The following is a 115,343-nucleotide window of genomic DNA, read 5'->3' as shown; positions in this document are numbered from 1 at the left end:
GCACAGATGGCGCTGGCGCGCCAGCAGGCGCGCAGCGGCAACACCTATGCCGCGCTGCAAACCTGGCGTAATACCTTCAGCGGCAACCAGCCTCCGGCCAGCGTGGCGGCGGAGTACTATCTGACCATGGCCGGAGACCGCAGCCTGCTGCCGCAGGCGGTGGATAATCTGCGCCAGTTCTCTGCCAGCCATTCGCAGGATAGCGCGGCGAAACTGGCTCTCGGTAAAGCCCTGACTTACCAGGACGCCACCCGGCGCGAGGGTTTGCAGCTGCTGGAAGGGTTGGCGGACGGCAATGCCGATGCTGACCGTTCTCTGCGCCAGGCGCTGTTGTGGCTTGGCCCCCAGCCCGGCGATGCGCCGCTGTACCAGAATTTCCAGCAGCGCCATCCGCAGGATCTGGCGGTGATGGACTACTACCGGAAAAATGTGAGCGCGGCGGAGAAAGGGCAGGGCTTCAGCGCGCTGAACAACGGCGATGTCTCCGCCGCGCAGAGCGCCTTCGACCGGGTATTGCAGAACAACCCGCAAGACGCGGATGCGCTGGCCGGTCTTGGCTATGCCGCACAGCGCAGCGGTGACTATTCCCAGGCGGCGGAATACCTGCAACGTGCGGCAAAACTCGGCGGCAACGACAGCCAGCAGCGGCAGCAGCAGGCGGACGATGCGCGTTTCTACGCCCGGTTAGCCAGCGCGCAGCAGGCGCTGAAATCCGGCGACAGCGCACAGGCGCTGAGCCTGAGCGCGCCGTTGACTCAGGCGGAGGGTGAAAAAGGCCTGGCGGCAAAGCTGTTCCGTGCCGACGCGCTGCGCCTTAATCATCAACCGGACCAGGCGGAGCAGACTTACCGCGCCGTGCTGGCCACTGATGCCGCTAACCGCCAGGCACAGGAGGGGCTGTTCTACGTGCTTCACCAGCAGAACCGCACTGCCGAAGCGAATACGCTGCTGGCCTCACTGCCGGCCAGCGTCCGTCAGGCGGTGGCAACGCGCCCGGTAGCCACCAGCGATCCGCTACGGCGAGAAGCACAACAGCGGCTGGCGGCGGGCGATACGCCGCGCGCGATCGGCATTCTGCAGCAGGGGTTGCAGCGCTTTCCGGGCGACGGCTGGTTACGCCTAGACCTGGCGCGTATTTATCAGCAGCAGGGCAATGCTGCTGCGGCCGCTGACCTGATGCAGCCCGCTTTTCGCCCCGCAGCCGGCAGCAATGAAATTTATGCCGCCGCACTGTTTGCCAGCGAAAACGGCGCCTGGTCACAGGCGCAGAGCCTGCTGTCACGCATCCCACCCCGCAGCCAGAACACCGATATGCGTACCCTGGTGCAGCGGGTGAACTTCAACCAGCAGATGGCTGCTGCCCGGCGCTATCTGGCACAGGATTCTCCGGCAGCAGCGGCCAATACCCTGAGAGCGCTGGCAGTCAACCCCCCGGACAACCCCGTCGATGCCGGTAACCTGGCGGCAGGCCTGGCGCAGGCTGGCGATCTCTCCACGGCGGTGTCGGTAGTGCGTAGCAATATGCAGCGCGGCGTACGGGGTAATGCAGGGGATTATGCCGCACAGCTGGCGGTACTGGATCAGGCCGGACTGGGCGCGGAAGCACAGAGCTTTATCAACAACCCTGAATTGCAGTCGCGCAGCAGCGGTGCGCAGCTGGCAGGACTGCGTAACGGCGCGCTGATCAATCAGGTGGATGAGCTGCGCGAACGTAAACAGTATGCCGCCGCCTATGACAAGTTGCTTGGCGCACTGCAGCAGGATCCGCAGAACAGCGACCTGATGTTTGCCATGGCGCGTCTGTATCAGTCCGGCAAAATGAATAAAGAAGCGGCGGTGGTCTACGACTACCTGATGACGCGTGATACGGCGCATCAGCAGGCGCGTGAAGGGGGGATCAATACGGCGCTGGCGCTGAATGACGTGGCGAAAGCGCACGCGCTGGTTGCGGGTCTGCGTGGTGAACCGTCACCGCAGCGCCTGGTGTTAATGGCGCGTGTGTCAGAAGCAGAAGGCGACCGCAGCCAGGCGCTAAGCTATCTGCGCAGCGCGAAAGGCAAAATGATCGGCCTGCAAGGTAGCCAGGTGGGTCGCCCGGTGGCCATTGGCGGTCTGGCGCTGGCGGATAACCCGTTTATCAACCGCACCACGCCGTCAGCCGCTCCGTCACCGTCGATCTATGGCAACGCCATGCCGTGGCAGCAGGCAACGGATGCGCGTGATGACCGCAATATTGATGGCGTCAACGTGACCGGCAGCGGGTCGCCAGTTGCTAACACGCAAAGTCAGACGTTACGCCAGATCGATACCATGATGGACTCCCTGCAGGCCGAGACCGGCACCTGGGCGCAGGCAGGGGTACAAATCCGTGGCCGCGATGGTGAAGATGGCTTGAGTAAGCTGAACGAAGCCAAAGCGCCGCTCACTTGGTCCAGCGCACCGCTGAATGACGCGCGCGTCGAGTTCACCGTGACGCCGATGACGCTAAGCGCGGGCAGCGCCAGCGGCGATGCCTATCGCCGACTGGGCACCGGGGCGGCAGGCGCTGCGGTAGCCAATCAGATCCAGAACATTAAGAACGAACAGGATTACCTTAAAACGTTGCGTGCCACGGACAGCGCAAATGGCAATACGAACGGCGTGGATGCTTTCAATGCGGCTAACCCTGATGTCGCGTCCGCGTTGGATAACCTGGATGGGATTAACGCAGCGGACTACAACCCGTTTACTCACGGCGGGCTGAGCCATCTCAACGCGATCAATAATAACACCGCGCTCAAAAATTACCTGGCGGCCTCATCGCGTAAAGCTAACGTCGATAGCGCGAGCAGTGACGCCTCAGATTCGCAGACGGCCTCCGGCGTGGAGCTGAACCTGGCATTAAGCGGCGACGGTTACCGCATCGACCTTGGCAGTACGCCGCTCGGCCAGCAACTCAGTACCCTGGTCGGAGGGATCAAATGGGCGCCGAAACTGACCGACTACCTGACGCTGATCCTGACCGGTGAACGTCGTGCGGTGACCGATAGCCTGCTCTCCTATGTTGGCGTGAAGGATCAGTACTCTGGCAAGAGCTGGGGGCGGGTAACCAAAAACGGGGGTAACGCGTTACTGAGCTATGATGATGGTGATGCCGGATTTTACGCGGGTGCGGGTGGTTACAGCTATATCGGTGAAAACGTTGCCGGCAACACCTCGTTGATGGCTAACGCCGGGGCTTATGTGCGGCCGTTTCACTATCGCGATCGCGAGCTGAAAACCGGGATTAACATCAGCTGGATGGACTTCTCAAAAAATCTCAGCAACTTCAGCTTCGGGCAGGGCGGCTACTTTAGCCCGCAGGACTATATCAGCGTGTCGTTACCGGTGGACTTCTCGCAGACTTACGACGATTTAAGCGTCAAGCTGGGTGGGTCGGTGGGTTATCAGTCCTATACTCAGAACAGCAGCGCCTACTTCCCGAATAATGATGATGATCAGTCACTGCTGAAGGAAATGGTCACGGCGGGCTACGCCAAAGAAGCGTATTTCAGCGGAAGCAGTAAAAGCGGTATCGGCTATAACCTTCATGCTGGTGCAGACTACAAAATTAACAAAAACGTCACCCTTGGCGGCCAGCTTGGCTATGACACCTTTGGTGACTATAACGAAACTACGGCACAACTCTACTTGCGCTACATGCTGGGAGGCAAATAAGCATGAGTCAGTTACTCCAGGAACGTACGCTACAATATCACCGGCAACGTCAGTCTCAGCCCGGCTGGTTTGATCTGGTGAACCTGATGGTAGGCGGCATGCTGGATAATGCCGGCGAGCAGGAAAGTCAGGCATTTTTGCGCCAGATGGGCGACAAGCTGGCCGGACGTTATCCGCTGGATAAAGCGCGCACCGTGGCCGATCTGGAAGAGAATATCAATAAGGTGCTGGATCGTTTTAACTGGGGCTTTGTCTGTCTGCAAGCGTATGACGGCGCGATGGTTATCGATCATAGCGCGCTGCCAGCGGGTGACGGCGTTATGCCGCATCGGCAATGGCGTCTGGCGATGGGCGCGGTGCTGCTCGGGCTTTATGCCCGCTGGCTGCGTGGTCAGGGGGGCAGCGAACGGGTCGGGCTGAACGTTGAAGAGACCGGTGACTGTTCGCTCCGTTTTCGTTATCAGGTTTGAGGAATACCAGGATGGCAATAGTCAGGGCTGGCTTCATGCTGTTGGTGCTTATACTGGGCCTGTCTCAGGCGACTGCCGCAGATGGCTGGAGCAGCTTTAAAACGCGCTTTATGACCAGCGATGGTCGTATTCAGGATACGGGCAATCAGAACGTCAGCCACACCGAAGGCCAGGGATATGCCATGCTGATGGCGGTTTACTACAACGACCGCAGCGGCTTTGACAAGCTGTGGCACTGGACACAGAACAATCTAAGTAACCCGAAGAACGGCCTGTTTTACTGGAAATACAACCCTGCAGTCCGCGACCCGATTAGCGATAAAAATAACGCCGCCGACGGGGATGTACTGATTGCCTGGGCGCTGCTGAAAGCGGGGGAAAAGTGGCAGGTTTCCGCCTGGTTGCAGCAGTCAGACCTGATCCAGAGGGCTATTGTGGCGCATAACGTGATTGCCTTTGGCGGTCGCACCGTGATGCTTCCCGGCGCGCAGGGCTTTAATAAAACCAGCTACGTGGTGCTGAACCCGTCCTATTTTGTCTTCCCGGCGTGGCGTGATTTTGCCCGGCGCAGTCATTTAAAGGTGTGGGAGCAGCTGATCGGCGACGGGCAGGCGTTGCTCAAGGAGATGCGTTTTGGCGATAGCGCTTTGCCGCTGGACTGGGTGGCAATGAACGCTGACGGCTCGCTGGCTCCGGCTACCGCCTGGCCACCGCGATTTAGTTATGATGCCATCCGTATTCCGTTGTACCTGCACTGGTACGACGCCACGTCTTCCGGGCTGGTGCCTTTCCAGCGTTTCTGGGCCGGTTTCCAGCGCCTGCAAACCCCGGCATGGGTAGACGTGCTAAGCAACGATAAAGCCCCCTACAATATGGCAGGCGGCCTGCTGGCGGTGCGTGATTTAACCCTGGGTGATACCGGGTATCTCAATGGATCACCGGGTGCCAGTGAAGACTATTACTCATCAAGCCTGCACCTGTTAACCTGGCTGGCGTTTAAAGACCGCTAAGGGGGGCGGAAGGTCGGGCGGAGACCGGATCTGCGCCCCTGCAGGCGATGTGTTGCAATGCAGCGCAGACGAGCAAATCTTCGAACCACACCTGGCGGTCGATGAAGATTTCCCCGGCAGGCCGGGGGAAGATAAACTTTAGTGCGGTTTCCAGGTAGCTGTGGTGGCAGAAAGAGAGGAACAGGTACAGGCAATCTGCGGTGTGCGTGACCAGATCGCCAAAGCGTCTTGGCCTGCACAGCATCAGCGCCTGCTGCGCGCTCAGGGTTGCTACCGGACTTAGAGCGACCAGCAAACCTTTGCCGTTTTCCGGCAGCAGGCGGTTGTTGATCATGCGCGTTACCGCATGGCAGAACTGTGTTAATGGCAGGTAGCCTTTATCTTGTACCTGCTGCATGGATTTCAGCAGTACGGCGAATTCGGCCGGTACGTGGCGGTTATAAACCTGCCCCTGCACCCCTTCAAGGGCAGCCAGACAGCGCGATGTTGGTACGTTGAGCGGCACAATAGTATTGACGCCGCAGGCCAGCAGCAGGCGTTCGTCGCTGTGGCGCAGCGCCTGCTGCATTTCACGCACCGCAATTTTTAGCCTGCTGCCGCGCGTACGCCGCAGTTGGTGAATATCACCTGCCAGTGTTTCAATCTGGTGATGATGTTGCAGGTTAAATACCACGGTAGCACTGCTGGCCTGCTGCGCACGTTGGGTCAATTGGCCGTTATCCTCAAACAGTGTCCAGGCTACCGTTGGCAATGGCGCGCCTCCCAGCACGTTTTTTTCCACCAGATACAGGTTTTCGTCGTGCCATTCTGAGCGGGCGTCTTGCTGGGCTGGAGCAATCTGAGTGAAAACCCCCTGCTGTACGTCAAGAGACAGCAGGCGGTCGGCCAGCCAGCGGCCGCTATGACACCACCAGTGAACGCGGTAATGCCAGCTTCCCTGCTGCCATGACAGGTGGGATAACCCTGCTAAGTGGCGGTAGCACGCATGCAAATGATGCTGCGCGACATCAACCCCGCCCCCCTCGGTAATGACCAGCAGGGTTAATTGTTTACGGGCTAACCGCTGCTGCATCTCCTGCAGCCATTGGGTGAGTTCGTCTCCGGACAGATTATTCCATGTACTTAACGCGGCACAGAATAGAATAAGTCCCGGATTATCGTCGGGTCGACGCGATAAATATTGGGTCAGATCGTTCAGCGCATCCGGCGCCTCTGATAAAGAAAACAATGAGATACGATCGCACGCGCCGGCATCGACCGGCGGCAGTAAAACTTCGTTTGCCCCGGCAGCGCGACTTATCAGGGTGATTGCCGTGTGCGCAGCGAGGGTTTGACGCACCAGCAGGCGTGCATCCTGCTGCCGGTCGACCATCACCCAATAGCACCCCGGAGCTTTCATCAGCACTAATTCATTTTGAACCTGTTCAAGACCTAAGGTAAATGACGTCGTCATAACGTTATGCGCACCGGGTATCATTTGGGGGAGAACCGATCTGAATGAAATTTCAGCACCAGTGATTATTCATTCAATATACATCACTGCTTAAAACGCGCCAGCGGATCATTTATCACCTTTTCATCTGTAACACCGAACGTCCTGAGGCATGACTTAGCTCCGAGCCGACCGCGCGGCGGTGTTCGCCTGCTCATCGTTTCGTTTAGGAAAACACTTAAACGACGGCGGGCGTTGCGTGGTAACTTAACAAGTTGTTACCTTAGGATATACTCAGGGTTGTTTTTGCCTTAAATGCACTGAAAAACCCATTCAGCGCTTCGGAGAGTTTGCTTGCGCGTCAGCCGTTCATTAAAGATTAAGCAAATGGCGACCATTTCCAGCGTTGCGCTGGTCACCATTTGTATCTTTATCGTTATCCAGCTTTTTCATTTTGTGCAGCAGCGCAGAATTGACTATGCCCAGCAGATGGAGAACGTGGCGTATACCGTGCGTCAGCCCTTGTCACAGGCGGTACTGAAAGCGGATATACCGCAAGCTGAATTTATCCTTAACTCGCTGCGCCCGGCGGGGATCCTTGCGCGGGCAGAAGTGTTATTGCCCAACGGATTACAGGCGCTGCATACCGAATTTGCCGCAGAGAAGCCGATCCCGCACTTTATTGCCCGGCTGTTTGAACTGCCGGTGCAGATTACCGTCCCGCTCTATTCGGTGGAACCTTCTAACCCGAAACCGCTGGCATTTCTGGTTTTGCAGGCGGATTCGTGGCGTGTTTATCAGTTTATTCTCAGTGCTGTATCGACGATGGTCACCGCCTATCTGCTACTGGCGCTGATCCTGTCAGTCTCAATCAGCTGGTGTATCAACCGCCTGATAGTGCGGCCGCTGCGCAACATCGCCAACGCCCTGCAAGATCTCACGCCGCAGCAGGCGATTAACCACCAGCTATTGCTGCCTAAGTATCATCGTAATGATGAGATAGGTCTGCTTATCCGCAACTATAACCGCAATCAGCAGATGCTGTGCGCCATGCATGATGAGATGAGCCGTCAGAGTACCCGTTTTACCTTGACCGATCTGCCGAACCAAACCCTATTCCTGGCCATGCTGGAACAGCATCTGCGCGCGATCAGTAGCACCGGTGTGTTTATGGTGATGGTGCTGCGTATTGAAACGCTGTTGGAAACGAATGGCCTGGTGACTGACGAGCGGCGCAATGCCCTGCTGCTGACGTTGGTGAGCAAAATTCGCAGCTGCATTGATGAGCGTACGGTTCTGGCGCAGCTGTCGGTCGGCGATTTTGCTTTGCTGATCAAGCGCGCCAACAATCCCTTCCGCGCGCTGCGGCTGGCGCGTAACCTGATGCTGAAGCTCAATCAGCCGGTGCTGCTCCAGCACATGCAGCTACGGCCTATCGTCAGCATCGGCATAGCGCAGCGTGAAGCGGGCTTTAGCGCGTCCGAACTGCTGGCGCGCGCCGTCTCGGCGATGATGTCGGCGCGTCATCAGGGCAAAAATCAGATCCTGTTTTTTGATGTGGTGCTGGCCGAGCGGGCGCAGAAGCGGCTGACGCAAGAGCATGACATTTTACAGGGGCTGGCAGAGGAAAAGTTTGCGCTGTGGCTGCAGCCGCAGGTCGATATGCGCAGCGGTCAGCTGGTGGGTGCCGAAGCACTGCTGCGCATGCGCCAGAACGATGGTAGCTGGTCACTGCCGGAGGATCTCATCGCCAATGCCGAAGAAATTGGCGTGATAGGCCCCCTCGGGCGCTGGGTATTTGAAGAATCCTGCCGCATCCTGGCGCACTGGCAACAGCGCGGCTGTGAGCTGACGCTGAGCGTCAACCTGTCCGCCATCCAGCTGCGCGAAGCGGCGATGGTGACCCATTTGCAGGCCCTGATCCAGCGCTATGGGATCCGTCCCGGTAGCCTGGTATTAGAAATCACCGAAACCGCCCAGATCGGCGAGCCAGAACAGGCACTGCTGTTGTTGCAGGAGCTGCAAAAAACCGGCGTGGCCGTCGCGCTGGATGATTTCGGCATGGGTTATGCCAACCTTAACTGGCTGAATCAGTTTAAAACCCTGCCAATAGGCAAGCTGAAGATGGATCGTAGCTTTGTGACGGTGCTGCCCTATGATGACACCATGGTACGTATCATTGCGGCGATTGCCGAGATCGTTACGCTGGACGTGATTGCTGAAGGCGTCGAAACCGATGAGCAACGCGCGCGGCTGCTGGCCTGCGGGATCCACTTCGGCCAGGGGTATCTCTATGCGGGAGCGCTGCCGCTGCCGCAGTTTAATCAGCGCTATCTGGCCAGTCTCTGACCGACGCGCCGGGCTTGGCTCGCGCACTGACTTACTTTAGTTTCACAAGATCGAACTGAAGTGATTCAGCTCATAAAAATGAGTTATCTGTGGCATCCGCCCCGCGCGCCATATATCTATCCTGTTAATCCGGTGTTACTTTCGCGTTATCTTCCCTCTGATAATAACTAAAGTGGTTCAAGAAAATCCGATGAAAACCTCTCTGTTTAAAAGCCTTTATTTCCAGGTATTGACTGCTATCGCTATCGGCGTACTGCTGGGCCATTTTTACCCTGAACTGGGCGCGCAGATGAAGCCGCTGGGTGACGCTTTCGTTAAGCTTATCAAAATGATTATTGCTCCGGTGATTTTCTGTACCGTTGTGACCGGGATTGCCGGTATGGAAAGTATGAAAGCTGTCGGGCGTACCGGTGCGGTGGCGCTGCTCTATTTCGAAGTGGTCAGCACCCTTGCCCTGATTATCGGGCTGGTGGTGGTCAACGTGCTGCAACCCGGTGCGGGTATGAACGTTGACCCGGCCACGCTGGATGCTAAAGCGGTGGCGATGTATGCCCAGCAGGCGGAGCAGCAGGGCGTTGTCGCATTTCTGCTGGATGTCATTCCCGCCAGCGTCATTGGCGCGTTTGCCGGCGGCAATATTCTGCAGGTTCTGCTGTTCGCCATCCTGTTCGGCTTTGCGCTGCATCGTATGGGCGATAAAGGCACGCTGGTATTTAACTTTATCGACAGCTTCTCCCACGTCATTTTCGGCATCATCAGCATGGTTATGCGTCTGGCTCCGATCGGTGCCTTCGGCGCGATGGCTTTCACCATTGGTAAATACGGCGTCGGATCGCTGGTGCAACTTGGCCAGCTGATTATCTGCTTCTATATCACCTGTGTGCTGTTTGTCGTGCTGGTGCTTGGGGTGATTGCACGCGTGGTTGGCTTTAACATCTTCAAATTTATCGCCTATATCAAAGAAGAGCTGCTGATCGTCCTCGGCACGTCCTCATCGGAGTCCGCGTTGCCGCGTATGCTGGCTAAGATGGAGAATCTGGGATGTCAGAAATCGGTGGTGGGTTTGGTTATCCCCACCGGGTACTCTTTCAACCTTGACGGCACCTCGATTTATCTGACCATGGCGGCGGTGTTTATCGCCCAGGCAACCAACAGCCATATGGATATCTGGCACCAGGTAACCCTGCTGGTGGTGCTGCTGCTCTCGTCGAAAGGCGCTGCGGGCGTGACCGGCAGCGGTTTTATCGTGCTGGCGGCGACGCTGTCTGCGGTCGGTCATCTGCCGGTGGCGGGGCTTGCGCTGATCCTCGGCATTGACCGTTTTATGTCCGAAGCTCGTGCGTTGACCAATCTGATCGGTAACGGCGTGGCGACCGTGGTGGTGGCTAAGTGGGTTGGCCAGCTCGATGAGAAGCAGCTAACAGAGACGCTTAACAAAGGAAAAAAAGAGGTAAAAACCACCTGAAATCCGCTAACCTTGAGTTAATTTGTGAAAAATGGCCACAAATGCCCGCCGTGACTTGCCCTCACGGCGGGCATTTGCATAATAACCCCATCTGTTTTAAGAAATTTCATGGCGCTGTGTGACATCCTTGTCGATGCGTGGTCTAAGAAGCTGTTCCTTAAAAAACAGCGGCTTTGCGAAGTTATAGCCAGATAATGCGAGTCACAGGAAACTGAACGGATAGCTCATCGCGTGATTGCAGCAGGCCGTAGCTCACCAGTTATTTTTTTGAGTTAGTGATTCATTAGGGGTTCACATGCAGGACACCAGAATTCGTCTATTGGTTGGGGGAATATGGCTGGCAGCAGCGGGTATGGCGCAGGCAGAAACGCTGCAACCCGATCCCGCCTGGCAGCAGGGAAAACTGGAAAATGGTTTCAGTTGGCAGCTGCTAACCACGCCTCAGCGGCCCATTGACCGCGTTGAGATCCGCCTGATAGTGAACACCGGAACGATGGCGGAAAGTGCGCAACAGCAAGGCTACAGCCATCTTTTACCGCGCCTGTCGCTGGTGCACAACGCCCGTCTGGATCCCGCGCAGCAGCGCTCGCTTTGGCAGCAGAGCATCGACCCGCAGCATCCACATCCGCCGGTCATCACCTCGTACGACTTCACGTCGTATAACCTCAGTTTGCCTAATAATCGCCCGGAAGTGCTAAAAGAAGCACTCAGCTGGCTGGCGGCAACCGCAGGCAAAATGACCATTAATCAGCAGGTGGTGGACACGGCTATCGATGCCGATGACCCTGGCGCGACGTGGCCGGGCAACCCACAGGATGTCTGGTGGCGCTATCGTCTGAAAGGCTCCGCCATGCTGGCGCACGATCCCGCTGCCGCCGTGAAACGGCCGGTCGACCTGGCCCAGCTCAACGCCTTTTATAAGCAGTGGTACACGCCGGATGCAATGACGCTGTTTGTGGTAGGCAACGTCGATAGCCGTAGTTTGGTGGAGCAGATCAATAAAATTTTCTCCCCGCTGGACGGCAAACGTGACCAGCCAGCCGCGATGCCAACCCTCTCTCCTTTACTGCAGCAGCCGGTTAATTTGGTTAACAATGCCATCAGCCAGGATCGTCTTTCGCTGGTATGGGATAACCCGTGGAAGCCAATCCGCGAATCGGCCAGCCTGTTGCGTTACTGGCAGAGCGATCTGGCGCGTGAAGCGCTGTTCTGGCACGTTCAAAGAGCGTTGAGCGACCAAAAAACGCCGGGTATGCAGGTTAGCTTCGACTGTCGGGTGCTGTATCAGCGCGCCCAGTGTGCCATCAATATGGACGCGAACAACGCGGCACTGAACGACAATCTTGCACTGATGGCAAAAGAGATGGCTATCGTGCGTGATAAGGGACTGACGCAGCCGGAGTTCGACGCGCTGATGGCGCAGAAAAATGCCGAACTGAGCAAGCTGTTTGCGACCTATGCGCGTACCGATACCAGCGCGCTGATGAGCCAGCGTCTGCGTTCGCAGCAAAATGCGGTGGTGGATATCGCCCCGGAACAGTATCAGAAGCTGCGCCAGACGTTCCTGTCCGGTATGACGCTGGATATGCTCAATCAGGAGCTGCGCCAGCAGCTGACGCAAGATATGACCATGGTGCTGATGCAGCCTCAGGGCGAAGCGGAAACTAACGTGAAGCTATTGCAGGAAAGCTGGCAGAAGATGATGACGCCTGTGGTGACTTCCCCGGCGGCGTCCGCTGCCGGGGAAAACACCGTGCCTGCATCCTGAACGCCTGTCCAGAGGCGGCCGCCGTCGGCGGCTGCCCTGATGCACCGGATGATCTCCCCGTACCCCATTTAGCTAAAAACCTCGCCAGCGCATTAACCTGAACCGCCTGTTCCAAGCTCAGACGCCCGCCGCCGCTATGCTTCAAGCCAGCCCCGTTGCCGGGGGATGTCTTCAGCCTGGCGACGGGTTAACCTTGCTGAACTGGCGTTGACTCCAGCCAGCCATCATTGCCCCCGGAATAACCCGTCGCTAAATTCAAACAGGTTTTCAGTACCATCAACGTGTGGATCCCGCTTTCGCCAATTGCGGATGAAACGGCCTAAGGCGCACCTGTTTTGGCGATTGAAAAGTGCGCCGCTTTGTTACTATTGCCCTGCTTAACGTGGCGGCATAGCTGAAGTTATCCAGGACGTTGCCGATACTTGCAACACGGGATGCCGCATTAAGGCGTTCTCACAGACAAAGGATCACATCGATGGCGCTGAATACTCTCGGCCACCGGCTTCCTTCCTCAATGGTTAAACAAAAGCAGCCTGAAGAGCCTGAATACTGGCAGCAGTGTCAGCGTTCCTATCACTTCCAGCCCATTTATCGGGTGAACGGAAGTCTGATGGCAATTGAGTTGCTCACTGCGGTGTTCCACCCGACCGGCCCAAGTCTGGCAGTATCACCGGAGCTTTATTTTGCAACGCTTGAGGTTCCGCAGCGCCTGGATATCGTCGTTGAGCAGCTGGAGTCGCTGGTCAAGTGGGAAAAAAAGTTTATCAGCACTAACATCGTCGCCTCGATCAATATCGACGGGCCAACGCTGTTAGCTACCCGGCAGAACAGCGCGCTGCGCCAGCTGATTGCACGCTGCCCGTGGGTGCGTTTCGAACTGGTCGAGCACCATGTGCTGCCGCAGGAACTGATCGCCACGCAAATGCCGGAACTGGGGCCTCTCTGGATGGATGATTTTGGCTCCGGCATGGCGAACTTCTCCGCCCTGACCGAACTAAATTATGACTATATCAAACTGTCGCGCGAGCTGTTTATCCTGCTGCGCGCCAGCGAAGAGGGGCGCAACCTGTTCGGGATGCTGCTGGCGTTGATCAATCGCTACTGTAAAGGGGTGATTGTTGAAGGCGTCGAAACTCAGGAAGAGTGGGAGCAGGTGCGTAACTCCCCCGCCTGTGCAGCCCAAGGCTATTTATTTTCCCGCCCGGTGCCGATTGACCTGCTGGATACCCTGCCAATGCATTTCACCTGATGGCATGTGCTGACGTCTCGACTATGCTTTGACCTGAGACGGATAGCTATCAGGAGAACCACGAATGGCGCGAACGGGAAAAGTGATAAGTTGGATCGGCGGAATTTTTTTATTGCTGGTGGTCGTCATTGTGGCGGTGGTCGCGCTCTTTGACTGGAATCGCCTGAAACCCATTATCAATCGAAAAGTTTCGGCGGAGATTAACCGGCCGTTTGCTATCCGTGGCGATCTTGGCGTGAGCTGGCAGCGTAACCGCAATGAACCCGGCTGGCACGGTTGGGTTCCCTGGCCACAGGTGTATGCGCAGGACATCATGCTGGGCAACCCGCCCTATGTCCCCGATGTCACGATGGTTCACCTGCAACGGGTGGAAGCCACGCTTTCCCCGCTGGCGCTGTTAAGTCAGCAGATTTATTTGCCGAGGATCGCACTGCAGCAGCCGCAGGCTAAGCTGGTGCAGACTGCCGACGGCAAGAATAACTGGACGTTTAATCTTGCCGGCAGCGGTAACCAGCAGGCCAGTAAGGAACCCTCTGCGTGGTCTTTCCGCCTCGACAGCATCGCTTTCGATCGGGGAACCGTCAGCTATCGTGATGCCATAAATAAGGCCGATGTGCAGGTGGTGGTCGATCCGCTGGGTAAAGCGGTGCCTTATGCCCAGCTGGCCGGTGGCGACGATAAGCAAAAAGGCGCGGCCGACTTTGTTTTCGGCTGGCGCGCCAGCGGCACATACAACAATGAAAAGCTACGTGGCGAGGGCAAAATTGGCGGCATGCTGTCACTGCGCAGCCAGAACACGCCATTCCCCGTTGCGGCCGATGTGCACAATGGCACCACTCGCGTGCGCATCGCGGGCACGGTGCAGGACCCGATGAATCTGGGCGGGGTGGATCTGCGTCTGCGCTTCTCCGGCGACACGCTGGCTAACCTCTACGGGCTGACCGGCGTGCTGCTGCCGGAAACGCCTCCCTATGAAACCGACGGCCACCTGACGGCGCGGTTCCAGCAGCCGGACGGGGCGGTATTCCGCTATCAGAACTTTAACGGCCATATCGGCGACAGCGATATTCGCGGCTCGCTCGCCTACCGTCAGGGCAAACCCCGGCCTGAGCTAACCGGGACGCTGGAGTCGCTGCAGCTGCGCGTGGCTGACCTCGGCCCGCTGATTGGCGTTGACTCCGGTAAAGACAGCGCGAAAACGGCACGAGCGAAGGCGCAACGTGGGGCAACATCTCCCCAACCTGCTGGCCGGGTACTGCCACACGATAAGTTTGATACGCAAAGCTGGCAGGTGATGGATGCGGATGTGCGCTTTCGTGGCAGGCGCATTGAGCACAGCAGTTCACTGCCGGTGAGCGATCTGTCGACCCATTTAACCCTAAAAAATGGCGACCTGCTGCTCGATCCGCTGCGTTTTGGTATGGCAGGGGGCAGCCTCAATGCCACCGTGCGCTTACAGGGCGATCGGTCGCCGATGCAGGGGCGCGTCGATCTGCATGCGCGGCATCTCAAGCTGCGCCAGCTGTTCCCCGACGTGGCAGCCATGCGCAGTGCGCTTGGCCAGATAAACGGCGATGCCAGTCTGAACGGGCGTGGCAATTCGGTGGCGGAACTGCTTGCCACCAGCAACGGCTCTCTGAAACTGCTGATGAACGATGGCCTGATCAGCCGCAGCCTGATGGAGATAGTCGGCCTTAACGTCGGCAACTACGTGGTGGGTAAACTGTTTGGCGATGACGAAGTGAAAATCAACTGCGCCGCCGCCGATTTGCAGGTGAAACAAGGGCTGGCTTCGTCGCGCCTGTTGGTGTTTGATACCGAAAACGCGATGATCAATGTTACCGGCAGCACCAACTTTGCCAACGAGCGCCTCGATCTGACGATTAACCCGGAGAGTAAGGGCATCAGGATTATTACCCTTCGTTCACCGCTCTACGTGCGCGGCACCTTTAAAAACCCGGATGCCGGGGTGAAAACCGGTTCGCTGCTGGCTCGTGGTGCCGCCGCCCTGGCATTGGGTACGGTGGTGGCTCCGGCCGCCGCGCTACTGGCGCTGATCTCGCCCAGCGATAACGATGAGAACCCGTGCACCCGCGTATTACAGCAGATCAAAAAGTAAATAATCGGCCACGATGAAAGGTAAAAAGCACTAAAAGGGGCAGGGGCAACCCTTTCCGGTTGCCCCTCAAGTCACACCGTTTTAATCAAACAGCGATGCGCTGCGCGTCTCTTTACACAAGATGAGCGCCACCAGCGTCAGACAGGCCATCGCCGCCAGATATATCCCGACGTAGAACAGTCCGTAAGTGTGCGCTAACCAGGTGGCAATATAGGGGGCGACGGAAGCACCCAGAATTGACGACAGATTATACGAGAACGATGCCCCGGTATAACGCACCTCGGTAGGAAACAGCTCCGGCAGCAGCGCCCCCATTGGGCCAAAGGTCAGCCCCATAATGCTCAGGCCGCATAGCAGAAAAGCCATAATCAGCGCCTGATTACCGGAACCCAGCATTGACGGGAAAATCAACGCGAAAGCGATAATCAACAGCGTAATCACTATCATCGTCTTGCGACGACCAAAACGGTCCGCCAGCAGTCCGGCAACCGGCACCATCACGCCAAAACCGATCACCGCTAACATCAGCATCCACAGGAAGGTATTACGTGCAATCCCTAAGCCATTGGGCGCGGGCGTGGTGCCGTAAGTCATCGAATAGACGGTCATGATGTAGAACAGCGTATAGGTCGCCAGCATAATAAAAGTACCGATGATGGTGGTCCCCAGATGCTTGCTCAGCAGGGTGCCAATTGGCACTTTTACCTGTTTTTTCTCTCTTTGTACTTTGGCGAAGACCGGCGACTCATGCAGCGACACGCGCACGTACAGACCAATCAGCACCAGCACCGCAGAAAGAATAAACGGCACGCGCCATCCCCAGTTCATAAACTGTTCGTCGCTCAGCAGCCAGGAGAGCAACAGGAAGGTGCCGTTGGCAAAGAAGAAGCCGATTGGTGCGCCGAGTTGCGGGAATGACCCGTACAGCGCACGCTTTTTCGCCGGGGCATTTTCGGTCGCCAGCAGGGCGGCGCCGCCCCATTCGCCACCGAGGCCGAGTCCCTGACCAAAACGCGCCAGCGCCAGCAGCAGCGGGGCGAACACGCCAATACTGGCGTAACCCGGCAGCAGGCCGATAGCAACGGTTGAAATACCCATCGTCAGCAGCGAAGCCACCAGCGTGACTTTGCGCCCGGCACGATCGCCAAAGTGACCGAATAAGGCGGAGCCAATCGGACGCGCCACAAAGGCAATGGCGAAGGTCGCCAGCGACTGGAGCGTGGCGACGGTGGTATCACCTTGTGGGAAGAAGATATGCGGAAAAACGATCACCGCTGCTGTGGCATAAATATAGAAGTCGAAAAATTCAATAGCCGTTCCGACCAGTGAAGCGACCATCACTTTACCGCGTGAGTTTACGGGGGTGGCGTCGATAGAGGCTTGCATAGATTTGTTCTTAATTTGTTTGTAAATGATGAACAGAGAATCTTACCCACAGGCCAGGCCACATTCAATGGTGTCAACGTCAGGTTCTGCCGCCCTGAGGGTATGAAAGAGGATAATGTTCAATAGGTCATATTTGCACCTATAAGGCAGCGGTAAAACAGTTTTTTCTGGCGTGAATCACTGCAAAATGGCTAAATAAAAGTGAGTAGTCAGCGATAAATGCTGTGAATTGGTGAATAATTAGCCATGTTGCGCGATTTTTAGCGGGTTTAGCGCGCTTATTTTCCGGGCGGCATAAATGAGATTATTCTCTCAGTGTTGACAAACGGTTTACGAAAGTGACGATCGTCAATATTAACAACCATTGCCGGCGGGGCTAAAATTCCGCCACTTTCTTAAATGGAGCCCACAATTGGACAGTCACCCTGTAACTCAAGCGTAATAACAGGCAGGCGCACGCCATTTGTGAGCCTGCCGTAAATCGGCGGGCTATGTTTTATCTCTTCTGAGCTGCCGCATCCCGAAATTTGATATCTGTACGTACTGGCTCCGGCCAGAATGGGATTGCTTATGCGTCATGCACTTGTCATGCCACAACGTCATCACCTGTTTCCTCCAGGCTGCCAGCGCGAATTTTGACCTGGCGGTGCGCTGCTGCGCATCTTAATTCCCATCGTGAGACGACAATGTCGGAGGACAACGAAAATGGCATGGATCCCTTTTATCCTGCATCTGACCCTGGCGGTGACGCTGGGGGCGATTATCGGTGTTGAACGTCAGTGGCGTCAGCGTATGGCCGGACTGCGCACCCATGCACTGCTATTTGCCCTGGCGGTGGCCGTTGGCCTGACGCCGGAAATGTTGCCGATGATCGTCAGCTCAAACCTGGCAAAGGGAGCCATCGCATTGCCCAAGCGTAAATAAACGGCTGAACGCCATCCAGAACTTTGGCGCGATGGACGTGCTGTGCAGCGATAAAACCGGCACCCTGACTCAGGATCGGATTATCCTTGCGCAGCATCTCAACCTGCACGGTTGCAGTGATGAACGCTTATTCCAGTCCGGCTGGTTTGTCGAAGGGCTGCTGTCGCAAACGCTGGTGGTGCATATGCTGCGTACGCAGAAGATCCCGTTTATCCAGAGCCGTGCCGCTCTACCGGTGATGCTGATGACAGGATTGGTGAGGGCGTTGGGCATTCTTATCCCATTTTCGCCGCTTGGTCACGCCGTTGGGTTGATGCCGCTGCCGTGGAGCTACTTCCCGTGGCTGCTGGCAACGCTGCTCGGCTACTGCCTGGTGACTCAGGGCGTAAAACGTCTCTATATGCGCCGTTTAGGCCAGTGGTTCTGAGGAGAATAATGGATGAAACATGATAATGCGGTTACCGCTATCGTGCTGTTTTTCGTCGGCTTGCTCATCTTTGCCAGCGGAGTCGCAATGGTGTTTAGCGGCTGAATGCATGGCAGGGGGCGAACTGGCGCAGAAACGCGGTCAGTTCGCCGCCTCGTGCCCTTTCTATTCCTGTGGATGGATAAATCGTAGCCAGATAAAGCGAATCACATAATATTCCAGCGCGCCAAGTACCAGAAACCACAGGCAAAACACCAGCGTATACAGCTGGCCGATATCCTCCAGATGGAAAACCGCCACCAGCTTATGCGTTAGCGCCAGGCCGAACCACGGCGCGGGCAGCAGCAGCGCGGAGAGAAAGCCAAGCAGCAGGGTGCCCATTGGCATCAGGAACGTTTCAAACGGGTTTTTCATCGCAATTCCCTATTTATCAAGTGCCAGCTCAGTAACCGACTACTCCGATTGCCGATCTTAATTTCAATGTTTACAGTGTCAACCGTTGTAAACCCCCACGGCTAAAACAGACAGGCTCGTGGCCAAAAATAAACTCAATTCGCAGCCTTCCAGCCAGACGGAGAGCCTGTCAACGCGTGCAGGCTTGATACGTGTCGGTAAGGTGCGGAGTCATTGAACTTGTGAGGAAACGTGAAAGCTAAATTATTTTTTTTGCTATTAATGCTGTCCGGCGTCAACTACATACCGGCAGCCAGTGCAACGTTGAGTACCCATGAAGAGGCTTTAGTCAATTACATCGATCGGCATAAAGCAGACCAGCTCAAATTATTAGAGAACATGGTGAATATCAATAGCGGCACGGAAAACAGCCAGGGAGTGAAAAAAATGGGGGAAATGGTGCGGCCTGAGTTCGAGAGCATGGGCTTTAAAACCCAATGGGTCGACCTGCCCGCAACCATGAAACACGCGGGCAGTTTAGTGGCGACCCATAGCGGGTCGGGGAAGCGGATCCTGCTGATCGGCCACCTGGATACGGTTTTCCCCATCAACAGTCCCTTTCAGTCATTTACGCTTTCTGCAGATCAAAAATTCGCGACCGGGCCTGGCGTTATCGATGATAAAGGTGGCGTAGTGACTCTGTTATATGCGCTGAAAGCGCTGAAGCACGCCGGTAAATTAAACAATGCCAATATTACCGTGGTGCTTACCGGTGATGAGGAGCAGGCGGCGAAACCCACCGAAATCTCACGTCAGGCACTGCGTGAAGCCGCTCAGGGCAGCGATATTGCGTTAGGGTTCGAGTTTTCTCTGGCTGAAGATCAGCTGGTGACAAACAGAAGAGGATTGAGCGAATGGTATCTTTCCAGCACGGGTAAATCACGCCATTCATCCACCGTATTCGGCCCGGAGTCGGGAGATGGTGCCATTTATGAAACTGCGCGGGTATTGAACGCGTTTCGGACGGCCTTTGCAGAGACCTCCGTGGCGTCCGGATTAACGCTTAATCCGGGGCTTATTCTTGGCGGACAGATGGTCAGTGAAGATGTACAGCAAAATACCGGTAACGCCAGCGGTAAGAAAACCGTTATTGCCGCACAAACTCTGGTGCATGGCGACTTGCGTTTTTATTCCGAGGATCAAAAAAACAAGGCAGAGCAGAAAATGCGTGAAATTGCCGGCACCTCGTTACCGCTTACCTCCAGCCAGTTGACATTCAAAGACATCATGCCGGCCATGCCGGAGACCGATGGCAACAGGCAGCTGTTAGCTCAGTTCAGCGCCATCAACACCGCGCTGGGTGGGCCGCAGCTGAAGTCTGTGCCGGCGGCTGAACGTGGTGGTTCAGATGTTTCGTACATTGCGCAAACTGTTTCAGCCAGTATTGACGGTCTGGGCCCGTGGGGTAAAGGCGCGCACGGTTTAAATGAGACGCTGGAAGTGGCTTCCCTCCCTGTCGCGAGCAAAAGAGCGGCCATCTTTATCAGCCGTTATCTGGCTCGGTAAGCAGCGGTGTCCATGAGGGTTAAGCACTGAAACCGGCGGCGAACTGTCCGCCGGTCCTGGCCAACAACCCTGGCTTCGGGTTTAGTGATGAAACTGCCGTTGCCTGGGGCATGCACCCAGCGGCATGCTTCAGGACGGAATCGGGGGCGGGCAAATCGCCTGCTCCTGCTGTGACGCTGGCAGCAAGAAGAGAGGGCGCGGCGGGTAAAAATAAGCACAAAGCCATTCAGCCAGACTCGGCGAATTATCCCCCAATCCCGTCAGGGATGTTTAACCCTGCTCTTTGTGTAACACGGTCATTCTTTTAGCGTTTCCGCTTCGTTATGCATTTATGAAATAGCATTCGTTAAAAAGTATAGCCAATGCTATACTCAAGCCAATGATTTTACTGTCTTTTTTTATTACCCGCACCGTGCTACGATGCCGTTCACTTGAGCTGGCTTAGGGTTATTTATCCGACTTAAGCCATTATTTAAACGATTTGCAACGCACCCGTCGCTTCAGACCGGGATAAATACAATGAACCTATATGCAACCCTGATTCTGGCTTTTGCTATGTCGATGGACGCTTTCGCCGCCGCTATCGGTAAAGGGGCCAGTCTGCATCGTCCGACTTTGAAAGAAGCTCTGCGCACCGGGCTGATTTTCGGCGTGATTGAAGCACTGACCCCGCTGGTGGGCTGGGCGATGGGTATTGCCGCCAGCCAGTATGTGATGGCGTGGGATCACTGGGTAGCGTTTGGACTGCTGTTTATTCTCGGCGCGCGTATGATCGCTGAAGGAATACGTAAGAAAGAGTGCAAAGCGGAAGAAGCGCCGAACAGCCACGGTTTCTGGCTGCTGGCCTGTACAGCAGTAGCAACCAGTCTTGATGCGATGGCGGTTGGCGTTGGCCTGGCGTTCTTGCAGGTCAATATTGTTACCACCGCGCTGGCCATCGGCGCGTCGACCATGATCATGGCCACAACAGGTATTCTGCTTGGCCGCTTCCTCGGCCCGGTGATGGGCAAATGGGCCGAGATTTTTGGCGGTGTGGTGTTGATTGGTATCGGCAGCAGCATTCTGGTGCAACACCTTGGGCTGATGGGTTAAGGCTTCCGCCAGCAATGGCTGTTTGCCCGGATGACAGGCGCTGTTAATACGCCATAAAAAATAGGGCATGGCTGCGGGCAAACAGGGCATTAGCGTGCAGGCTGTTGATGAAAGCCCGCTGCCGTGGCTACATCCGGGGCCTGCGCCGCAGTCAGCCCCGTGCGTTTCACCTTCATTCACCGGCAAAATCTACTCAGCTTGCGCCCGCATTCGCTGATTCAACGCAGCGTTCCACCCACTTTACGCCTGCCACGCCGGCGTGGACGTCCAACCGTCCAGCAGCGCGCGATCGCCACGATCGGTGGCATCTGTAGCGATGGCAAAACGGCGATACAGATTTGACCAGTCTTCAAACAGCCCTTCCGGGTGGCCACCGCTGATGCGGTCTTCTTCCCGCACAGGCAGGCAGCACGCATCGCTGCTTTGCAGATAGCAAAATGGGTATTGTTTGGCGTGGCGATCGAGACCGCCTCAATGCCGTCGTGGCGTTACGCTTCCTCGCGAAATAGCACCTGATAAAATCCTCGACTTTGAGTCAGGCAAGGACAATATTGACCTGTCCTTCTTTAACCAAGGGGATAAAGGCAGTGATTTCATTCATTTTGTTGACCATTTCAGCGGTCAGGCGGGTGAGGCGCTGTTGTCATATGATGCCGGGAGCAATCTGAGTGAGCTGGCGTTGAACGTCGAGGGTGGCACCAATCCAGATTTTATGATGCAGCTTGCCGGCCCGGCTCATGTTGCCAGCGACTTTATCGCGTAAAGCAGCTAAAAAAACGGTGGATAAAATGCCCACCGTTTTAAACAGGTTATCAATGCGTAAATCTCTTTTTGTTGTCATATGACTATTTTTTTCAGGAGTCTCTATGGCGAGCAGTCTGGTCTTACCTTCCGCTGCATCACTGTCCGCCCAATGGACGGTGGTAGATAAATCAAGCTCATGCGTTGTTCAACTCACGGCGGAACGTTTTGGGGCAGCAAACGGCTATAAGTTGAGTATCTCGCCCGGCTGCGACCCTACGGCGATCCCGGAAACCACTGAGGCATGGCGTCCGGCACCAGACGGCATTGCGTTATTAAACCGGGATGGGCTAACCGTGCTTTTTTTCTCATGAAGGAGAATATGAGGTTTGACGCCGCTTGCACTAAGACTGACTTTGGCTCGCAACCGGGTTAACCAGCTCGGCGGTCATATGCACGCCGTTATTGGTATTGGCTTCGGTGATTTTATAAGAGGCTCCGGCCTGCTGCGCCTGGGTGGCGATTTTCGCTTCCGCGCTGTCCAGAGTCGTACCGGTTGCGGTAACGCTCTGAGCTAAACTGGCGAAAGAGACGGTAGAGAGCACGATAACTGTCGCAAATTTTTTGATGTATTTCATGGGGGCTTTCCTTCATTAGTCGCGTTATTTAAAGGCTTTCTGCCTCATTGAAAACAATAATACGCCTGCTAATGAAATAGGAATAGCGCAGTGATTTGTCCTACTATGTCAAATAAATTGATATAAAAAGGAGTTGTGTACTGTTCTTGCAGTCGCTCCTTTTTGCACTGGCTGGTGATAAGCGCTCGATCAGCGCCGCAGTGCGTTGAGGAAATGCTGTTTGACCCGTTGTGAATCCACCATCAGGCAAAGCTTCTGCACACGGCTAGCGCCAGACGGGTTATTACGCGATGCGGGGCCGGCCGGGTGGCGCAGGGTTTGACCCCGGCTGATGCCATCGGTGACGACGCGCACCAGAGATTCGCTGACGCCAAACCACTCGGGATGATTGAGCCAGGCAATGGTTAGCATATCGTGAAGCGCAATAGCAGCAATGCCATCATTTTCACAGTTATATTGTAGGTAGCGCCGCGAGATGGCTTCCAGAACGGGCTGATTAAGGGCGCGTATCTCATCCTCATGCACCAGCACCTGAAGGGTTACATCCAGTGGTATCACCACCACCGGCAGCGTTGAGTTGAGCACCTGGTCCGCTGCGTGCGGGTCTCTCCACGTATTCCATTCGGCAAATGGGGTGATATTACCGCTACGCCCGTGAGTGCCAAAAGCCCCGCCCATCATCACCAGTTGCTTGATTTGCGGCACGATATCCGGTGCCTGATTGATCGCCTGGGCGATATTGGTCAGGGGGCCAACGGCCACAAGGGTCAGCGCGTCAGGGCTGTTGCGCACGCTGTTGATGATGAAATCAATGGCGTTGCCTGCCGCGCCGTTCCACGGATTATCAAACACGTCGCCAAAGCCATCTTCACCGTGTATGGCGCAGGCTGCTGGGGCGGGCGCATGAACCAGCGGCCGTGAACAGCCGCGATAGACTGGCACATCCAGGCCGATTTTATGACTGCACAGGCGCGCGTTGCTGACCGCTTGCGCGACCGGTACGTTGCCAAATACCGTGGTGATGCCGATGATGTCGACGCTCTGCGCCGCATAAGTGAGGGCAAAAGCGTCGTCGACGCCGATATCCGTATCGAAGATAATTTTCTGCATCCGGGATCCTTTCCATTGTTAAGCGTACGTTCATCCCTGGCCTGGCCGTCAGGTGGTCAGCAGGTTATGCAGTGCCTGCAAATCGCGTTGTACCGATTCCAGCTGTTGGGTAAATTTTTCATCCGACAGCAGGGGCTGACGAAAGACGGTGATCAGCAACTGCGCGCCTTCTTCGTTGGCGACGACGCGCATGGGTATAAAAATTTCCTTGCTGTAACCGCTGTCAATATAGTGGTCCATGATGCAAAACGCGTTATGTTCGGTGAAACGGGCTTTAATCGGGCCGTGTGAACCCTGCCCCTTCCAGCCGTTGCCTTCCGGCTCCAGTGGTCCCTGGCCAAGCGCAGAGACCCATTTGGGGAAAAACTCCGGCTTCCAGATCGTCTCGTACAGATCGACCCAGTTGCGCTGGATAGCCAGACTAACGGTATGTGAGGACAACATAAAACCTCCGATCGGTAATGAATACCGGATTTAACCATTCTGATAAGGAGATGGGAAGGATGGCGTGTCCATATTGTTAACCGGGTAGCGAAGCGCAGGAAAATAACCGATCAAGGCAGAATGGCGGTGATGGCAGGTAATGTGCTGATTGAATGCTAACCGGGATTTTGCTTTCTTAAACGATAAGCGATAGCCAGCAGCGCCACGCGGGGCTAAAAAGGGTGCTAAGCTTTTTATGCCATTGAGCACAAAGACAGGTTCAGCCTGTTAATGATCTGCAAACGGGAGCAGGACCCTGTAAANAATTCTGTGTAACTGCCACCGTATTAAANGTGATCGCTCAGGCGNTCACCGAACTCGATAATAAAACGGCTCATTGCCAGCCGCCAGTTCTGGATCGGCATATTCCATTTTTTTGACGCATCCTTGATCGCCAGATAAATGACCTTTCTCACCGAGTCATCTGTCGGGAACACCTTTCGCTTTTTGATGGCTGCGCGGATCACGCTGTTCAGTGATTCGATGGCGTTCGTGGTGTAGATAGCCTTACGGATATCGGGCGGATAGCCGAAGAACGTATTAAGATTTTCCCAGTGTGTGCGCCAGCTCTTACTGATTTGCGGGTATTTCTCGTCCCAGATGCCTGCAAACTTATCCAGCGCCATCAGCGCCGCCTCTTCTGTCGGAGCCTGATACACCTTTTTCAGCCCGCCGGTGACGGCTTTGTAGTCCTTCCACGACACGTATTTCAGGCTGTTGCGCACCATATGAATAATACACAGCTGGATATGCGTCTGAGGATAAACGCTGTTTATCGCATCCGGGAAGCCCTTCAGTCCGTCCACACAGGCAATCAGGATGTCCTGAAGGCCCCGNTTTTTAAGCTCTGTCAGCACGCTGAGCCAGAACTTCGCGCCTTCGTTTTCTGCCAGCCACATGCCCAACAGCTCTTTCTGGCCTTCGGTATTAATGCCCAGAGCAAGGAAGACGGCTTTGTTAATCACGCTGCCACCGTGACGAACCTTGACCACAATACAGTCAAGATAAACGATGGGATACAGCGCATCCAGAGGCCGGGTTTGCCACTCTGCGACCTGCTCTTTGACCGCGTCGGTGACTTTGGATATCAGCGTGGGCGACACGTCAGCATCGTACATTTCCCTGAACGTGGCGACGATTTCCCGCGTGGTCATTCCTTTGGCGTACAGAGATAAAATCTGGCTGTCCATCTGCGTGATACGCGTCTGGTTTTTCTTTATCAGCAGAGGTTCAAAGGTGTTTTCACGGTCACGCGGTGTGCTGAGTTCAATCTCGCCGTCATCGCACAGCAGAGTTTTTGACGAATAGCCGTTGCGGGTATTGGAGCCTGCTTTTGGGGCGTTTTTCTCGTGCCCGNGGTGGTCAGTCAGCTCAGCATTGAGTGCTGTTTCAACGGTAAGCTTCGTCAGCATGCGGGAAAACGCATTGAGNTCGGCTTCGGTTTTAAGGCCTTTAGCCAGTTCAGCCGCAAGGGCCTTGAGTTTCTTTTCGTCCATAATGTGCCTGTCTCCGTTGTTGGAATGAACATATCAAAAACAGGCAGATACACAATTTAAATTACANGCTCGGGAGCAGGGGTTAGCTGGCTGGCTGAAAATCAATCGAAATTCCGCCATTTTTATACTTTATTTACACCCCAGCCCGACATTTTTACATCAACTTTGCACGCCAATCGCAACACTATCCGCCATGTGAAACGCCTCTGGAGGTGTACTGTGAGCATCACTGTGATGACCGGCATTGTGCTGGTGTTTATGNTGTTGGGTTATCTGGTCTATGCCCTGATCAACGCGGAGACATTCTGATGATGGCAAACTATACCTCAAGGTAAGTCAGGCAACGATTGCAAAAACCTTCCCACTGACCGCCCGCATTATCGGAAATCGCCAGCTGGCGCTGATCCAGCTCGTCATCGTTCTGATCCACAATTGCTGTCAGTAATCATTTTTGTCAGCAAAGTGATGATAAAGCGCACTACGGATCGGCCCTGCCTGTGCAGTCAGGTCGTTCAATGAGCAATGAAGTAACCAGCAGGTATCGGTATATAACCCTTGTAAACCAATAGCCTTACAATGATGACATCATCTTGCCAGATTTCTAATTATAGAGATGAACCGTTCTTCTCCACTCAATCCTGTAGAGTTAATTAAAGCTTTATCAATGCTGTCACTCATTAAGAAATAGAGCATTTCAATATTATTTGAATAGAATACCTGATACAAACCAGGTGACAGCTGGCGCAATCTTCTGGCTGCTAATGCAGCCACCTGAACTTTTCCATAAAATGAGGCTACAGTAACAATGGCAATAGAGTATTTATTAAGTCTGACTAACACTTCATTTTTAAAATGAAATGCATTCACAATTAATATTGAAAGGCTGTTGGCTATAGCTGTTTTTGTTAGTTTACCACCACTATATCCAACAAGATTTTTAGCTAGTTTCGCATCAATAGATTGGATTTCCGACCGATCCGCCGTCTTTAATTCTGCTTCGATATACATCCTAATCATGTCAGCGATGATATCTCTTCTCTTGTAAATTTCAAATATTGCTTTAATGAACCTACGATCTTCACCTTTCAGCCCAGAACAGACATCATCGTATTTATCAAAAAGGCAAGAGCTATACCATGATGCCCTTTCTACACCGGCCTTTATATCTTCTAAAGTCCCCACACTGTTCGAGCTTACGTCGTTCACCGCTTTATCCAGGGCTATCGCGGCATCTCTTTCAGATGTAATCCGGAATTTTATTATTGATGATATATACATTACAGTGTATCCTTTTCATGATAAAAACACCTTGCTTTATGGTACCATGAGGTAATATATCTTGAAGAAGATTTTTAAAATCATCCTGTTTTTTGTTCTTCTTATTGCGGTGTCCGTACTGACTTTCGAAATAGCATTCAGATTTGGTGACGCTGATGCGTTTATTTCCCTGTTAGGGTGTCTGTCATTTTTAGGTTTTAAAGAGTCATTTGACTCATTGTTTATTTTCTTATTAATCCTTTCTTTCTTGATTGCTGTTTTGATTTACTGCTGCACAATTAAATTCATCAAAAAGAAGAATTTTAAATGAAAAGTTTTTTTCAGGCTTTTTTAAAAGATATGGCTTCATACTTAAGCATTAATGTGATTGTCATAGTATTATTTGCTTTTTACTATTTTGTCGTTCCCGATTATTGGCTTTTGTGCAGCGTGCTAACATTAGTCATTGCTGCCGTCGTAGAAATTTTTATCATTGCCAACAAAAAAAAGAAAAACTCATCTTGATTTTCATTAAGAAAATCGGGCATTGCTGTATTTATGATTGAAAATTTAAGATCTCAGTCCAGTCTAAGTCTGGGATGTTCACTCCTTACCATTAGGCGCAAGAGGATTATTCAACATCATCACGAAAATAGACTTGTTTGATATACCGTCCACGCCCGTCACCATGCCCCAGAACCATTGGAACTAAAGCTTCGGCTTCTTATCTACTCATTCCATTGCTAACCACGGCCAGCTATGTGTTGTCTGGTTTTATGACGAAAAGTGGATTGGCGACCGTAGTGGACTCGATGCAAAACGGGTGGCCTCCGGCAGCCAGCTGGGGACGTTGGTGTTTATGTTGCCACTGTTTATCGGCTCTTTGACCACGTAGCCCACGGTCAACGGGCACCATCCGGGCATATGGCTGTGCGGCCTGACTGGTACCCGGCGCAGCCGCCCCCCGCTTGCAGCCTGACGACATCATGCTTAAACGATAAGCGATAGCCAGCAGCGCCACGCGGGGCTAAAAAGGGTGCTAAGCTTTTTATGCCATTGAGCACAAAGACAGGTTCAGCCTGTTAATGATCTGCAAACGGGAGCAGGGGTTAGCTGGCTGGCTGAAAATCAATCGAAATTCCGCCATTTTTATACTTTATTTACACCCCAGCCCGACATTTTTACATCAACTTTGCACGCCAATCGCAACACTATCCGCCATGTGAAACGCCTCTGGAGGTGTACTGTGAGCATCACTGTGATGACCGGCATTGTGCTGGTGTTTATGCTGTTGGGTTATCTGATCTATGCCCTGATCAACGCGGAGACATTCTGATGATGGCTACCGCAAGTTTGCTGATTGGCAGCTATCTGCTGTTGCTGATGCTGCTGGCCCGCCCGCTGGGTAAAGGGCTGGCGCACCTGGTCGCCGACCGAGCGCTACCGGGTTTTTCCGCCATCGAGCGCGGGTTGTGGCGCGTCAGCGGGGTGGCAAACCAGGGAATGAGCTGGCAACGCTATCTGCTGGCTATTCTGCTGTTCAACGCCGTTGGGCTGCTGCTGCTGTTTTTGATCCTGATGAATCAGGCCAGCCTGCCGTTGAACCCGCAGCACATGCCCAACTTAAGCTGGGATTTGGCGCTGAACACCGCCGTTAGCTTCATTACTAACACTGACTGGCAGGCTTATTCCGGGGAAAGCACGCTGAGCTACTTTAGTCAGATGGTTGGCCTGACCGTGCAGAATTTCTTCTCGGCGGCTACCGGGATTGCCGTGGCTTTTGCGCTGATCCGTGGTTTTGCCAATCGTGCATTGGGCGAGCTGGGCAACGCCTGGCGTGATATCACCCGCATCACGCTTTACGTGCTGCTGCCGCTGTCGTTGCTGATGGCGCTGTTTCTGGTCAGCCAGGGGACGTTGCAAAACCTGCACGGCTATCTCGATCTGACCACCCTTGAAGGGGTAAAACAGACGCTGCCGATGGGGCCGGTGGCCTCGCAGGAAGCGATTAAAATGCTCGGCACCAACGGCGGCGGCTTCTTCAACGCCAACTCCGCCCATCCTTTTGAAAATCCGACCGCACTGAGCAACTTTGTACAGATGCTGGCGATCTTCCTGATCCCGGCGGCGCTGTGCTTCGCGTTTGGCGATGTCGTACGCGACCGTCGTCAGGGGCATGCGCTGCTGTGGACCATGTCGTTGATGTTCATCGGTGCTGTGGTGGTGGTGATGTGGGCCGAAGTCAACGGTAATCCGCACTTCCTGGCTCTTGGCGCTGACAGCGCTGCCAATATGGAAGGCAAAGAAACGCGTTTTGGCATCCTTAATTCCAGCCTGTTTGCGGTGATCACTACGGCGGCATCCTGCGGCGCGGTGAATGCGATGCACGACTCGTTGACCGCCCTCGGTGGCATGGTGCCAATGTGGTTGATGCAGATAGGTGAAGTGGTGTTTGGCGGCGTTGGCTCCGGGTTGTACGGCATGCTGCTGTTTGTACTGCTGGCGGTGTTTATTGCCGGGCTGATGATCGGCCGCTCACCAGAGTATCTCGGTAAGAAAATCGACGTCTGGGAAATGAAGATGACCGCGCTGGCTATTCTGGTCACGCCAGCCCTGGTGCTGCTGGGCGCCGCGCTGGCGATGATGACCGATGCCGGGCGCAGCGCCATGCTTAACCCCGGAACCCACGGTTTCAGCGAGGTGCTGTATGCGCTCTCCTCGGCGGCAAATAACAACGGCAGCGCCTTTGGCGGTCTGAGTGCCAACACCCCATTCTGGAATATGCTGCTGGCGTTCTGCATGCTGGTGGGGCGCTTCGGCATCATTATTCCCGTGTTGGCGATCGCCGGTTCTCTGGCGGTGAAAAAGGTCCAGCCCGCCGGTAACGGCACGCTGGCCACCCACGGGACGCTGTTTATTGCCCTGCTGATTGGCACCGTGATGCTGGTAGGTGCACTGACCTTTATCCCGGCACTGGCCCTGGGGCCAGTGGCGGAACATTTGCAAATGCCCGGTCATTAACGGGCGGAGAATCGAGTCATGAGTCGTAATCAACTGGCGCTGTTTGACGCGGCGCTGATGCGTGTCGCGCTGCTCGATGCGTTGAAAAAGCTGAACCCGCGTACCCAGGTACGCAACCCGGTGATGTTTGTGGTTTGGCTGGGAAGTGTGATCACCACGCTGCTGGCAATCGCGATGGCTGCCGGTAAAACCCCTGGCGATACAGGGTTTACCACGGCGATTTCAGTCTGGCTGTGGTTTACCGTGCTGTTTGCCAACTTTGCCGAAGCGCTGGCGGAAGGCCGCAGCAAGGCACAGGCCAACAGCCTGAAAGGCGTGACCAAAACCAGCATGGCCAAAAAGCTCAACGAGGCGAAGTACGGGGCCAGCCATCATCCGGTAGCGGCTGATACGCTGCGTAAAGGCGACTGGGTGCTGGTAGAAGCCGGCGATATCATCCCCTGTGACGGCGAAGTGCTGGAGGGCGGTGCCTCGGTGGACGAGAGTGCAATCACGGGCGAATCCGCACCGGTGATCCGCGAATCCGGCGGCGACTTCTCTTCGGTGACCGGCGGTACACGCATTCTCTCTGACTGGCTGGTGGTGCAGTGCAGCGTGAATCCCGGGGAAACCTTCCTTGACCGCATGATAGCGATGGTGGAAGGCGCGACAAGACGCAAGACGCCAAATGAAATCGCCCTTACCATCCTGCTGCTGGCACTGACCATCGTGCTGCTGCTGGCGACCGCCACACTCTGGCCGTTCTCTGCCTGGGGCGGTAACCCGGTCAGCATCACGGTGCTGGTGGCTCTGCTGGTGTGCCTGATCCCAACCACTATCGGCGGGTTGCTATCGGCGATTGGCGTGGCGGGGATGAGCCGGATGCTGGGGGCTAACGTCATTGCCACCAGCGGTCGCGCGGTGGAAGCCGCAGGGGACGTTGACGTACTGCTGCTGGATAAAACCGGCACCATCACGCTGGGTAATCGCCAGGCAACGCAGTTTCTGCCGGCGGAGGGCGTGAGCGAAGAGCAGCTGGCTGATGCCGCCCAGCTGGCCTCGCTGGCTGATGAAACGCCGGAAGGGCGCAGCATTGTGGTGCTGGCCAAGCAGAAATTCAATCTGCGCGAACGCGACCTTAACAGCATGGGGGCGACCTTTATTCCGTTCTCGGCGCAAACGCGCATGAGCGGGGTCAATGTACAGCAGCGGGCAATCCGCAAAGGCGCGGCGGATGCGGTGCGCCGTTATATCGACAGCAACGGCGGCCAGTTCCCGAACGAGGTCAACAGCCTGGTCGATCGGGTGGCACGCGCGGGCGGCACGCCGCTGGTGGTCAGTGACGGTAACCGGGTGATGGGCGTGGTGGCGCTGAAGGACATCGTCAAAGGCGGGATCAAAGAACGCTTTGCCGAACTGCGCAAAATGGGGATTAAAACCGTGATGATCACCGGTGATAACCCACTGACTGCCGCCGCGATTGCTGCCGAAGCCGGGGTGGATGACTTTCTGTCTGAAGCCACGCCGGAAGCCAAACTGGCGCTGATCCGCCAGTATCAGGCGGAAGGACGGCTGGTGGCGATGACCGGTGATGGCACCAACGATGCCCCGGCGCTGGCGCAGGCCGACGTGGCGGTGGCGATGAACTCCGGCACCCAGGCGGCAAAAGAGGCCGGCAACATGGTGGATCTGGACTCGAACCCCACCAAGCTGCTGGAAGTGGTGCATATCGGTAAGCAGATGCTGATGACGCGAGGTTCATTGACCACCTTCAGCATCGCCAATGACGTGGCCAAATATTTCGCCATTCTGCCCGCCGCGTTTGCGGCGACCTATCCGCAGCTGAATCAGCTTAACGTGATGGGGCTGCATTCACCGGCGTCGGCGATCCTTTCGGCGGTTATTTTTAACGCATTGGTGATTATATTTTTGATTCCGCTGGCGCTGAAAGGCGTGAGCTACCGACCGCTCAGCGCGGCGGCACTGCTAAGACGTAACCTGTGGATCTACGGTGCAGGCGGGCTACTGGTACCCTTCTTCGGCATCAAACTGATTGATATGTTGCTGACCGTAACCGGTCTGGCATAAGGAGAACTAAGATGAGTCAACTTCGTCCTGCCGTATTTTTACTGCTGCTGCTGACGCTGATCACCGGGCTGCTCTATCCCTTACTGACTACCACGCTGGCGCAGTGGATGTTGCCGCAGCAGGCAAACGGCTCGCTGCTGCTGGAGCAGGGGAACGTGCGCGGTTCGGCACTGGTCGGTCAAAACGTTACCCGCCCGCAATATTTCCAGGGGCGGCCATCGGCGACCGGCGATCGTCCCTATAATCCGCTGGCATCTTCAGGCAGCAACCTGGCGGGCAGTAACCCGGCGCTTGACCAGGCGATCAGCCAGCGGGTAGCGGCGCTGCGGGCAGCCAATCCGATGGCCAGCCAGCAGGTGCCGGTTGACCTGGTCACGGCTTCCGCCAGCGGGCTGGATCCGCAGATTTCACCGCAGGCGGCCTACTGGCAAGCCTGGCGGGTGGCGGATGCGCGGCGGCTGCCGCTGGCCAACGTTCAGCAGCTGATTGATGAACATACCGTTACGCCAATGCCAGCCTTTCTTGGCGAACCGGCGGTGAACGTGCTGGCGCTGAACCTGGCGCTGGACGCCTTGCAACGCTAAAGGACAGCTATGAACGATGAACTCCAGCGCCCCGATCCGGATGCGCTGTTACGGCAGACGGTGGAAAGCCATCGCGGTAAGCTGAAAATCTACTTTGGCGCTTGCGCCGGAGTGGGGAAAACCTGGTCGATGTTGCAGGAGGCTCGCCGCCTGCGCGCTCAGGGGCTGGAGGTACTGGTTGGCGTGGTAGAGACGCATGAACGGCCTGAAACGGCAGCCCTGTTGGCCGGACTGACGGTGTTGCCACGGCGTGCTACCGGGCAGCAGCGCCGCCCGGAATTTGACCTTGATGCTGCGCTGGCGCGCCATCCGGCGGTGATCCTGATGGACGAGCTGGCGCACAGCAATACCCCCGGCTCGCGCCATCCTAAACGCTGGCAGGATATTGACGAGCTGCTGGATGCAGGTATCGACGTAATGACTACCGTCAACGTTCAGCATCTTGAAAGCCTTAACGATGTGGTCGGCGGCGTTACCGGCATTCGGGTTCGTGAAACGGTGCCGGACCCCTTTTTTGATGCGGCCGACGAGGTGGTGCTGGTGGATCTGCCGCCGGACGATCTGCGCCAGCGTCTGAAAGAGGGCAAAGTATACATCGGTGAAAGCGCGGAACGCGCTATCGAAAATTTCTTCCGCAAGGGCAACCTGATTGCGCTGCGCGAACTGGCGCTGCGGCGCACCGCCGACCGGGTGGATGACCAGATGCGTGCCTGGCGTGATACTCAGGGGCGCGAAAAGGTCTGGCACACGCGGGATGCTATTCTGCTGTGCATCGGCGACAACAGCGGCAGCGAAAAGCTGGTACGTAGCGCGGCACGGCTGGCAGCGCGCCTCGACAGCGTATGGCACGCCGTGTATGTCGAAACGCCGCGCCTGTACCGCCTGTCCGAGGCGCGGCGGCGAGGCATTCTGCGCACCCTGCAACTGGCACAGGATTTGGGTGCGGAAACGGCCACGCTCTCCGATCCCAGCGAGGCCAGCGCGGTACTGCGCTACGCGCGTGAACATAACCTCGGCAAAATTATCATTGGCCGTCGGCCCACCCGGCGCTGGTGGCGCGAAAGTTTCGCCGAACGGGTGGGTGAACTGGGTCCGGATCTGGATATTTTGATCGTGGCGCTGGACGACCCGCCGGCGGACGGCGTCAGTTCGTTAACCGAGCGTATCAACGGCAACGAGGGAAAACGGCGCGGTCAGCTGCGTGGCTGTGCCGCCGCTCTGCTGTTATGTATGCTGGTCACGCTGGCCGGGCGCTGGCTGCTGCCGGCGGTGGATTCGGTCAACCTGGTGATGGTTTACCTGCTGGCGGTGGTGATTGTCGCGCTGCGCTACGGCCGCTGGCCGTCGGTGGTGGCGACCTTACTGAATATTGTTGCCTTCGACGTGGTCTTTGTCGCGCCAACCGGCACCATGGTGGTGTCAGACGTCCAGTATCTGGTGACCTTCGGCGTGATGCTGGCGGTGGGGGTGATTGTGGGTAATTTAACCGCCGGCGTTCGTTATCAGGCTCGGGTGGCGCGTTACCGCGAGCAGCGGGCGCATCATTTGTATGAGACGGCAAAAGCCCTCAGTCGCGCCCTGACACAGCGCGATATCGCCGCCACCTTACAGCGCAGCGTGGAAAGTACGCTGCAGGCGCGCAGCGAGCTTTATCTGCCGGACGAGCACGGCGAGCTGGTGCCGGTAGGCGCTGCGCATCTTAGCGCGGTGCCGGATCGGGCGATTGCGCGCTGGAGCTTTGATAAGGGCCAGCCGGCGGGTGCCGGGACCGATACCCTGCCGGGCGTGCAGTGGCAGATGCTGCCCTTGAAAAGCGGCAGTGATACCCTTGGACTGCTGATTCTGGAACCCCTTAATCTGCGCCAGCTGATGATCCCGGAGCAACAGCGGCTGGTGGAAACCTTTACCGTGCTGATTGCCAACGCGCTGGAACGCATGGCGCTCAGCCAGCGCGAAGCCGCTTCACGGCTGGCGGCGGAGCGTGAACAGCTACGCAATGCGCTGCTGTCGGCGCTGTCGCACGATCTGCGCACCCCGCTGACGGTGCTGTTTGGTCAGGCGGAAATTCTCACGCTTGACCTCGCCAGCGAAAACTCACCCTACGCCGCGCAGGCCAGCGCGATGCGTGAACAAACGCTCAATACCATCCGGCTGGTGAATAACCTGCTGGACATGGCGCGTTTGCAGTCCGGCGGCTTTAGCTTACGGCGGGAGTGGATGGCGCTGGATGAACTGATTGGCAGCACGCTGCGCCAGTTAGCGCCACTGCTGGAAGGGCGGCAGGTCGATCTGGATTTACCGCCCGATCTGCTGCTGATTGACGTTGATGGCCCGCTGATGGAACGCGTACTGGTTAATCTGCTGGAAAACGCGCTGAAATATGCTGGCGCGGCGGCGGAAATCGGTATTCGCGCGCGCGCTGTTTCGCAACAGCTGCAACTGGAGGTGTGGGACAGTGGGCCTGGCATTACGCCAGGTCAGCAACAGCTGATTTTTGAGAAGTTTTCTCGCGGTGATAAAGAGTCAACGGTGCCGGGCGTCGGGCTTGGCCTGGCGATCTGTCAGGCGATTGTCACGCTGCACGAAGGCAAAATTCATGCGGAAAACCGGCCACAGGGCGGCGTACGCTTTGTGATTTCCCTGCCGTTAACGACACCGCCGGTGCTGGAAGAGTATACTTATAATGAACCAAAAAATCCGCTGGCATAATTTTCCGGTGACATGTGATCTGTTGAAGGATAGGGAGGAAGAGTGACTACGAGTACCGTCAAGTAGTGTCGATAACGACCTTAAATAGATATAAATGTTATTTTCAGCCGTGAATTATCTGGTGAGATTAGCGTGAAATATTTTTTGCTATTTCGCCAAGAAAATCGTAGTCGAGGCTATATTTCTTCACGCCATACAAGCACTGGCAGTAAGCTGCCGTAGCCAATTACATAGTAATCACGAGCTGTACGTTGCTGAACAATGTACAGCCCGCTACGCCGTAGGCGTGCTGCGTTCGTAATATTCAAATAAGACTTTCTTTCACGGCGGTAATAATTATACCTTTTTGTTGATTGTTGTACGGAAGGACATATTCGTGCTTGTTTCCTTTCGTTTTGATCACATTCAGTCTGGGAAGAAGCTTACTATAATCTAAAAGTTTATGCTCAAGCTCATGCTTTTTGTGATGCTGTGACTTGATTTCTGAAAGGTTTTCCAAAAAACTCTCATACTTTAAAGTTTTATTATTAGTCAATATTTCTTTTGTCAGGTCAGAGTGCGTTTTTATAAGATCACAGTGTGTCCTTTCGTTTTTAGCTGAAATTATTTTTTCTGCAAATGAGAGGTATGTGTTGTTTTTTATTGCCAGACTGAACGCAGCCTTGCTGCTGTGTAACATTTTGGCTCGCAAGTAATTGACTATCTGCACCATGTCATCCTTCATGCATCAGAGCGTTAACGATTGATTTTTAATGTTTTATCCTGGTTCCGCTTCCAGATTTATCTACCCGGATGGTAGGTAGAGCGCGAGATTGGATCCACAAAGCTAATTGAATCAAATGATTTTTCTACGCGGACGTCCGCTGCGTTTCTGGCACTGATACCCCCTGCTGAACTTTATAAAGGTAGCATATTAACTCCCACGATGGATAGGTCTGATTGCGGGCGTTTGCGGTTGTGCTGATGCCGCCGTAATTTTTAGAACCACGACCAATCCCACTTAAAAACATAAAATACCTTCCTTAAAAAATAGTTTTCATTTTAATAGAGCAGAAGGTGAGATTTCTATGAAAAATCGGTCACTTTTACTTGAAAAGAACCGTCAATTGCTGTCAGGAGTAAATGATTTCTGCCATAAAAACGGTCTTTTTTTATATTATCCTGAAATACGGGGAAAGAAATACTATTCTTAATAGTTAATATAATCTTATGTTTAATTTGGATTTGTTTAAAAATTATTGGAGTTGTGCTCATGATCTTTATAAGTTTGTCGGAACCGATCCATTCTGGATTCCATAATGAGTTATTTGGTTCTATAACTAATATGGCAAACTTTCTCTTTGCCACGAGATACCGCTACGGGATCAGGAATGGGGTGATCTGATCCTGAGTGCTGCCAAAAGTTCGATTTATTCAACAAAGCCATGGAATTCTGGAAAACGTAGATCCATTCAGTGAAGAAGATGGAGAGTAATCTGAAAGCATAATATCATGTCAGTTAACGACTTTTCTGATCCTACCCGCCAATAGTGGACACGCGACTAAGTGAGTAAACTCTCAAGCAAGAGGTGACTCATGACAAAACCAGCATCAACCAGCAAAAAGCCACGCAAACAACATACGCCTGAATTTCGCAACGAAGCCCTGAAACTTGCTGAGCGTATCGGTGTGGCTCCAGCTGCCCGTGAACTCCGTCTGTATGAATCGCAGCTTTATGCCTGGCGCAGCAAGCTCAAAAATGCACATTCCTCTTCTGAACGTGAGCAGGAAATGTCTGTTGAAATTGCCCGCCTTAAGCGGCAACTGGCGGAGCAGGCTGAGGAGCTGGCCATTCTCCAAAAGGCCGCGACATACTTCGCGAAGCGCCTGAAATGAAGTATGTCTTTATCGAAAAAAATCGGGCTGAGTTCAGTATCAAGGCCATGTGTCGTGTGCTTAGAATTGCCCGAAGCGGCTGGTATGTCTGGTGCCTGCGTCGCCATCAAATCAGCCCGCGCCAGCAGTTCCGCCTCATCTGCGATAAGGCCGTCGGTAAGGCATTTACTGAGGCAAAACAGCGTTATGGCGCACCTCGTCTTGCTGACGAGCTGCCGGAGTACAACATCAAAAACCATTGCCGCCAGCCTGCGACGTCAGGGGCTGCGGGCGAAAGCGGCCCGCAAGTTCAGTCCGGTCAGTTATCGTGAACACGGCCTGCCCGTGTCAGAGAACCTGCTGAAACAGGATTTTTACGCCAGCGGCGCAAACCAGAAGTGGGCAGGTGACATCACCTACTTACGTACAGATGAGGGCTGGCTGTATCTGGCGGTGGTCATTGACCTGTGGTCGCGTTCCGTCATTGGCTGGTCGATGTCGCCGCGTATGACCGCACAACTGGCCTGCGACGCACTGCAGATGGCGTTGTGGCGGCGAAAACGTCCTGAAAAAGTGATTGTTCACACTGACCGTGGTGGGCAGTACTGTTCATCGGATTATCAGAGCTTGCTGAAATGTCATAATCTGCGCGGGAGCATGAGCGCAAAAGGCTGCTGTTATGACAATGCCTGCGTGGAAAGCTTCTTTCATTCGCTGAAGGTGGAATGTATCCACGGAGAACGCTTTGCCAGCCGGGAAATAATGCGGACAACGGTGTTTAATTATATCGAGTGTGATTACAATCGGTGGCGTCGTCACAGTGCCTGTGGCGGCCTTAGTCCTGAACAATTTGAAAACCAGAACCTCGCTTAGGGCTGTGTCCACATTACGTGGGTAGGATCANACCGCCAGGCTATCAGCTCCCTAACCCACCTGAATGCCTTCCTTTTAGGCATATTCCCATATTCGCCCGCGTAACAAGACATGTCCGGATATTGCTGTTTATAATGGGACTTCGATGTTAACAATTAAGGGAATCTAATGAAAACTAGCATGCTACGTACACTGGCACTGACGTGTGGGGTTAGCGTTATCGCCTCTGCCGGGGCCAATATTCAGGTGCGCGCTGTGCCAGGCGACTCACACGAAACGACTGTGAGTGACGGAAAAACCCAGCCGCCGGTCAAATTTGCCACCGTCTGGGCCGACGATAAGGGTGCTACGCATGTCGGCCACTGTCGCTTTGAAGGTCTGGAACATAAAAGCTATGCGCCGCCGTCTGCACCGCAGTGGATTGGCCTGTCACCTGATAAGGTTGAAAGCATTGCGTATGCCGTACTGCCGCCGGGTTATGTCGGTAGCTGGCATCATGCGCCTGGCCCGCAGTGGGTGATCACGCTATCGGGCAAGTGGTCAGTTGAAACTACCGATGGCAGCACCCTGGTACAGGGGCCAGGCGAAGTGCAGTTCAATGCCGATACCTCCTCCCGGCCACGCCCCGGCGATGAGCGCGTCGGTCATGTGTCGCGCACCGTGGGGGATGAGCCAAACGTCCAGCTGATTATCAAACTGAAACCTGGTGCCGATAAGGCCCGCACCAGCGGCGCATGTGCATATTAAGGAACGATTGACATGTCTTTTCGCTGCAAACCCTTTTTATTGAGCGTCGTTGGCAGCATCATTTTGTTTAATGCCGCTCAGAGTGCGGCAGGCGATACGGATATCAAGCTGGTTGCCGAGCAGCCCGGCTTCTACGATCTTATCGCTAAACATGCTGCTGCACGGAAGATTGCCGATAATGCCAAATGGGCTGAAGGTCCGGCGTGCATCGCGCAGGACACGCTTATCTATGGTGATGTGAAGCGCAACCAGGTGATGAGCTGGTCAGAGAAGGACGGCCTGAAAAGATGGCTTTCCCCGGCGGTTTACCAGAATGGTCATGCCGTCGATGCAGAAGGAAGAGTTATCGCCGCTTCTCACGGAAAGCGCGCCGTTGTGCGTCGTGAGCATGACGGTAGCTGGGTGACATTGGTTAGCGAATGGCAAGGTAAGCGCTTCCATAGCCCGAATGATGTGGTGGTGGCTCGCGACGGCGCAATCTGGTTCACCGATCCCAAATTCGGCATCCTGAGTCAGGAAGAGAGCAACGGGAAAGGGAAGCCGGAGATGGAAGGGGAATTTGTTTATCGCTATGACCCGTCAGCGAAAAAGCTGTCGAAGATGAACACGCCCGGATTATATACCCCTAACGGGCTGGCTTTCTCCCCGGACGGCAAGCTGCTTTATGTCTCGGATGCGCAGCTGGGGCACGATGTTAACAATAAGTCGCTGCAACACCGCATTATGGTCTACCCGGTCAGCGCGCAGCAGATCGGAGCAGGCCGGGTGTTCGCTGAGATTTCACCGGGCGTACCGGACGGCATCAAAGTTGATGCCCACGGCAATGTCTGGACCAGCGCCAGGGATGGCGTACAGATATTCTCGCCTGCCGGTAAGCGGCTGGGAAAAATCCTCATCCCTGAAAAGGATACCGCGAATCTGGCGCTGTGCACGGACGTGCAGAACAGGCACTGGATGTACGTGACCGCGACCGACCAGGTACTGCGCATTCCGGTGCGGGTAAAAGGGGCGGATACGCTACGTCAATAGCCCTGTAGCTGCACATAACTGAAGTTGTGAAGACGGCCTGAGAAAATAATCAGGCCGACTTATCTGCGCGATACGCAGATATTCACACCCTGAACGGTATTAGCTCAGATTCGGCATGACAGTTTTTCAGGGCAGAACGCGATCAAAACGGACGGTGTGGTTTGAGCGAAATATAGACTTTCATACCCTGAAAATTACCAGTCTTATCTGACTGACCAGATATTCAGTAAGAAATGTCTGGTACAACACCAGGTAGCAGTTTTGATCAGGTGCTATCCCACTTGAAACATTTCCCATTTTTTTCTGAGCTTATTTTTATCTAAGGTCAGACGGTGAGGATAAATGCGCTTTCCTTCAAACATGGATGAGTAAATGCATCGTACTTTGAAGTGTACTGTCAGTTTCTCCGGTTCAATACCCATCAGATTTTCATCAAATAACCGGTGGCAATCTGCTGACAGCAGTATTCCGTTATCGGTACTCATATTTCCACCCAAAGCATAATCCTCGATGTGGCATGCCTGTAGTAATGCGCCGATTTTTTGTCCAGTTACAGCGCAGCGGTGATAAAAATTTTCAAGAACTCGTGTTTTAAAATTAGTTTGCTGGTTTGCAGAACGGCTGGAAATGCTATGGTGATAACGACTGGGGTCAATAAGATTAAAATGGCGTAGTGCAGTGAATTTCACAGGTGTAATCAACCTTGAGGCTAAAACAGCCCTGCGCTGAATGGACGGTGCTCTATGCACACGGATACGGTTTGTAGTCCAATTCGCGATGGTATTGCGGAGACAATCTTCGGCTTTCTCACTGTTGGTGGCCACGTTAAGCGCGGTGACATGTTCAACTCCCGCATTTAACTGCAGCCAGAAACACAGAGTATGTATGTAGCAAAATTCACCTGTCAGGAACGGTACTTTCTGCAACGCCGTATTCTGCGCTTCGCTTTTGACAATACGCCAAGCTTCTTCGCGTGACATACTCTTTAAAAGCTCGAAATACCGCGCCCGGTCAAAGTTTTCAGTGCCCCCCGTGACCGGTAACTGCAGATGATTTTTCGGTGCAACGGAAGCATGAGACTTTAGTGGCGGGACCTGAATCACTGTCGGCTGTGGCACGGGTTTTGTGTATGTCGTGATTTTACTGATGGCTTCTCGATGGGCCGCCGCCGCACGGGCTTCTTCTGCAATTAGCTGCCTGCGCCGCTCGTCGCGCTTAACTCCCTCTTCGGAAAGAACAAAGCCATCATTCACCAACAGGCTGCGGGGAATTTTCTGGCCTTTTTGAAGCCGCTCCCCAACTTTTAGCTGGATCTCCCGTTCGACATCTGTCATCACCCGATGGTATTTATTTTCCGCCTGATGCAGCCTTGAAAGGTTGCCATGACCAGAATATTTTAGCTTTGCGCGTTCAAAGATGATCCTGGTTTCGCTCTTTTTTTCAATCAAGGATTCCAGAGATAAAAAATAATAGGGTCATTCAGAGACTAATTTTCGGTATTCCTTCTGTTTCAACTCACGCAAAAAAACAGATGACACATTTTCATCTATGTTTTTTGAACTATTGTCTTCCTGAGGTAAGGGCTGGCTCTGGGGATATTTTGTCCTTAAGGAGGATTGCCCTGTTTCCTGTTTCCCCGTTTTTTTTTCCGCGATTCTGGAACGTCGCACAACCTCTTTCTGTTCAATCTGATTCAGCATGCCAGAAATGGTGTTCGCCATGCCATTATCTTCACCAGCTTTATTTATGGCTTCAACAAATAATGATGCAAAAACCCTGTTTTTCATGTTATTCGCACCTTCCTCGGGAATGATTAGTGAAAATAATAATTGACGCTATGCTAACGCACAATACCCTTATTTCTTAAGGGGAAAGAGGCCCCCCTGCATATCCGCTCCTGTTCTCCTGCATAGTCGCGTTGTTAACTATCACGCCAGTCACTTATTTGCCGTCATTAATGTATTAATCATCTTCTGACTGCTACCCGGATGCACTAAGCTGTAGGTTTACAGCTCTGGAAGTGAGCCTGCTTTATGCCGTATCGCCGTTTTGAAAGGATTATCGATATCTTCAAGGATGCCCCGGCCGACACGCCGCCGAACCGCGTCTGGGCGTTTTATCTGTTTTATCTGCGCCAGGTGTGGCCGAGTTTCGCGCTGCTGCTGGTTATCGGGCTGATTGCATCGTTAATTGAAGTAGCGCTGTTCCGCTACCTTAGCCGTATTATCGACTTGGTGAACGCCAGTCCCGCCGTGACCTTTTTTAGCGATTACGGCGGCGAACTGCTGTGGATGGCGGCGGTGGCGCTGCTGCTGCGGCCGCTGTTTATCGGCCTGCACGACCTGCTGGTACACCAGGCGATTAACCCCGGTATGACCAGCATGATCCGCTAGCAGCATCACAACTATGTGCTGCGCCAGAGCCTGAACTTTTTCCAGAACGACTTTGCCGGGCGTATCGCGCAGCGCATTATGCAAACCGGCAATGCGCTGCGTGACTCGGCGGTGCAGGCTGTGGATGCGCTATGGCATGTGTTGATCTACGCCATCACCACGCTGGTGCTGTTTGCCGAGGCTGACTGGCGGTTGACTATTCCGCTACTGATCTGGATCGTGGGTTATATTCTCTGCCTGCGCTACTTTGTACCGCGCGTGAAAGCGCGCTCGGTCGCCTCTTCCGATTCCCGTTCGCGCCTGATGGGCTTCATTGTTGACGGCTACACCAATATCTCCACCCTGAAGCTGTTTGCCCACAGTGACCTGGAACGCCAGAACGCGCGTGAGGCGATTGACGATCAGACGATAAAAACCCGCGATCAGGGGCGGATGGTTACCGGCATGGATGTGGTGATCACCACGCTAAACGGCCTGCTGATTATCAGTACCACCGGGCTGGCGCTGTGGTTGTGGACTCAGTCATTGCTGAGCGTGGGAGCCATTGCGCTGGCCACCGGGCTGGTGATCCGCATCGTCAATATGTCCGGCTGGATTATGTGGGTGGTGAACGGCATCTTCGAGAATATCGGCATGGTGCAGGATGGCCTGCAAACTATCGCCCAACCGATCAACGTCAGCGATAAAGACCAGGCGTCGGCGCTGCGCGTAGAAAAGGGCGAAATCCGTTTTGATGCCGTTGACTTCAACTACGGCGGTGAGCGGACGGTGATCGATAACCTGCAGCTGACCATCCGACCCGGTGAAAAAATGGGTCTTATTGGACCTTCCGGTGCTGGGAAATCGACGCTGGTCAATTTGCTGTTGCGGCTCTATGACCTGAACGGCGGGCGTATTTTGATCGACGGGCAAAACATTGCCGACGTCAGTCAGGAGAGCCTGCGTGCGCAGATTGGCATGATCACTCAGGACACCTCACTGCTGCACCGCTCGATTCGTGACAACCTGCTGTATGGCCGCCCTTATGCCAGCGAAGCCGAGTTACAGCAGGCGATCCACCGGGCGAAAGCGGATGAGTTTATTCCGCTGCTGTCCGACCCGCAGGGGCGTACCGGGCTGGATGCCCACGTCGGTGAACGCGGGGTGAAGCTTTCCGGCGGCCAGCGCCAGCGTATCGCCATTGCCCGCGTGCTGCTGAAAGATGCCCCGATTCTGATCATGGATGAGGCGACGTCGGCGCTGGATTCTGAAGTGGAGGCGGCGATCCAGGAGAGCCTGGAAAACCTGATGGGCAACAAAACGGTGATCGCCATTGCGCACCGCCTCTCCACTATCGCCCGTATGGACAGACTGGTGGTGCTGGAGCAGGGCAGGATTGCTGAAATCGGCACTCACAGTGAGCTGCTGGCGCGTGGCGGGCTGTATGCGCGCCTGTGGCGGCACCAGACCGGCGGTTTTGTCGGCGAGGAGCATGACCCGGGTTAGCCGGGCATGACGTGATGTCATGGTGTTGAAAGACGATAGGGCAGTGCTTCACGCGCCTCAGCAGCCCAGGCGCGGATGCCTACGCGCTCCTGGTGCAGAAAGTGGGCGACCGCTTCGTGCAGGCCCGGGTGGCGCAGCAGATGCCAGGACTCGGTCAGTACCGGCTCGAAGCCACGGATCAGCTTATGTTCGCCCTGTGCACCGGCATCGAAACGCGCCAGCCCGTGCGCAATAGCATACTCCATGCCCTGGTAGAAACAGGTTTCAAAATGCAGACGGTTATACTCTTCCAGGCATCCCCAGTAGCGGCCATAGAAGGTATCGCCATCCACCAGGCTGAAAGCCATCGCCAGCGGGTTGCCCTGCCGGCTGGCAATGACCACGCGGATGGCGGCGGGCATCCGTTCTGCCAGCAGGCTGAAGAACAGACGGGTGAGATAAGGCTGGCGACCGCGCACATGGTAGGTATTGGCGTAACAGGCGTAGATAAAATCCCACTGCACTTCACGCAGTTCATCCCCCTGATACCAGGTAAACGCCACGTCCTGGCTGGCCACCAGCTGGCGCTCTTTGCGTAGCTGTTTGCGCTTGCGCGAGGTAAGGGTATCGAGAAAGTCCTGAAAGTCGCGGTAGCCGTGATTGTGCCAGTGGTACTGGCAGCCAAGACGCAGCAGCCAGCGTGCATCCTGCTGCAACAGCTGATGCACGCGCCGATCGCTGAAAGTCATGTGCGCACTGTGGAACTGCTCTGTGGCCAGAAATCCGGGCAGTGCCTGCAACAGCCGCGCGGCGGCGGCGTCATCACCCAGCAGCCGTGCACCGCTCACCGGGCTGAAAGGAACCGCCGACAGCCATTTCGGATAATAAGACAGTCCGGCGCGCTGGCAGGCTTCCGCCCAGCCGTGATCGAACACGTATTCGCCCATCGAATGGCTTTTCGCGTAGCCGGGCAGCGCCGCCCGCACGATACCCTCCTCGATCCACAGCAGGTGCTGGGGCTGCCAGCCGCTGGCGCGGCTCACCGAACCACTCTCCTCCAGCGTATGCAGAAAGGCATGGCGTAAGAAAGGCTGATCGTTTGGGGTCAGGGCATCCCACTGGCTGGCCGGAATATCGGCCAGCCGCGTCAGAAGGGTCAGGGACATCGGTGTGCTCCGCATCAGTCACAGTAAAACGCTACGTTGAACGCTTTTCGCCTGCGGATCAATCCGTTCTCGATTATTGCGGTAAAGAGTCCTCATTCTCATTCTCATTATCATTTGGCTTTGCTATTCTTTGCCCCCTCAGGCGCGTTGCAGGACGTGCAGGGCTTTCAGATTTATAAGGCGGAATGATGGCGGATGTTCAGGAGTATCGCTTATTCAACGTAGTGCTGGCGCGTAAGCAGGTGCTTTCTCCTTCAATGTTGTGCTGTGTGTTCAGCGGTGATGACGTGCGTCAGATGAAGATGGATGCGCCAGATCAGCGCATCAAGCTGCTGTTCCCCTCGCGCAACGGGACGCCGTCGTCACTGAGCGGCGAAAAGTCATGGTGGGAAACCGTTTGCGCCATGCCGGCAGATCTCCGCCCTGTTGCGCGTACTTACACCCTGCGCCACGTCAATGTAGAAGCCGGCGAGTTCGAAGTTGAGTTTGTGATGCACGGCACGGAAGGGCCGGCATCCGCCTGGGCGCTGGCCGCGCAGCCGGGCGATCCTTTACAGATTATTGCCCCCAACCGTGCCTGCACAACGGACAGCGGCGGCTACGAGTGGAACCCGCACCGTAACGTTGAGCGGGCGCTGGTGGTGGCCGATGAAACGGCGTTCCCGGCGGCAAAAGCCATCCTTGAACAGCTGGCGCAATGGCGCAACCCACCGCCGATCCAACTGTTTATCGAGCTGCCAAAACGCGCTGACTGTATCGATCTCAGTCATTACCGCTTTGCTGAAGTTCACTGGCTGCCGCGTGACGAAAACGGCGCAGCGCACGGTGAAGCGATGCTGAGTGCGGTCAGGCAACATGTGGTACTGCCAGCGGCGGCAATGGCGCGCCAGGAGCTGTCAGAGGGCGATGAGGACGATCTGCTTTGGGATCGTGCCGCCGGGGCTGATACCTGCTTCCACGGTTGGGTGGCAGCCGAGTCCAGCGCGGTGAAACAGGTGCGCCGTTATCTGATAGGTGAGCGCGGTCTGTCTGCTGAATGCATCAGTTTTATGGCTTACTGGAGCCGTGGCCCCCGGCGTAAAGGCTAAGGCTCCGTCAATCGCGGGCAGGCGCTTTTCAGCGTGTTATGCCCGCTGCTGGCCGCCACCTTGAACAGGCCGCGCAACGCCTGATGAATTCGACCAACAGTATGATGGCTATCTCAAGGGATCTCGGCTTCTCTTCCCGGCAGTGTTTCCAGCTTGCGCGGGTCTATTCACCGGATAAATCGATATTTGGCTCAGAGATGGATCCTACGCTGGTATTCAGGGGATCGAGAGCTCCTGAACTTCCATCAATCAAAGCTGTGACTGCATCGTTCATTAAAGGTGAATTCCCTGAAACTAAAAACATTGCGGACTGGTCTAATAATCTTTATCAAGGAATTGGTGTCCACTCAAATTATTATGAGAAAGCCGTTTCGATCGGAAAGAGTGCAAAAGGGAATATTGATATATCAGGTCACTCGCTTGGTGGTGGTATGGCCTCTGCCGCTTCTGTTGCCAGTGGGAAACCGGCATGGACATTTAATGCCGCAGGGGTTAATGCAGGCACGGTGGAGAAATACGGTGGAACCCTTGTTGGCAGCGCCAGAAACATACAGGCTTATCGGGTAGAGGGCGAGCTGCTGACGAAAATACAGGAAGTCAATCTGTTAGAAGATTACAAAAGTGTTAATGGCGACCTTACTTTACTGTCGGCAAAAGAGGGGTTGTCGTCAGTAATCCCGGATGCCGTGGGGATGAAACACACCCTGCCGGGAGGAAAGGGGTCATTACTCGACAGGCACGGTATTGACCAGGCGATCGATTGTATTGAAGACCAGAAAGACGAGGATATTGCCACAATCAGGGGGCGCATATGAAAAGAATACTAATTGTAATCACGATATTACTTTCAGCGTTGATGGTGCAGGGGTGTAAAAAAGGTATGGATTTAAAAGCGCAGGATTATTTTGAAGGGAAGCAGTTAGCTCTGGCAAAGGAAATTGAAAAAGGAGAACGGGGTGAAATAAGAAAAATTTTGCCTGACATGAGCGCAGAAGAGCTAAACCGGCCGGGGAAAGCGTCTATGACCCTGCTGTTCTGGGCAATAAGCAGTTCACTCTATGATCAGGCCACGCCGGAGAGACTTCAGATAATAACCGAACTGGTTAAGGCAGGTGCAGATCCCTTACAGCCACAGCCCAATATGCCAGGCAGTCCGGCAGAGTCCATGATGCAGGCGGATAAAGGGATTTGGATAAAAGCGATTCTTGATGGGGGGTTATCGCCAAATGCCAGGGACAGAGTTCATCATGAGCCAATTATATTCGAAAGCTTTAATGCTAAGAATACTGAGACATTAAAAGTTTTAATTGATTACAGAGCCGATCTAAACATACAAGATTCTTTAAAAAGAACACCATTAATAAATGCGTTATATTCTGGCAAGATAGAACATATACAGCTTTTGTTATTAAATGGAGCTGACCCATTAATTAATGACAGGTTCAACGATAATTTTGTTTCACTAGTTAATAAAGAAATTTCCGAAGGTGACAAAGAAAATAAATATATAAAGTCGTTAATTGAAATAAGGAAGTCCATTGGTGGGAATTAGATCTGAAAATATAAAATACTAGTCAGAATACAGATATTTTGGGTTGGGAGGTGAAATGTCTTCCTTCCCTATAATGAGTGGTCGTGAGTTTTTTATTCTAATAAAAATTATTTAGATATAAAGTACAGGATCTAAATGACTTGTGGGATGAATAGAATCGACCAGTCTTAACCGTTCCTGACAAATGTCCAGGCGCACCACGACATCTGCCTGGCTACCCTGTCGGCGCTGCAAAAGCAAGGCCAGCCGATTCAGAACTGACGGCTGGCGATAAGCCATTTTACTATCGGGTTCGATGCTCGCCAGTGCGCCAATGGCTCCTTCAAGACGATGCGGCTGGTATTACCATTATGTAAAAATCACTCTATACCCCAGTTTTACCATCGTCCTGCATCGCTTATTCAACCTAGTGCTATGGCGGGGGAAAGTCTGGTGTTCAGACCAGGTTTATCACCCTGTCTGCCGAGGCTATCGTCGTTTCACGGTGGGCAATGATAATCCGCGTTATGCTGAGGCCCTTGATCGCCTGATTCACCGCATCCTCGCTTTCCTTGTCCAGTGCGCTGGTTGCCTCATCCAGAAACAGGATCCCCGGCTTTTTATAAAGCGCCCGGGCGATGAACAGGCGTTGCTTCTGACCACCGGACAAGCCTTCCCCCAGTTCGCCGATAAGTGTTTCATATCCCATTGGCAAGCACATGATGACCTCATGCAAATAGCTGGCCTGCGCGCACGCCTGCATCCAGTCTTTATCTGTCTCTTCGTGAAAACCGCATATATTATCGCTGATAGAGCCGGAGAACAGCTTGTCGTCCTGCATGACACAGGCAATCATCTTGTGATAGTTGTTGATCCCTATTTGCTGAATATCAATACCATCCATCTCGATCCTGCCGCCGTCTGGCGTGAATAACCCGCACAACACCTTCATTAGCGTGGTTTTCCCTGCCCCTGACGGCCCGACAATAGCCACGCTTTCCCCCGGCGCAATGGAGATGTTCAGGTCGCTAAAAATGGTCGGTGACTGGCTATCATAACGGAAACTTAGCGCGTGCGTTGTCAGCGAAGCCGACTTTAGCCCGGCCTCATAAGGGATATCGGGTTTGCGGCACTCTCGCGGGTGAAGGGCAATATCGGCTATGCGTTCGTTGTGCAGGCTCATCATTCGCAGCCGCAGCAAAAACTCGGTTAGCGAACCGATCCGGTCGGAGAACTGACCGCGAAAGGCGTTAAATGCGACGAACATACCGATGGTCATTTGATTGTCGATCACCAGGCTGGTGCCTAACCACAGGATCGCTATCTGGTCGCAGGCGGCGACAAACGTGTTGATGCCACCAAACACCATGTCCATTTTGTTGACCCGGATACCCGTATTAATGCTGTCGATTTCAAGATTAAGCCAGTGTGCACTGCGGCGTTCCGCCATGCCCTGCACCTTGACCGTGGCAATGCCGTACAGCGTTTCCATAAAATATGAGCTGGCCCGGGCGCTCCTCACCAGCGACTCCTCGGACAGCTGCCGATAGTAATTGTAGGTCAGCAGGCGCAACAGCACGTACACAGCGGTAAAGGCTATCACGATCCAGGTCAGCCAGGCTCCGTACAGGGCCAGCATCACCAGTACACCGATGACCATGATGCTATCCATGATGGCACCGACGATGCTGGTGGTGAAGGTGCTGCGGAGTACATCCAGCGAACCGAAGCGTGACTGAATGTCACCCAGCTTGCGCCGTTCAAAATAGCTTAGCGGCAGACGCAGCAGGTGGCTAAACAGCCCCGACTGCCACTGGACGTTAATCAGTGTCGACATGACCAGTGAAGACCAGGATCGTACCATGCTAACCGCCACTCGCAGCAGAATGAACATCATCAACCCAGCACAGATGAGCGCCAACAGACCGCGATCCCCTGCAGGAAGCGCATGATCCATTACCAGTTGCGTGCCGACCGGCATCACCAGGTTAATGGTTTCGATCACCAGGGACAGACAAAATATTTTTCCGAGCACACCTTTGAGGCCGTGCACACTGCTTGTCAGTTTGCGCAGGCTAAAGCGGTTACACACCGTATTCGCTGTGAAATCGTTGCCGGGCCAGGCTTCGAGCGCCACGCCGGTAAAGCTTTGTGACAGTTCCGTCTTACTCACGATACGGCGACCGCGCGCCGGATCGTGCAGTACCACCCGGTCGCGCCTGATACTCACTAGTACTACAAAATGGTTGAATTCCCAGTGCAGTATGCACGGCACTTGCAGCGCGCCGAGGTTGTCGAGATCCAATGACAGCGGGCGTGTGGTGAGTCCCATCCGATCGGCAATGCCAATCAGCCCGGCCAGCGTAGTGCCGCGCGCTGACAGGTTGAACTGCCGACGCAGTGCTATCAGATCGACGTTCTTGCCATAGTGGCCGCAGATCATCGCGAGGCAAGCCAGTCCGCACTCGGACGACTCGGTTTGATGGATAAGCGGTAGGCGGCGACGTAAGCGTATGTCCAGCTTTCCGATGAGCGTCTTTAAGGAGAGCTTACTCATTGACCGCTCCCTTTACGCTGTGTTTCATGTCGTAGAACGGCGACAACATCCATTGATAAATCTTCCTTTCTTCAAGAAACAGGGTGCTTTGCGCCTTCATGCCATTTTCCAGGCTCAGGCGCTTACCACTGTATTCAACGCTCTGTTTTTCCGGCCTGACGATCACCTTGTAGTAAGGTATCGATGCGGTCGGCCCATCCTTAGGTGCGCCCTGCCATGTCATCATTTCCTGCGGTGAGGCAGGCGTTTTAGAGATGATGGAAACCGTGCCGGCGAACTGGCCAAATTTCTCTTTCGGGAAAGCCTCATAGCGTATGTTGACCCGATCGCTGACGTTGACATAGGGAATGGCAGTATTAGGTAGCCATAGCACCAGCGAATAATGGTCGATGTTGTTCGGGATAATCTGTAGCAGGCTGTCGCCTGCATTGACCATCTGCCCGACCGTGACGCTGAGCGAATCGATGCGGCCGTCAGCCAACGCACGCACGATAATCGCCCCACCAGCGTCAATGTTGAGCAGTTCTTTTTGTCGCTCGTAACGCTGTAGCTCCATCTGGTAAATTTGGTTGTCGTAGTCGGCTGCCTGAATGTGAATCTGACTTTCCAGTGCGGTGATTTGCAGTGCATTTTGTTCATTTTGCCCAGACAGCCCCAGCAGGCTGTTTTGCTGCTGGTAATACAGCGCCACCTGGCTAGTTAGCTGATCCTTAGTGATGAGTCCTTTCGTCTGATACTGTCGGTAGTTCTCCATATTCTCCTTCATGATGCGGATCCCTTCCCGGGCATGATGGATAATGTCGGTAGAGCGTTGGAATGCGCTGGTGTACTGCGCTTTTTGCTTTCCCAGCATGTCGAGAGTATTTTTCTTATTGCTTTCCAGCCGGCTAATGATTTGCTCAATGCGCGTCATCTGACTGGCAATATCCCTGCGTTGATTGTCACTGACTACGCCGCTATGAGTGCTTTTACTGACGTCGATTTGGTAGACAGGAGCGCCCGCCTTGATTACCTGGCCTGCAGTGACAAATTGCTTGACCACCACACCCTGGACACTGGAGTAGACGTTAGCCGCACGGGGGTAGCTGGATATCTCCCCTGTGACGTTCACCCTTCGGGTGTAGGTTCCGGCGATCACAAAAGTCAGAAAGGTGATAAAAAAGAAGATACACAATCCCGCCATGAGCCAAAAAGGAATGCCGGGGAGGAGAAGCGCCCGACCGCGCCATTTCATTTTCTGCTTATCGATAGCTTCCTGGCGAAACAACGTTATTCTCCTGATAGATTTATTCTTATTGAAGAATAAATATGTGATTTTTAAATTTGCTTTATTTCATCCGGGTTAACAAATCAACTGCCCTATTACAAAGAAATTACAATGTAATAATAGATGAAAGTCGATAAGAAAACGCCAGTAAACGTGTTGTTTTCTCGATGTATCTTTATGGAAAATAGAGATTAGGATTAAAGGAAAGCTAAATCATAGAGATATCTTTTTTAACAGAACGCCGCCTCCCATCAGCCATCCCTATATGAAGCGGTTAAGTTCGCGCGTGAAGTAGCCTGTCACGATATTAAAATATACTCTCCTGTAATGGGAGATGACTTTAACGGAACTGCTAGCCTCAGACGTCGTTGTCAGATTAAGAATATTTACTAAATATTGGTCAAGCCATCTCATTACTTATCTCTGCAAAATTCAACACGTTCAAATTTTTTCTCCGGTCAATGACTCATTGTGGGTGAAGTTATCGAGTATCTTTGCGAGAACCATTTTGACCAAACTGCGAAAGCCAAAAAAGCTAAACATAATGAGGAACAGGTCGGGGAAATTTTCATTCCCAATCAAATGAATGCTTGATGTATAAGCCAGGAAAATGGTTAGTGCCAAGCTGATTAGGTTGAAAGTTGCTGATTTCATGTGTTCGCCAGTCAATGAATACCCAGTGCCGAATAAATATAGATGAAGAGTGACGCGTAAGTAAAGCGTCCGGTGACGCTTATTGTAAATATTGGGAGTTCACTCGCCCTTTTCGTATATTTACTATCACAGGGTGATTTTTTCTGCCTGGAGCTTCACTCAGTTTATCTTTTATCGACCAGAGTATAATTCCCGGATTCATCCTCCCTTTTAATTGAACGTTTATGATTGAATGCAGATAATATAATGGGATGCTTTTTCTTCGATTGAGCGTGCTAATGGTTTTTTAAACAGAGAGTGTGATATGACACTATGCGAAATAGTGTGGTGACAGAATGCCGACCTGTCCCAAGTTTGATTTTAACTGGCGGTAATTGAATATGAACTCTGTTTTTTCTAAAAAAAATCAGACTATATTCCTCTGATCAGATTCTGAACTGTTTAACTTATTGTCAAAAGCCACTGCCTGAGGTTCCTCCTGGACAACAAATGCTGATAAGACGATGTCGTCTGCGGTATCACCACCTGAAATCACTTAAATCCGACGATTAACGAAGAGCCGGTTGAAAAATTTCTGCGACCTTCGGGTATACTGTGCGCCCTGTTGAAGAGTGACGTGGATGCTATGGAACGTTTTGTTGAAAACCTGATTTATGCCTCGCGCTGGCTGCTGGCGCCAATCTACCTTGGGCTATCACTGGGACTGCTGGCGCTGGGCATTAAGTTTTTTCAGGAGGTATTTCATCTGCTGCCGCATGTGTTGAGCATGGCGGAAAACGATATGGTGCTGGTGCTGCTGTCGATGATCGATCTGACGCTGGTCGGTGGCCTGCTGGTGATGGTGATGCTTTCGGGCTATGAGAACTTTGTTTCCAAGCTGGATCTTGCCGAGCATAAAGAGAAGCTTAACTGGCTGGGCAAGATGGATTCCGGCTCGTTGAAAAATAAAGTCGCGGCGTCGATTGTTGCCATCTCATCCATTCACCTGCTGCGGGTGTTTATGGACGCGCGCAACATCCCCGATAACAAGCTGCTGTGGTATGTGATCATCCACCTGACGTTTGTGCTGTCAGCGTTTGTGATGGGCTATCTGGACCGCATGTCGCGTAAAGACAAGTTATAACAGTCCGGTGGCCTCCGCTGCCGGTTATAAGGTACGGTCGTGAAGTACTACGCCATTTCAGCCGGGTCTTTTGCCAGCGTTGTCGCTTTTGCTATCAGCCAGCCTGAAAACGTCGATATCAATGAGATCCTGTTCCGTCCGACCAGTCATGAGATGTAACGCTCCGGTTGGGGTTATGTCGAGTAGGACGCGGTGATATTCACCGCACCCACCGAGTGACGGCGGCGCAGAGAATCTTCCACATAAGTGTGACGGAAGTGGCATTTTTAAGCGGTTATGCTTACTATCGCGCCACTGGGCCATTCTGTGTTGCTCAGCATTCAATCCCCGATCCCTGCTGAGAATCCCGGACATGCACCATGATTAGTCGCCGTCGGTTATTAATGGCAACCGGCGCGTTAATGTTCGCCATCAAGACGGATAATCTGTTTGCCCGCCAGGACTATTTCCCGCTGTGGCCAGATAAGCCGCCGGGTGGCGGCGGGCCAGACGGCGGGCTGCGTATTTCCGCCAACGGATCCTGGTCGAATATCGTTAGTCCTGGCATTCTGCGATTTGTGCCGGAAAAGCCAAACGGTAAAGCGGTACTGATCGCCGCCGGAGGGGGATATCGCTGGATCGGCATGGGGCGCGAAGGGTGGCCGGTGGCTCACTGGCTTAACAGCAAAGGGTTTACCGCCTACGTGCTCAGCTATCGTCTGCCCGGCGAAAAATGGCATGATGGCAGTCGCGTGTCGTTACAGGATGCGCAGCGGGCGATGCGCCTGGTGCGTTCTATGGAGCAGAACGTTCATCTGCTCGGTTTTTCGGCCGGTGGTCATCTGCTGGGCATGGCCGCCGCCCGGCCCGATTTTGCCTCATATCCGCCGCAGGACGCCATTGACCAGCAGGTACCGCAAGCCAACAGCGTCGGGCTAATTTATCCGGTTATCACGCTTGAACCCCCTTACACCCATACCAACACCCATTTATCGCTGGTGGGCCATCATCCGACCCCGGCAGGCGAAGCGTACTGGTCGGTACAAAACTACATTACCCGCGCTTTTCCTTCGCTGTTTCTCGCTCAGGCCGAGGACGACGCCACCTCCAACCCGGAAAACAGCGTCATCATGCATGATGCCTGCCGTCGTAAGGGCGTGCCGGTACAGATGATCCGTATTTCCCAGGGCGGGCACGGATTCGGCCTGGGCAAAGTGGGATCGCCGGCCGCCATCTGGGATGAAGCCTATGCGGTATGGCTGGCGGCGCGTGTTTAAACGGCTGCCTGGCGGTAGCATTGCCCTGATGTTATCCTTGTTCCTCTGCAAGATTTTCTAATACCTGGCTCAAATGCTGGATGACCACCTGGGCGGCGCGTGACAGCTGGCGTTTGGGGGCCACGCACAGCGCAAGGGTGAGTGGACGCACCGCCTGGCCATGCAGCGGCACAAAAGCCAACTCACCGCTTGCCACCTGCTGACGGACGTCCAGCAGGCTGAGCACCGCCAGACCGGCTCCGGCGCAGACCAGCGATGTGATCAAACGAATATCGTTACAGCAAATGGTGGCCTGCGGCGTTATGCCGTGTCGCGCGTAAAGCATGGCGGTGCGCTCGTGCACCATCAGCGGTGCCGTCGGCATAATATGGCGGTTTTCGCTGATTTGGCCGAAGGAAAGCGACGGCTGCTGCGCCAGCGGGTGATCGGCAGGCATCGCTACGCCAATCGGCATTTCACAGAATGCCCGCACTTCCAGACCGCTGTGCGCTACCGGGTCCAGCAGCAGGCCAAAATCGACCCCGGCGCTGGCCACCAGGCCAACGACGGTCTGGCTGTCATGTACCGCCAGGTCGAAGGTCAGCCACGGATAAGTACGGGCCACCCCGGCCAGTGCATCCACCACCACGCCTTCATTTAGCGCGGCAATCAGCGCCACGCTGACGTGCCCGCGCTTCAGCCCCTGTAGTTCATCAAAGCGCTGTCGGGTGCGGCGAAATTCCCGGCTCCAGCGGCGGATATCGTCATACAGCATTTCTCCGGCGGTGGTCAATTTAAGCCCGGCGGGCAGCCGTTCAAACAGCGGGGTGCCCATCATCTCCTCCGCCAGCAAAATTTGCCGGTTTATCGCCGAGGCCGAGACATGCAGCTGCTCCGCTGCTTTACGCAGGCTGCCGCTGGTGGCGACCGCAGCGAAGTAGTGGGAAAAACGTGAGAAGGGATCCACGGCCTGCTCCTGTACGAATTTTTGCAGAGGGTAAGTGCATTATCTCTGATGGACTGCAACACCTCCGAGTATCCACAATGTCCGTAACGATAACAACCGCCCGTTAAACAAGGTGACTCCCATGAAAGCTAAAATCACCCCGCCGCCGCACTGCACCTTTGAACCGGATGACTGGGAACGGCTGGCACGTCACTGGCACCCGGTGACGCTGGCCGCTGATATCGGCCAGGCACCGGTAAAAGCGGTACTGCTGGATGAACCGCTGGTGATTTACCGTGTTGATGGCCAGGTCGTCGTGGCACGGGACGTCTGCCCGCACCGTGGTGTGCCGCTGACGCTGGGCTTCCATGACCAGGCGGGGATTATCTGCCCCTACCACGGTTTGCGCTTTGGTGAAGGCGGCCGCTGTAATCGCATCCCGTCCAGCCCTGGCCAGGCCATCCCGGCGAAGCTGCATCTGCTGACTTATGCCAGCGAGGAGCGCTACGGGCTGATCTGGGTCTGTCTGGCAGCAGAAGAAGGATCCGTGCCGCCGCTGCCGGTGATGCCGCACTGGGAAGATGCCGGTTTCCAGCAGATTGTTTGTCCGCATTTTGACGTGGCCGGGTTTGCCGGTCGTCAGGTGGAGGGTTTTCTTGATGTGGCGCATTTTGCGTGGATCCATACGGAAACTTTTGCCAACCCGGAAAATCAGGCGGTGCCGCCGTATAGCCCGATAGAAACCTCGTACGGTTTCAGCGTCGACTACTGGAGTTCAGTCAGTAACTATTCAGCCGACTCCGATCGCCAGGCACCGGAGGGTTTCCGGTGGTTGCGCCATTTCGAGATGCATCTGCCGTTTACCGCTACCCTGACGATTCACTTTCCGCAGCAGGAGAGGCTGGTGATTATGAATGCGGCTTCGCCGGTATCTGCGCGCAAAACCCGGCTGTTTGCGCCAATTACGCGCAACTTTGATCTGCACATCCCGGTAGAGGAAGTGCACGCTTTCAACCATCGGGTATTTGAGGAGGATCGGCTGATGGTGGAAACCCAGCGCCCGGAGCGGCTGCCGCTCGATTTAACGCTGGAAGCCCATATTCCTGCCGATCGCAGCTCAATAGCCTATCGTCGTGGCCTGAAAAAACAGGGCTTTGGCGACTTCTTCCTTGTTTAGGGGGCATGATGCAAACCATTGAGCTGGAGGTGGATGCGCTGGCGCGCCAGGGCAATAACAACCTGTCGATAACGCTGGTGAGTGCGGACGGCAGTGCGCTACCCGCGTGGCAGGCCGGGGCGCATATCGATCTGCACCTTGCCGCCGGGCTGATCCGCCCGTATTCGCTAACCGGCGATCCGCAACAGCGCGACAGCTGGCTGCTGTGCGTCAAGCGTGAGGCGGCGTCGCGCGGAGGATCGCGCCTGGTGCATGAGCAGCTGCGCCCCGGTCAGCGCCTGACGGCTTCTTTGCCACGCTCGCTGTTTGCGCTACAACCCGCGCAGCACACGGTATTGATCGCTGGCGGAATTGGCATTACGCCGCTGCTGGCGATGGCTGAACAGCTGGATGCCAGCGGACAGAGTTTTGAGCTGCACTACTATGTCCGGCAGCAGGTTGATATCGCCTTTCGCCGCCGTTTGCAGCAGGGTTTTCGCCACGGCAGCGTGTTCCTGAGGCCGGGCTGTGAAGGGCACAGCCCGCGCCGTACTTTGCCGGCTGCGTTACAGCATCCTGTTGGTCAGCGCTTATATCTGTGCGGTCCACAGGGGTTTATGACCCACATTCAGCAACATGCATTGCAACACGGCTGGTCGCCGGCGCGTATCCACAGCGAGGCTTTCGCCGCAGTACAACCGCTGGCCAGCGCTGCTGAAGGGGAAGGCTTTACCCTCACGTTGCAGGCCAGCGGCCGGACGTTTTACATACCGCCGGAGAAAACCATCGCCGTGGTGCTGCTGGAAAATGAAATTGCGCTGTCGCTCTCCTGTGAAATGGGTATCTGCGGTGCCTGCCTGACGCCAGTGATAGCCGGGCAGGCCGATCATCGTGATACCGTACAATCGGCGGCGGAAAAAGCCTGTACGGCGCAGCAAATCGCCCTGTGCTGTTCGCGCAGCCGCACGCCGGAGCTGGTGATTGATTTGTGAAGCCCCTAATGTTTGCACTTTGCCTGAGTCAGACATGGAGGTTTATATTTTGGGCGATTTCAGGTCATTGGATTGACATTCACCAACGCAATAAGACACGTATTTGACTTAATCCCTACGGATATAAGTACAAAAAATGAATAATTTTCCTGTAAACAAAATAATATTTTAATATAAAGTTATTTGTAACTAATAATTGCCTTTTATTGTTTTTATGGTGATTATTTACAGATAACTGACAATAAGTTTCACCGAGAACATCTTTGATGTCGATTAAGACAAGGACGTGCCTGGCAATGTGTGTCGGGCTGTTTATGACAGAGAGTGCGATTGCCGCGCCATTGACCCCGGGCGACCGCGACTTTATTCAGAATCAGCAGCAGCAACGTTTACTGCAGGATCGGCAGCAGCGTGATGCGCTGTGGCAGGCTGCCTCGCCGCCGGGCAGGCCAGCAGCGCTTTCCGCTCAGGCAGGGCCGTGTTTCCCGCTGCACCATATCCTCATTCGTAACGCCACGCTTATTTCTGCCAGTCAGCAGAGCGCTTTATCTGCGCCTTATATCAATCGCTGCCTGAACTTAACGCAAATTAATTCACTGGTATATGCGATCTCCGACTGGTATATCCAGCGCGGCTATATTACCAGCCGGGCTTTTTTATCCGAGCAAGATTTATCCAGTGGCCAACTTATTATTCCGGTGCTGGAGGGGAAGTTAGAGGCTATTCGTCTGGATGGCCACTCATCGCGCGAGCTGAAAATGGTGTTTCCTCGGTTAACAGGAAGGATTTTAAATCTGCGCGATATTGAGCAGGGCATGGAACAGATTAATCGCGTGCGCAGCACGCCGGTGCAGATTGACATTCAACCCTCAGTTAAGCCCGGTTATTCCGTGGTTAATTTAACCGCAAAACCCGAATCTCCACTGGGTGCCACGCTGGGCGTGGATAACAGCGGGCAGCAGAGCACGGGTGTTGGTCAACTTAATGCTTCCGTCACGGGAAATAATCTGCTGGGGCTGGCGGATCGCTGGTTTATCAGTGGCGGGCGCAGCAGCGCATTCAGCGACTGGCGTGATGCGCGCAGCCTGCAAGCCGGCATCAGCGTACCTTACGGATACGGCCTGCTGGATTACAGCTACAGCTGGAGCAATTATCACAGCGACTTCGTTAATAACGGTTTCAGCTGGTTAAGCAACGGCGATAACATCGCGCACCGTCTCAACGGCTCCTGGGTGTTGTACCGCAATGGCGGCATCAAAACCGGCGTACAGTTCGGCGTGAATCGCTATTCAAGTCATCACTACCTCAACGATGCGCTGTTACAAAGCAGCAGCCGTAAAACACCAGCCTGCAGCTCGGTCTTAATCATACCCAGAAGGTTGCAGGCGGTGTGGCAACGCTAAATCCCACCTTCAGCCGTGGCATGCCGTGGTTTGAGGCGGAAAGCGATGAGGGCAAAAACGGCAATCTGGCAAAAGCGCAGTTTCGTAAATGGAGTATCGGCGGCAGCTATCAGCGCCCGCTGACCAATAAACTGTGGTGGCTGAGCAGTCTCTACGGGCAGTGGTCGCCCGATCGACTGTATGGCAGCGAGCGCCTCACCCTTGGTGGAGAAAGCTCCGTACGTGGTTTTAAACAGCAATATCTGTCAGGCGATGCCGGTGGCTATCTGCGTAACGAACTGGACTACAGCCTGTTCAGGCTGGCACTGCTGGGGGAAGTCAGCGCGCTGGCGGCGGTAGACGGCGGCTGGCTGAAAAGCGATGCGCTAAACAGCCAGTTAACCGGAACCCTCTGGGGCAGTGCAATGGGGATTGGGACGCGCAATCCGCATTTTTACACCCAGTATACGGTAGGTATTCCGCTCAGTTATCCCGGCTATTTGCAGCCGGATCGCCTCAGTACCTACGCCCGCTTCGGGCTGGTTTTCTAAAGGGAATTTATGATGAACGATTGCCAGCCTGTTTCCCTTGCCCGCCGCGCGTTTAGCTATCTCATTTGCTATCTGATTGCTTTCCAACCCCTGTTAACGGCGGCGGCAGACGAAATCACGCCAGTCACCCCCGGTACGCAGATGGATGCGGCGGGAAACGGTGTACCGGTGGTCAATATCGCCGCGCCGAATCAGGCTGGCATCTCGCATAACCAGTATCAGCAGTACAACGTCGGCCAGCAAGGGCTGATCCTCAATAACGCCACGGGGCAGCTGAATCAGACCCAGCTTGCGGGCCTGATCCAGAACAACCCCAACCTGAAAGCGAGCCAGGAAGCGCGCGCTATTATCAACGAAGTGGTCGGCGCTAACCGCTCGCAGTTGCAGGGGTATACCGAAGTGGCGGGCAGAGCCGCCAACGTGATGGTAGCGAACCCGTACGGCATCACCTGTAACGGCTGTGGTTTTATCAACACGCCTAACGTGACGCTGACTACCGGTAAACCACAGCTGGATGCGAACGGCAACCTCGCGGCGCTGGAAGTCAGTAAAGGCTTGGTGATCGTTGAAGGAAAGGGGCTGGACGGCAGCAATGCGGATGCGGTGTCGATTGTGGCGCGCGCAACGGCGATGAATGCCGGCATTCACGCTAAAGACCTTTCCATGACGCTGGGTGCTAATCGCATCGGCCCGGATGGCTCGGTGACTCCCATTACCGGAGAAGGGGTTGCGCCGTCTGTGGCGGTAGATACCAGTGCGCTGGGCGGCATGTATGCCAACCGTATCCACCTGGTGTCGAGTGAACAGGGCGTTGGGGTCAATCTCGGCAATCTGTTAGCGAAGCAAAACGATATTACGCTGGATGCGAATGGGCGGCTGGCAGTGCATAACAGCCTAAGCAACGGCGAACTGACCGCCAGAGCGCAGAGCATTGATCTGAGCGGTGAAGTTAAATCTTCCGGTTCCGCGACGGTGACGGCACGGGATGGCATCAGCTTGAAAAATGGTAGCCTGGCCAGCGATGAAGCCATTTCCCTGCAGGGCGGTGAGCGCCTGCAACTGGTCAATGGCAAGCTGACGTCGGGGGACAATATCAGTCTGGTTGCCACGCAGCTGGCAACCGACAATGCCAGCACGGCCGATGCAGCGGGCAATATCACCCTGCAGGCCCAGCCAGATCGGTCTGCCCTGTCGGGCCTGAACAGTGCGGGCCGCCTGGACAATGCCGGTCAGCTTACTGTGGAGAATAATTATCTGGGGGCCACATCCTCAGACAAACTCGACAAAGCCATCGAGAAAATCAAACAGGGCGATAAATCTTTAGCCGCCGCAAATGAGCTGATCCAGCTGGAAAATGCCGATAAGCGCAGTGATGCGCTGGTGTCGAAATTCACCAAACACCCTTCGCAAATGAACAGCACGGAACGCGCCGAACTGGCGGGTTATCTGCGCGTCTATGCCGCTGAAATGGAGAAAGAATACGGCACGGCTGTATCACAAGAACTGGTGAAAGGCATGCTGTCGGGGCAGGATTATATAAAACGCGATCCAGATTCGGAGGCAATGGCCAGCGCTCAAAAAATAATGAATACCTGGGGCTACCATAAATCGAATGCCAGTATTGGTGATGCGCCGCTGATATTTGGTGGCAGTGTGCTGGGAATTACAGTGAAAGGTATGGCTGCTAATGCGGCAATCGGTGTGGGAGTTAATACTGGTGTTCAGCTTACAGGAAAAGATCCATTCAGCTATGTTGACGTTATTATGGCCGGGATAACTTCAGCCGCAACTACTGGAAAAGGTATCCTTCCGTCAGTCGGAATCAATGTGGGTGGTGCAGCAATCGGAAGTGGGGTTAAAGGAGAGGCTCCGGTTAACTCTATGGCTGGCGCTGGAGCAGGTACTGTAGCCGGTGGGATAGGCGGCACTATCATAAAAGGCGTAACATCAAAAGTTGTGGAAGAGGCTGTTTCTGATTTAACAGGTGCTATAGGTGGTAGCTACCTCAGTGAAAAAACGGGAAATTTTGTAAAAGATAATTTGGATGAAAAGGGAAAAAATGACAATAAAAAGTAATTTTTTCTTATTAATAAAATTGATGTTCATGTGCCTGATACTATTTTTATTTTTCGATATTATATCAGTGCTACTTGCATCCTCAATTATCTATTTTAAAAAGGGTTTTTTCCCATTCAGTTGGGACGATGTTTTTTCATCCTATTTTGAATCTGGTTATATTGGAGGCCTAATCTTGGGATTAGGCCTTTGGATAAAAACCTGCCTGCGGGAACACAAAGATAAAAACTCACCTAAATAACCCACCAATCCCAACCTTAAGTGGTTGGGATTTTACTATCTAAGCCAGTCAGTTCCCCTCCCCCCGCCAGCCGGATAATCAGCTGCCCCGGTTCGGTGATCACCTCGATCTTCTGCCCGGTATCAAATCCCAGCTCCGCCATCCAGTGTCCCTTCAGGGTAATGGACGGTGACGGCAGGTGCTTAATATGATCCCTGATATAACCCACGGTATAACGCCTTGATTGAGTTGTGCTTCAGGTGTGGTTCCGCTGGCTGGCGAAGCAGAATCTTATCCTGGCCAATCCCGCCGCCGACCTNGAGCTGCCCCGGCTGGAAAAGCACCTGCCGCGCACCATCCTGAGCGTNGAGCAGGTGGAGGACATCGTAAACCTGTGCGACCTGANCACGTTGCAGGGCATGCGTGACCGGACGCTGCCGGAACTGCTGTGGTCAACGGGCATCCGGCGCGGCGAGGTGGCGCGGCTGGANACCTGGAGCGCGGACTTCTCACGGCGGATACTGACCATCGTGCAGGGCAAGGGGAAGCAGGACAGGGTTATCCCGGTGGGTGAACGGGCGCTGTGGTGGCTGCGGCACTACCTGCATNAGGTCAGGCCGGAGATAGTGGCGGTGGCCGGGTGTAAGGCGCTGTTCGTGGCGATGGACGGCGTGGCNGGACTGACGGCGAACGGCATCACGCACGCGGTGGTGCCGTATCTGCGGGCGGCTGGGATAGAAAAAGGCAGCTGCCACCTGTTNCGGCACGCGATGGCGACGCAGATGCTGGAGAACGGCGCGGACCTCAGATGGATACAGGCGATGCATGCCAGTACGCATCCGGCTGAATGTGAAGCTGACAGCCACAAAAATAACAGCCATAATGACACCACAAATGACACCACAAAAAACGCCGCAGGGGGGATGCAGAATGAGTACAATCCACTTCAGGATAGATGATGAAACCAAACGTCTGGCTATGCAGGCAGCAGAACGCCAGAAGATGAGTCTGACAGAAATTATGCGTCAAAGAGCTGAAGAGCTGGCAGCAGAAGAAAGGCAGTATCAGGGCAGTGAACATGAAGACTGGCTGGAACAACAGATCACAGCGGCGTTCAGTCGCTATGATAGAGGTGAAGTTGACTTCATCAGCGATGATGAAATGAACACCCATATGGATGAACTGAAAGCGCAGGCAGTGCGGGGAAAACTGTGACATCAACCGTTCAGTGGGAAATACAGGCGCGGGCAGACAGGGAAGCCATCTTTCGCTACCTGTATCAGGAGGCTGGCATATCGGTGGCCAGCGCGACAGATGATAAGTTCGCCAGCATGGTTGGTATCCTCAAAGATAATCCGCTGGCAGGTACAAAAGCCGGAAGAACAGGGAAACAACGTAAACTGGTGGTTGCCCGCTTCCCGTTCATTATCATCTATGTGGCTGAAAATAAGATGGTTCGCATCCTGCGAGTACTGCACACATCCAGAAAGATAAGCAGTCGCTACCTGAGGTGTTAGTCAGCAGCTTGTCAACGGAGCAGCCGGACGGTCAGTAAAGCAGCTCCACCCCGGTGAGTTCGCCGGGTTGTGTGCCTGGTCAGAGCGCGCCNTCCCTGGCGCGATCTGCCCTCCCTCAGGTTCAGCGTGCGCGGGGGGCAATGGCCGCCCGGCCAGCGTTGTACGGCGGCGCGCTCTTGCGGTCAGTTGCTGGCCAGCCAGCCGTTTAACGTAGCGTGGGTCATTATGCGCAGCCGTCCCGGCCCGCCGCTGGCGAGCGGGTCGTCTTCGCATAATACACATTATGTCTTGCGCCCCCGCGTTCCAGGGCGGGGTGTTGCCGCCTTCCCTGGCGGCGCTGGCCTCTTCATCGTCTTCAGCAAACGGCCTTGCGGCCTCCGCCTGCAGGGCGTTATGCCCGCCCGGCTGCGTCTGTCCGNAACGGCTCGCAGTCGTTTCTCTTTGCTCGTTCAGATAATAAAAGCCAGACTTGGGATGGCGATTTATGTAAGACAGGTTTATTAGATTGGTAATACAACCTTAAACCCCAACCCTTTATGGATTGACCTCGTCATATAGGACGATGAGTCTGTCCATTGTGGCTAGTATTTTACTTTATAATCAGTCAGTTACACCTAATTCATCCGCTTCTGCGGCTTAGCAATCACCTGGATAAACTCAGTAATCTGCCGCTGCTTGCGGGCGGACAGCTTACCGCATACCTGGCGCAGCGCCTGCACCACCTCCGGCTCCTACGGGGGCTGCTTAACCGTCAGTATCAGACAGTCCGGCAGCACCCGCACGTTCACCGCCGTGCCGGTATCAAATCCCGCCTCCCTCAGCCAGCTGCCTTTCAGCGTCACGGCGGGGAAAGTTCAAAGGCGCCCGAATCCCGGACATAGCCCACAGGTATACCATCTTGATGTTGTGCGCGTGCGCGTTTCTGGCTTAATTACGATGATGTTCAACCATCATGACTACCTCGTTTTTTCTGACGAATAAAAGCCCCGGCATTCCTGTTATGCCGGAACAGTTGAGGGGAACAGGCTGTCTTAATATCCATTTAACAATACAATGCTAAAGTTAATTTAAGGTATTTAAATGGACCAGGACAATGCTTAAAAAATATTCATCACCACAAATTATTTTCCACTGGGTGACCGTATTCCTGTTGATCGTTGCGTATGCAACCATAGAACTGAGATGGCTGGCAGAAAAGGGAACGTGGCAGAGAAGCGCGATTATCGTTACTCACTTCAGCGCTGGATTTTGCGTGATGCTGGTGATGGCGGTGCGCCTGTACCTGCGAACCCGTTACAAAACCCCTCAGATACTGCCGCCGGCGCAGCGCTGGCAAACGGGGCTTTCACATCTGGTGCATAGCTGCATATACACGCTGTTTATCGTGCTGCCTGTGCTTGGCATCTGCTCACGCTATTTTCGTGGTAAGGAGTGGTGGCTGTTTGGCCTGAGCATGCCGGTGTCTGACAACCCGGCCCCTGAACTTGCCGAAACGCTGATTGGCTGGCACGAAACCCTGGCTCCGCTCGGTTACTGGCTTATTGGTCTGCACGCGCTGGCCGCCCTGTTTCATCACTATTTTCTCCGTGACAATACGCTGACAAGAATGATGCCCTGAAACGGATCGCTAAATGGGCTGTAAACCTCTTTCCGGCAGCCAGTTGGAGCGGCCGGAAAGCCGCTGACGTTTGCGCCCCAGCGGAACAGGGGCGCAGTGTAGCCAGCCCGTAAAGAGATCGGTTCAGGAAAAAATGACGTGCTTTTTCGCGCGCGCCTGACATAGCCACGCCGCGTTAACGTTTCCTCAGGCTGGGTGAGCGGGTGGAATTCATCCGCAAATTGGCGCGTCATTTGTTGTGCATAGCCAGGCAGTTCGATTGTCCGGTGTCTGATGTCCGTAATGGCCATTGCTTCTGCCTCACTACGACTTTGTTCCTTCATGTCAACCAGTAACTCTGTTGGTGAAGTGATGAAGAAAAATTCATCGAAGACCAACTGGGGCATGGTGACATGATATTCCCATTTTACCCTCTCGCGGGGAGGATGAAAGATCAGCTGCTACGGCAGCGATCAAGCAGCCCTGTTCTCAGCGGTCGGTCAGATCGGTACAGTTTATTCTTCCATCTTGCACGCTCGCTGGCAGGTACCTTCAGGTCTGACTTCGAAAGCTGTGGGTTTTCTTCGCGTTTGAGCATGTACTGTGATTCAACGATCGTGCATAAGGTACAAAGATAATTCGAGACGTTATAAAGCGCTTCGGTGCATTCCGACGATAGCCTCTCCAGGCGTGAAGTACGGATCGCCAACGCTTTACGTACATCATCACCGCGCGGCCTCCCGGCTCAGAATTTCAGAGCAGAGCAGGCCGCTGCGTATGCCTTTTTCTGCACTGAACTTTAATAAATCGGGTATTTCATCACGTTGAATTACGTATCACCTCAGGAATATCCCGGTATGAGCGCACGATTTGATTTTCACCTGCTGGGCTGGACAGGTAAAGGGATGAGGAAGAGTGACCTGGTCGTTTTGGACACGCACAAGTCATACAGGCTGAAAACTTCCACGCATAGCCGCTTTGCCTGCGATGAAGGGGCGGTCTGAACCGTCCTTCCCGACTGCCTGACAGGCAGTCGGCACGATCTTTGGCCTTAGCGCCTTCACCTCTGTTGCAGAAACGCCAGCAGATCCTGGTTGAGCTGGTCCTGATGGGTCACCGCAAAGCCGTGTGGTGCATTGTCATACACCTTTAGTTCGGCGTTGTTAATCATCCTGGCTGACAGCTTGCCGGTAGCTTCGAACGGTACGACCTGGTCGTTGCTACCGTGGATCACCAGAGTGGGTACGTCTATTTTAGCCATATCCGCGCGGAAATCGGTCTCGGCGAAGGCGGTCACACAGTCGATGGTGCCCTTTAGCGAGGCCAGCAGGGCGATATTCAGCGTCTGCGTCAGCACACCTTGTGAAACGGTTTGTCCGGCATGAATCCCGTAGAAAGGCGTGGCAAAATCACTGATAAACTGCGCCCTGTCCTTGCGCAGGCCGGCGCGAATACCGTCAAACACCGACTTTTCTACCCCTTCAGGGTGATCGGCCGTTTGCCCAAAGATCGGCGTGACCGCACCAAGCAGCGCCAGCGCGCTAACGCGTTCGCTGCCATAACGACCGATATAGCGTGAAACGTCACCGCCGCCCATGGAGAAGCCGACCAGCGTCACCTCGTGCAGATCCAGATGCGTAATCAGATCGTTAATATCCGAGGCAAAGGTATCATAGTTATACCCTTCCCACGGCTGATCTGAACGGCCGAAACCACGGCGGTCAAAGGCAATAACGCGGTAGCCGTGCTCGGCAAGAAAGTGCATCTGACTGTCCCACATATCGGCATCTAACGGCCAACCGTGGCTGAACAAGACTGGCTTACCGCTGCCCCAATCTTTGTAATAGAGTTGCGTGCCGTCCTGGGTCTTGAATGTGCTCATTGTGGTCTCCTCAAAGAGTAATTCAGGTCAGTCTGTGAATGGAAAACAGGGTTGTTATGTGACAACCTGCCGATCAATTTTATCAGACAATACGGATCATGCTGGCCGAAGTGAGAGGAGGTGACATTCTCGTGCGCGTTATTTTCTGTCGTAACGCCGGGACTTTCGCGGTGAACGGCGCATCTGGGAAACGCCTTGCCGTGGCAAATACGGCTATCAGCTTTCGGATGTGCCTTCGTGGCCTATCGTTTGCTTTATACGTTATTCCGCATGACATTGAGATAAAAAGGGTTATCGCATAAGGCTACAGCCCTTCGCCGTTTTGACGCATCCAGGCTCCTTATAAACGGGTTGTTCCTGATTAAAAGGTTGCTATTTTTGACCGGCGTAAACGTTTAGCGAGCTTCTTTTGCAAAATGATAATGATAAGCGGAAACCCTGATGCAGCGACTGCACATACTGCCAGCAGTATGAGCAGATTTCGGGGCGTCATGCCATGATCGGGTAAGAGCAAAGTGGAAAGGAACAATGCGAAGGTGGCGCTCGGATGCATCATTGATGTCTGCAATGAAGAGAATCCCGCTCTTATCTGTACCTATGTCATTGACATCAACTGGAGGAATGAAATTCAGTCATATATGATGAATGAGCGCTTAAAAAGAGGCTTTTTTATGTGAAACGCGACATCATCTTTAAAAAAGCAGACAGCAGATCCTAAGATCTACAGCCTGCTTCAACCGGAGTTTTTCAGACTTCGCAAAGTGCGCAGGCGGCTTTTCTAAGTTAACCTCTCATGGTAACAAACTCTTCCGACCCGGTCGGGTGAATCGCCACCGTGTTATCGAAGTCTTTCTTAGTTGCGCCCATTTTCAACGCCACCGCGAAGCCCTGTAACATCTCATCCATACCGTAGCCGATGCCGTGGATGCCGACAATTTTCTCTTCTTCACCCACGCACACCAGCTTCATCCGGCACGGCTGGCGATGCTGTGTGACGGCGGTGTACATAGCGGTAAACGACGATGTATACACTTTCAGCTGGTCGTCGCCAAACTTCTCACGCGCTTCCGGTTCACTCAGGCCCACGGTGCCAATTGGCGGGTGGCTGAATACCACGGTCGGGACATTGCTGTAGTCCAGATGCTCGTCCGGCTTGTCGTTAAACAGGCGCTCGGAGAGGCGGCGTCCGGCAGCAACCGCTACCGGGGTCAGCTCTACCGCTCCGGTGTTATCGCCTACCGCATAGATGCCCTTTACGTTGGTGTTTTGATACTTATCAACGTTGATGTAACCCTTGTCGTTCAGCTTCACGCCCGTCACGTCCAGGTTCAGGTTATCGGTCATTGGTTCGCGGCCAATCGCCCACACCAGGCAGTCAACGGTCTGCTCTTTGCCGTTTTCCAGCTGAAGAGTAAGGCTGCCGTCGGCGTTTTTCACGACTGCTTTCGGCGTTGATTCGGTGTGCAGCGTTGGGCCTTCGCTGTTCATCACCTCAACCAGCGTGTCAACGATCAGCGGATCGAAGCTGCGCAGCGGCGCGTGTTTACGCACGTACAGGTGAGTTTCAGAACCCAGCGCGTTCAGTACGCCTGCAATCTCAACCGCGATATAACCCGCGCCGACCACGGCAGTACGCTTTGGCAACGCGTCCAGCTCAAAGAAACCGTCGGAGTTAATACCGTATTCGGCCCCAGGGATGGCTGGCAGGCTTGGACGGCCGCCGGTAGCAATCAGAATGTGATCGGCGGTGATCTTCTCGCCGTTCACCTCAACGGTGCGCGCATCAACAAAACGCGCAAAACCTTTGACAACATCCACCTTATTTTTACCCAGCACGTTGTCGTACGAGGTATGGATGCGGTCGATATAGGCGCTACGGTTCTTCACCAGCACGTTCCAGCTAAACTGATTGACGGTGGTGTCAAAGCCATAGTCCGGGCCGTAGTTATGGATGGCCTCGGCAATCTGTGCCGCGTGCCACATCACTTTTTTCGGTACGCAGCCAACGTTAACGCAGGTGCCACCGAGATCCTTCGCTTCGATCAGCGCACATTTCTGTCCGTACATAGCCGCACGGTTAATGGAGGCGATACCGCCGCTGCCGCCGCCGATGGCAAGGTAGTCATAATGTTTGGTCATCGCGTGTCCCAGTTCCATAAGTGAGTAAATTCAGCTACCCGAGAGTGTAACGCCTGTCGGGTAAAACCCGCAAAGATTGCGTCTATGATTGTGATAGGAGCGAGGCGCAGAGCGAGCGCTGTGCCAGACTCGCAGGCATACAACACCCGCTCTTTGCTGACGACGTTAACAGGCTTTAAACCAGAAAACGTCGAAAATGGTATGGGATAATCAACCTGCCTGGCATACTGGTAAGTAAGATTATACTTAACGGTCGGCAATTCGACAGACTTAGCCCCGGCCGGTTAACATTTGCATAGCGTTTAAAAGCGGCTTTGGTGACCCATCGTCGGGCCGCTTTCAACAGGACAAAAAATGGATCACAGCGTACACAACAAACTGATTTCTTTTATCTGGAACATCGCCGACGACTGCCTGCGTGATGTGTATGTTCGGGGTAAATATCGTGACGTCATTCTGCCTATGGTGGTACTGCGTCGTCTTGATACCCTGTTAGAGCCGGGCAAAGAGGCCGTGCTGGCTGAAGTCAAGTTTCAGAAAGAAGAACTACGGGCAACTGAACTGGATGATGCGCCACTCATGGCGGCCAGTGGCTATGTGTTTTACAACACTTCAAAGTGGACGTTAAATTTGCTGTTCAAGGCGGCGACCAACAACCAGCAGATCCTGTTGGCGAACTTTGAAGAGTACCTGCTGGGCTTCAGTGACAACGTTAAAGAGATCGTCGCCTGCTTTAACCTGCAGGCACAAATCCGCCATATGGCGTCGAAGCAGGTGCTGCTGGATGTGGTGGAAAAGTTCGTCTCGCCTTATATCAACCTGACGCATAAAGCCGTGGAAGACCCCGAAGGCTACACTATGCCAGCCCTGTCAAATTTGGGCATGGGCTACGTCTTTGAAGAGCTTATTCGTAAATTTAACGAAGAAAATAACGAAGAGGCCGGGGAGCACTTCACGCCAAGGGAAGTGATCGACCTGATGACGCACCTGGTATTTGACCCGGTGAAAGACAAATTGCCGCTAACGATGACGGTATACGATCCGGCCTGCGGTAGCGGCGGTATGCTGACCGAATCGCAGAACTTTATCGAAGCAAAATACCCCAGCAGCAATCGTGATATTTACCTGTACGGTAAAGAGATCAACGACGAAACCTATGCTATCTGTAAGTCAGATATGATGATCAAAGGCAACAACCCCGAGAACATCCGGGTGGGTTCAACGCTATCGACCGATGAATTTGCCGCAGAGCGTTTTGACTTTATGCTGTCAAACCCGCCCTATGGCAAAAGCTGGGCCTCTGAGCAGAAGTACATCAAAGATGGCGGCGATGTGATTGACCCACGCTTTAAGGTCCGGCTGCAGGACTACTCGGGCAAAGAAGAGACGGTGGATGCCACGCCGCGCTCCAGTGACGGACAGCTGCTGTTCCTGATGGAAATGGTCAGCAAAATGAAAGACCCGGCGATCGGCTCGCTGGGCAGTCGCATTGCCTCGGTGCACAACGGATCTTCTCTTTTCACCGGTGATGCCGGCGGTGGTGAAAGTAATATCCGCCGTTACCTGATTGAAAACGATATGCTGGATGCTATCGTGCAGCTGCCCAATAACCTGTTCTATAACACCGGTATCACCACCTATATCTGGCTGCTGAATAATAACAAACCGCAGGATCGCCAGGGCAAGGTGCAGCTGATTGATGCCAGCCTGCTGTATCGCAAACTGCGCAAGAACCTCGGCAATAAAAACTGCGAGTTTGCCCCCGAACATATTGCCGAGATCGCGCAAACCTACCTCGCTTGTGCCGGGGTGGAAAGAAAACTGGACGCTAACCACGATGCCGTGGGTATTGCCAGCAAGGTATTCAGTAACGATGACTTTGGCTATTACAAGGTCACCGTCGAGCGCCCAGACCGGCGTAAGGCCCGCTTTACCCGTGAGGCCATTCAGCCGCTGCGCTTTGATAAACAGCTTGCCGAGGTGATGGCCTGGCTGTATGGCGAACACGGTGACAAAATCTACGAAAAGGGCTTTTTAGCCTCGGTCGAAAAAGCCACGCTGGCCTGGTGCGCAGAGCGCGATATCAGTCTGAATACTAAGGCCAAAAGCAAGCTGCTCGACGTGAAAAACTGGCTGTCGTTGCAGAGGGTGTATCACACCGCTGAACGGCTGATGGCCACCCTCGGCGGCGGCGAATTTGACGATTTCAACCTGTTCAAAGCGCAGGTTGAACAGGTGCTGAAAGCGGAAAAAATCAAGCTGTCTGCGGCTGAGAAGAACGCGATTGTAAACGCGGTAAGCTGGTATGACGAGACGGCGGCCAGAGTCATCAATAAAACGGTGAAGCTGAACGGCGATAAGCTACAGGACCTGTTAGCACGCCTGGAATGTGAAGCGGAAGATCTGCCTGATTTTGGTTTTTACCCCAGCGGCAAAAAAGACGAATATATTATTTACGACAGCAGTGCAGATCTGCGTGATACGGAATCAGTACCGCTTAAGCAAAGTATTTACCAGTATTTCCTCGATGAAGTGAAGCCGCATGTGGCAGAGGCCTGGATTAATCTGGACTCGGTGAAAATTGGCTACGAGATCAGCTTTAATAAGTACTTCTATCACCCTAAGCCGTTGCGTTCTCTGGAAGAGGTGGCGCAGGACATTATCAAGCTGGAGCAGCAGTCTGAAGGCCTGATTGCGCAGATTTTGGGCGTTTCAGTTGACAAGATTCAGGGATAAGGGGGCGATAATGGTGAATATGGCTGAGTTGCCGAAGTATGAGTTCTGCAAAAAATCTTGTGTGGATTGGATAGGAAAAATTCCAACTGACTGGCAGGCTAAGCGTTTTAAATTCCTTGCTTCTATTACTACTGGAGATAAAAATACAGAAGATAAACAAGAAAATGGTAAATATCAATTTTTTGTTAGATCACAAATGCCAGAAAAAATAGATACATACACCTATGATGGGGAAGCTATTTTAACAGCAGGTGATGGTGCTGGTGTTGGGAGAGTCTATCACTACGTGAAGGGGAAATTTGACTTTCATCAAAGAGTCTACAAATTTTCTGATTTTAGAGAAGTANCTAAATAGCTGCGTCTAATAGCGCTCCACTTTTGCCAGTCCGTGTTTACCGCCCGGGAACGGGCTGACCGTTTTCATAAAGTGGCGTACTTTTTTCAACAGTTGCCACATTGACCGGCACTGATGATTGCGTGTAATGGTATCGTGCAGCGCCTGCCACAGGCGCTCAACATGATTGACCCACGGCGAGTAAACCGGCTGGTAAATCACCCTGAACTTTGGATTCTGTTTCAGCCAGCTCAGCGTTTCACGGCTTTTGTGGATGATATAGTTATCGACAATCAGCGTGATCGTTTTTGCCCGGCGGTAACTCGCTTTCAGGTGCTTAAGCAGGCTGATAAACAGCACCGAACTTTTGCTGTTACCGCCAACGTAACTGACTTTGCCCGTTCCGCTGTGCAGCGCACCCGCCAGGTAATATTTTTCATTTTGACCCGGTGTTACCACGCGTCTTTGCTGCCCGCGCAGTTGCCAGTCAGCACCGATTTTTGGATTGAGGTGGATATCCACTTCATCTTCATAAAATACCGGATGCTCTGCGCTGCATTTGTCCAACGCCTGGCGGATCACCGCCATCTTTTCATCTTTGTGCGGGTCACGGATCCGCAGGGTTGGCGCAGCTCTGCGCCACACCAGCCCGGCAGCGGGCAACCAGCGACGGACGGTTCCTGCATGCAACCGGCAGCCGGTTATGTCTTTAATTTTTATAGCCAACAATTCCGTACTCCAGCGTGAACGCTGATAACCAAAATCGCCGGGAGAGTGCTTTATCAGTTCACGTAACAGAGTGCAGATATGCTCAAATGGCCATCGGCGGGAGCGCCCTGCGGGCAACGATTTCAGACCTTCAACACCGGACAACGTAAACCAGTTAATCCAGCGCCCGACGGATGAACGGGCGCAACAGAGCGTTCTGGCGACGTGGCTGACACGGTTTCCCCGGTGCAACATCAGTATGGCCGTCAGCCTGCGGGCATGATTTTTATCGCGCGTTTTATGGATAGCTTTTCGCATCAGGCGTCGTTCTTCACGGGAAATGGGTGCTATGATCGGCATTGCTCAGTCCGGTTGGTGATTTGTTTTGATTTGGCGATTGATCAGATCGCACAATCCGGGCTGAGTTCCCTCAAAGTGATCTACTATTCCGCGCAGCTATTTAGGTAAATACCTCTATAACTATTTTTGTGTGAAATTTTATAATGTAGCAATTCTTGGTACAGCAAAATCTACTGTAGACAGCTTACGTTTACCTTTGATTCAAGATTTCCAGATATGTTATCCAGCAGATATTAAAGAACAGGAAAGAATAATTTATTTCCTTGAAAAGAAAACAAGTGAAATAGATGAAGCTATAGCTATCAAAGAAAAACAAATTTCCTTATTAAAAGAGCGCAAACAAATCATTATTCAAAAGGCCGTAACGCAAGGGCTTGATGCGAATGTGCCGAGGAAAGATTCAGGAGTCAGCTGGATTGGGAAGATTCCTGAGCATTGGGAGATCCGTCGCAGCAAATTCCTGTTTACTCAACGTAAAGAGAAAGCCTTGAATGACGATGTTCAATTATCGGCAACCCAAGCCTATGGGGTTATACCACAAGAAAAATATGAAGCATTAACCGGTAAACGCGTTGTAAAAATACAATTTCACTTAGATAAACGGAAGCATGTTGAAAAGGATGATTTTGTTATCAGTATGAGAAGCTTTCAAGGAGGTCTTGAAAGAGCCTGGTCTTGTGGCTGCATCCGTTCTTCCTATGTGGTTCTTAAAGCATTACAGACTATTGATCCTTTATTTTATGGCTACTTACTGAAATTACCTTCCTACATTGCAGCGTTACAGCAAACGGCAAGCTTTATCAGAGATGGTCAGGATTTGAACTTTGATAACTTTTCAAGAGTTGATCTTTTCATACCGCCACTCGAAGAACAGACTGCGATAGCTAATTATGTCGAGTCATTTTTGACATCTTCAGATGAAGCGATGAATTTGATTGAGCAACAAATCGAAAAACTCAAAGAATACAAAACCACGCTAATTAACAGCGCGGTCACCGGCAAAATAAAAATCACCCCTGAAATGGTGGAATAAGTGAATCACGCCGGTGGCAAAAAGCAGTCACATTCTGGATAAGGACGGATAACATCATGGTCAGTCAAACTAACGAGCAGGCGCTGGAATCAGCCATTGAAAAGAGTTTGGTCGGCATCAGTGCTGAAGAGCGGAAGGCGGGAGTGGTAGCGCAGCACGCAGCAGCAGGGTATCTCGCCGGGGCGGCAGCTGATTTCAATAGGCAGTATGCCCTTGACGAGCGCTTCTTCTGGCAGTACCTGCAGCAGACTCATGCGCCGGAACTGGCCAAACTGCAAAAACACCATCCGGCTGACTGGCAACGCAAGCTGCTTGAGCGTTATGACCGACTGATTAAAAAGCACGGCGTATTGCACCTGCTGAAGAAAGGGCTAAGCGTCGATGACGCGCATTTTAACCTGATGTTTCCCGCTCCGCTGGCCAGCAGCGGTGAAAAGATAAAACAAAACTTTGCAGAAAACAGGTTTAGCTGCACCAGACAGGTGCGCTATTCCCTGGGCAATCCGCTGCAGGAAATTGATATGGTGCTGTTTATCAACGGCATCCCCTTTGCCACGCTGGAACTCAAAAATGCCTGGACCGGGCAGACTGCGCGTTATCACGGCCAAAAGCAGTACTGTGAAGACCGGGACAGCAGCCAGGCATTACTGACATTTGGCCGCTGCCTGGTGCATATGGCGGTGGATACCGATGAAGTCTATATGACGACAAAGCTGGCGGGTAAAAGCACCTTCTTCCTGCCGTTCAATAAAGGCCACCATCACGGGCAAGGCAACCCACCCAACCCCAACGGGCACCGAACGGCGTATCTGTGGCAGGAGATTTTTACCCGCGATAGCGTGGCAAATATCATCCAGCATTTTGTTCGTCTGGATGGCAGCAGCAAAGATTCTTTAGCAAAACGCACGCTGTTTTTCCCGCGTTATCATCAGCTTGATGTGGTTCGTCAGCTTGTCGCCCATGCGGCGACTTATGGGGTTGGTCAAACCTATTTGATCCAACACTCGGCCGGTTCAGGCAAGTCCAATTCGATCACCTGGGCGGCCTACCAGTTAATTGAAACCTGTCCGCTCTCTGCAGCCGCTGCTGCGGGCAAAAGTTTAGAACAGCCGCTATTCGATTCCGTTATCGTGGTGACCGACAGACGTTTGCTGGATAAACAGCTGCGCGACAACATCAAAGAATTTTCTGAGGTCAAAAATATCATCGCCCCGGCGTATAAATCCTCGGAGCTGAAGCAGGCGCTGGAAAGTGGAAAAAAGATCATTATCACCACCATCCAGAAATTTCCCTTTATCATTGACGGCATAGCCGATCTCAGCGACAAGCGTTTTGCGGTGATCATTGACGAAGCGCACAGCTCCCAATCCGGCTCTGCCCATGACAATATGAACCGTGCTATGGGTAAAGCGCAGGTGGAAGAGGCCGAGGACGCCCAGGATAAAATCCTGCAGGCCATGAACTCGCGTAAAATGCGCGGTAATGCCACCTACCTGGCCTTTACCGCCACGCCGAAAAACAGCACCCTGGAAAAATTTGGCCAATGCCAGCAGGACGGAACCTTTAAACCTTTTCATCTCTATTCGATGAAGCAGGCCATTGAAGAGGGCTTTATTCTCGACGTGCTCGCCAACTACACCACGTTTCGCAGTTATTACGAGATCGAAAAGTCCATCGCCGATAATCCCGAGTTTGATAGCCAGAAAGCGCAAAAGAAACTGCGCGCTTACGTTGAGCGCAGTCAGCAGACCATTGATACCAAAGCCGGGATCATGCTTGAACACTTTGTGCCGCATATTGTGAATGCGAAGAAGCTGAAGGGGAAAGCGAAAGGCATGGTGGTTACGCAGAATATCGAGGTGGCCATTCGCTACTACAAGGCGATTCAGCGTATTCTGCAACAGCAGGGCAACCCATTTAAGGTGCTCATTGCCTTCTCCGGCAGTAAAGAGGTCGATGGTATTGAATATACCGAAGCGGATATTAATGGCTTCGCGGAAAATGATACCAAAGAGGCATTTGACAGCGATGAATATCGCCTGCTGGTGGTGGCCAATAAATACCTGACCGGCTTTGACCAGCCTAAATTATGTGCCATGTACGTCGACAAGAAGTTAACCGGCGTGCTGTGCGTACAGGCGCTCTCGCGTTTAAACCGCAGTGCGCCCAGGCTGGGTAAAAAAACCGAAGACCTGTTTGTGCTGGATTTCTTTAACTCTGTCGAAGATGTGCAGGCGGCATTTAACCCCTTCTATACCGCCACGTCGCTGTCCCGGGCAACCGATGTCAACGTGCTTCATGAACTGAAGGATGAGATGGATGATGCGGGCGTATATGAGTGGTACGAAGTCGAAGATTTTGTTGCGCGCTATTTCAATAATGAAGATGCACAAACGTTAAGCCCTGTTATAGATCGGGCGGCGGCACGCTTTGCCAGCGAGCTGGAACTGGAGCCAGAGCAAAAAATAGATTTTAAAGTTAAGGCCAAGCAGTTTGTGAAGATTTACGGCCAGATGGCATCGATCATGCCTTATGAAATGGTGGCATGGGAAAAACTGTTCTGGTTCCTGAAGTTCCTGATACCTAAACTGATCGTAGAAGACCCGGACGCAGATGCGTTCGACAAATTACTGGAGTCAGTAAATTTAAGCTCCTACGGCTTACAGCGGGTTAAGCTGGGTCATGGCATCAAGCTGGATGCAGCTGAAACGGAAGTCGATCCTCAGAACCCGAATCCCAGAGGTGCGTACGGTACAGAAAGAGAGACCGATCCGCTGGATGAGATCATTCGCAACTTCAATGAGCGCTGGTTCCATGGGTGGCGCGCCACGCCCGAGGAGCAGAAAATTAAGTTTGTGAATATGGTCAATAGCGTGCGCAACCACCCGGACTTTGCCGCCAAGTATCAAAACAACCCGGATCCGCACAACCGGCAGTTGGCCTTTGACAAGATGCTGAAGGAAGTTATGCTGCTACGCCGGAAAGAAGAGCTGGAACTCTATAAGCTTTACGCCAATGACCCGGCATTTAAAGCATCATTGACCCAAAGCATGCAGCATATGCTCGACCAGGGCGGCGGAATGGGTGCGCAACCCCCGGCACAATAATCAACGGAGCCTGCTGATTATGCATTTGCAGTTTTTAGGAACCGGAGCCGGTACGCCGAGCCGCGAGCGTAATGTGACCGGCATCGCGCTGGATTTGCAGGGCGTGCGTAATAATGTCTGGCTGTTTGACTGTGGCGAAGGCACACAGCATCAGATCCTGCGCACCCCGATCAAACCCGGCAGGATCGAAAAGATCTTTATCACGCATTTGCACGGCGATCATATCTTTGGTCTGCCGGGGCTGCTCACCAGCCGTTCAATGAATGGCTGTGTTGAACCGATGACGCTGTACGGGCCTTCGGGGATAAAAACCTTCGTTGAAACCAGCCTCAGTCTCAGCGGCTCCTGGCTGAACTTCCCGCTGGAAATTATCGAAATCAGCGCGGGCGAAGTGTTTCAGGACGCGCATTTTCGCGTTACCGCTTACCCGTTGACTCATCCGGTAGAGTGCTATGGCTACCGCATTGACGAGCACGACAAACCCGGCGCGCTTGCTGCCCAAAAGCTGGCGGCGCACGGCGTCCCGACGGGGCCTTATTTCTACGACCTCAAGCAGGGGCGCAGCGTGACGCTGGCTGACGGGCGTATTATCAACGGCTGGGATTATGTCGGCAGCAAGATAAAAGGGCGCAGTCTGGCTATTTTTGGCGATACCGCACCAACGGCAGCGGCAGTTGAGCTGGCTGCAGGGGTTGATGTCATGGTGCATGAAGCCACGCTGGAAGTGGCGATGGAGGAGAAAGCGAACGCGCGCGGTCACTCTTCAACGGTGCAGGCGGCACAGGTGGCGCAGCAGAGCGGGGCGAAAAAATTAATCATTACGCATCTTAGCTCACGCTATCTGCGTCACGACTGCGAGCGCCTGCTGGCAGAGTGTCGTGCGGTATTTCCGCACACCGAGATGGCGCATGACTTTGCGCTGTTTACCCTGTAAAACACGCGGGGCGGGTGCGCTAAAGCATCGCGGCCAGCCCCTGACGGGGGGTTCCGGCGACCAGTGCGGGGTCGGTAATGCACTCCCGCACTGGCCGTCAGCGATTATTCCGGCACAATCCAGTTCACTTTAGTGTGGCCGGTTCCCGCAGGCACCAGCATTTTATGCAGCCACGGCAGCACGTTTTTCATCTGCTGTTCCAGCTTCCACGGCGGATTAATCACAATCATGCCGGAAGCCGTCATGCCGCGCCGATCGCTGTCCGGGCGCACCGCCAGCTCAATCTGCAAAATACGGCGGATGCCGGTGGCCTCCAGCTCGTTGCACATGCGCTTGATTTGCTGGCGCAAAACCACCGGATACCACAGCGCGAACACCCCGGTGTTGAAGCGCTTATAACCTTCCTGAATGCCTTTAACCACATCCTGATAGTCGCTTTTCATCTCATAGGGCGGGTCGATCAGGATTAAACCCCGGCGCGACGGCGGCGGCAGTTTAGATTTCAGCTGCTGATAGCCGTCGGCACGTTCGGTACGTGCGCGATCGTCTTTCAGGAATTCATTGCGCAGCAGTGGGAAGTCGCTGGAGTGCAGTTCAGTCAGCTGCAGCTTGTCGAATTCGCGCAGCAGGAAGCGGGCAATCAGTGGCGACCCCGGGTAATAGCGCAGTTTACCGCCGGGGTTAAGATTTTTAACCACGCCGATATAGGCGGCCAGCTCCTCCGGTAAGTTTTCCTGTTGCCAGATCCGGGCGATGCCTTCCAGATACTCGCCGGTGCGCTCCGCATGCTCACCGCTCAGCTGATAGCGCCCGGCACCCGCGTGAGTGTCGAGATAGAGATAAGGTTTATCTTTCTCATTCAGCGCGCTGATAATCAGGCTTTGCACGGTGTGTTTAAGAACGTCGGCGTGATTGCCGGCATGAAAACTGTGGCGGTAACTGAGCATTTATCTATATCCTGTTGAATTTATAAGGTTTTAATTGATGGTGAATCAATTTTCACAATTATTACCCCACGGATTACCCACAGAACGGCGCACAGCAGCGGATGCAGGAAAAAGCATGAGAACCTTTTAAGGCGAGGGATTATATCAGGGATGGCTGCCGGATGGGCTGCCGTTCTTTCGCTTTTACCGGGTAAACGGCCTTGAGTTAACCAAAACCGGCTGTGCTGTATCAATAGCAGGATAGAGAATAATCTGAATAACAAAAAATCAGGATGGAACGCTATATTTAGAAAATATCTTCACGCGTTTTATCAACGGGAATTGAATTGTAATGTGAAAAGGATAAGGCATTATTCAATAATAAAATAAAGGTAACTATATGAAAGTTGATCCTTTTTGCTCTGATGATAAATCTTCTGTAGATCTGAGAAAAATAAAAAATGAACGAAGATGCTCATTAACCGGCATAGATAATAACGTGCTATTGAATTGCATTAATCATGTAGAAAACACTCCCGGGAAGCTAAAGAGAGTTAAAGCCAGCAAGGAATTAAATCAGATCGTCAGTTATCTTCCTGACAAGACCTTATGTAAAGTAGAGTATAAGCTGTTGCCCGGGTTATCCCATCTTAGCGTAGAGAAATATGTGTATTGCGGTATGGTTGCAGGGTTCCCCACGAGTAATCTGGGAATGACGATAGGTGATGACGGGTACTTGCTTTTAATTAAGGGAAAGAGTTTCAATCTGATTGAAGGGCTATATAAAAAGTTAAATGGAGGTTATGAATACTACACGGCTGCGCTGACTGATTTTCAATGTGGCATCAAGTTGAGTCGCATTTATGTTAACGAGAGTGGCATTCTGACAGGTGAAGAAAAATACACCGGAAAGGTCTGTTCAATTGAAATAAAGCCCGCCTCAAGTCAGGAAGATATAGAAGGGCAATACGTATCATTAGCATTCCTTGATGAGATAAAGGATGAACGTGATAAACTGGTGTTTAAAACAGACAATGACACACTGATATCATTCAGTTATGGTGCAGGGAAGCTATGGGCTAAAATAATCCAGGAGGCCGGCAACGCATCCGATTTCTCAAGCGGATATGCTGAAATTAAGCTACCATTGAAAAATAAATATAAGATTATAAATATCAAAAGAGCAATAAATGAATTGCAGATCGCCGTCATGTCAGGAAATAAGTGCAGAATTTACTATCTTAACCCAATGCATATTTCTTTAGATGATTCCTTCGCAAGGAAACTCAGTCACAAGCCCCCGCAAATTTTCTCTTCTCGTTTGGGCAGCGATCCGCATGAAAAATATCATGCCGGACAACCCTTTTCTTCAGACCGTAGGGGGAACTTCAGTGCCAGACGTATTCCTTTATTCTCCTCTGTTGCAAATAATTCAAGATTTAATTTCAAGGAAGCCAGCTTAAAAAAAGCGGAGGGCAGGAATATCCAGGCAGCAATTGACGTGGCTAAAGGATTGGACATAGGTATAGGTGGGATTTACTCAACAACATCAGGTATGATAACCCATATTAATTCAGGTCAACCCCGTCATCGTGGTGAATACGGGAATCCGTCATTTGAATCCAGGCTGGAATTTTTAACATCATGGGGAAAAAAAGTATCTGGCGTACTCAATGATGCGTTAGGCCACAGGCAAAAATTGGGTTTATCTGATGCCCTGACAGAATTGAGCCAGAAACTGCATGTGAAAGATACCATTCATATAACAAGTTCCGAGCGGGTATCTGGTTTTTTTGGCATTGCCTCTGGCGGAATACCGTTCTGTCCGGGTTGGTTCGCTGGCATTCTTGGTGGGATCTCCTTTAGTCACAGTTTATCCCTGTCAAGAACGGATCAAGACAGTATTAAACTCACATTCACTCATCAGTTTCAACGCGGAGTCACCGGTCTTGTGGGAACGGGGCAGGGATTAGAGAGGACATTGCTCGGTTTTCACGGTCTGGACTATATGACGGTACTACCTGCTGAAGCAAATCTCATTATTGCCACTCAATTGTCTGATAAAAAGGATTTTACTTTCCGCCTGTCGAACAATGATTTCATCCTGTTCATGAGACAGTTTGATAAGGGGGCCATAGATCCAGGATTAAAAAAATATATTATTAGCCAGTCAGAGTTGACTGAGCTGAAGGAAAAAGAGTTTGTCATAATGCTTGAAGCTAAGTCTGAACTAAGGTTAGAAGTGGGTGGAATGGCTAATCCAAACACTTATTTAGTGGTGCCCCGCACTGCGCTGGGTGCCAGACTTGCTTTAGAGGTGCTAAAAGCGAGGTCAACCTCGCAACTGATCGTCGATAAAAATGATAATATCACCAGAATTAATCAATATAACGCCGTGCTCATGAATCCTGAGCTGGATATTTTTAAAGAAACAAAGATCATGCCTGTTGCTATTTACAGTGGAGAACCGGTTTTATGTGTCCCGTTACCCTTAACAGAAGAGTCTGCAGTTATCCAGCAGTTCAGGACTGAGCATGGCGGGGCGCGGTGGGATAACGTGGTGATGAAGCATTTAAAACCGAGTGGCAACATAAAGTCAGACAGCGAAAAAGACATCAAAGAATATTATAGCCAAAAATATAATATCAGTGAACTTAACAATATCCCATTTTTCCTCACCCTGGTTGACGGCTCGTCGGCGCGGAAAGGGCTTACGTTAGAGCAGGTGGCCAAATATGAAGGGATCGTTAACTCAATGATGAAGAAAATTTATGCAATAAAAAACGCTGTCTCGCAGCAAGAAAGAATGAGCTTGGGGAAATCTTGTATGATAACCTTGATTTCTCACTACGAGACGATCGGACATTATTCCGCGAATAGCCCTCATGGCTTGCGATTAAAAAGACTGGAACTTCGACGATTAGGGACGTTAAGCCACGAGACGGCGACAGTTCCACTTTCAATCATTTACTTCTTGAGCAAGAATGAAATATCGTACGATGAGCGTTTGGGGGATATTAGTTTTTTATATCGGCATGAAGCCGATATAACGCCGTTTACTATAGAAAGTAGATTGAAATTCCTTTACTGATCGCTTGAAAAAATTTAGCGGGCTTTTTCGCAGTCAGGCAGCCCAGCATTTTATGGCTCTGATTCAGAGCATGCGTGGTCGGCTGTTACCCAGAAACAAGGCTCTGTATGGGTTGTCTGTCACTGTGGATTTGCCAGGAAACCGTTGTGTTATTGCGTTAGCCGCATGAATACCCGGCGGGAAGGATGTTGGGAGTATGCCTTTTATATTCAGGGTGCTGATATTAGATAAATTGAAAGGAGTCTTATTATGCTTTTGTCAAGGATAGCCAGTCATTGTGTTTATACAGCGGGTGGTTTCGTTCAGGGAAACGTCGGTTCCAACGTGAGGGGGGTGCTGTCTAAACTGCATAATGTTAAAGTGACCGATTGCGGACAGCACTCTGCCAGGGATCTTTCCCCGCAGGGTATGGCTGCCAGCCTGGGTAAAGGCCAATCAACTGAGTCGGCACAGGACAATTCAGCCTTTCTTCGGGAGATTTGTGGGGGGTTGAAGAAGGCCGAAACATTCAGTGGAAGTACGAGCGTAACATATGACTTTACAGGCAATAAAAATGCCAGTGAGTAGCAGTTCCGGCCTGAGTCAAAGTGGGCAAAAGCAGTCGGAGGTTCCCCCGCAGGGTATGGCTGCCAGCCTGGATAAAGGCCAACTAACGCAGTCGGCAAAGAAACCCATCTCTNCAGCCTTGCCACAGGAGATTCATAAGGGGTCGAATCAGTTTAAAAATTCCAATGGAAGTACGAGCAGAATATATAACTTTTTAAACCAAAAAATGCCAGTGAGTAGCAGTTCCGGCCTGAGTCAAAGTGGTCTAAATCAGTCGGAGGCTCCCCCGCATGGTATGGCTGCCAGCCTGGGTAAAGGCCAATCAACTGAGTCGGCACAGGACAATTCAGCCTTTCTTCGGGAGATTTGTGGGGGGTTGAAGAAGGCCGAAACATTCAGTGGAAGTACGAGCGTAACATATGACTTTACAGGCAATAAAAATGCCAGTGAGTAGCAGTTCCGGCCTGAGTCAAAGTGGGCAAAAGCAGTCGGAGGCTCCCCCGCATGGTATGGCTGCCAGCCTGGNTAAAGGCCAACTAACGCAGTCGGCAAAGAAACCCATCTCTCCAGNCTTGCCACAGGAGATTCATAAGGGGTCGAATCAGTTTAAAAATTCCAATGGAAGTACGAGCAGAATATATAACTTTTTAAACCAAAAAATGCCAGTGAGTAGCAGTTCCGGCCNGAGTCAAAGTGGACTAAAGCGGCCGGAGGTTCTCCCGCAGGGTATGGCTGCCAGCCTGGATAAAGGCCAACTAACGCAGTCGGCAAAGAAACCCATCTCTCCAGCCTTGCCACAGGAGATTCATAAGGGGTCGAATCAGTTTAAAAATTCCAATGGAAGTACGAGCAGAATATATAACTTTTTAAACCAAAAAATGCCAGTGAGTAGCAGTTCCGGCCTGAGTCAAAGTGGACTAAAGCAGTCGGAGGTTCTCCCGCAGGGTATGGCTGCCAGCCTGGGTAAAGGCCAGCCAACGCAGTCGGCAAAGAAACCCATCTCTCCAGCCTTGCCACAGGAGATTCATAAGGGGTCGAATCAGTTTAAAAATTCCAATGGAAGTACGAGCAGAATATATAACTTTTTAAACCAAAAAATGCCAGTGAGTAGCAGTTCCGGCCTGAGTCAAAGTGGACTAAAGCGGCCGGAGGTGTCCCCGGCCTTGCCACGGCAGGCTACCGTGGGAGTTAACCTGGGAAATGTGAAAGTGACCGATGGCGAACAGCACCCTGCAAGGGGTCAGCAGCAAGTCAGTACGTCGGTTTCCCAGCAGGGTATGGCTACCAGCCTGGGTAAAGGCCAATCAACTGGGTTGGCACAGGTACGCATTAATTCAGCCTTTCTTCGGGAGATGCGTGAGGGGGTGAAGGGGGCCGAAAAATCCAGTGGAACTACGAGCGTGATAAGTGACCTTACAGACACAAAAAATCCAGAGAGTCGCCGTTCCCGCCTGAGTCGAAGTTTTGCAATCTGGCTACAGAAGGTTCGTAGCGGGTCGAAGGAGTTCGAAACGCTTAAATCCCCCTCATTGATAATGGCAGCTATGAATTCGAAAAATGCACGATAATGCAAGCAGTATGACCCGATGCGTCCAACCGCCTGTTACTGAAGGCAAAAGTTGTCATTGACCGGCATCGTCAATGTAAGGCTGCAACAGCGATATTTGGGGCAGCCTTCAGGCTGCCCCAGCTCCCGGTTATTCTTTCACTTTGACGTTAACCGTTATCCACTTAATGCCATGAAATGAACCCTGTAAGCAATCACTTTGCCAGCGGTTGTGGGGCAGGCATGTCGCTTTTGGTCGGCACAGGCGTTTCCCTCATCAACGGGCGATCAGCCCGGCCGCTGTAGCACCGGATAGGTGAAGAACAGCAGATGCAGCATATTAAAAGCAAAATGCAACAGGGTGGCGACCCATAGTCGTCCGCTCCACATCCATGCCAGGCCATAGACAAGCCCGGCGAGCGTGGCAAACATGACCAGCAACAGCCCGCCAGAGAAATGCGCGCAGCCGAATAACAGCGCAGCAATCAGCAGGGCTGGCCTGTCGCCGAGCAGGTTGCTCAGCCGCTGTTGAAGGTAGCCACGGAACAGCGCTTCTTCCGCCATCGAGACAAAAAACAGGTTGGCCAGCATAAATGCGCCCAGCCACTCGGGCAGATGCGGCTCTACTTTCAGTCCCCCGGCGAGGGTGGCGGCCAGCAGCAGCAGCGGTATCGACATCACCAGCACCAGCCACCACACGCGGTTAGCCGGGGGCTTTGCCGGGTGCTGTAACAGGCTGGGCAGGCAGGCCAACAGCAAGAACGGGATCAGGGCTTTATCAAGATTGTAGTAAAAAGTGAACGGCGCACTCTGCGGCCCGGCCTGCACGCCGGAAACGATCGCCAGGTTATGAAAGCCGGGGATCAGATGCAGCATCAGAGCGACAGCGCTGGCGACCAGAATCATTTCACCGGCCAAAGGCAATGGCCCGGGCTTTTTTTGCCGGCTGCGATAAATAGCAACGATGCCGATTAACGCCAGCGCGGCGATAGCGGGCATGGACAATGTCTGGTGACTGATAGCCAGCCCCAGCGCAACCAGCATTAGCACCAGTGCACCGCGCAGATACAGCGGCAGCAGCAGCAGTGAGGCTGCCAAAACATACCACATAGTTACACTCCCTGTTTATTATGAGGTTATGAGGATTTAAGAACGTGGCAGTATGCAATGCCTCCTGATGAGTGGCAAATCGTAAAGTGCGACAGACAATTGATTAAGGGCGCTTGCGCGATGGAGCATTGATTTTCACCGTATTTGCCCCCATCTTAGTCAAATTGCCCATACAACGAATACAGGACTGCGCTATGACCAACCCGTTACTCTCCTCTTTTACGCTTCCCCCTTTCTCCGCGATTAAACCTGAACATGTGGTGCCTGCCGTGACAGAGGCGCTGGATAAAAGCCGGTCAGTGGTGGAGGAGGTTGTGGCTCAGGGCGCTCCTTACCGCTGGGATAATCTGGTGCAGCCGTTGGCGGAAGTGGATGACCATCTTAGCCGTCTGTTTTCACCGGTTAGCCATCTTAACTCGGTGAAAAACAGCCCGGAACTGCGCCAGGCCTACGAACAAACGCTGCCGCTGCTATCGGAGTACAGCACCTGGGTTGGGCAGCATGAAGGGTTGTATCAGGCTTATCGCGATCTGAAAGAGGGCGGCAACTATGCGGCTCTGGATATTGCGCAGAAAAAAGCGGTGGATAACGCTCTGCGAGATTTTGAGCTTTCCGGCATCGGGCTGACTAAAGAGAAGCAGCAGCGCTATGGCGAGATCGCCGCACGTTTGTCCGAACTCGGCTCCACCTACAGCAACAATGTGCTTGATGCCACTATGGGCTGGAGCAAACTGATTGCTGATGAAAGTGAGCTTTCCGGTCTGCCGGAAAGCGCGCTGGCGGCGGCGAAAGCCCAGGCGGAAGCCAAAGAGCAGGAAGGTTGGCTGCTGACGCTGGATATCCCAAGCTACCTGCCGGTGATGACCTACTGCGACAATCAGGCGCTGCGCGAAGAGCTGTACCGCGCCTATTCCACCCGTGCTTCCGATCAAGGGCCTAACGCCGGCAAGTGGGACAACAGCGCGGTGATGGCAGAGGAACTGGCGCTGCGCCATGAACTGGCTCTACTGCTCGGTTTTGCCTCTTACGCCGACAAGTCGCTGGCGACCAAAATGGCAGAAAACCCGGCGCAGGTGACCGATTTCCTGAGCGATCTGGCGAAGCGCGCCCGTCCACAGGCGGAGCAAGAGCTGGCCCAGCTGCGCGCCTTTGCGAAAAAAGAGTACGGCATTGAGGAACTTCAGCCCTGGGATTTGACCTACTTTGGTGAAAAACAGAAGCAGCACCTGTACGCCATCAGCGATGAGCAGCTGCGCCCGTACTTCCCGGAACAGCGTGCGCTTGGCGGCCTGTTTGAAGTGGTGAAACGCATCTATGGTGTTACCGCCAAAGAGCGTCACGATGTTGACATTTACCATGTGGACGTGCGTTTCTTCGACCTGTTCGACGAAAGCGGCGAGCTGCGCGGCAGCTTCTACCTTGACCTGTATGCGCGCGAGAACAAGCGCGGCGGGGCGTGGATGGATGACTGCGTTGGCCAAATGCGCAAAGCCGATGGCAGCCTGCAGAAACCGGTAGCTTACCTGACCTGCAACTTTAACCGCCCGGTCAGCGGCAAACCTGCACTGTTCACTCATAATGAAGTGACCACCCTGTTCCATGAGTTTGGCCACGGCCTGCACCATATGCTGACGCGCATTGAAACCCCCGGCGTCTCCGGCATTAACGGCGTCCCCTGGGACGCCGTCGAGCTGCCAAGCCAGTTTATGGAAAACTGGTGCTGGCAGCCGGAAGCGCTGGCGTTTATCTCCGGTCATTATGAGACGGGCGAACCGCTGCCGCAGGAGCTGCTGGATAAAATGCTGGCGGCGAAGAACTATCAGGCGGCGCTGTTTATCCTCCGTCAGCTGGAATTCGGCCTGTTCGACTTCCGCCTGCACGCCGAGTTTGACCCGGCTAAAGGTGCGCAGATCCTGGATATGCTGAAAGAGATTAAAAAACAGGTTGCCGTGATGCCTGGACCAGAATGGGGCCGTTTCCCACATGCCTTTAGCCATATCTTCGCCGGAGGCTACGCGGCAGGTTACTACAGCTATCTGTGGGCCGACGTACTGGCGGCCGATGCCTGGTCGCGCTTCGAAGAGGAGGGCATCTTTAACCGTGAAACCGGGCAGTCCTTCCTGGACAATATTCTGACGCGCGGCGGTTCCGAAGAGCCAATGGCGCTGTTCCGCCGTTTCCGTGGTCGTGAACCAAAGCTGGATGCGATGCTGGAACACTACGGAATTAAAGAACAGGGCAGCAAAGGATAAGCCATCAGTGAACATCTGTTTGTTAGATGAATCAGGCGCCGGAGACGGCGCCTTATCTGTTTTAGCCGCCCGCTGGCAGCTGCAACACGATAACAGCGCGCCGATGGCGCTGGTTCTGACGCCACGGCATCTCGAACTGCGCAAGCGTGATGAGCCTAAACTCGGCGGCATATTTGTTGATTTTGTCAGCGGAGCGATGGCGCATCGACGTCAATTTGGCGGTGGCCGGGGCGAAGCGGTGGCAAAAGCCGTTGGCATGAAAAGCGGCTATCTGCCGGATGTGGTTGATGCCACGGCGGGGCTGGGGCGAGATGCCTTTGTGCTGGCGGCGCTCGGCTGCCGGGTACGTATGCTGGAACGCAACCCGGTGGTGGCGGCGCTGCTCGATGATGGTTTACGCCGTGGCTATGCCGATATTGAGATCGGCCCCTGGCTGCGCGAAAGGCTGACGCTGCTGCACGCTTCCAGCCTGTTGGCGCTCAGCGATATCACCCCGCCGCCGGACGTGGTGTATCTTGACCCGATGTACCCGCATAAGCAGAAAAGTGCGCTGGTGAAAAAAGAGATGCGCGTGTTTCAGTCGCTGGTGGGAGCCGATGACGATGCGGACGGGCTGTTGCAGCCAGCGCGAACGTTGGCGAAGAAGCGCGTAGTGGTGAAACGCCCGGGCTACGCGCCGCCGTTAGCGGGTCTTAATACGCCAAACGCGGTAAACACCAAAAGCCACCGCTTTGATATTTATGCCCCGCTAGCCCGGTGAGGCCGACGACCCCGCCATGCCTGGGCTAGTCGTCGTCATCGTCGTCATTCAATGGAACGATCAACATATCAACATGGATGGTGTTAATCAGCTGGCGCGCCGAGGACATCAGTTTGCTCCAGAAATCCTGGTGATGGCCGCAAACCACTAAATCCACCTGATACTGCTTGATGGCGTCGACCAGCACCTGGCCAAGGTCGCCGCTGCCGCTTAAGGTTTCCGCAATCGGATAACCAGCGCTGGCCGAAAGCTCTGTCAGGGCGCTGTGCGTCTCTTGCGAAAGCCGCTTCTGCATATCGCCGAGGTTAACGTCAATCAGCCCGGTATACAGATCTGAATAGTTCACATCAACGTGGATCAGTGAGACTTTGGCGTTGTAGGGGCGCGCCATTGATACGGCTCTGCCGACCAGCAGCTTGCTTTCAGGTGAAAGGTCGACGGCAATCAGAATGTGTTTGTAGGACATATAAATACTCCTTTGCGCGTAAGTGCTGACAGGCAGTATAGCGAAAAATGTTGCCAATTGTTGTGGCTTACGGCCGCCTTTACGCAGACGAAAGCAATATTACCCTTCAACTATTTCATTGCGAATAGGGACATCACGCTGGAAAAAAATTAAGCAGATCTCCTACACTGAATAGTGAGGGTAGCAGGCACTGTTTTATACCGCCGAGCGCTTTGCAACAAGAATCTCAATAATGAGGGTAGGCGGAGTCATCGGCAGGTGTTCCACGCATTTGCGCGATGAATGGCCGGGAGGGAGATGATGATCAGCACCGTTGCGCTATTCTGGGCTATTTGTGTCGTCTGTGTGATAAATATGGCACGCTATTACTCTTCTCTGCGTGCTCTGCTGGTGGTGCTTCGCGGCTGCGATCCGCTGCTTTATCAGTATGTGGATGGGGCCGGTTTCTTTACTTCTCACGGCCAGCCGGGCAAGCAGGTGCGGCTGATAGGCTATATCTGGGCGCAGCGCTATCTTGACCACCACGATGACGAGTTTATCCGCCGCTGCCAGCGGCTACGTGGGCAATTTATGTTAACCAGCGCGCTTTGTGGGCTGGTGGCGATCGCCCTGATTGGGCTGGTCATCTGGCACTAACCCCCGTGAATAAAAATGCCAGTCACTGCAGCGACTGGCATCCTGGTGCGGTGAGTTTCCGGGTTAAATCAGCTTTAACGCCAGCCAGTAAAGCACACCTGAAAGCAAAATCGAGATTGGTAGGGTAAAGATCCACGCCAGCAGGATGTTCTTAATGGTGCGCCCCTGAACGCCACCGCCATCAACCAGCATGGTGCCGGCTACGGAGGAGGAGAGAACATGGGTAGTCGATACCGGCATTCCGGTATAGCTGGCCACGCCAATAGATACCGCCGCCGTCATCTGCGCCGACATCCCCTGAGCATACGTCATGCCTTTCTTGCCGATTTTCTCACCGATGGTGGTAGCAACACGACGCCAGCCAACCATGGTTCCCAGCGACAGCGCTAACGCCACGGCAACAATAATCCATACCGGGGCATACTCCACGGTATTCAGCAGATCGCCCTTCAGCTTGGTCAAGAAACGTTTGTCGTCAGACGGGGTTCCCGGCAGCCTGGCCGCTTTTTCTGCGGTGTCTGAAATGCACATCAGCAGGCGGCGTAGCTGGCTGCGCTGCTCCACGTTCAGAGCATCGTAGCTGGAGAGATTGTTCAACAGCCCCTGTGCCAGATGAATAGCAGGTAAAGCGCGTGCCGCATCACAGTGGAAGTCATGCGGCCCGGATTTCTGTTCTTCTGGCGTTGGCAGCGTAGGGGGTGACATCTGGATAACCTGCTTCAGGGAAGAGGCATGCTGCTGGTAATACTGCTCCAGGTGGTTGACCGCATCGCGAGTGCGGGTGATGTCATAACCGCTGGAATTCATATTGACCACGAAACCTGCTGGCGCAACGCCGATCAGCACCAGCATAATCAGGCCGATCCCTTTTTGACCATCGTTAGCGCCGTGCGAATAGCTCACGCCAATCGCCGAGACAATCAGTGCGATCCGGGTCCAGAACGGCGGCTTTTTCTTGCCGTCGAGCTTTTCGCGTTCTGCCGGCGTCATATGAATACGCCGCCGTTTTTTATTGCCACTCCAGCATCGACGCAGAATAAACACCAGCCCGCCCGCAATCACTAAGCCGACAATCGGTGAAATAACCAGCGACATAAAGATACCGATCATTTTAGGGATATTCAGCGCATCCACCACCGAGGTACCCGTCAGCAGCGCGTTGGTGAGGCCAATACCAATGATGGCACCAATCAGAGTATGGGAACTGGAAGCCGGTAAGCCGAAATACCAGGTGGCGAGGTTCCAGATGATAGCGGCAAGCAGCATGGAGAAGACCATAGCCAGACCGTGCGCAGACCCTACGTTAAGCAGGAGATCGGTGGGTAACAGATGGACAATAGCGTAAGCCACGCTTAAGCCGCCCAGCAGCACGCCAAAGAAATTGAATACTCCCGCCATAACGACCGCTAACTGCGATCGCATTGCACGAGTATAGATGACGGTTGCCACCGCGTTGGCCGTGTCATGGAAACCATTGATGGCTTCGTAGAACAAGACAAACAGCAGAGCAAGTATCAATAACAGGCCGGTATTGAGATCGAGACCAGCAAACAGATGTAGCATAAGCGTTACGCCATTTTTGAGGACATGAACGCGGCGCATTATCAGCGACAAACCGCACCCGGGGAAAGTGAAATATAGACTTTTTTTGACATTAATGCGTCAGTAAAGTGACATTATCCATTGGAATTATTTCTAAATCAAAAAGTTAAAAAAATGTTTTGTCGCTGTTTTGGCGTGAAGCTGGTAACCACGCCTTCAACTCACTACAATCAGCGTTTTGACGGCCTGGACGGAGTGTGTGGTGGAGAAGTTTGACGTTATCGTAATTGGCGCCGGTGCGGCTGGCCTGTTCTGCGCGGCTCAGGCCGGGCAAAAGGGGCGGCGCGTGCTGCTGATCGATAATGGCAAAAAGGCCGGACGTAAGATTTTGATGTCAGGCGGCGGGCGCTGCAACTTTACCAACCTCTACACCGAACCGGCGGCCTATTTGTCGCAAAACCCGCATTTTTGCAAATCTGCGCTGGCGCGTTATACCCAGTGGGACTTCATCGACCTGATGAATCGCCATGGTATTAGCTGGCATGAGAAAACCCTCGGCCAGCTATTTTGTGATGACTCGGCGCAGCAGGTGGTCGATCTGCTGCTGAAAGAGTGTGCGGACGGGCAGGTGACGTTGCGTCTGCGTAGTGAGGTCGTTGAACTCACACGCGATGATGGCGGCTACAGGCTACAGCTGAACGGCGCAGAGGTTCGGGCCGGGAAACTGGTGATCGCCAGCGGCGGCTTGTCGATGCCGGGCCTGGGCGCATCACCGTTCGGCTATAAAGTAGCAGAACAGTTTGGCCTGAAGGTATTCCCCACCCGCGCCGGACTGGTGCCGTTTACCCTGCATAAACCCTTGCTGGAACAGTTGCAGGCCTTATCCGGCGTGTCGGTGCCATCGACCATCGCCGCTGAAGACGGCACGGTTTTTAAAGAGGCGCTGCTGTTTACCCATCGCGGCCTGTCAGGACCGGCGGTATTACAGCTGTCCAGCTACTGGCAGCCGGGCGAATTGATTACGGTAAACCTGTCTCCCGCGCAGGATATTGATGCGTTTCTGCATGACGAGCGTCACGCTCATCCTAATCAAAGCCTGAAAAATACCCTTGCTAAGCGGCTGCCGAAGCGCCTGGTTGAGTGCCTGCAGCTGCTGGGCATCATACCGGAATGTACCCTTAAACAGCTCAACAGCCGCCAGCAGGGCGAATTGGCCAGCGCTCTGCACCAGTGGCGCGTGCAGCCAAACGGCACCGAAGGCTACCGTACAGCCGAAGTCACACTTGGCGGCGTGGACACCAGCCAGCTGTCGTCTAAAACCATGGAAGCACGCGATGTGCCCGGGCTGTACTTTATTGGCGAAGTGGTCGATGTCACCGGCTGGCTGGGCGGGTATAACTTCCAGTGGGCGTGGAGTTCGGCCTGGGCGTGCGCACAGGCGCTGTAGCCCTCACGCCGCGCTATGCACCCGGCGCTTTATCGACATCATATAGCCTTCTGCGCAGCTGATGGCGATAAACCACGGGATCGTTCTTACCCGTTTTGAATCACTACCGCTAAGCCGCTGCAGATTATTAACCACCAGAATAAAGGTGACAGACATCGCGGATAGTGCAATCAGCACGCCCGGCAGTTTGCCGCCAACCTCCACCCGCTTAATGCCCGGCACCCAGGCAATGACCACAAACAGCATACTGAGCATCCACCACGGAACATGCGTACCGGGATGCTGCTGCAAAAAGAGCTGGGTGAAGAAGCCAGGCATCGACACCACGGCGGTCTTTACCGAAAAACAGGCAATCAGCGCCACGATGGATGCCGAAGCCCCGCAGTTTTCGCCCAGCCCCTTTGAAATATAGGTATTGAAAGCGCCCGCGTCGCTGACGTGGCGGCTCATCGCAATATCGCCCACCGAGAAAATCATCAGAATGGCACAGGCCATGATACAGATAACGGGAATGCCGCCGCCGTTACCGGTGAAAATGACCGCCGGCAACCTGCCGACCACGCCGGTCAGCGGCAACCACAACAAAGAACACCAGAAAAAATAAGCCAAGAGTATTTTTTCTTAAACCGGACGCGTTGCTCATGACCAGCACCTTAGTGGTCAGTGAAAGAGACCCGGAAGAGGTGTTCTGAGCCACGAGACAGACCGGCATCATTTATCAGCAGCGACAGGCGCGGATAGAAAAAATCGGACAGGGCAGGGGGGCAACAGGTGCACTTTTTTAGTGCCGATACGCGCTAAATTTTCGCGTTCAGTGGCAGCGAATACGGTCATTCCAGGCTGCCAGCAGCGTGCGACGCTGATAGTCCAGCGGGGTGGTGCTGACCAGTTTCTTGAACTCGCGCAGGAAATGAGACTGGTCGCTGAATCCCAGATCCAGCGCGAGGGCGGAGCAGGACAGATTGCCGGGCAGGTGAAGGTTATTCAGCGCCGCCTGGCAGCGCATCATGCGGCCAAATGCCTTGGGCGACATGCCGGTGTCCTGGCGAAACTGGCGCTGGATGGTGCGACAGGTATAGCCACTTAATGCCGCCAGCTGTTCAACCCGGATATTCCCCTTATGCTGCATGATGGTTCGCACGACTGAATGAGTGACCGCCGAAGATTTACGCGCCAGTCGAGGGGTAAACCAGGTGTTAAACAACGCGATCTGCTGCGAAAATAGCGGAGTATTAAGGATTTGTTCACAGGCGTGACGCGCGTCCGGCACCACATCAAAAAAATCAAATTCGTCATCGGTCAGTTCGCATGCGGTGATATCAAGAAAATCCGGCATCACGCCGGGTGCAAAGCGTACGCCGAAATAACGGTGGTTGCAGAACAGCTCGGCGCTACGCGCTTCCAGCGTAGTGCCGCAGACTCTTGCCACGGGCCGCTCCGCATCACAATCAAAAATGATATCCACACAGCCGTCCGGCACCGCCAGCGTCAGGCTGGCTGACGGGGCCACTTCAAAACTGTAGAAGTGGGAAATGGCCGGATGGCTACCGGGTATCAACGAATAATGCTGCGCCGCGCTGAGGACAAACCAGGGCTGCTCGGGATGAATATCTGCACGATAAAGTGGGAGCATGGCGTGTGACATAGGCAAGTCCTGCAAGTGGGATGACTCACTGGTGATGCAATCCGGGTGCCATTTTTAGCGCGCTGATATCGCCGCATGTCGCAAATCTTCAATACAGCCTGCCTTCCCGGCCGTTATTTTCAATCCGTACCGCAGCGTTTAATAAGAGTAACTCACTCACTTAACGGGGTAATCGGCATGTCTGACTCAACTAAAATTGATTTTATCTATCTTTCAGAACAGGACATGATCCGCGCCGGGGTAACGGATATGCCAGCCTGTGTGGATACCATGGAAGAGATGTTTGGCCTGCTCTGGCAGGGGGACTACCGGATGGCTGGCTCAAATAATGACTCGCACGGCGCGATGGTGACATTCCCGGAAAACTCCCCGTTCCCGACCATGCCAAAACCCACCGCCGACCGCCGCTTAATGGCGATGCCGGCCTATCTCGGCGGCAGCTTCTGCACCGCCGGGGTGAAGTGGTACGGCTCTAATATTGCTAACCGCGAAAAGGGGCTACCGCGCTCGATCCTGATGTTCACCCTGAATGATGTGGAAACCGGCGCACCGCTGGCGCATATGTCGGCCAACCTGCTGTCGGCGTACCGTACCGGCGCGATACCCGGCGTGGGCGCGCGTCATCTGGCCCGTAAAAACTCGAAGGTGGTTGGTCTGCTGGGGCCGGGCGTTATGGGTAAAACCGTGATTGCCGCTTTTATCGCCGTTTGTCCTGAGATCGACACGATTAAAGTCAAAGGGCGCGGCAAACAGAGTCTGGATTCCTTTATCTCCTGGGTAACGGTCACTTATCCACAGATCGCCTCCATCGAGATTGTCGACAGTATCGAAGAGGTAGTGCGCGGCGCCGATATCGTTACCTACTGCAATTCGGGTGAAATAGGCGATCCGGCAACTTATCCGCTGGTGAAACGTGAATGGGTGAAACCCGGCGCGTTCCTCGCCATGCCGGCGTCGTGCAACATTGATGAGGGGATGGAACAGGCTGATGTGCGCAAGGTGCTGGACAATACGGGGCTTTATCATGCCTGGTTCGAAGAAGTGCCAAAGCCTGCTCACCACACTATCCCGGTGATCGGCGTGCGCTTTATGGACATGGTGGCGGAAGGGAAAATGACCCATGAGCAGCTGGAAGACATCGGCAAGATTATCGCCGGTGATGCGCCCGGTCGTCTGAATGACGAAGAGATTATCATCATGTCGGTCGGCGGTATGCCGGTTGAGGACGTCGCCTGGGGCACCGTGGTGTATCGCAACGCGCTGGAAAAAGGCATCGGCGTGAAGCTGAACCTCTGGGAATCCCCGGTATTAAGTTAACCCATCAGGAAAACATGATGACCCGCATAACTAAAGTAAAAACAGGATCGGTTCTGGAAGAGCAGGCGAGCTATTCGCGTCTTGTCGCAGTGGATAACTGGATTTTTGTCTCCAATACTGCCGGACGCCATCCCCAGACCAAAATCATTCCGGAGGAGGTCAGCGAGCAGACCCATCAGGTGTTTGCCAATATCGGGCAGGCGCTGGCTGCCGTTGATGCTTCGCTTGCTGATGTGGTGATGTCACGGGTGTTTATTCAGGACCCGCGCGACGTACCCACGGTGATGGCGATTATTGGCGAGAAGTTTCGCGGCGTCGACCCGGCAACCACTGTTACCTGCCCGCCGCTCGGCTCTACCGTCTATAAGGTCGAGCTGGAGGTGACGGCCTGGCGCGGGGCGGCAACGGCGGACGTGCAAACAATCGCGCTCGCTCTTTAACACGGATTAAGAAGGTCACTATGGCTCCTGCAATCACTCCGGTTCAGACGGCATCAACCTTTTCCTCTGCCACCACGGTTGTGGTGATTGGCGGCGGGATCGTCGGGCTTACGGCCGCATTGACGCTGGCTGAACGTCATATCCCCGTAGTGCTGTTGGAGAAAGGGCAGCTGGCGGGGGAGCAGTCTTCGCGCAATCTCGGATGGGTGCGCAAAACCAGTCGTGTAGCCGAAGATATTCCACTGGCGCAGGCATCCGATCGCCTGTGGGCAGCTATGCGGCAGCGCACCGGTTACGATGTCGGTTATCGTCAGGCGGGCATCATGTTTATTGCCCGCACCCAGGCGCAGATGGCGATGCATGAAGGCTGGCTGCAATCTGTGGCACATCTTAATCTGGATTCGCACCTGCTGAGCGCAAGACAAATTGCGCAACGGGTGCCCGGAGGGCGCGGCGCCTGGGCTGGCGGCATCTTTACGCCCTCGGATGGTCGTGCGGAGCCAACGCTGGCCTCCAGCGCGATTGCCAAAGCGGCAATCGCCAAGGGCGTGACGATAGTAGAAAATTGCGCGGTGCGTTCGCTGGTGACCTCCGGCGGCAAGGTGAGTGGCGTAGTGACGGAGAAAGGTGAAATCCGCTGCGAGCAGGTGCTGCTGGCCGGGGGGCTGTGGTCACGACGTTTCCTCGGCAATCTCGGCATTTCACTGCCCACGCTGCCGCTGATCTGTTCCGTGCTGCGTACCACGCCGATGGAGGGGCCGACGGAGATAGCGGTAGGCGCCCCGGACTTCTCATTCCGCAAGCATTGTGACGGCGGTTTTATTATTACCCAGCGCGGCGCGTTGGACGCTTCTTTGACATTGGACCATCTGCTGATAGGGATGCGTTATCTGGCGCAGCTGCGCGCCCAGCGTAGTTTTTTACGCATTTCGCTTGGCAGAAATTTCCTTCGCGATTTGGCGATGCCGCGCCGCTGGCACGCCAATCAACGCTCACCGTTTGAACGCTTACGCATGATGAACCCGCCAGCGAATTTAGCCTTGAACGCCGAGGCGATGGCGAATCTGATCAGCGCCTGGCCGGCGTTTGAGAAAGCCGAAATTGCCGATGCCTGGGCCGGAGTGATTGACGTGACCCCAGACTCCAACCCGGTGATCGGTCCGGTAGCGCGTATACCGGGACTGACGTTGGCGACCGGTTTTTCAGGACATGGTTTCGGTACTTCCCCGGCTGCCGGACAGCTGGCGGCAGATATCGTTTCCGCGTACACGCCGATAATCGATCCAAAACCCTATTGTTTTACGCGGTTTTAATCGCAGCCTGGACCAGTCGCGCAGGCTGCTTCCACGCTGGTCACTATTTTATCTGCCGTCGCTGCATTCTGCGTCCAGATACCGGTTGAAAGTCCAAAAGGCGCATCGTTAGCCATGGCCGCCACCGCGCTGCGGCTGGATAACGCCAGCCCAGCGGGCAGCAAATCCACGCCGCGCTAAGGGGCAACCTTGGCCGATGACGGAGCGAAAGCGATACTCAAACGTTATCCTCATTAACTGATTGAAACGGCTGCCCCGATAGCGATAGCTGATATTGACATGCCCAATGAACAGGCTGATATCATATAGCCCATTAGCAGAACAGCACGTTAATTTAAAATGGATCGGGTGACGTGACCTGTATGGATAATCCGACACGGACGCAAATGATGGCATTATTTCTGCGGGATGCCGCGATATCCTAATCCTTTCATCCATAACGATGATGACGTTTGTACCATTCTGCGGCAGCCTTTTAGCGGATAATGTGTTTTATACAGCAGGGGAGCCAGCACGGGAAAAGACCAAAATTACGCTAATTAACATTCTAATTCCATTAAATGCCTTAAGCTTATTTTTTAATAATTTTAAGATTTTAACTTTATTAAAGGTTCACTTATAAAACAGGCGTTTAATTCTTTCTTATTATTTTTTTATTAAAATTTATTATCTTTTTCCCAAGTGGTTGTTTGCTTTTTTACCGCAATTTAGAATGCTCTGAATTATTCCATTTCATAATGAAATCGCCGATTAATTGACGTTTTAAAAAATGGCAAAAGGGCTTTTTGATGCACGTTATTAGCGACTGTGTTTATTTTGAACTTGCAGTGAAAAAAACTATTTTAAACGAAAGTAAGATGAAGGAATGGTGCGAAAAACTGGTCGTTATCGACATGCGCTATCTGTCATCTCCCGAAGATGCCCTGAAGCGAGTCATGACTTTCTCAGACTTATTTGGCGGCCACTATTTTGTCCTGATTGGAGATTTATCAAATGTCTCATCCGAATCGTATGAAAATAATTTTTTAATCGATGCCAGGCTGGGCATGGCTGATTTTGTGCATCAGTTACGGACGTTAACCCTAAGAAAAATCACCTTAGGTCAATGTACTACCTGGCTAACAGGGCTGATCCACCATAAGGATAAGTCACAGGGTATTTCATTGACGAATATGGAAAAGAAAATCAGGGCGTTGGTGTTTAAGAATTTATCCGTTGCGAATATGGCTTCACGGCTCATGCTCAGTAATAAAACGATTTATTCCCATCTCAACAATATGAAAAATAAGTACAAGGCTCATTCTTTGAATTTTCTTTATCTCAAAATTCAAAATGGCGAGTCGCCACAATGCAGCAGAGAACAGCATGAGTTAAATCACGCCGGATAAAGCCACTTTGTCCTTCTCAAACGGCGCGGCAGGAGGATCGCGGTGGCAGCGCCGGGCGGGCGAAATATGCCAGGACGACCTGGGCTTGGCAGGTCGCCCGGCATCGGGCGTTAATTCAGCTTCACAGGTAGCCTGAGTTAACTGTTTGCCCTGTGCCATCCAGGCAAGGTCAGAAATCCGCTTTCAGCACGACGCGAAAGTTGGCTTTACCCGCGCGCACATGGTCCAGCGCCTCGTTAATTTTCGACATCGGGAAGAATTCAACCTGCGGCGCGATATCACGGCGCGATGCCAGCTTCAGCAGGGATCGCAGTTGGCCAGGGGAACCTGTTGAGGAACCCGTCACCGCTTTATCACCCGCTATCAAATCAAACGCGCCGACCTGGAATGGCTTCATCACCGCACCCACCGTGTGGAATTTGCCCTTTGGTGCCAGCGCGTCGAAATACGGCTTCCAGTTGAGATCGACCGATACGGTGCTAAGGATCAGATCGAAGCGGCCGGCCAGCGCCTTAAGGGCTTCCGGGTCGCGGCTGTTGACCACCTCGTCGGCACCCATATTGAGGATTGACTGTTTTTTATCCGGGTTGGAACTGAACGCGACCACTTCAGCACCCATTGCACGCAGGATCTTGATGGCAATATGGCCAAGGCCGCCAATGCCAATCACGCCAACGCGGCTGGTGGCGGTGATATTGCTCATCAGCAACGGTTTAAATACCGTAATGCCGCCGCACAGCAGCGGGCCGGCAGTGGCGGCGTCAAGGCTTTCCGGCAGGGGAATGACCCATTGCCAGTCGGCACGCGTTTTGTTGGCAAAGCCGCCGTTGTTCAGTACGGTCGGCGTACTGCCCTGTTCGCAGTTAACCTGCTCACCGTTAATACAGGCATCACAGTGCTGGCAGCTTTTGGCCGTCCAGCCAATACCCACGCGCTGGCCCAGCGACAGACCCTTATCTTTAGCCGCAGCACCGAGAGCGGAAACGCGCCCAATCACTTCATGGCCGGCAATGGTTGGATACTGAGAAATACCCCATGAATTATCGATCATCGACAGATCGGAGTAACAGACGCCGCAGTATTCCACTTCGACTTCCACTTCTTCTGCGGCCAGCGGCGCTGCTTCGAATTCGTACCATTCCAGCGCCTGTCCGGCTTTCATTGCCGCATAGCTTTTGATTTTCATTTGATACCTCATGTCTGGTTTGATTTCAGCGGAGATTGTAGTCGCTCAGGCAAATAAAAAGGTTTTTTCGCGAAGGCAGAGCCATAACTGCTCAATTAACCGTGGAAAAAGTGAGCCAATCAATCCGGTTAGACTGAATTGCTATCACTCGTCGTCGTTTCCGGCGGACAGGCAGCAAGGGTCATGTTCACGAAATAGCCTGCTGCATGAACCAGTACCCATTGTGAACGGGGGCACAGCGCGCCGTACCCCTCGGTGAAATGTTACTCGTTGATACGCGGATGTTGATAAATAAGATGCGAGCGTTTTGCTTCAAGCTCAGCGATCTGCTCGTTAATATCTGCGATCTTATGTTCGATATTATCGTGATGTTCCTGCAGGATCTCTTTCGCTTCAGCCATATCCGAAGCCGCAGGCGCAGCGCCACGCAGCGGCAGATTGGCCGTTTCCTTCATCATAATCCCGGTTACCAGACCAATCACCGCGACGACCATCAGATAATAAGCTGGCATATACAAATTGCTGGTCGTTTCTACCAGCCAGGCGGCAGCGGTCGGCGTCAGGCCGGCAACCAGCACCGAGATGTTAAAGGCACTGGCCAGCGCACTGTAGCGGATATGAGTGGGGAACATCGCCGGCAGGCTTGATGCCATGACCCCGGTGAAGCTGTTAAGGATCACCGCCAGCGTCAGCAGCCCGGCAAAAATCAGACCCATCACGCCGCTGTTGATCAGCATAAAGCACGGTACTGACAGCGTCAGCAGCGCGATACTGCCGATAATAACAAACGGGCGACGACCGAATTTGTCGCTCATCAGGCCCATCACCGGCTGCACAAACAGCATCCCCAACATAATGGCGATAATGATCATCACGCCATGATCTTCCGAATAATGGAGGTTATGCGACAGGTAGCTCGGCATGTAGGTCAGCAGCATGTAATAGGTCACGTTGGTGGCAATCACCAGACCGATGCAGGCCAGCAGGCTTTTCCAGTGCTTAGTGGCAATCTCTTTAAATGAGACTTGCGGCCCATCGGCCAATCCTTCCCGATCGCCCTTTTCCAGCTTGTCGACATGCTGCTGGAACGCCGGAGTCTCTTCAAGCGCGTGGCGCAGATAAAGCCCGATGATACCCAGCGGTAGCGCCACGAAGAACGGAATACGCCAGCCCCATTCAAGGAAACTCGCTTCACCGATAACCGCTGAAATCAGCACCACCAGTCCGGCACCCAGCACAAATCCGGCGATGGAACCGAAGTCCAGCCAGCTGCCCATAAAGCCACGTTTGCGATCCGGTGAGTATTCAGCAACGAAGATGGAAGCCCCGGTATATTCACCACCCACCGAGAAGCCCTGCGCCATTTTACACAGCAATAGCAGGATCGGTGCCCAGATACCAATCGAGGCATAAGACGGGATTAAACCAATACAGAACGTACTGACCGACATGATAATAATGGTTATCGACAGTATTTTCTGGCGGCCGTATTTATCCCCCAGCGACCCAAAGAACAGGCCGCCTAACGGGCGGATCAGGAAGGGCACGGAGAAGGTTGCCAGGGCGGCAATCATCTGCGTCCCTGGATCGGCGCCGGGGAAGAAAACTTGCCCCAGTGCGTAGGCAACAAAACCATAAACGCCAAAGTCGAACCACTCCATGGCATTGCCCAATGAGGCAGCTGTAATCGCCTTACGTAATCTGGCATCGTCAATAATGGTGACGTCCTTTAATCCGATAGGCTTAACACGCTTCCTACGTAATTTCATATAGAATACCCTGTCATTATCTGTGTTACCGTTTAAAAACCCGTCGTATCGGTCAGGCACCGTGTTTTAACCTGACTGTGCACGCGAGTAAAACCAACGGCAAAATGCGCCATCGTCAGGCATTGGCCGCGCGCCAATACAGCACGGCAGCACACTCTGCCAGGTATCAGTATATCGTTTCTTTGTGCACTGACATAATTTCACTAAGAAACATCCCATTACGGCTTCAATAAGCCGGGCTGGTGGCTAAGCATTCTGCTGTTCTATCCACTGCATCAGTGCAGCGCTCGACATGGGGCGCGCATAGTAATAACCCTGCATAAACACCACGCCGTGATTTCTCAAATACTCCAGCTGCAGCGGGGTTTCCACACCTTCTGCCACCACCTGCAGCGCCAGCTTGTGCGCTAACTGAATAATGATATCCAGCACCGGTGTTTCACCGTCCGCTGACTCAATGGCTTTGACAAAACCTTTATCAATCTTCAGATAGTCCAACGGGAAGGTTTGCAGATAGCTCAGGGAACAGTGACCGGTACCGAAATCATCAATTGCCACGCGGATGCCCTCACTGCGCAGCTCAGCCAGCTTATGCGCTACCTGCTCACCTTCGCTAATCAGACTGCGTTCCGTCAATTCAAGGGTAAATGTGGGCTGCAGATGGGCAATGCCCTGTGAGAACTTGCGGATATCGTTAACAAAATCATCGTGCTGGAGATGGTCCGCCGCCACGTTAACGCCAATATGGAAGCCGACAGGAACCTGCCAGCTGGCGCAATCCTTCTCGATCAGTTGCAGTAGGTGCCGGGTCAGTGAAACGATCATCCCTTCGTTTTCGGCAGCGCTAACAAAGATATCCGGGCGCACCCAGCTGCCGTCGGAGCGCTGCCAGCGCATCAGACATTCGACCCCGGCTAACTGCCCGCTCTCCAGGTTACAGACTGGCTGATAATGAACCGAGAATTCTCCAAGCGCCATCCCCCGGCGGATCTCATCCCGGTACGAGCTTCTGCGCCGCAGCCAGCTATTGGTAAGTGCGACAAACAGCACCGAGAGGATCACCGCCATTGGCATAAAGGTGAGCAGTATCTGGCACCCGTTTTGCAGTGTTTCAGTACACGGTGCGGAAATGCGGATAGAAACCGGATAATTGCTGGAACTACTATTAAAAGTGCGGGTTTTCCAGCTTTCTTGCTGATGGCTTGATGGCTCAGCGCTGGCAATTTGGTAGCCACCGCCAAACTGCATAGTGATGTGATAGCCAAGTTTCAGCCCCGTCGCCCGCATAAGATCAATCAGATACTGGCCGTCAACCACCGCGTAGCTTCCTGCTTTGCTGGATGTCTGGCGCATAAATATCACCGCAGGGCGATCCTGAACACCATAGGTGCCGGCAAGGGAGAGCGTCCACCACGATAGACTGGACGGGGGGAGGGGATGGCGAATCATACCGGCCACCGTCCCTTGGGCAGAACCAAAGGCCGATGAACAATAGACCGTGTTATACCGGGTTAAACCCACCGAGCGAAAATAGGGATTGAGCGTTCCCAGTTTCTGTAGTTGAGAGCTGATATCCGCGCAAGGCTGGTTGCTGAATGCGCGCAGATGCCCGGTCATATCCCAGGCGAGATCGCTGATGTGTTCGGCCTGGCTTAACAGCGTGGCGGCGGTGATTTCCTGCTGCCGCTCCACCGCCTGACGGGCAGCAATAAAGGAAAAAAACAGGCAAAGTAACAGCGGCAGCAGGCCGGATGCCACCAGCCAGATACGTTCATGCTTAGGCTTTACAAATGGTTGCAAGCAGATCCCCTGTGGGTGCTTAAGTGCGCACGAATAGACCGCCGCAGCGGCAAACGTTCATTGTACCAGCGCTTATTATCCAATAATTATCGTCACGCCGCAGCGCAGCTAAGAAAAACGCCCTGTTCAGGCCATTGCAGAGAAGATCTTCGCGACACAATAGTATAGTTACCGCCTGCTGCGGCCTCAGTATATAGCAGGTAACGGCCATTTTGGCGCTGAAGTCGACGAGCGGTTGCTGGTATCACCATGAGACTCAGATGGCATTCTTAACAACTAATGAAAAGCCGACGATGAGATCGAGCGATATCCCCTTTGCTACCACGGGCTGGCCTGAAATGGCGGTGGCAGAACATCCGGGCGAAACCGGCATGGCTTTTTGGCGCACCCTGCAGTGGGGTGATGCGCGGACGAGAAGAGTGGATGACAGCAGCGGTTATCTTGCCGACCCATGATGCCATAAAGGGCATATTCTGCTGTGCCTTTCCGCCCGGCTGCATATGGAACTTGATGATCGGCGGCTCTTATTGTGATGCACAACAGCCCGCATTGAGCTTTCCCGTGGAGAGCCACATTATTTCTTATCGACCGGTTCCGGTTGATATAACCGAGCTGCATCAGGCCCGGGAACCCTGTAAGCATGGTCCTTTTTAGCAGGGCGCTGCCGCGCTGTGTGTGAAGGTCAACAACATGGCTCCCACAACTTCTGGCACCTTGTGCCGCATAATGCCCGCCCTTAAGCCCGCTTGCGCCCGTTGCCTAATAAAATGGCCAGCTTGCCACCGCCCGGTGTCGATTCCATCAGGATTTTGCACACGCTGGTCAATGGCACCGACAGCAGCATGCCGACCGGGCCAAGCAGCCAACCCCAGAAGATGAGTGACAAAAACACCACGAGGCTCGACAGCCCCAGCCCGCGCCCCAATAACCGTGGCTCCAGAAGATTACCCAGCAGCATATGGATGCTGACAAACAGCGCTGCCACCAATCCTGCCTCCAGCGGAGTGTTCAGCAGTAACGCCTGTAATACCGGGGGAATACCGGCGATCACCGGGCCGATATTAGGAATAAAGTTGAGTACAAAAGCCACGATGCCCCACAGCAGGGCAAACTTGATGCCCAGCGCCAGCAGAGCCAGCCATACCAGTACCCCGGTGACCAGACTGATTAATGCTTTCAGCGCCAGGTAGTGCGTTACGCCTTTCAGCGCTTTATGCAGTCCGGCGATATGAATTTGCGGGTTGACCAGCGCGTACCGCAGTTTATAAGGCAGATGGTGGACTTCAAACAGCATAAAAATCACCGTCATGATCACCAGTACCAGCTGCGTCATGGCCCCGGAAAACTGGCGCAGCATGGTGGTGGCAACATCCATTATCGCGCCGGGATCCAGCCGCTGTGCCAGGGATGAGCTGGAGATGTTCAGGTGAAAACGGGCGGCGAGATGCTGCAACATGCTGAGCTTCTGTGCTGATTGTGCCTGCAGCTGTGGGTAGACTTCGCTGAACGCCTGCAGCGAACCGGCCACCATGATGACCAACAGTGTCAGTACCAGCAGCATCACCACCATGACCAGGGTAATGGCCATTCCGCGCCGTACTCCACGGCGGATCAGCACGCTGACCAGTGGATTGATGACGATGGCAAAAAACAGCGCCAGTAAAAAAGGCACCACAATTTCTGCTGACAGCTTGATGCCGGCAAGGATCACCACCAGGGTGGCCAGCTTCAGCAAAATATTCTGCCCAACCTTCTCCTGTAGTAATGGATTCATTGCTCCTCCGTTTTCAACGCATGCGCAGCAAGTGTAGCGGCTGTGAAAACAGGCTCCGTGACTTTAGGAATCGTCGCGATAAGGCAGGGCTGATTTGTCAGGGGAGAGGGGCGCAGCTGCCCCGGCGGCGTCGCCGCAGGATCATCCAGAACCGACGGGAAGCGCAGCCGTCAGGGCTACCGCACCGCAACGTGCCAGCCATCATGCGGACCGGGCAACCACCCTGATTGATGCCCGGACGAGTTGGCTGTTATCCACAACACAAATAAGAACATTCATTTCATTAAAAGTGAATATGGATATTTAAATTTTCAGAGGCGTCACGCAAATTTTACTATACCCACCCTCAATCCAGGGCAAAATAGCGCCTGATGCCGGTATTTTACAGCGTAAAAATCCACTTGACCAAGGCGTACCGTCACGATAAATAAACGTTATTACGGCAGCTGTCATTTTTTCTGATGCGCAGAGGGCAGCGCCATCCGCTGAGACAAATGCGATAAAAATGCGAGCCGTCACGCTAAAAAATAACTTTCCAATACGCAGTGTTTGAAAATTTTATTTCAGTGTAATACTGTTTTAGTACGCATCAGGGGTTGCCAGGTAAAGGTAGCGTACTGACGTAACACTTCCTGACCGGCAACGCATAGCCGACATCACATCCAAGAGGCCAGAACATGACTATCACAGGAAATTTTATTGGCGGTAAAACGTCTCTGAGCGCCAGCAACGAAACCATCCCGATTTACGATCCGGCAAGCGGCAAGCAGGTGCGTGAACTGACGCAAAGCACCATTGACGAAGTGGCGCATGCTGTTACGGTGGCTCATGATGCCTTTGATAGCTGGTCGCGCACCTCTCCGCTGCGCCGTGCGCGCATTCTGTTTAACTTTAAAACGCTGATGGAACAGCATCGTGATGAGCTGGCTGAACTGATTGTCAGTGAACACGGTAAAGTCTGGTCAGATGCGCAGGGTGAACTGACCCGTGGTCTGGAAGTGGTGGAGTTTGCCTGTGGTATTCCGCACCTGATTAAAGGGGAAAATTCGGCTGACGTGGGGACGGGCGTTGACAGCTATTCGCTGATGCAGCCGCTGGGCGTAGTGGTTGGCATCACACCGTTTAACTTCCCGGCGATGGTGCCATTGTGGATGTTCCCCATCGCGCTGGCCTGTGGGAACACCTTTGTGTTGAAACCGCCGGCGCTCGCCCCCTCTGCCTCGGTGCGTATGGCGGAGCTATTGAGCGAAGCGGGTCTGCCGGATGGCGTTTTCAACGTTATTCACAGCTCAAATGAAAACGCGGAACGGCTGTATAAAGATGCGCGCGTTCAGGCGGTCAGTTTTGTTGGTTCATCCACCGTGGCTGAGCATATCTACACCACTGCCAGTGCACACGGCAAACGCGTGCAGGCATTCGGCGCAGCAAAAAATCATGCCATCGTCATGCCGGATGCCGATCTGGATGCCACCGTCAACGCCATTATGGGCGGTGCGTTTGGTTCGGCCGGTGAGCGATGCATGGCGTTGCCGGTGGTGGTCGCGGTGGGCGATGATACCGCGAACAATCTGATTGCTGCACTGACACCGCTGGTGCAAGCGCTGCGCGTGGGGCCGGGTATGCACAAGGGAAGTGACGAGAATGAAATGGGGCCGGTGATTTCCGCCGCACACCAGAAGAAAGTCTTGGGTTACATCGACAAAGGGGTAAGCGAGGGGGCGAAACTGGTGGTCGACGGGCGAGAGATCCGCGTGGCAGGCCATCCTGATGGTTACTACGTTGGCGGCACGCTGTTCGACAACGTGACCACTGATATGACTATCTGGCGTGAGGAGATCTTCGGGCCGGTACTGAGTATCGTGCGTGCGCCCGACTATCAAAGCGCGCTGGCACGGGTAAACAGCCACGAGTTCGGTAACGGCAGCGCCATTTTTACCAGCAATGGCCATACCGGGCGTGATTTTGTGCGTGAGGTGCAGGCGGGAATGGTGGGGGTTAACGTTCCGGTTCCGGTGCCGATGGCTTTCCACAGCTTTGGCGGCTGGAAACGCTCGGTCTTTGGTGCGCTCAACGTACATGGCCCGGACGGCGTGCGTTTCTACACCAGGATGAAGACCGCCACGGTGCGCTGGCCGAGCGGTCAGAAAACCGTCTCTGAGTTCAGCATGCCAACGCTGGGCTAATCGCCGCTTTCATGCGGCCGTCTCTGGTGAGATAAGGAGCTGATTTCTATGTCATTACTGTACAAAGTTAACCCGCCGGATACGCAGGGGCGTATCCAGTATATTACCCCGGAAATTGCCGGTTGGCGCTATGTCGGTTTTTCAGCTTACCAGTTGAAAAAAGGGCAGTCGCTGTCGCTGGCAAGCGGTGATAAAGAGCTGTGTCTGGTACTGATCGCGGGCCTTGCCTCGGTGAAAACTCGCCAGGCCGAATTCCCGAATATTGGTAAACGCCTGTCACCGTTCGAACGTACGCCGCCTTACTCGGTTTATGTTCCGCCTGATGAACAGGTAGAAGTACTGGCAGAATCCGATCTCGAGCTGGCGGTGTGCAGTGCGCCTGGCATTTCCGGCAAACTCCCTGTACGCCTTATTGCGCCGCAGAATGTCGGCGTTGAGCGGCGCGGGAAGGGGAACAATCAGCGGCTGGTGCACAATATTTTGCCTGATGACAAGCCGGCGGACAGTCTGCTGGTGGTGGAAGTGTATACCGATGAAGGTAACACCAGTTCTTACCCGAGCCATAAGCACGATCGTGAAGATTCAGACCAGGAAACCTATCTTGAAGAGACTTATTACCACCGTTTCAACCCGGAACGTGGTTTTGCCATGCAGCGCGTTTACACTGACGACCGTTCACTGGATGAGTGTATGGCACCCTGTAATCGCGATGTGGTCACCGTGCCGCGTGGCTATCATCCGATAGCGACCATTGCCGGGTATGATAACTATTATCTCAACGTGATGGCCGGGCCGGTGCGCCTGTGGAAATTCAGCTGGGATGAGGATCACGCCTGGGTAAACAGTGCAGATTATCCGCGTAAACGGTCATCCAGCGGCTAAAATTGATGTGAACGGCGTGATATGGCGGGTGACCGGACAGGCTCACCCGTTTTTTATGCCTCTGGCTCCCGGCCTGCATTGTTCAGCGCCAGTGATACGGCCAGCGTCTGTGCCAGACACAGCGAGGCCACCTGGGAACGGAAGCCGTCGACCTGCGCTTCACGCACCACAAAACAGACATCGCTGAAAGCGGCCAGCGGACTGACCTGGCTATCGGTAATCGCTATCTGCTGCGCACCGCGCTTCGCCCCCAGCTCCACCAGCTCTACCGCTTCACGTGCATAAGGCGAGTAGCTGATGGCGATCACCACGTCTTTCGGGTTCACCATACTCAGCTGCTCGGTGAACATGCCGCCCAGCCCGTCGATCAGGAATGCACGGCGTTCGAGATGACGCAGGGCGTAGGTCAGATAGGACGCCACGCTAAACGAGCGGCGCAGACCAATGACGTAGATATTGTCTGCCTCATCAAGCAGCTTCACCGCTTTTTCCAGCTGTTCCGGATTGGCCTGCATAGCCAACTGTTGCAGCGCCTGAGCATTAACCATGCTAAATACGTTGAGGATTTCCGACGGGCTTTCCGGCGTGGCAGGCGCTTCATCCGTTGCGGTCTGGCGAAACAGGCGTGCACGTTCGGTATAGCTGACCGTCTCTTCCATCAGGTGCTGACGAAACACCTGCTTCATTTCATTGAAGCCACTAAAGCCAAAGGCGTTGGAAAAGCGGATAAGGGTGGAAGGAGGCACGTCTGCCTGCTGGGCGATGGAGGCTACGGTATCGAAGGCAATGTTGTTGCTGTTATCCAGAATATAGCGTGCCACCTGCTTCAGGCGTTTGCTCAGGGTATCGTAGCGATGACGGATATCGTCCTGTAACAGAGAAAGCTGAGTAGGATTATTGGCCATTAAGCGACTCGCTAAAAGAAAAGAAGATTTGCTGTAAGCCATTCTATCAGATGAACGATAAATTTCACTTGGTGAAGAAATCAGCAGCTTTTATTTCATCAGGTATGGGAAACAGTTCACAAAATCGTCGACCGTGGCGCAAAAATGCTTCAATAAGGGTGACTCTGCGCATGAGCCATCCCTTTTTGCTGCCTTACATGCCGGGGCGCGGGTGACATTATTGTGCAGGGCGTGTCTCACGCCAGTAGCCGATAAGCGTCAGGTAGTTGGTTTTAACCTTGGAAATCAGCGTTTTATCATCCAGCTCGTTCTGCAACCACTGACGTGACGGTTGGCCAAATATGGTACGCCCTACCGCAAAGCCTTTGACCCACGGAGAGCTGGCAGCGGCGGCGAAGCCGGTTTTCAGCTCGGCTTCCGGCGCATCCAGCCCCAGCAGTAGTATGCCCCGGCAGTGTTGGTCATGGTCTTCGATCAGGCGGCCGATGGCTGCCCAGCTGTCCCGTGACAACGGTGGCAGCTTCCACCAGTCTGGCTTAATGCCCATTTGGTAGAAGTGGTTCAGGATCTGCGCATAGTATTGCTCGTTTTTATCCGGGTTGCTTTCCGGCAGGATCACCTCCAAAAGCAGCTCATGTCCGGACTTATTACAGCTTTTCCACACATCCAGCAGCAGTTCATCCTGTGCCTGGCGCATCTCTGCGCTGTCATGCGGATGGTAGAAGGTCAGGCATTTGACGACGTGCTCCTGCGGCCAGTCGATCAGTTGGGAACCGATATTGCCATGTTCCAGGCGCAGCGGACGCGATCCGGGTAATTCAATCGGGCGAGCGATCCACCAGCCTGTGCCGGTGATCTCATTCAGGGCGGCCTGACCATAGGTGGTATCGGCCAGAATGCCACAGCGGCCATTATCAAGGCCCGCCTCTTTTGCCGCCTCACGCGCCGCCCGTAACAGCAGATTTTTCAGTTGGGGAATGCGCGTCTCATCCGCGCCCGCTTCTGCTGCCATATCGATCAGCTGTTTACGATGATCGAAGGCGAAGATGTTGAGTTCGTGCCAATGCTGCTTACGGGTGGTGACGCGATGCAGGTGATTCAAACGACCGTCGAGATCCGGGCGCTTCACCGCCTGTTCGCGGCCGAGGAAGTCGTCAAGCTCCTCTTTGGTCGGCATCGCCGGAGCACAGCCGTGACGTGATACCACCAGCGCCCCGCAGGCGTTAGCGTAACGGCAGGCCTGTTCCCAGCTTTCATCGTTAAGCCAGCCGCGCAGCAGGCCGGACATAAAGGCATCACCCGCGCCCAGCACGTTCAGAACTTCAACACGAACCCCAGGGTGCAGTTTTGTTTGCTGCCAGGTGTCCGGGATCTCGCCTTCGAACACCACACAGCCCAGCGCCCCACGTTTGCATACTAGGGTGGCTTTCGTCGCCTGGCGGACATTTTTCAGGGCGGTCAGACTGTCGGTACTGCCACCGGCAATGTGAAACTCCTCTTCTGTTCCCACCACCAGGTCGAAATAGTGCAACACGTCCTGTAGCTGCTGGGTGACGCGTGCCGACTCGACAAAGCGCGTCTCACCATCGCCCAAAGAGGTTAGCCCCCACAGCACCGGACGGTAATCGATATCCAGCGCGCTGCGCAGACCGTGGCGGCGCGCGATGTCCAACGCTTTCAGCACGGCGGCGCGGGTATCCGCATGCGACAGGTGAGTACCGGTCACGGCAACGGCGCGTGCAGAAGCGATATACTCTTCCCGAATGTCATCCGGCACCAGCCCCATGTCGGCACAGTTATCGCGGTAGAACACCAGCGGAAAGGTCTCCCGATCTTTTATTCCGAGGATCACCAGACCGGTCAGGCGTTTTTTATCGGTAATCAGGCTCTGAGTATCGCAGCCAGCGCGCTGTAGCTCTTCGCGCAGGAAGCGGCCCATATGTTCGTCACCGACCCGAGCCAGCATCGCCGATTTCAGCCCCTGAATCGCCGTACCGTAGGCAACATTACCGGAAGAGCCACCCAGATACTTGGCAAAGGTGGTCTCGTCCTCAAGACGAGCACCGATTTGCTGACCATAAAGGTCGACGGCGATACGCCCGATACAAATCACATCAAGTGGTTTTTGTTGTGTACCCATACCTGTTGTTTCCTCTGTTATGCACCCAGCATTCCGGCGGCCAAGCGCCTGCGGTAATATAAGATACTATAGGAAATAAAAATTCCAAATTAAATTTTAAATGAAACTATCAAACCGAAAATGTGAAATGGTTAAAACTCTGAGATTGCTGGCGACATTGCGCACCGTAAGTCAGTTATTTCACGCTATTTCAGAGGCGTGTCCGGCCCACTTTTCAGATTAAGCTCATGCTTGAAAACCTATTGAAATGAAACAATTTTTCCTGTTATCGATGCGGGGGCATTATCGTTTCATTTTCCCCTTGCTGGACAAGCAAATTTTCCCGGTTTCAGCGCATAATTTGATCTCACTCGCAAAATGAAATGTTTCTTCTGCAATGGTATTTAGTGAAAAAAATATTTGTTTATAATTGACTCACGTTTCACTTAACGCTCTCACCGCCAGGCATCCGGTGCAAGGCTGGCAAAGAGAAAGGAACAGCATATGGGCAAGATCAGATTAACCACCGCACAGGCGCTGGTCAGATTCCTCGACAACCAGTATCTGTCGGTGGATGGCGTGGAAAGTAAGTTTGTTAAAGGCATTTTCGCTATTTTCGGCCACGGAAACGTGCTGGGTTTAGGCCAGGCGCTGGAGCAGGACAGTGGCGATCTGGTGGTGTATCAGGGGCGTAACGAGCAGGGTATGGCACACGCGGCGACAGGTTTTGCTAAACAAAAGCTGCGCCGCGAGATTATCGCCTGTAGTTCGTCCGTCGGGCCGGGAGCGGCAAATATGATTACTGCCGCCGCCACCGCCAGTGCTAACCGCATTCCTTTGCTGCTGCTGCCGGGAGATGTGTTCGCCAGCCGCCAGCCGGATCCGGTGTTGCAGCAGATTGAACAGAGCCACGATTTAAGCATCAGTACCAACGATGCTTTTCGCGCCGTCAGCAAATATTGGGATCGCGTTAGTCGACCGGAGCAGCTGATGACGGCCTGTATTAATGCCATGCGCGTGTTGACCGATCCGGCGGAGACCGGTGCGGTAACCCTTTCCCTGCCGCAGGACGTGCAGGGCGAAGCGTATGACTACCCGGACTATTTCTTCCAGAAGCGCGTGCACCGGCTGGATCGCCGCCTGCCGACTGGAGGATCGCTGTCTGACGCGCTGGCGCTGATTGCCGCAAAGAAAAAACCAATGATTATCTGCGGTGGCGGGGTGAAATACTCCGGCGCAGGCGATGCCTTACGCGCTTTTGTGGAACGCTATCAGATCCCGTTTGCCGAAACCCAGGCCGGTAAAGGCACGATCCTGTCCGATCATCCGTTAAACGTCGGCGGCGTCGGGGAAACCGGCTGTCTGGCGGCGAACCTGCTGGCAAAAGAGGCCGATCTGGTGATCGGCATCGGCACGCGCTACACCGACTTCACCACCGCGTCGAAATGGATTTTCCAGCACCCGGATGCCAGCTACCTCAACATCAACGTCAGCCACTTTGATGCCTGTAAACTGGATGGCGTGCAGATGGTGGCGGATGCACGGGAAGCGCTGAACGCGATTAACAGCCGTCTGGCGGCGACGGGTTTTCAGCATGGCTGGGGCGAAAAAGTCTCCCAGGCACAAAGCAGGCTGCTGAAAGAGACGCAACGTGTTTATTCGGCAGTCTACAGCGGCGACGATTTTATTCCGGAAATTGACGATAATATCGACCGTTCAGCGCTATACGCCGAATTTAACCATCTCACCAACTCCTTTCTGACACAGAGCAGCGTCTTGGGGACGCTCAATGAGCATCTGCCAGGCAATGCGGTGATCGTGGCGGCTGCGGGCAGCCTGCCGGGCGATCTGCAACGTATGTGGCGCACCAAAGATGACAACAGCTATCACGTCGAATATGGCTATTCCTGCATGGGCTACGAGGTGAATGCCGCACTGGGCGTCAAGCTGGCTGAGCCGCAGCGTGAGGTGTATGCCCTGGTGGGGGATGGCTCCTTTATGATGCTGCACTCCGAGCTGGTGACCTCGATTCAGGAGGGCGCAAAAATCAACGTGATCCTGCTGGATAACATGGCCAACGGCTGTATCAACAACCTGCAAATGGAACACGGTATGGACAGTTTCACCACCGAATTCCGTTTCCGCGATGCTGAAGGCGGCAGGCTGAACGGTGGCCTGATCCCGGTGGACTTCGCGGCAATTGCGGCGGGTTACGGCTGTAAAACCTGGCGTGTGACCACGCTTGAGCAGCTGCATACGGCGCTGATTGCTGCGCAGAAAGAAACGGTATCGACGCTGATTGATATTAAAGTCCTGCCAAAAACCATGATCCACAAGTACTTAAGCTGGTGGCGTGTAGGCGGGGCTCAGGTGTCCAACTCGCCGCGCATCGATGCGGTAGCGCAGGTGCTGAACCAACATATCGACCAGGCGCGTGAATATTAATCATTGATGCGTTTTGTGTTTCAGATCGAACGGGCGTTAACCTTGTCACCGGAGTGCGGTCGGTTAGCCCGGTTTCCCCTACTCAGTAAGGAAAGGCCATGACATTAAGACTTGGTGTAATCGGAACGGGCGCTATCGGCCAGGAACATATCCGCCGCTGCAGCAAAGTGTTGCAGGGCGCGCAGGTGGTTGCCGTCTCTGATATCAACGTGGAAGGGGCTAAAGCGGCGCTGGCCCGTATCGGTATTGAAGCGCAGGTCTTTGCCGATGGTTACCATGTGGTGAAATCACCTGATGTGGATGCATTGCTGGTGACCTCCTGGGATCCCACTCACGAAGAGTTCACTCTGGCGGCGATCGCGGCGGGTAAACCGGTATTCTGCGAAAAACCGTTGGCAATGAGTGCTGAAGGCTGCCGCCGCATTGTTGATGCTGAAATCAAGTTTGGTAAACGCCTGGTGCAGGTGGGTTTTATGCGCCCTTACGACAGTGGCTATCGGGCGCTGAAAAACGTTATTGCCCAGGGAGAAATTGGTGAACCTCTGATGCTGCACTGCGCGCACCGCAATCCTACCGTACCGGAGAGTTACACCACCGATATGGCCATCACCAACACCCTGATCCACGAGCTGGACGTGCTGCGCTGGTTGACCGAAGACGAGTACAAGTCGGTGCAGGTGGTGTTCCCGCGCTCAACCAGTAAAACACATGGCAAGCTGCGCGATCCGCAGGTGGTGTTGTTCGAAACCCGCAAAGGTATTCGCATTGACGTGGAGATCTTTGTCAACTGCGCATACGGCTACGACATCCAGTGTGAAGTGGTCGGTGAAAACGGCATCGCCAGGCTACCGGAGCCGTCTGCGGTACAAATGCGCAAGGATGCCCGGCTGTCGACGGCGATCCTTACCGACTGGAAAGATCGTTTCATCGCGGCCTATGACGTTGAGCTGCAGGCATTTATTAATGACGCCAGCGCCGGAAAGCTGAACGGGCCATCCGCCTGGGACGGTTATGCCGCCTCGGTAGCTGCGGACGCCTGCCTGAAAGCGCAGGACAGCGGTAGCGTAGAGCCGATTGAATTACCGCAGCGCCCGGCATTCTACCGCTAAACCCGCTTGCGGGTGGGATAGCGGCTAAACACCGTACTGCTTTTATGACGGAGATTCTGATGAAAATTGCCTTTGACGTTGATGTCATTAAAGATTTGGGCATCACCAAAATGGTTCACCAGGTGGCTGACTGGGGCTATAAATATATTGAGCAGTCGCCCCATCCGCAGATCAACCCGTTCTATAAACATCCGAAAGCCAGCCGTGAAATTATTACCGAGTACAAGAACGCGCTGCGCGCGACCGGGCTGGAAATCTCCTCTTATATCGTGGTGTACCGCTGGTCTGGTCCGGACGAAGCGCGCCGCCAGGCCGCGGCGCGTAACTGGAAACGGATGATTGAGATTGCGGTGGAAACTGGGGTGCAGGTGATCAATACCGAACTTTCCGGTAACCCGAATGAGCCAGAAATCTGTGAAGAGATGTTCTATCGCTCAATGGAGGAGCTGCTGCCGATTGTCGAGCGTGAAGGGATCCGCATTGAAATCCAGTCTCACCCGTGGGACTTCTGTGAAGAGAACAATGAGACCGCCGATCTGGTGAAATCGTTTCGCAGTGATAACGTCAAATATCTTTACAGCGTGCCGCATACCTTTTTCTACGACAAAGGCAAAGGGGATGTGAAGAGCATGCTGGAGTATGC

Annotated in this window: 82 protein-coding genes and 14 pseudogenes (2 of these 96 running past the window's edge); 60 read left to right on the top strand and 36 right to left on the bottom strand. The window is 53.7% G+C overall.

The window, feature by feature from the left end:
- The 3 genes in view from EPYR_RS17920 to EPYR_RS17910 are tightly spaced (at most 35 nt apart) and all read left to right on the top strand, a layout consistent with a single transcriptional unit that may run on beyond the window.
- Positions 1-3,696, top strand: the 3' portion of a protein-coding gene (locus EPYR_RS17920; protein ID WP_014539881.1) for a cellulose biosynthesis protein BcsC. 372 nt of this gene lie to the left of the window's left edge; the window shows 3,696 of its 4,068 coding nt (coding positions 373-4,068); the start codon falls outside the window, past its left edge; its stop codon occupies positions 3,694-3,696.
- 2 nt (positions 3,697-3,698) lie between these two features.
- Entirely contained in the window at positions 3,699-4,166 is a 468-nt protein-coding gene (gene bcsD / locus EPYR_RS17915) for a cellulose biosynthesis protein BcsD (RefSeq protein ID WP_014539880.1), read from the top strand.
- A 35-nt stretch (positions 4,167-4,201) separates the two neighbouring features.
- A complete protein-coding gene (locus tag EPYR_RS17910; protein ID WP_041474072.1) occupies positions 4,202-5,176 on the top strand; it encodes a glycosyl hydrolase family 8 in 975 nt (324 codons plus the stop codon).
- Here EPYR_RS17910 and bcsE read toward each other — a convergent pair.
- A complete protein-coding gene (gene bcsE / locus EPYR_RS17905; protein WP_015899178.1) occupies positions 5,163-6,629 on the bottom strand; it encodes a cellulose biosynthesis protein BcsE in 1,467 nt (488 codons plus the stop codon). The two genes, EPYR_RS17910 and bcsE, sit on opposite strands and share 14 nt — an antisense overlap.
- A gap of 333 nt (positions 6,630-6,962) precedes the next feature.
- Between bcsE and hmsP the strand changes: the two genes are divergently transcribed.
- From hmsP to EPYR_RS17880, 5 genes are all read left to right on the top strand, one after another.
- Entirely contained in the window at positions 6,963-8,957 is a 1,995-nt protein-coding gene (hmsP, locus tag EPYR_RS17900; RefSeq protein WP_014539877.1) for a biofilm formation regulator HmsP, read from the top strand.
- A gap of 190 nt (positions 8,958-9,147) precedes the next feature.
- On the top strand, positions 9,148-10,422 hold the full coding sequence (locus tag EPYR_RS17895; RefSeq protein WP_015899177.1) for a dicarboxylate/amino acid:cation symporter: 1,275 nt from the start codon (positions 9,148-9,150) through the stop codon (positions 10,420-10,422).
- Positions 10,423-10,717: 295 nt separating this feature from the next.
- A complete protein-coding gene (locus tag EPYR_RS17890; RefSeq protein ID WP_014539875.1) occupies positions 10,718-12,190 on the top strand; it encodes a M16 family metallopeptidase in 1,473 nt (490 codons plus the stop codon).
- A gap of 475 nt (positions 12,191-12,665) precedes the next feature.
- Complete coding sequence (gene pdeH, locus EPYR_RS17885; protein WP_015899175.1) at positions 12,666-13,439, top strand: cyclic-guanylate-specific phosphodiesterase; 774 nt, start codon at positions 12,666-12,668, stop codon at positions 13,437-13,439.
- Positions 13,440-13,503: 64 nt separating this feature from the next.
- Positions 13,504-15,558 (top strand): AsmA family protein, encoded by a 2,055-nt coding sequence (locus EPYR_RS17880; protein WP_014539872.1) that lies wholly within the window; start codon positions 13,504-13,506, stop codon positions 15,556-15,558.
- Positions 15,559-15,639: 81 nt separating this feature from the next.
- Here the strand turns inward: EPYR_RS17880 and EPYR_RS17875 are convergent, their stop codons facing one another.
- Complete coding sequence (locus EPYR_RS17875) at positions 15,640-16,944, bottom strand: MFS transporter (RefSeq protein ID WP_014539871.1); 1,305 nt, start codon at positions 16,942-16,944, stop codon at positions 15,640-15,642.
- A gap of 705 nt (positions 16,945-17,649) precedes the next feature.
- Here EPYR_RS17875 and EPYR_RS21595 point away from each other — a divergent pair.
- Positions 17,650-17,748 (top strand): annotated as a pseudogene (locus EPYR_RS21595) (MgtC/SapB family protein); the annotation flags it as partial.
- A 9-nt stretch (positions 17,749-17,757) separates the two neighbouring features.
- A pseudogene (locus tag EPYR_RS17865) lies at positions 17,758-18,295 on the top strand (cation transporting ATPase C-terminal domain-containing protein); the annotation flags it as partial.
- A gap of 165 nt (positions 18,296-18,460) precedes the next feature.
- Here the strand turns inward: EPYR_RS17865 and EPYR_RS17860 are convergent.
- Complete coding sequence (locus tag EPYR_RS17860; protein WP_014539868.1) at positions 18,461-18,709, bottom strand: DUF1158 family protein; 249 nt, start codon at positions 18,707-18,709, stop codon at positions 18,461-18,463.
- A gap of 231 nt (positions 18,710-18,940) precedes the next feature.
- Here EPYR_RS17860 and EPYR_RS17855 point away from each other — a divergent pair, with 231 nt between their 5' ends.
- Together EPYR_RS17855 and mntP are read left to right on the top strand one after the other, a co-directional pair.
- Positions 18,941-20,254, top strand: a complete 1,314-nt coding sequence (locus EPYR_RS17855) for a M20 family metallopeptidase (RefSeq protein ID WP_014539867.1) — start codon at positions 18,941-18,943, stop codon at positions 20,252-20,254.
- Between the two features lie 519 nt (positions 20,255-20,773).
- Positions 20,774-21,346, top strand: coding sequence for a manganese efflux pump MntP (mntP, locus tag EPYR_RS17850; protein ID WP_014539866.1), 573 nt, complete (start codon positions 20,774-20,776; stop codon positions 21,344-21,346).
- 193 nt (positions 21,347-21,539) lie between these two features.
- Here mntP and EPYR_RS20090 read toward each other — a convergent pair.
- A pseudogene (locus EPYR_RS20090) lies at positions 21,540-21,736 on the bottom strand (gfo/Idh/MocA family oxidoreductase); the annotation flags it as partial.
- Between the two features lie 118 nt (positions 21,737-21,854).
- On the opposite strand from EPYR_RS20090, the pseudogene EPYR_RS17840 reads away from it, so the two are divergent.
- Both EPYR_RS17840 and EPYR_RS17835 read left to right on the top strand, forming a co-directional pair.
- Positions 21,855-22,109 (top strand): annotated as a pseudogene (locus tag EPYR_RS17840) (M10 family metallopeptidase C-terminal domain-containing protein); the annotation flags it as partial.
- 103 nt (positions 22,110-22,212) lie between these two features.
- Positions 22,213-22,461, top strand: a complete 249-nt coding sequence (locus EPYR_RS17835) for an AprI/Inh family metalloprotease inhibitor (RefSeq protein ID WP_015899173.1) — start codon at positions 22,213-22,215, stop codon at positions 22,459-22,461.
- 30 nt (positions 22,462-22,491) lie between these two features.
- Here EPYR_RS17835 and EPYR_RS17830 read toward each other — a convergent pair whose 3' ends face one another.
- The 4 genes from EPYR_RS17830 to EPYR_RS17815 form a co-directional block, all read right to left on the bottom strand.
- Positions 22,492-22,725: a YdgH/BhsA/McbA family protein gene (locus EPYR_RS17830; RefSeq protein ID WP_014539860.1), complete on the bottom strand. Its 234-nt coding sequence runs from the start codon at positions 22,723-22,725 to the stop codon at positions 22,492-22,494.
- A gap of 189 nt (positions 22,726-22,914) precedes the next feature.
- Positions 22,915-23,835, bottom strand: coding sequence for a nucleoside hydrolase (locus EPYR_RS17825; protein ID WP_014539859.1), 921 nt, complete (start codon positions 23,833-23,835; stop codon positions 22,915-22,917).
- A 48-nt stretch (positions 23,836-23,883) separates the two neighbouring features.
- Positions 23,884-24,279: a polyketide cyclase gene (locus EPYR_RS17820; RefSeq protein ID WP_014539858.1), complete on the bottom strand. Its 396-nt coding sequence runs from the start codon at positions 24,277-24,279 to the stop codon at positions 23,884-23,886.
- Between the two features lie 326 nt (positions 24,280-24,605).
- On the bottom strand, positions 24,606-25,814 hold the full coding sequence (locus EPYR_RS17815) for an IS256 family transposase (protein ID WP_014539857.1): 1,209 nt from the start codon (positions 25,812-25,814) through the stop codon (positions 24,606-24,608).
- A gap of 234 nt (positions 25,815-26,048) precedes the next feature.
- Between EPYR_RS17815 and kdpF (EPYR_RS18690) the strand changes: the two genes are divergently transcribed.
- Positions 26,049-26,123 (top strand): K(+)-transporting ATPase subunit F, encoded by a 75-nt coding sequence (gene kdpF / locus EPYR_RS18690; RefSeq protein WP_414738040.1) that lies wholly within the window; start codon positions 26,049-26,051, stop codon positions 26,121-26,123.
- A gap of 276 nt (positions 26,124-26,399) precedes the next feature.
- Here the strand turns inward: kdpF (EPYR_RS18690) and EPYR_RS17800 are convergent, their stop codons facing one another.
- The gene (locus EPYR_RS17800) at positions 26,400-27,092 is read right to left on the bottom strand and encodes a hypothetical protein (RefSeq protein WP_015899169.1); all 693 of its coding nucleotides are present in this window, start codon (positions 27,090-27,092) and stop codon (positions 26,400-26,402) included.
- A gap of 306 nt (positions 27,093-27,398) precedes the next feature.
- Here EPYR_RS17800 and EPYR_RS17790 point away from each other — a divergent pair, with 306 nt between their 5' ends.
- Positions 27,399-27,596: a hypothetical protein gene (locus EPYR_RS17790; RefSeq protein WP_014539854.1), complete on the top strand. Its 198-nt coding sequence runs from the start codon at positions 27,399-27,401 to the stop codon at positions 27,594-27,596.
- Positions 27,597-27,702: 106 nt separating this feature from the next.
- On the opposite strand, the pseudogene EPYR_RS21275 reads toward EPYR_RS17790, so the two are convergent.
- A pseudogene (locus EPYR_RS21275) lies at positions 27,703-27,819 on the bottom strand (integrase domain-containing protein); the annotation flags it as partial.
- Between the two features lie 513 nt (positions 27,820-28,332).
- Between EPYR_RS21275 and kdpF (EPYR_RS17785) the strand changes: the two are divergent.
- Genes kdpF (EPYR_RS17785) through kdpD form a run of 5 tightly spaced genes read left to right on the top strand, consistent with a single transcriptional unit; the run spans position 28,333 to position 35,452 of the window.
- A complete protein-coding gene (kdpF, locus tag EPYR_RS17785; protein ID WP_004161015.1) occupies positions 28,333-28,407 on the top strand; it encodes a K(+)-transporting ATPase subunit F in 75 nt (24 codons plus the stop codon).
- Complete coding sequence (gene kdpA, locus EPYR_RS17780; RefSeq protein ID WP_014539851.1) at positions 28,407-30,092, top strand: potassium-transporting ATPase subunit KdpA; 1,686 nt, start codon at positions 28,407-28,409, stop codon at positions 30,090-30,092. Before kdpF (EPYR_RS17785) ends, kdpA begins: the two co-directional genes overlap by 1 nt.
- Before the next feature lie 18 nt (positions 30,093-30,110).
- Entirely contained in the window at positions 30,111-32,159 is a 2,049-nt protein-coding gene (gene kdpB, locus EPYR_RS17775; RefSeq protein ID WP_014539850.1) for a potassium-transporting ATPase subunit KdpB, read from the top strand.
- An 11-nt stretch (positions 32,160-32,170) separates the two neighbouring features.
- A complete protein-coding gene (gene kdpC / locus EPYR_RS17770) occupies positions 32,171-32,743 on the top strand; it encodes a potassium-transporting ATPase subunit KdpC (RefSeq protein ID WP_014539849.1) in 573 nt (190 codons plus the stop codon).
- A gap of 9 nt (positions 32,744-32,752) precedes the next feature.
- Positions 32,753-35,452 carry a two-component system sensor histidine kinase KdpD gene (gene kdpD / locus EPYR_RS17765; RefSeq protein ID WP_014539848.1) on the top strand — a complete coding sequence of 900 codons (2,700 nt, stop codon included), beginning with the start codon at positions 32,753-32,755 and terminating at the stop codon, positions 35,450-35,452.
- A 304-nt stretch (positions 35,453-35,756) separates the two neighbouring features.
- Here kdpD and EPYR_RS17760 read toward each other — a convergent pair whose 3' ends face one another.
- A complete protein-coding gene (locus EPYR_RS17760; protein WP_015899168.1) occupies positions 35,757-36,164 on the bottom strand; it encodes a hypothetical protein in 408 nt (135 codons plus the stop codon).
- A gap of 863 nt (positions 36,165-37,027) precedes the next feature.
- On the opposite strand from EPYR_RS17760, the gene EPYR_RS21270 reads away from it, so the two are divergent.
- The 4 genes from EPYR_RS21270 to EPYR_RS17740 all read left to right on the top strand — a co-directional run bounded on the left by EPYR_RS21270 (position 37,028) and on the right by EPYR_RS17740 (position 39,955).
- On the top strand, positions 37,028-37,327 hold the full coding sequence (locus EPYR_RS21270) for a transposase (protein WP_011078074.1): 300 nt from the start codon (positions 37,028-37,030) through the stop codon (positions 37,325-37,327).
- Between the two features lie 3 nt (positions 37,328-37,330).
- Positions 37,331-38,179: an IS3 family transposase gene (locus EPYR_RS21265; RefSeq protein ID WP_331387094.1), complete on the top strand. Its 849-nt coding sequence runs from the start codon at positions 37,331-37,333 to the stop codon at positions 38,177-38,179.
- 168 nt (positions 38,180-38,347) lie between these two features.
- Positions 38,348-38,926, top strand: a complete 579-nt coding sequence (locus EPYR_RS17745; RefSeq protein ID WP_014539845.1) for a cupin domain-containing protein — start codon at positions 38,348-38,350, stop codon at positions 38,924-38,926.
- A gap of 12 nt (positions 38,927-38,938) precedes the next feature.
- A complete protein-coding gene (locus EPYR_RS17740) occupies positions 38,939-39,955 on the top strand; it encodes an SMP-30/gluconolactonase/LRE family protein (protein ID WP_014539844.1) in 1,017 nt (338 codons plus the stop codon).
- A 272-nt stretch (positions 39,956-40,227) separates the two neighbouring features.
- Here the strand turns inward: EPYR_RS17740 and EPYR_RS17735 are convergent, their stop codons facing one another.
- Together EPYR_RS17735 and EPYR_RS17730 are read right to left on the bottom strand one after the other, a co-directional pair.
- Positions 40,228-41,403: an HNH endonuclease gene (locus tag EPYR_RS17735; RefSeq protein WP_014539843.1), complete on the bottom strand. Its 1,176-nt coding sequence runs from the start codon at positions 41,401-41,403 to the stop codon at positions 40,228-40,230.
- 27 nt (positions 41,404-41,430) lie between these two features.
- A complete protein-coding gene (locus EPYR_RS17730; protein WP_014539842.1) occupies positions 41,431-41,742 on the bottom strand; it encodes a hypothetical protein in 312 nt (103 codons plus the stop codon).
- A gap of 246 nt (positions 41,743-41,988) precedes the next feature.
- Between EPYR_RS17730 and EPYR_RS17720 the strand changes: the two are divergent.
- Positions 41,989-43,833, top strand: a pseudogene (locus EPYR_RS17720) (ABC transporter ATP-binding protein).
- 17 nt (positions 43,834-43,850) lie between these two features.
- On the opposite strand, the gene EPYR_RS17715 reads toward EPYR_RS17720, so the two are convergent.
- The gene (locus EPYR_RS17715; RefSeq protein ID WP_015899165.1) at positions 43,851-44,978 is read right to left on the bottom strand and encodes a GNAT family N-acetyltransferase; all 1,128 of its coding nucleotides are present in this window, start codon (positions 44,976-44,978) and stop codon (positions 43,851-43,853) included.
- Between the two features lie 185 nt (positions 44,979-45,163).
- Between EPYR_RS17715 and EPYR_RS17710 the strand changes: the two genes are divergently transcribed.
- The 3 genes and pseudogenes from EPYR_RS17710 to EPYR_RS17700 all read left to right on the top strand — a co-directional run bounded on the left by EPYR_RS17710 (position 45,164) and on the right by EPYR_RS17700 (position 47,618).
- Complete coding sequence (locus EPYR_RS17710) at positions 45,164-46,066, top strand: siderophore-interacting protein (protein WP_014539837.1); 903 nt, start codon at positions 45,164-45,166, stop codon at positions 46,064-46,066.
- 152 nt (positions 46,067-46,218) lie between these two features.
- Positions 46,219-46,881, top strand: a pseudogene (locus tag EPYR_RS17705) (phospholipase); the annotation flags it as partial.
- Entirely contained in the window at positions 46,878-47,618 is a 741-nt protein-coding gene (locus EPYR_RS17700) for an ankyrin repeat domain-containing protein (protein WP_014539835.1), read from the top strand. The pseudogene EPYR_RS17705 and the gene EPYR_RS17700, both read left to right, overlap by 4 nt.
- Positions 47,619-48,054: 436 nt before the next feature.
- Here the strand turns inward: EPYR_RS17700 and EPYR_RS17695 are convergent, their stop codons facing one another.
- Positions 48,055-50,154: a peptidase domain-containing ABC transporter gene (locus EPYR_RS17695; protein ID WP_014539834.1), complete on the bottom strand. Its 2,100-nt coding sequence runs from the start codon at positions 50,152-50,154 to the stop codon at positions 48,055-48,057.
- Positions 50,147-51,421 (bottom strand): HlyD family secretion protein, encoded by a 1,275-nt coding sequence (locus EPYR_RS17690; RefSeq protein ID WP_014539833.1) that lies wholly within the window; start codon positions 51,419-51,421, stop codon positions 50,147-50,149. The genes EPYR_RS17695 and EPYR_RS17690 overlap by 8 nt, the downstream gene beginning before the upstream one ends.
- Positions 51,422-52,700: 1,279 nt before the next feature.
- Between EPYR_RS17690 and EPYR_RS17680 the strand changes: the two genes are divergently transcribed.
- The 3 genes from EPYR_RS17680 to EPYR_RS17675 all read left to right on the top strand — a co-directional run bounded on the left by EPYR_RS17680 (position 52,701) and on the right by EPYR_RS17675 (position 54,454).
- Entirely contained in the window at positions 52,701-53,198 is a 498-nt protein-coding gene (locus tag EPYR_RS17680; protein ID WP_014542734.1) for a TIGR00645 family protein, read from the top strand.
- A gap of 39 nt (positions 53,199-53,237) precedes the next feature.
- Complete coding sequence (locus tag EPYR_RS20085) at positions 53,238-53,357, top strand: hypothetical protein (protein WP_014539830.1); 120 nt, start codon at positions 53,238-53,240, stop codon at positions 53,355-53,357.
- Positions 53,358-53,557: 200 nt separating this feature from the next.
- Entirely contained in the window at positions 53,558-54,454 is an 897-nt protein-coding gene (locus EPYR_RS17675; RefSeq protein WP_014539829.1) for an alpha/beta hydrolase, read from the top strand.
- Positions 54,455-54,485: 31 nt separating this feature from the next.
- On the opposite strand, the gene EPYR_RS17670 is transcribed toward EPYR_RS17675, so the two are convergent.
- The gene (locus EPYR_RS17670) at positions 54,486-55,400 is read right to left on the bottom strand and encodes a LysR family transcriptional regulator (RefSeq protein ID WP_014539828.1); all 915 of its coding nucleotides are present in this window, start codon (positions 55,398-55,400) and stop codon (positions 54,486-54,488) included.
- A gap of 121 nt (positions 55,401-55,521) precedes the next feature.
- On the opposite strand from EPYR_RS17670, the gene hpxD reads away from it, so the two are divergent.
- From hpxD to EPYR_RS21650, 4 genes and pseudogenes are all read left to right on the top strand, one after another.
- On the top strand, positions 55,522-56,556 hold the full coding sequence (gene hpxD / locus EPYR_RS17665) for a molybdenum cofactor-independent xanthine hydroxylase subunit HpxD (protein ID WP_015899162.1): 1,035 nt from the start codon (positions 55,522-55,524) through the stop codon (positions 56,554-56,556).
- 8 nt (positions 56,557-56,564) lie between these two features.
- Positions 56,565-57,527: a PDR/VanB family oxidoreductase gene (locus EPYR_RS17660; RefSeq protein WP_015899161.1), complete on the top strand. Its 963-nt coding sequence runs from the start codon at positions 56,565-56,567 to the stop codon at positions 57,525-57,527.
- Positions 57,528-57,793: 266 nt separating this feature from the next.
- Positions 57,794-59,460 (top strand): annotated as a pseudogene (locus EPYR_RS17655) (ShlB/FhaC/HecB family hemolysin secretion/activation protein).
- 12 nt (positions 59,461-59,472) lie between these two features.
- Positions 59,473-60,711 (top strand): annotated as a pseudogene (locus EPYR_RS21650) (filamentous hemagglutinin N-terminal domain-containing protein); the annotation flags it as partial.
- Positions 60,712-61,793: 1,082 nt separating this feature from the next.
- On the opposite strand, the gene EPYR_RS17640 reads toward EPYR_RS21650, so the two are convergent.
- A complete protein-coding gene (locus EPYR_RS17640) occupies positions 61,794-61,985 on the bottom strand; it encodes a SymE family type I addiction module toxin (RefSeq protein ID WP_014539822.1) in 192 nt (63 codons plus the stop codon).
- 25 nt (positions 61,986-62,010) lie between these two features.
- Between EPYR_RS17640 and EPYR_RS17635 the strand changes: the two are divergent.
- The 3 genes and pseudogenes from EPYR_RS17635 to EPYR_RS17625 all read left to right on the top strand — a co-directional run.
- Positions 62,011-62,715 (top strand): annotated as a pseudogene (locus EPYR_RS17635) (tyrosine-type recombinase/integrase); the annotation flags it as partial.
- Positions 62,687-62,971 carry a DNA-damage-inducible protein J gene (locus tag EPYR_RS17630; protein WP_014539820.1) on the top strand — a complete coding sequence of 95 codons (285 nt, stop codon included), beginning with the start codon at positions 62,687-62,689 and terminating at the stop codon, positions 62,969-62,971. The pseudogene EPYR_RS17635 and the gene EPYR_RS17630, both read left to right, overlap by 29 nt.
- Entirely contained in the window at positions 62,968-63,273 is a 306-nt protein-coding gene (locus tag EPYR_RS17625; RefSeq protein ID WP_015899156.1) for a type II toxin-antitoxin system RelE/ParE family toxin, read from the top strand. Before EPYR_RS17630 ends, EPYR_RS17625 begins: the two co-directional genes overlap by 4 nt.
- 614 nt (positions 63,274-63,887) lie before the next feature.
- On the opposite strand, the pseudogene symE reads toward EPYR_RS17625, so the two are convergent.
- A pseudogene (gene symE / locus EPYR_RS21440) lies at positions 63,888-64,220 on the bottom strand (endoribonuclease SymE).
- Positions 64,221-64,366: 146 nt separating this feature from the next.
- Here symE and cybB point away from each other — a divergent pair.
- The gene (gene cybB, locus EPYR_RS17610; protein ID WP_014539816.1) at positions 64,367-64,891 is read left to right on the top strand and encodes a cytochrome b561; all 525 of its coding nucleotides are present in this window, start codon (positions 64,367-64,369) and stop codon (positions 64,889-64,891) included.
- On the opposite strand, the gene EPYR_RS20495 is transcribed toward cybB, so the two are convergent.
- From EPYR_RS20495 to gorA, 4 genes and pseudogenes are all read right to left on the bottom strand, one after another.
- Entirely contained in the window at positions 64,849-65,277 is a 429-nt protein-coding gene (locus EPYR_RS20495; protein WP_148217846.1) for a hypothetical protein, read from the bottom strand. The two genes, cybB and EPYR_RS20495, sit on opposite strands and share 43 nt — an antisense overlap.
- A 653-nt stretch (positions 65,278-65,930) precedes the next feature.
- Complete coding sequence (locus tag EPYR_RS17605) at positions 65,931-66,752, bottom strand: alpha/beta fold hydrolase (protein ID WP_014539814.1); 822 nt, start codon at positions 66,750-66,752, stop codon at positions 65,931-65,933.
- A 361-nt stretch (positions 66,753-67,113) separates the two neighbouring features.
- Positions 67,114-67,338 (bottom strand): annotated as a pseudogene (locus EPYR_RS21250) (MFS transporter); the annotation flags it as partial.
- A 197-nt stretch (positions 67,339-67,535) separates the two neighbouring features.
- On the bottom strand, positions 67,536-68,891 hold the full coding sequence (gorA, locus tag EPYR_RS17595) for a glutathione-disulfide reductase (protein ID WP_015899154.1): 1,356 nt from the start codon (positions 68,889-68,891) through the stop codon (positions 67,536-67,538).
- A gap of 354 nt (positions 68,892-69,245) precedes the next feature.
- On the opposite strand from gorA, the gene EPYR_RS17590 reads away from it, so the two are divergent.
- Entirely contained in the window at positions 69,246-71,627 is a 2,382-nt protein-coding gene (locus EPYR_RS17590) for a type I restriction-modification system subunit M (RefSeq protein ID WP_014539812.1), read from the top strand.
- Positions 71,628-71,988: 361 nt separating this feature from the next.
- Here the strand turns inward: EPYR_RS17590 and EPYR_RS17580 are convergent, their stop codons facing one another.
- On the bottom strand, positions 71,989-73,029 hold the full coding sequence (locus EPYR_RS17580) for an IS630 family transposase (protein ID WP_012666458.1): 1,041 nt from the start codon (positions 73,027-73,029) through the stop codon (positions 71,989-71,991).
- Between the two features lie 259 nt (positions 73,030-73,288).
- Here EPYR_RS17580 and EPYR_RS17575 point away from each other — a divergent pair.
- From EPYR_RS17575 to rnz, 3 genes and pseudogenes are all read left to right on the top strand, one after another.
- A pseudogene (locus EPYR_RS17575) lies at positions 73,289-74,062 on the top strand (restriction endonuclease subunit S); the annotation flags it as partial.
- A 56-nt stretch (positions 74,063-74,118) separates the two neighbouring features.
- The gene (locus EPYR_RS17570; protein ID WP_014539810.1) at positions 74,119-77,169 is read left to right on the top strand and encodes a type I restriction endonuclease subunit R; all 3,051 of its coding nucleotides are present in this window, start codon (positions 74,119-74,121) and stop codon (positions 77,167-77,169) included.
- A gap of 19 nt (positions 77,170-77,188) precedes the next feature.
- Entirely contained in the window at positions 77,189-78,103 is a 915-nt protein-coding gene (gene rnz / locus EPYR_RS17565) for a ribonuclease Z (RefSeq protein WP_015899152.1), read from the top strand.
- A 104-nt stretch (positions 78,104-78,207) separates the two neighbouring features.
- On the opposite strand, the gene EPYR_RS17560 is transcribed toward rnz, so the two are convergent.
- A complete protein-coding gene (locus tag EPYR_RS17560) occupies positions 78,208-79,050 on the bottom strand; it encodes a 23S rRNA (adenine(2030)-N(6))-methyltransferase RlmJ (protein ID WP_014539808.1) in 843 nt (280 codons plus the stop codon).
- 379 nt (positions 79,051-79,429) lie between these two features.
- On the opposite strand from EPYR_RS17560, the gene EPYR_RS17555 reads away from it, so the two are divergent.
- Positions 79,430-82,120, top strand: coding sequence for a hypothetical protein (locus EPYR_RS17555; RefSeq protein WP_014539807.1), 2,691 nt, complete (start codon positions 79,430-79,432; stop codon positions 82,118-82,120).
- A gap of 1,274 nt (positions 82,121-83,394) precedes the next feature.
- Positions 83,395-84,234 (top strand): hypothetical protein, encoded by an 840-nt coding sequence (locus EPYR_RS17540; RefSeq protein WP_231844230.1) that lies wholly within the window; start codon positions 83,395-83,397, stop codon positions 84,232-84,234.
- A gap of 266 nt (positions 84,235-84,500) precedes the next feature.
- Here the strand turns inward: EPYR_RS17540 and EPYR_RS17535 are convergent, their stop codons facing one another.
- On the bottom strand, positions 84,501-85,322 hold the full coding sequence (locus EPYR_RS17535; protein ID WP_014539804.1) for a CPBP family intramembrane glutamic endopeptidase: 822 nt from the start codon (positions 85,320-85,322) through the stop codon (positions 84,501-84,503).
- A 194-nt stretch (positions 85,323-85,516) separates the two neighbouring features.
- On the opposite strand from EPYR_RS17535, the gene prlC reads away from it, so the two are divergent.
- A complete protein-coding gene (prlC, locus tag EPYR_RS17530; protein WP_015899150.1) occupies positions 85,517-87,574 on the top strand; it encodes an oligopeptidase A in 2,058 nt (685 codons plus the stop codon).
- A gap of 7 nt (positions 87,575-87,581) precedes the next feature.
- Positions 87,582-88,334: a 16S rRNA (guanine(1516)-N(2))-methyltransferase RsmJ gene (gene rsmJ, locus EPYR_RS17525; RefSeq protein ID WP_015899149.1), complete on the top strand. Its 753-nt coding sequence runs from the start codon at positions 87,582-87,584 to the stop codon at positions 88,332-88,334.
- A 25-nt stretch (positions 88,335-88,359) separates the two neighbouring features.
- Here the strand turns inward: rsmJ and uspA are convergent, their stop codons facing one another.
- A complete protein-coding gene (gene uspA, locus EPYR_RS17520) occupies positions 88,360-88,800 on the bottom strand; it encodes a universal stress protein UspA (protein WP_014539801.1) in 441 nt (146 codons plus the stop codon).
- Positions 88,801-89,100: 300 nt separating this feature from the next.
- Here uspA and uspB point away from each other — a divergent pair, with 300 nt between their 5' ends.
- Complete coding sequence (gene uspB, locus EPYR_RS17515; RefSeq protein WP_015899148.1) at positions 89,101-89,436, top strand: universal stress protein UspB; 336 nt, start codon at positions 89,101-89,103, stop codon at positions 89,434-89,436.
- A gap of 63 nt (positions 89,437-89,499) precedes the next feature.
- Here the strand turns inward: uspB and pitA are convergent, their stop codons facing one another.
- Positions 89,500-90,999 carry an inorganic phosphate transporter PitA gene (gene pitA / locus EPYR_RS17510; protein ID WP_015899147.1) on the bottom strand — a complete coding sequence of 500 codons (1,500 nt, stop codon included), beginning with the start codon at positions 90,997-90,999 and terminating at the stop codon, positions 89,500-89,502.
- Positions 91,000-91,240: 241 nt separating this feature from the next.
- Between pitA and EPYR_RS17505 the strand changes: the two genes are divergently transcribed.
- Entirely contained in the window at positions 91,241-92,425 is a 1,185-nt protein-coding gene (locus EPYR_RS17505; RefSeq protein WP_015899146.1) for a BaiN/RdsA family NAD(P)/FAD-dependent oxidoreductase, read from the top strand.
- A 102-nt stretch (positions 92,426-92,527) separates the two neighbouring features.
- Here EPYR_RS17505 and EPYR_RS17500 read toward each other — a convergent pair.
- Both EPYR_RS17500 and EPYR_RS17495 read right to left on the bottom strand, forming a co-directional pair.
- Positions 92,528-93,068 (bottom strand): annotated as a pseudogene (locus EPYR_RS17500) (APC family permease); the annotation flags it as partial.
- A gap of 168 nt (positions 93,069-93,236) precedes the next feature.
- Positions 93,237-94,070, bottom strand: coding sequence for a helix-turn-helix transcriptional regulator (locus EPYR_RS17495; protein ID WP_014539793.1), 834 nt, complete (start codon positions 94,068-94,070; stop codon positions 93,237-93,239).
- Between the two features lie 177 nt (positions 94,071-94,247).
- Between EPYR_RS17495 and EPYR_RS17490 the strand changes: the two genes are divergently transcribed.
- The 4 genes from EPYR_RS17490 to EPYR_RS17475 all read left to right on the top strand — a co-directional run bounded on the left by EPYR_RS17490 (position 94,248) and on the right by EPYR_RS17475 (position 98,528).
- Positions 94,248-95,387, top strand: coding sequence for a tyramine oxidase subunit B (locus tag EPYR_RS17490; RefSeq protein WP_014542702.1), 1,140 nt, complete (start codon positions 94,248-94,250; stop codon positions 95,385-95,387).
- Positions 95,388-95,404: 17 nt separating this feature from the next.
- Positions 95,405-95,827, top strand: a complete 423-nt coding sequence (locus EPYR_RS17485; RefSeq protein WP_015899144.1) for a RidA family protein — start codon at positions 95,405-95,407, stop codon at positions 95,825-95,827.
- A 20-nt stretch (positions 95,828-95,847) separates the two neighbouring features.
- Positions 95,848-97,140, top strand: a complete 1,293-nt coding sequence (locus EPYR_RS17480; RefSeq protein WP_014539790.1) for an NAD(P)/FAD-dependent oxidoreductase — start codon at positions 95,848-95,850, stop codon at positions 97,138-97,140.
- A 788-nt stretch (positions 97,141-97,928) separates the two neighbouring features.
- Positions 97,929-98,528, top strand: coding sequence for a helix-turn-helix transcriptional regulator (locus EPYR_RS17475; protein WP_015899143.1), 600 nt, complete (start codon positions 97,929-97,931; stop codon positions 98,526-98,528).
- 169 nt (positions 98,529-98,697) lie between these two features.
- On the opposite strand, the gene ahr is transcribed toward EPYR_RS17475, so the two are convergent.
- The 3 genes from ahr to EPYR_RS17460 all read right to left on the bottom strand — a co-directional run bounded on the left by ahr (position 98,698) and on the right by EPYR_RS17460 (position 103,283).
- The gene (gene ahr / locus EPYR_RS17470; RefSeq protein WP_014539785.1) at positions 98,698-99,714 is read right to left on the bottom strand and encodes an NADPH-dependent aldehyde reductase Ahr; all 1,017 of its coding nucleotides are present in this window, start codon (positions 99,712-99,714) and stop codon (positions 98,698-98,700) included.
- 263 nt (positions 99,715-99,977) lie between these two features.
- Complete coding sequence (gene proP, locus EPYR_RS17465) at positions 99,978-101,483, bottom strand: glycine betaine/L-proline transporter ProP (RefSeq protein ID WP_041474067.1); 1,506 nt, start codon at positions 101,481-101,483, stop codon at positions 99,978-99,980.
- Between the two features lie 246 nt (positions 101,484-101,729).
- The gene (locus tag EPYR_RS17460) at positions 101,730-103,283 is read right to left on the bottom strand and encodes an EAL domain-containing protein (RefSeq protein WP_014539783.1); all 1,554 of its coding nucleotides are present in this window, start codon (positions 103,281-103,283) and stop codon (positions 101,730-101,732) included.
- 260 nt (positions 103,284-103,543) lie between these two features.
- Here EPYR_RS17460 and EPYR_RS17455 point away from each other — a divergent pair, with 260 nt between their 5' ends.
- Complete coding sequence (locus EPYR_RS17455) at positions 103,544-103,738, top strand: hypothetical protein (RefSeq protein ID WP_015899142.1); 195 nt, start codon at positions 103,544-103,546, stop codon at positions 103,736-103,738.
- A 281-nt stretch (positions 103,739-104,019) separates the two neighbouring features.
- Here EPYR_RS17455 and EPYR_RS17450 read toward each other — a convergent pair whose 3' ends face one another.
- Complete coding sequence (locus EPYR_RS17450; protein ID WP_014539780.1) at positions 104,020-105,057, bottom strand: AI-2E family transporter; 1,038 nt, start codon at positions 105,055-105,057, stop codon at positions 104,020-104,022.
- A gap of 677 nt (positions 105,058-105,734) precedes the next feature.
- On the opposite strand from EPYR_RS17450, the gene EPYR_RS17445 reads away from it, so the two are divergent.
- Together EPYR_RS17445 and iolB are read left to right on the top strand one after the other, a co-directional pair.
- Positions 105,735-107,240 (top strand): CoA-acylating methylmalonate-semialdehyde dehydrogenase, encoded by a 1,506-nt coding sequence (locus EPYR_RS17445; protein WP_014539779.1) that lies wholly within the window; start codon positions 105,735-105,737, stop codon positions 107,238-107,240.
- A gap of 48 nt (positions 107,241-107,288) precedes the next feature.
- Positions 107,289-108,122 (top strand): 5-deoxy-glucuronate isomerase, encoded by an 834-nt coding sequence (gene iolB, locus EPYR_RS17440; RefSeq protein WP_014539778.1) that lies wholly within the window; start codon positions 107,289-107,291, stop codon positions 108,120-108,122.
- Between the two features lie 53 nt (positions 108,123-108,175).
- On the opposite strand, the gene EPYR_RS17435 is transcribed toward iolB, so the two are convergent.
- On the bottom strand, positions 108,176-109,027 hold the full coding sequence (locus tag EPYR_RS17435; protein WP_015899140.1) for a MurR/RpiR family transcriptional regulator: 852 nt from the start codon (positions 109,025-109,027) through the stop codon (positions 108,176-108,178).
- Between the two features lie 217 nt (positions 109,028-109,244).
- A complete protein-coding gene (locus tag EPYR_RS17430) occupies positions 109,245-111,167 on the bottom strand; it encodes a bifunctional 5-dehydro-2-deoxygluconokinase/5-dehydro-2-deoxyphosphogluconate aldolase (protein WP_014539775.1) in 1,923 nt (640 codons plus the stop codon).
- A gap of 483 nt (positions 111,168-111,650) precedes the next feature.
- Here EPYR_RS17430 and iolD point away from each other — a divergent pair, with 483 nt between their 5' ends.
- The 3 genes from iolD to EPYR_RS17415 form a co-directional block, all read left to right on the top strand.
- Entirely contained in the window at positions 111,651-113,591 is a 1,941-nt protein-coding gene (iolD, locus tag EPYR_RS17425; RefSeq protein WP_014539773.1) for a 3D-(3,5/4)-trihydroxycyclohexane-1,2-dione acylhydrolase (decyclizing), read from the top strand.
- A gap of 98 nt (positions 113,592-113,689) precedes the next feature.
- Complete coding sequence (iolG, locus tag EPYR_RS17420; protein ID WP_014539772.1) at positions 113,690-114,700, top strand: bifunctional inositol 2-dehydrogenase/D-chiro-inositol 1-dehydrogenase; 1,011 nt, start codon at positions 113,690-113,692, stop codon at positions 114,698-114,700.
- A gap of 59 nt (positions 114,701-114,759) precedes the next feature.
- A protein-coding gene (locus EPYR_RS17415) for a sugar phosphate isomerase/epimerase family protein (RefSeq protein ID WP_015899139.1) crosses the window boundary here: on the top strand, positions 114,760-115,343 show its 5' portion. The gene runs 301 nt beyond the window's last position; the window shows 584 of its 885 coding nt (coding positions 1-584); its start codon is at positions 114,760-114,762; its stop codon lies beyond the right edge, outside the window.

The sequence above is a fragment of the Erwinia pyrifoliae DSM 12163 genome (assembly GCF_000026985.1).
In the GTDB taxonomy this organism is placed as follows: Bacteria; Pseudomonadota; Gammaproteobacteria; order Enterobacterales; family Enterobacteriaceae; genus Erwinia; species Erwinia pyrifoliae.
Note: the sequence above shows the minus strand (reverse complement) of the source record. Positions and strands in the feature narration are given on the sequence as shown.

Bases quoted from the DNA above. Each gene is read 5' to 3' on its own strand.
- EPYR_RS20495 (WP_148217846.1), bottom strand. From the start codon at position 65,277: ATGCCCCAGTTGGTCTTCGATGAATTTTTCTTCATCACTTCACCAACA.
- EPYR_RS17820 (WP_014539858.1), bottom strand. From the start codon at position 24,279: ATGTTGTCCTCACATACCGTTAGTCTGGCTATCCAGCGCAACTGGGTC.
- uspA (WP_014539801.1), bottom strand. From the start codon at position 88,800: ATGTCCTACAAACACATTCTGATTGCCGTCGACCTTTCACCTGAAAGC.
- rnz (WP_015899152.1), top strand. From the start codon at position 77,189: ATGCATTTGCAGTTTTTAGGAACCGGAGCCGGTACGCCGAGCCGCGAG.
- EPYR_RS21270 (WP_011078074.1), top strand. From the start codon at position 37,028: ATGACAAAACCAGCATCAACCAGCAAAAAGCCACGCAAACAACATACG.
- ahr (WP_014539785.1), bottom strand. From the start codon at position 99,714: ATGAAAATCAAAAGCTATGCGGCAATGAAAGCCGGACAGGCGCTGGAA.
- hpxD (WP_015899162.1), top strand. From the start codon at position 55,522: ATGAAAGCTAAAATCACCCCGCCGCCGCACTGCACCTTTGAACCGGAT.
- iolD (WP_014539773.1), top strand. From the start codon at position 111,651: ATGGGCAAGATCAGATTAACCACCGCACAGGCGCTGGTCAGATTCCTC.
- EPYR_RS17675 (WP_014539829.1), top strand. From the start codon at position 53,558: ATGATTAGTCGCCGTCGGTTATTAATGGCAACCGGCGCGTTAATGTTC.
- prlC (WP_015899150.1), top strand. From the start codon at position 85,517: ATGACCAACCCGTTACTCTCCTCTTTTACGCTTCCCCCTTTCTCCGCG.
- EPYR_RS17485 (WP_015899144.1), top strand. From the start codon at position 95,405: ATGACCCGCATAACTAAAGTAAAAACAGGATCGGTTCTGGAAGAGCAG.
- EPYR_RS17890 (WP_014539875.1), top strand. From the start codon at position 10,718: ATGCAGGACACCAGAATTCGTCTATTGGTTGGGGGAATATGGCTGGCA.
- EPYR_RS17715 (WP_015899165.1), bottom strand. From the start codon at position 44,978: ATGTCCCTGACCCTTCTGACGCGGCTGGCCGATATTCCGGCCAGCCAG.
- gorA (WP_015899154.1), bottom strand. From the start codon at position 68,891: ATGACCAAACATTATGACTACCTTGCCATCGGCGGCGGCAGCGGCGGT.
- EPYR_RS17540 (WP_231844230.1), top strand. From the start codon at position 83,395: ATGGCTGCCAGCCTGGATAAAGGCCAACTAACGCAGTCGGCAAAGAAA.
- EPYR_RS17445 (WP_014539779.1), top strand. From the start codon at position 105,735: ATGACTATCACAGGAAATTTTATTGGCGGTAAAACGTCTCTGAGCGCC.
- EPYR_RS17495 (WP_014539793.1), bottom strand. From the start codon at position 94,070: ATGTCACACGCCATGCTCCCACTTTATCGTGCAGATATTCATCCCGAG.
- EPYR_RS17790 (WP_014539854.1), top strand. From the start codon at position 27,399: ATGAAAAGTTTTTTTCAGGCTTTTTTAAAAGATATGGCTTCATACTTA.
- EPYR_RS17435 (WP_015899140.1), bottom strand. From the start codon at position 109,027: ATGGCCAATAATCCTACTCAGCTTTCTCTGTTACAGGACGATATCCGT.
- iolG (WP_014539772.1), top strand. From the start codon at position 113,690: ATGACATTAAGACTTGGTGTAATCGGAACGGGCGCTATCGGCCAGGAA.
- kdpC (WP_014539849.1), top strand. From the start codon at position 32,171: ATGAGTCAACTTCGTCCTGCCGTATTTTTACTGCTGCTGCTGACGCTG.
- EPYR_RS17860 (WP_014539868.1), bottom strand. From the start codon at position 18,709: ATGAAAAACCCGTTTGAAACGTTCCTGATGCCAATGGGCACCCTGCTG.
- EPYR_RS17695 (WP_014539834.1), bottom strand. From the start codon at position 50,154: ATGAGTAAGCTCTCCTTAAAGACGCTCATCGGAAAGCTGGACATACGC.
- EPYR_RS17835 (WP_015899173.1), top strand. From the start codon at position 22,213: ATGGCGAGCAGTCTGGTCTTACCTTCCGCTGCATCACTGTCCGCCCAA.
- EPYR_RS17580 (WP_012666458.1), bottom strand. From the start codon at position 73,029: ATGCCGATCATAGCACCCATTTCCCGTGAAGAACGACGCCTGATGCGA.
- mntP (WP_014539866.1), top strand. From the start codon at position 20,774: ATGAACCTATATGCAACCCTGATTCTGGCTTTTGCTATGTCGATGGAC.
- EPYR_RS17680 (WP_014542734.1), top strand. From the start codon at position 52,701: ATGGAACGTTTTGTTGAAAACCTGATTTATGCCTCGCGCTGGCTGCTG.
- EPYR_RS17875 (WP_014539871.1), bottom strand. From the start codon at position 16,944: ATGCAAGCCTCTATCGACGCCACCCCCGTAAACTCACGCGGTAAAGTG.
- EPYR_RS17535 (WP_014539804.1), bottom strand. From the start codon at position 85,322: ATGTGGTATGTTTTGGCAGCCTCACTGCTGCTGCTGCCGCTGTATCTG.
- EPYR_RS17825 (WP_014539859.1), bottom strand. From the start codon at position 23,835: ATGCAGAAAATTATCTTCGATACGGATATCGGCGTCGACGACGCTTTT.
- EPYR_RS17895 (WP_015899177.1), top strand. From the start codon at position 9,148: ATGAAAACCTCTCTGTTTAAAAGCCTTTATTTCCAGGTATTGACTGCT.
- iolB (WP_014539778.1), top strand. From the start codon at position 107,289: ATGTCATTACTGTACAAAGTTAACCCGCCGGATACGCAGGGGCGTATC.
- EPYR_RS17910 (WP_041474072.1), top strand. From the start codon at position 4,202: ATGCTGTTGGTGCTTATACTGGGCCTGTCTCAGGCGACTGCCGCAGAT.
- EPYR_RS17430 (WP_014539775.1), bottom strand. From the start codon at position 111,167: ATGGGTACACAACAAAAACCACTTGATGTGATTTGTATCGGGCGTATC.
- bcsE (WP_015899178.1), bottom strand. From the start codon at position 6,629: ATGACGACGTCATTTACCTTAGGTCTTGAACAGGTTCAAAATGAATTA.
- EPYR_RS17880 (WP_014539872.1), top strand. From the start codon at position 13,504: ATGGCGCGAACGGGAAAAGTGATAAGTTGGATCGGCGGAATTTTTTTA.
- EPYR_RS17480 (WP_014539790.1), top strand. From the start codon at position 95,848: ATGGCTCCTGCAATCACTCCGGTTCAGACGGCATCAACCTTTTCCTCT.
- EPYR_RS17660 (WP_015899161.1), top strand. From the start codon at position 56,565: ATGCAAACCATTGAGCTGGAGGTGGATGCGCTGGCGCGCCAGGGCAAT.
- pitA (WP_015899147.1), bottom strand. From the start codon at position 90,999: ATGCTACATCTGTTTGCTGGTCTCGATCTCAATACCGGCCTGTTATTG.
- EPYR_RS17560 (WP_014539808.1), bottom strand. From the start codon at position 79,050: ATGCTCAGTTACCGCCACAGTTTTCATGCCGGCAATCACGCCGACGTT.
- EPYR_RS17455 (WP_015899142.1), top strand. From the start codon at position 103,544: ATGGCATTCTTAACAACTAATGAAAAGCCGACGATGAGATCGAGCGAT.
- EPYR_RS17570 (WP_014539810.1), top strand. From the start codon at position 74,119: ATGGTCAGTCAAACTAACGAGCAGGCGCTGGAATCAGCCATTGAAAAG.
- EPYR_RS17630 (WP_014539820.1), top strand. From the start codon at position 62,687: ATGAGTACAATCCACTTCAGGATAGATGATGAAACCAAACGTCTGGCT.
- EPYR_RS17590 (WP_014539812.1), top strand. From the start codon at position 69,246: ATGGATCACAGCGTACACAACAAACTGATTTCTTTTATCTGGAACATC.
- EPYR_RS17700 (WP_014539835.1), top strand. From the start codon at position 46,878: ATGAAAAGAATACTAATTGTAATCACGATATTACTTTCAGCGTTGATG.
- EPYR_RS17800 (WP_015899169.1), bottom strand. From the start codon at position 27,092: ATGTATATATCATCAATAATAAAATTCCGGATTACATCTGAAAGAGAT.
- EPYR_RS17555 (WP_014539807.1), top strand. From the start codon at position 79,430: ATGAAAGTTGATCCTTTTTGCTCTGATGATAAATCTTCTGTAGATCTG.
- bcsD (WP_014539880.1), top strand. From the start codon at position 3,699: ATGAGTCAGTTACTCCAGGAACGTACGCTACAATATCACCGGCAACGT.
- EPYR_RS17760 (WP_015899168.1), bottom strand. From the start codon at position 36,164: ATGGTGCAGATAGTCAATTACTTGCGAGCCAAAATGTTACACAGCAGC.
- EPYR_RS17605 (WP_014539814.1), bottom strand. From the start codon at position 66,752: ATGAGCACATTCAAGACCCAGGACGGCACGCAACTCTATTACAAAGAT.
- kdpD (WP_014539848.1), top strand. From the start codon at position 32,753: ATGAACGATGAACTCCAGCGCCCCGATCCGGATGCGCTGTTACGGCAG.
- cybB (WP_014539816.1), top strand. From the start codon at position 64,367: ATGCTTAAAAAATATTCATCACCACAAATTATTTTCCACTGGGTGACC.
- EPYR_RS17745 (WP_014539845.1), top strand. From the start codon at position 38,348: ATGAAAACTAGCATGCTACGTACACTGGCACTGACGTGTGGGGTTAGC.
- proP (WP_041474067.1), bottom strand. From the start codon at position 101,483: ATGAAATTACGTAGGAAGCGTGTTAAGCCTATCGGATTAAAGGACGTC.
- EPYR_RS17730 (WP_014539842.1), bottom strand. From the start codon at position 41,742: ATGAAAAACAGGGTTTTTGCATCATTATTTGTTGAAGCCATAAATAAA.
- EPYR_RS17710 (WP_014539837.1), top strand. From the start codon at position 45,164: ATGATGGCGGATGTTCAGGAGTATCGCTTATTCAACGTAGTGCTGGCG.
- EPYR_RS17740 (WP_014539844.1), top strand. From the start codon at position 38,939: ATGTCTTTTCGCTGCAAACCCTTTTTATTGAGCGTCGTTGGCAGCATC.
- EPYR_RS17830 (WP_014539860.1), bottom strand. From the start codon at position 22,725: ATGAAATACATCAAAAAATTTGCGACAGTTATCGTGCTCTCTACCGTC.
- pdeH (WP_015899175.1), top strand. From the start codon at position 12,666: ATGGCGCTGAATACTCTCGGCCACCGGCTTCCTTCCTCAATGGTTAAA.
- kdpA (WP_014539851.1), top strand. From the start codon at position 28,407: ATGATGGCTACCGCAAGTTTGCTGATTGGCAGCTATCTGCTGTTGCTG.
- uspB (WP_015899148.1), top strand. From the start codon at position 89,101: ATGATCAGCACCGTTGCGCTATTCTGGGCTATTTGTGTCGTCTGTGTG.
- kdpB (WP_014539850.1), top strand. From the start codon at position 30,111: ATGAGTCGTAATCAACTGGCGCTGTTTGACGCGGCGCTGATGCGTGTC.
- EPYR_RS17475 (WP_015899143.1), top strand. From the start codon at position 97,929: ATGCACGTTATTAGCGACTGTGTTTATTTTGAACTTGCAGTGAAAAAA.
- EPYR_RS17490 (WP_014542702.1), top strand. From the start codon at position 94,248: ATGTCTGACTCAACTAAAATTGATTTTATCTATCTTTCAGAACAGGAC.
- EPYR_RS21265 (WP_331387094.1), top strand. From the start codon at position 37,331: ATGTCTTTATCGAAAAAAATCGGGCTGAGTTCAGTATCAAGGCCATGT.
- EPYR_RS17450 (WP_014539780.1), bottom strand. From the start codon at position 105,057: ATGAATCCATTACTACAGGAGAAGGTTGGGCAGAATATTTTGCTGAAG.